Genomic DNA, 111,191 nt, shown 5'->3' on the forward strand with positions numbered 1-111,191 from the left:
CCGCAGGGCGCGTGAAGGACTGCGGGGAGACGGTGGAGTTCAGCTGGCCCGGGGTGTACTTCGAGGGCCGCTTCCGCGGGACCGGGGTCGGGGTGGTGCTCGACTGCGCGGCCGCCGACTACGACGTCCAGGTCGACGGGGCCACCGTCGCCACCCTGGTCACACCCGGCGACACCACGTACTGGATCAACGGTCTGAGGGACGGCGAGCACACGGTCCGGGTCGTCAAGCGGAACGACACCCCGGGGGAGACCAGCGCGTTCGGAGGCTTCGTCGCCGCACCCGGGGGTGCCGTTCTGGGCAGGCCGGCGCCCCGCGACCGGCAGATCGAGTTCATCGGGGACTCCATCACGGTGGGCTACGGCAATGTGCCGCACACCGGTGCCTGCGGTCCCGAACAGGTGAAGCGGAACACCAACAGCGACGTGAGCCACGGTGCCCTCACCGCGCGGCGGCTGGACGCCGACGACCAGCTCAACGGCTTCTCCGGCTTCGGCATGGCGCGCAACGTCGCGGGCATCTGCCCCGGCCTCACGTACCGGACGTACTACGACCGCGCGCTGCTGGACGTGGACGGCGACGTCTGGCAGAACCCGGGGACGTGGCGGCCTCACATCGTGGTGGTCAACCTCGGCTCCAACGACTTCTCCGACCTCACCCCCGGTGAATCGTGGACGCCGGACGCTCTCGCGCTCGCCTACCGCGCCGCCTACGACGAGTTCCTCCGGGAACTGCGGACGCGCTACGGCCCCGGCACCAGCCTCGTGGCCGTCGGCTTCGACAGGAACGCCGAGCACGTGCGGCAGGTGGTCGACGCGCGCAACGCCACGGGCGACAGCGGGGTCCACTACTGGTCCCTCGATCTGTCGGGCCTGGATCTCCTCGGCTGCGACGGCCACACCTCGGCCCGCGACGACCGCCTGATCGCCGACCGCCTGGTCCCGTTCCTCCGGAGCCTGCCGACCGGGTGGTAGGAGGCGTGGGCCGGAAGCCCGTGTCGATCGTGGTGGCGGCAGGAAGTGTGGGGACTCGCCGCAGTTCGGACCGGTGCTGGAAAGGGTCCGCGTGCCCCGCATCGGGCCGGGCCGGCCACGCGCCCGCCCTGATCGGGGTGCGGCCGGACAAGGCGTATGCCTTCCCCGGACATCGCGCCTGCCTGCGCCGCCGGGGGATCCGCTGCACCATCCCGGACAGGGCCGATCAGGCCCGCAACCGCCGGGAGCCGCCCCGCCCGTGCACGCGCGGCCTCGCCGTACGGCTTGCGCGGGGGCCCGACTCCTTCGGGTCGCGATGACCCTCCGGCGGGGCGTCGTACGACGTTATGACCAGGCCTGACGGGCAGACGTGTAGTGATTGGCCGACAACGTCCGGTTACGGGCCACAGTGATGGATCGTCACGGTCCGGATGTGTATGAATGCGGAGCGTGACCATTTGGTCTTCATCGCTCTGCGGGTCCCGACGAAAGGGCACAGCCATGCCTTCGGCCATGCGTAAGACGACGACAACTCCACGGGCACGACGACTGGCCGCCGCGATCGCCGCGGTGGGCAGCTGCCTGGCGCTCGCCGCCCCGGCGGGAACCGCCGACGCGGCACCCGCCGACCCGGTACCGACCGTCTTCTTCGGCGACTCCTACACCGCCAACTACGGCATCGCCCCCCTGAACAACCAGGACAGCCCGAGGGCCTGGTGTTTCCAGGCCACGGAGAACTATCCCGCTGTTGCCACCCGGAGCCTGGCGGACAAGGGCATCACGCTCAAGGTCCAGTCGGACGTCTCCTGCGGAGGCGCGCTCGTCGAGCACTTCTGGCGTGAGCAGCCGATGCTCGGCGGCGGGACCGCTCCGGCACAGCGGGACGCGCTCAAGGACGACACGAGGCTGGTCGTGGGCGGCATCGGCGGCAACACGTTCGGCTTCGCCAGCATCCTCAAGCAGTGCTCCGCCAAGCTCCGGGGCGATGAGGGGCTGGCCCTGCCCGGACAGCCGGTGGACCCGGACAGTGCGGCCGACGAGTGCGCGGACTTCTTCACGTCGGGCGACGGAAAGGCATGGCTGGACTACAAGGCCGAGCAGGTCGAATCCGAGCTGGTGGACATGCTCGACGCCATGGGCGCCATCTCCCCGTACGCCGATCGGGTCCTGGTCGGCTATCCCCGACTCGTGCCCCAGGACGCGACCAAGTGCGCGACTGCGGCCCCCGGCCAGACGGAACTGCCCTTCGCCGACATCCCGCAGGACGCGCTGCCCGTCCTGGACCAGGCCCAGAAGCGACTCGACGACGTCATGAAGAAGGCCGCCGACGACTCCGGCGCCGACTACGTGGACCTCTACGCCCACACCGGCAGCAACACCGCGTGCGACGGCGCCGACCGGGGCATCGGCGGCCTGCTGGAGAACTCCAAGGTCGAATTCGGCACGCCGCTCCCCTGGTACGCCCACCCCAACGAGAAGGGCCGTGACATCCAGGCCGAGCGCGTGACCGCCAAGATCGAGGAAGTCCTCAACCGCTGACCAGGCCACGCATCCCCGCCCCCGGAACGACCCGCGTCTCGACGCGGGTCACCCGCTCCTGAACGAGGCCCCAGGTCCGCCCGCGACCCGGGGCCTCACCTCCCAGCGGACCGGACGAACTCGGGCTGCACCGCGCCGAGGCGTCCACCAATCCGGAGAATCTGCCGTCGCAGCGGGTGCTGCGCCGCAACGGGTTCAGCCCGTACGGCCTCGCGCACTCCTCGATCTTTCTCGACGGGAGCTGGCGGGACGGGCTGCTGTGGGAGCGGATCCTCGGCGACTGATCAGGCGGCTCTGTGCGGCTCCGCCTCGCGGCAGTCGCGGCAGGGGCCCGGTTCCGGGGCGCGGAAGACGCGGTCGCAGCGGTCGCAGTCCTGGAGGGGGATGGCGCCGGGGGCCGGTGCCGGTGCGGCGGGGAGCGGGGGTGGGAGCAGGGCGGTCAGTCGGTTGCGTACGAAGCCGGCCGGGTGCCTGACGACCGGCGGGAGGTCGCTGGTCAGGGCGTGCTGGACGGTGGCGGGGTGCACGTCGCGGTCGAGCCAGGTGGCGACTGCGGGGGCCAGTGCGTCGATGTCCTGTGCCGACAAGGTGAGTTGGGGCGCGTGGCGGCGCAGGCCCGTGAGGAGGGTGGTCGCTGCCGTGGGGTGGGATTCGACGGCCGGGGCGGGCGGCGGTGCCGCCGGTGCGGGCTGCTGCTCAGGGGTGGCGTCGGGGTGGTTGTACGACGTCGTACGGGTGACCACGCGGCCGTCCGCCAGGCGCACGCGGCTGCGGTGCAGGTACCCGGCGGCCTCCAACTCGCGCAGTGCGGCGGCGATTCGGGCCTCGCTCTCCGGGAAGCGGGCCGCGAGGAACTTGATCCCCACCCTGGCCCCCGTGGGCAGCGACTGGATGTGGGCGGCGAGCCCGATCGCGGTCAGCGAGAGCTCCGCGTGCTGGGCGAGGTGGTTGCCGATGACCGTGAAACCGGAGATGTGGCGCACGTTGACGTGGTGAACACCGGCGGTGGAGGGGCCGGACGGGGCGCGCGAGGGCGCGATAACCTGCGGGGTAGCCATCAGGAAGCGTTCTCTTCCGTGTTGGTCAGGCCCCTGGTGGAGATGCCCGTCTCGCCGGGGGCCGTCACGTTGTGTGGTGTTGTCGCGGCGAGCATATGCCAGCCAACCCGTCCCGAATCCAGCCCAGTTGCCCGAGTTCACTCGCGCGAGTGATGCAGGTCAAGACGGGGTGGGGTGGGTATTGGTCTGGTTCTTTCCCAGGTTCTTTAAAAGCCTTATTACGTCGCGAAGGACCGCGACCCGGTGGCCCGGGACGCGGTCGGAGGCGTCACGGTAGTCACGGTACGAGGTCGAGTTCCGCCCACACCGTCTTGCGCGGCACCGGCCCCTCCTCGACGCCCCAGCGGTCCGCCAGCGCCTCCACGATGAGCAGGCCGCGCCCGCTCTCCGCGCACGGGCCGGGGGTGTCGGGCACGGGCAGGCGGTCACTCCGGGTGTCCGTCAGCTCGATCCGCAGCCGCGCCGTGTCACTCACGGTGAGGCTCAGGCGGAAGTCCCGGCCCTGCACGCGCCCGTGCATGGCCGCGTTCGCGGCCAGCTCGGCGACGATGTGCGCGGCCGCCTCGGTGGGGAGCCCCCAGTGGCCCAAGTGCGCCGTCGTGAGCAGCCGGGCGAGCCGTGCGCCCCGGCGCGTGGGGGAGAGCAGTACGGCGAACTGCCGGGCGGGAGCGGAACGTTCGGTTCGGGTGATTTCTCGGTTCACGTCACTCAGAGTGGCCGTGGGCGCCTACCGTGAACAGTGACTCGGTGCTTACGTACGGTCATTGTCCCCAGCTTGTCCAGTGCTGTCCCCGCTGTACGGGGTGACGCCCGGGGGACGTACACGGTTGAGGAAGAACGGCACGCGCGCGGAAGCGGGGCACGGATGAGTGTGGACGAGATCGGTACGCAGTGGCAGCCCGACGCCGGGGCGGACGAACCGGGCTGGGACGTCGACCCGGACGACGAGTCGGGCGTCGCGGTGGTCGCCGCCGTGGGGCGCCAGATCCGGGCGTGGCGGGAGGCGGCGGGGCTCACGGCGGCGGAGTTCGGGACGCGGTTGGGGTACGGGGAGAACCTGATCTACAAGGTGGAGGGCGGTCGGCGGATCCCTCGGCCGGAGCTGCTGGACATGGCGGATCGGGTGTGCGGGGCGGGCGGCAAGATCGCCGCGATGAAGCAGGATCTGGCGGCGGTTAGGTACCCAAAGAAGGTGCGGGACCTGGCGAAGCTGGAGGCGAGGGCCGTTGAGATGTCGTTGTACAGCAACCACAACATCCACGGCTTGCTGCAGACGCCCGAGTACGCGCGAGCCCTGTTCGAGATGAGGCGCCCCGCTTACTCGCAGGACGAAGTGGAGCGGGTGCTTGCCGCGCGCATCGCAAGGCAGGCGATCTTCGAGAGATCACCGGCGCCTGCGCTCAGCTTCGTCCAGGAAGAGGTGACCCTGCGGCGTCCCATCGGGGGCACAATGGTCTTGCGTGGCCAGCTCGAACGGCTTTTGGAGCTCAGTGAGTTGCGAAGCGTCGAGATCCAGGTGATGCCGACCCATCGTGAGGACCACGCGAGCATGGAGGGCGGCGTTGAGGTGCTGAAGTTCGAAGACGGTACGGCGGTTGGGCGGGCAGACGGCGCCTTCGCAGGTCGACCGGTGTCTGACCAGAAGCAGATCAGGATCCTTGATCTCCGCTGTGGCATGATCCGGGCCCAGGCGCTGCCGCCGCGGGAGTCGCGGGCCTTCATCGAAAGAGTGTTGGGAGAGACATGATTCGCGAGACCTCTGCCCGGGGTGCTGCCGGGCTGGAGTGGTTCAAGAGCAGCTACAGCAGCAGCAGCGAAGGGGACTCGTGCGTCGAGGTCGCGGCGGCACCGGGCGCGGTGCACGTCCGTGACTCCAAGGACCTGTCCGTGCCAGAGCTCGCCTTCGGCGAGTCCGCGTGGGCGGGCTTCGTTTCGTACGCAGCCGACTGCTGACCCTTCACGCGCTGGGAGGCGCACATGATCCGCGAGACCGAGTGGTTCAAGAGCAGCTACAGCGACAACGGCAACAGCAATGAGTGCGTCGAGGTCGCGGCGGCGCCCGGCGCCGTGCGCGTCCGTGACTCCAAGGACCTGTCCGTGCCGCCGCTCGCCTTCGGCGAGTCCGCGTGGGCGGGGTTCGTTTCGTACGCCGCCGGTCGGTGACCTGGCACTGACCGCCCCCCGCGGCTGCGGGGGGCGTCAGGCTCGTGGTGCGAGTGGCGGCAGCCGAAAATACCGGGAACAGGCGGCCGTCGGCTCCTACCCTGGTGCGGTGAGTGACTATGAGATGTCGGCCGAAGACGTGGTCGCGCTGGTTCAGCGGCTCGACGCCCACGGCGTGGATGCGTGCATTGGTGGCGGGTGGGGCGTGGACGCACTGCTCGGGGAGCAGACGCGCGACCACTCCGACCTCGACGTATGGGTGCCGGCCGCACACCTTGAGGCCCTGTTCCGCGCGTTCGCGGAGGCCGGTGTCGACCGGATCTTCCCGTGGCCGGACGACCGACCGTGGAACTTCGTCCTGCACGACGGTGTCCGGCGGCGCGTCGACCTGCACCTGTACGAGCCGCTTGCCGGAGGCAGGCTGCACTACGGGTCCGTGGTGACCGGTACGGTCTTCGCCGCTGACGCGCTTGCCGGGCGCGGATCGATCGCGGGCACCCCGGTTCGGTGCGAGTCGGCCGACTGGGCGGTGCGTTGCCACACGGGCTACGAGCCCCGTGACGTCGACCGCCACGATGTGCCCCTCCTGTGCCGGCGGTTCGGGATTCCGCTGCCCGAGGGCTTCGAACCGCTCGGCAAGCCTTGACCTGTCCCGGTCCGTGCCTCTGCCCCGCGTGAGCGGGCCGGCGGAGGGCTTCTGCAGCCCGGACCCCCAGGGGCCGCCCCGGAAACACGTCTCGGGACGTCTCCGGGACTCGCGGGACGGCGGGCACGGACCGGGTCGGGTCGGCCCCTACGGCCGGCCCGGGTCCGGCGCTCGACCGGCTCGCCTCGAAGGGGGAAACGCCCATGCGCAAGGGTCTGTTGACCGACCTCGTCACCGCAGGGCTCGTCCTGTCGGGCGGCCTCCCGGCCGTGCCGGCCGCGAACGCGGCGATCATCACGGACACGTGCGAGTAGACCGCCGCGGAGCCGTCCGGAACGTCCAGGCGTGCGTCGGCATCGAGCAGGACGGCATCGCGGGGCCGCACACCTGGTCCCAGCTGGATGCCGCGGCGAGCAACCCCATGGGCCGGCGCTGCTACTGATCAGGCGCGGGGCGCCTGCGCGCCGGGTTCCGGGGAGGGCGCCTCCATCGGAAAGTGGATCGGGCTGAGCAGGTACTGAGTGCGCCCGGGGCCCGGTTCGTTGGCGAGCTTCGGGGCGATGGCCGCGCGCAGGCCGCCGATCAGCTCCTCCAGTTCCGCCGGGCTGAGCCAGAGTGCGTGCTGGCGGTAGCCCACCCGGTCGGCCACGGGGTCGGCCCCGTCGCGGTCGAGGTAGGCGGTGAACTCGGCCAGCAGGGCGGTCATCGCGGTGGCGAAGGTGCGCCGGTAATCCTCCGGGGTCAGCGCGGAGACCGCCTCCGGGCCGATGGTGGCCCGGTCCTGGCGGAGCCGGTAGTGGCGTTCCACCGCGCCGCGCACCCGACGCTCCTCGGCCACCTCAAGGAGTCCGCCGGACGTCAGCAGGTCGATGTGCCGGTAGACCGTGGCTTTGGACGCCTCCGGAATACGGGCGCAGAGCTGAGAGGTGGTCAGGGTGCGCGCGCCGCCCATCGCGAGAACGATCCGCAGCCGGATGGGATGGGCGAGCAGGTCCAAGGAGTCCACGCTCTTACCTTCTCACGGCTGATACCTTTCTCAGCTATGAGAATGGTCAAGGCTGGGGTGCCGGAGGCGGCGCGTCGATTCGCCGCGCTGCTGCGGACGGAGCGGTTCGAGGAGTCGGTGGAACTGTTCGCGCCTCCGCTGCGGGCGGCCGTGTCCGGGGAGCAGCTGCGGCTCGCGTGGGCGGCCGAGGTCGCCGGGCGGGGCGGCCGCGCGGCCGTCGAGGAGCCGGTGGCCGAGGCCGGCTCGGTGCGCGTACGCATCCCCGTGGTCTGCGCCGAAGGCGGGTTCACCGTGGTCACGTCGGCCGGAGACGACGGTCTGCTGCAGGGACTCCGCTTCGACGCGCAGGGCGACGACGCGTGGGAGCCGCCGGGCTACGTGGACGTGGACCGGTTCACCGAGTGCGAGGTCGTGGTGGGCGCCGGGCCGCTCTCGGTTCCCGGGACGCTCACCCTGCCCGTGGGCGAGGGGCCGTGGCCCGCCGTGGTGCTGCTCAGTGGCGGCGGCGCGTTCGACCGGGACGAGAGCAGCGGTCCGAACAAGCCGCTGAAGGACCTCGCGTGGGGCCTCGCCTCCCGGCAGGTGGCGGTGCTGCGCTTCGACAAGGTGACCTTCGCCCACCCGGGCCGTCTGCGGCCGGACTTCACGATGGCCGACGAGTACGTGCCGCACGCGCTCGCCGCCCTCCGGCTGCTGCGGCAGCGGCCCGAGGTGGCCCCGGACCGGATCCACCTGCTGGGGCACAGCATGGGCGGCAAGGCGGCGCCCCGGATCGCTGCCGCCGACCCTTCCGTCGCGGGCCTGGTGCTCCTCGCCGCGGACACCCAGCCGATGCACGAGGCGGCGGTCCGGGTGGCGCGCCATCTGGCGGCGTCGGCGCCCGGTCCGGCCGCCGACGCGATGGTGTCGGCCCTGGTCCGGCAGGCCGCGGCGGTGGCGGACCAGGGGCTCACGCCGGACACGCCCCCGGAATCGCTGCCGCTGGGGTTCTCCGCCGCCTACTGGCTCGATCTGCGCGCCTACGACCCCGCGGCCACGGCCGCCCGGCTGGAGTGCCCGATGCTGATCCTCCAGGGAGGCCGGGACTACCAGGTGACCGTCGCCGACGACCTCGCGGGCTGGCGGCGCGCCCTCGCGGGCCGGCCGGAGGTGTCGATCCGCATCCATGAGCGCGTCGATCACCTCTTCTTCGCCGGGAGCGGCCCGTCCACCCCGGCCGATTACGCGCGGCCCGGCCATGTCGATCCCGCGGTGGTGGACGAGGTCGCGACCTGGCTGACGCGGTACGAGGCCCCGTAGCGCCTGCCTTCAGGTGTCGCGTGGGCTCGGACCGGGGCGCAGCGACGCCCCCGTGATCCCGCGCAAAACCTCCGCCCCGATCTCCGCCAGCCGGTGCGCCTCCGGGGGCGCCGCGCCCAGGCCGATCGCGTACCCCGTGCCGCCGGGCACCGTGACCGGGCGCGGCCAGACGCGGCAGTCCGGTGCGCCCGCCTCGGCCAGGGCGGCCGTCAGGGCCAGGAGGCGGCCGCGTAGGCGGCCCTCCTCCGTGGGGTGGGCGGAGGCCAGGGCCCAGGCCGTGTGCTCGGTCAGGGCGGGCGGGGCGCAGAGCATGCCCGGCTCCGCGTCCAGGATTTCCCAGGCCCGGAACAGCTCCGCCGTCAGCAAGTCCCGGCCCGACGCCGAGACTTGGCTCGTGCAGGAGCGGACCGGGGCCGTCGGGGTGTACACCGTGACCGGGTCGCCCGTCGTCGGGCCCTCGCCCACCGGGGTGCGCCAGTCCCACGCCGCCCAGGTCGCGAAGAAGTCCCGGAGGCCGCCGCCCTCGTGTGCCGTACGGGCCGCGAGGGCCGCCCAGGCGATGCCCGGGAGGCCGCCGCACGGGGCGGAGTCCAGTCCCCTCGCCGCCGCCCACTCCTTCACGTCCCGGGCCAGTGCGGTGAACGCCTCCTGGTGCGGGAACGCCTCCGCGTCGCTCACCGCGCTCAGCGCCACCGCCGCCGCCTCGCCCAACTCCGCGCGGCGGGCGACCGCCTCGGCCGGGGGGAGCGTTCCCGTCGCCACGGTGACCAGGTCCACGCGCAGGCCGTCCACGTACCACCGCAGGCCCGGGACCCGGGCGCCCGTGACCTCGCGGAGGGCGCGCGCCTCCGGGAAGGCGGCGGCGAGCCGGTCCCGTACGCCCGCGACGTCGGGGAGCGCCGCCACCAGGTCAAGGTCGGCGCCGGGGAGCGCGCAGCCCATGCGCCGGGAGCCCACGAGGTGGACGCGCGCCCCGGGGAGGGCGGCGGCGACGCGAAGGACTACGGACTCGGTCTCCGGTGAAGCCGCGCCGAGCGCCACCCGTACCCCGTAGTGATCCGACACATGCAGTCCACCCGGCCCGGGCTCTTCCCCGAGCAGGGTCGCCCCACACGCCCGCAGCCGATCCGTACGCAGCAGCACCCGGTCGAGACGCGACACCCGCCCCGAGAGGGACGAGATCGCGGCCAGCGGGTTGGCCGACGGGTCGAAGGTCGGGGTGTCGTCGGCGGGGCCGTGCACCTCCGTCCACGCGTCCGCCATCGCCAGGCGGGTCTGCGGGTGGTCGCCGCCGTCGTTGAAGTCGCCGACCAGGACGAGCTCGCCCTCCACGGCAGCCAACCCCGTTGCCAAGTCGGTCAGTTCGGCCTCCCGACGAGCCGCGCCCTCGGCGGAATGGTCGCTGCTGAGGTGCGTGACGGCCACCGTGACCGGTCCGTCCGCCGTCTCCACCACCGCCGCCGCCACCGCCTTGTGCGGGCCCAGTACGTGCACCGCCGCCTCGCTCACCGGCAGGCGGCTGAGCAGCAGCAGGCCGTTGTCCGGCACGTCGTGGCCCGCCGGCTCCGTGGCGAGCGTGTAGGCGGCGCGCACCCAGTCGCAGCCCAGCAGCAGCGTGAGCAGCGCGGGCTCCACCTCCTGGAGCGCGATCACGTCCGCGTCCGCCGCGCGCAGCGCCTCGGCCAGCAGGGGGCGGCGCCGCGCGGTGTCGATGCGGTCGCTGTCGTAGCGGTCCCAGAGGGTGTTCCAGGTGAGGACGGTCAGCGGGCCCGCCGGGCTCTTCGCGCCAGTCGGCGCCATTGACCAGGTGCCCGTCGCGGGGGAGTAGGCGTGCGGGGTCCGGGCCGTGAAGTACGGGGAAGGCAGGCGGCGCGCCTCCCGGATCCGGCCGGCTTCCGTCGCGTCGATGCGGTCCGTACCCGTGGCCCGGTCCCAGACCACCTCGCCGTCCGCCTCGAAGAAGAGGACCCGGTGCCAGGGGATGTCGCCGCCCGGCGTGAACCGGTCCAGCGGCACCCGCTTCGGCTCCCGGCCGCGCTGCGCCACGCCCAGCACGAAGCGCGCCGGGTCGAAGCGGGCGTCCCAGCGGACGCGGTGGTAGAGCTGCTCACTCGTACGCATCAGGCCCGGTCCTCCACGGTTCCGCTGGTGCCGATGTACCAGGTGCGGTGCGCCTGGCCGGGGTACGGGGGGACGAACCGGTGCAGCTGCGACGCCAGCACCTGCGGTGGTACGGGGTGCTCCCGGCGCCCGTTGCGCGCGGCCAGCTCCGCCTCGCCGATCCAGGCCACGGCGTGCGTGACCAGGGCGTCCCGGCGGCGGGCGACCGCGTGGACCAGGGAGCGCTGGTGCGGGTTGAGCGAGGTGGCGTCCCAGACCACCGTCGCGCCGGGGACGAGGGCCGCGTCCAGCCGGTCCAGGCCCTCGCGCAGCACGTCCCCGTTGGCGCTCTGGTCGGCGCGCGAGCCCCGGGCGAGGCGCAGATCGTCCAGCGAGAGGTACGTGGCGACGCCCGGCAGGCCCCGGCCGAAGGTGCTCTTGCCGCTGCCCGAGGGGCCGGCCAGCTGGACCAGGCGCGGGAAGTCCCCGGACCGCCACCGCCAGGTCGCGGCGACCGCCTCGTCGGCGGTGGCGAGGCGCCCGGCCGCGTACGCCTCGCGGGCCTGCGCCAGGCAGCGGTCGGCGGCCTCCGGCGCGAGGCCGGTGAACGCCTCGGCGAGACCGTCCGGCTCCCGCACCTCCTCCGCGTGCAGGGCCGACCACTCGACCTGCTCCCGCGCCTCGGCGGTGTCCGCCAGCACCCCGGACACCGCGTGCAGCACGGGCAGGTCGGCGGCGAGCGCCATCCGGGCCAGCCCGGCGCGCCGCTCCCCGTCGGGGTAGGGGCGGTGCAGCCCGGGGGCCAGCCCGACGAGGTCCGCGACGCGGCGGGCCTGCGGCATGCCGAGCGCGGGGGCCAGCAGCGGGGCGAGGGCGGTGCGGCGGGTGCCGTGCAGCAGGGCCGCGAGGACACCGGTGAGCCGGTCGTCGCCGGTGCGGCCGACGGCGTCCAGGGCGTCGGCGGCGGCGAGGGCGGCGGTGTGACCGAGCGTGTCCGGGGCGTCGGCTTCGGGCGCGGAAGCCCGACTCGGGCCGGACGCGGGCCCGGACGCCGGCTCGGCGGCAAGGCCGGCCGCTCGGCCGGCCGCGAGGCCGGAAGCCGCGCCGGAAGCCAGTCCGACCGCCCCGCCGGCCGCCGCGCCCACCGCGGCCGCCAGCGCCGCCGGGTCGACGGGTGCTCCGCTCCGTACCGCCCACAGCGCCGCCGCCGGCCCGAGCCCGTTCTCCACGACCTGCGCGTGCATCCAGTGCGTATCGGTCACCACGTGCCCCGGCCGCACCCACTTGCCGACGACGCGCCCGAACAGGGCCGCCGGGAAGGCGGCGGCCGGCCGCACGACGTACCCCTCCTGCCGCCCCGTGTCCGGCTTCAGCGCGCGCAGCGCCTTGGCGTCGAACACCCCGCGCCACAGCACCGGCGGCGCCGGGATGCCGAGGGAGCGCAGGAACTCCACGGTCCGGTCCCAGCCCAGGCAGCGGTCGCCGTCCCACACGGAGAACCCGTAGAAGTGGCTCTCCAGCGCGCCGTACGCCAGGGAGTGCCGGGCGAACATGTTCTCGCCGCAGATCCGCCACCCCTGCGGGATACGGGGACCGACGCGGGCCTGGAGGGCCTTCACCCAGGTCCGGGACGGATGGTGCGCCGAGTCCAGCGAACGGGCGTGCAGCCCGTCCGCGTACAACGTGGTGTTCTCCCCGTCCAGCTTCTCGGTGACGACGACCTCGGTCCCGGCCAGCGCGCCGAGGTCCGTCATCCGCACGTCGTCGGAGGTGGCCCCGGGTGACCAGGGGAGATGCGGGGTCCGTGGATAGTGCGTCCGCATGGTCTTCCGCCCCCGTACCGTCGTCGTGCCCGGCCGGAAACTCTAGGGGCGGGGGTACGCGCGTACGACCGAATAACGCGGACGGGGGCGGGGGCCGGGGTCGCCCCGATGCGTGCCCGCGTTTGACCGGACACTCGGGCGGGGTAAGATCCTCGGCCCGATTGGCCAGGCCCGCAGCCCGTATGGCACACTAGCCAGGTTGCTCGGTTGAGTGTCAATGCTGCGCGCCTCCCGCCGGGAGGACCGGAAGCGAGTCCCACAGTACTCGTCGGCCCCATGCGGGCCGGACGTACGGGAATCTTCCGGGAAGCGTAAGTGGGGCACCGGCCAGGCACCCGGTGGGGTTTCACCCCCGGCAGCGTGGTATTCGGCCCGCACCCCCTTGGTTGGGAAATCCTTCGTGATTTCTGCGTAGAGGGGATGCGACACGCCCGACCGCGTGGGTCGGAGGAGAAGGTACCGAACCCCGGGTTCCAGAGCGTTAAACGAGAGACAGGACTACTAGTAGCCATGGCGGGACAGAAGATCCGCATCCGGCTCAAGGCCTACGACCACGAGGTCATCGACTCCTCGGCGAAGAAGATCGTCGAGACGGTGACCCGCACTGGTGCGTCGGTCGCGGGCCCGGTGCCGCTGCCCACTGAGAAGAACGTGTACTGCGTCATCAAGTCGCCGCACAAGTACAAGGACTCTCGCGAGCACTTCGAGATGCGCACGCACAAGCGCCTCATCGACATCCTCGACCCCACGCCGAAGACGGTTGACTCGCTGATGCGTCTCGACCTGCCGGCCGGCGTCGACATCGAGATCAAGCTCTGAGGGGACGGGCCGAGATGAGCAAGAACATCAAGGGCGTCCTGGGCGAGAAGCTCGGCATGACCCAGGTCTGGGACGAGAACAACCGGGTCGTCCCGGTGACCGTCGTCAAGGCCGGTCCGTGCGTCGTGACGCAGGTCCGCACGAACGACAGCGACGGCTACGAGTCGGTGCAGATCGCCTTCGGCGAGATCGACCCGCGCAAGGTGAACAAGCCCCTCAAGGGTCACTTCGCCAAGGCCGACGTCACCCCGCGCCGCCACCTGGTGGAGATCCGTACGCCTGACGCCAGCGAGTACACGCTCGGCCAGGAGATCAACGCCGAGGTGTTCGAGTCCGGCGTCAAGGTCGACGTCACGGGCAAGAGCAAGGGCAAGGGCTTCGCCGGTGTCATGAAGCGTCACAACTTCCGGGGCCTCGGCGCCGGTCACGGCGTGCAGCGCAAGCACCGTTCCCCCGGTTCGATCGGTGGCTGCGCCACCCCTGGGCGTGTCTTCAAGGGCATGCGCATGGCCGGTCGCATGGGTAACGAGCGCGTCACCACCCAGAACCTGACCATCCACGCGGTTGACGCGGAGAAGGGTCTGCTCCTCATCAAGGGCGCGGTCCCCGGTCCGAACGGCGGCCTCGTCCTGGTCCGTACCGCGGCCAAGGGGGCTTGAGGTAATGAGCACCATTGACATCCTTTCGCCGGCAGGCGACAAGGCCGGTACCGTCGAGCTCCCCGCGGAGATCTTCGACGCGAAGACCAGCGTTCCGCTGATCCACCAGGTCGTTGTCGCGCAGCTGGCAGCTGCCCGTCAGGGCACGCACAAGACCAAGCGTCGCGGCGAGGTCCGCGGTGGTGGGCGCAAGCCTTACCGCCAGAAGGGCACCGGCCGCGCGCGCCAGGGTTCGACCCGCGCGCCGCAGTTCGTCGGCGGTGGCGTCGTCCACGGCCCGCAGCCGCGTGACTACTCGCAGCGCACCCCGAAGAAGATGAAGGCCGCCGCCCTCCGCGGTGCCCTCTCCGACCGGGCGCGTCACTCCCGTATCCACGTCGTCACCGGCGTGGTCGAGGGTGGGGTCTCCACGAAGGCCGCCAAGACGCTGTTCGGCAAGATCTCGGAGCGCAAGAACGTGCTCCTGGTCGTCGACCGCAACGACGAGGCCGCGTGGCTCTCCGCACGCAACCTGCCCCAGGTGCACATCCTGGAGCCGGGCCAGCTGAACACGTACGACGTGATCGTCTCTGACGACGTGGTCTTCACCCAGGCCGCCTTCGAGTCCTTCGTGTCTGGCCCCCAGACCGCTGAGACCGAAGGGAGCGACGCCTGATGAGCGAGGCGACCGTTACCAGCAAGACCTACGACGACCCGCGCGACGTTCTCGTCAAGCCGGTTGTCTCGGAGAAGAGCTACGCGCTGCTCGACGAGAACAAGTACACGTTCATCGTCGCGCCGGGCTCCAACAAGACCCAGATCAAGCAGGCCGTCGAAGCGGTCTTCTCGGTCAAGGTCACCGGGGTCAACACGATCAACCGCCAGGGCAAGCGCAAGCGCACCCGCACCGGTTTCGGCAAGCGCGCCGACACCAAGCGCGCCATCGTGACCCTCGCTGAGGGCGACCGTATCGACATCTTCGGCGGCCCGACCTCCTAGTGAGGCCGAGTCGTCCGGAATCGGACGAGGACTGAGAAATGGGTATCCGCAAGTACAAGCCGACGACCCCGGGCCGTCGTGGCTCCAGCGTCGCCGACTTTGTCGAGATCACGCGGTCCACGCCGGAGAAGTCGCTGGTCCGCCCCCTGCACAACAAGGGCGGCCGTAACAACACCGGTCGTGTGACCGTTCGCCACCAGGGTGGTGGCCACAAGCGCGCCTACCGCGTGATCGACTTCCGTCGTCACGACAAGGACGGCGTGCCGGCCAAGGTCGCGCACATCGAGTACGACCCCAACCGCACCGCGCGCATCGCGCTCCTGCACTACGCGGACGGCGAGAAGCGCTACATCATCGCGCCGCGTGGTCTGGTGCAGGGCGACCGTGTCGAGAACGGCCCGGCCGCCGACATCAAGCCCGGCAACAACCTGGCGCTGCGCAACATCCCGGTCGGTACGACCATCCACGCCATCGAGCTGCGGCCCGGCGGCGGCGCGAAGTTCGCCCGCTCCGCGGGTGCCTCCGTGCAGCTGCTGGCGAAGGAGGGCACCATGGCCCACCTTCGTATGCCGTCGGGTGAGATCCGCCTGGTCGACGCCCGCTGCCGCGCCACCATCGGCGAGGTCGGCAACGCCGAGCAGTCGAACATCAACTGGGGCAAGGCCGGCCGCATGCGGTGGAAGGGCGTCCGCCCGACCGTCCGTGGTGTCGTGATGAACCCGGTCGACCACCCGCACGGTGGTGGTGAGGGTAAGACCTCCGGTGGCCGTCACCCGGTTTCGCCGTGGGGTAAGAAGGAAGGTCGTACTCGTTCGCCCAAGAAGGCGTCGAACAAGTACATCGTCCGCCGCCGCAAGACGAACAAGAAGCGCTAGGAGCGGGTTTAGATGCCGCGCAGTCTCAAGAAGGGGCCCTTCGTCGACGGCCACCTCGCCAAGAAGGTGGACGTACAGAACGAGGCCGGCACCAAGAACGTCATCAAGACCTGGTCCCGTCGCTCGATGATCGTCCCGGCCATGCTGGGTCACACCATCGCGGTGCACAACGGCAAGATCCACGTCCCGGTGTTCGTCACCGAGTCGATGGTCGGCCACAAGCTCGGCGAGTTCTCGCCGACTCGCACCTTCCGCGGCCACGTCAAGGACGACCGGAAGTCGAAGCGCCGCTAACGCGGGGTGACTGACTATGACTTACACCGAAGGGACAACCATGGAAGCCAGGGCCCAGGCGCGGTACATCCGCGTCACGCCCATGAAGGCCCGCCGCGTGGTGGACCTCATCCGTGGCATGGATGCCACGGAGGCTCAGGCGGTCCTGCGTTTCGCCCCGCAGGCCGCGAGCGTGCCGGTCGGCAAGGTGCTGGACAGCGCCATTGCCAACGCCGCACACAACTACGACCACACCGACGCCTCTTCGCTGGTCATCAGCGAGGCGTATGTGGATGAGGGCCCGACCCTGAAGCGGTTCCGTCCGCGTGCCCAGGGCCGTGCCTACCGGATCCGTAAGCGGACCAGCCACATCACCGTGGTCGTCAGCAGCAAGGAAGGAACCCGGTAATGGGCCAGAAGGTAAACCCGCACGGGTTCCGGCTCGGCATCACCACGGACTTCAAGTCCCGCTGGTACGCCGACAAGCTGTACAAGGACTACGTCAAGGAAGACGTCGCCATTCGTCGCATGATGACGAAGGGCATGGAGCGCGCCGGTATCTCGAAGGTTGAGATCGAGCGCACCCGCGACCGCGTCCGCGTCGACATCCACACCGCTCGCCCGGGCATCGTCATCGGCCGCCGCGGCGCCGAGGCCGACCGCATTCGCGGCGAGCTGGAGAAGCTGACCGGCAAGCAGGTCCAGCTGAACATCCTCGAGGTCAAGAACCCCGAGGTGGACGCTCAGCTGGTGGCCCAGGCCGTCGCCGAGCAGCTCTCCTCCCGCGTCTCCTTCCGTCGTGCCATGCGCAAGAGCATGCAGAGCACGATGAAGGCCGGCGCCAAGGGCATCAAGGTCCAGTGCGGTGGCCGCCTCGGCGGCGCCGAGATGTCCCGCTCGGAGTTCTACCGCGAGGGCCGCGTGCCCCTGCACACGCTCCGCGCGAACGTCGACTACGGCTTCTTCGAGGCCAAGACGACCTTCGGCCGCATCGGCGTGAAGGTCTGGATCTACAAGGGCGACGTCAAGAACATCGCCGAGGTCCGCGCCGAGAACGCTGCTGCCCGTGCGGGCAACCGCCCGGCCCGTGGCGGCGCTGACCGCCCGGCCGGCCGCGGTGGCCGCGGTGGCGAGCGTGGCGGCCGCGGCCGCAAGCCGCAGCAGTCGGCTCCGGCCGCCGAGGCCCCCAAGGCCGAGGCGACCGCCGCTGCTCCGGCTGCTGAGAGCACCGGAACGGAGGCCTGACCGAAATGCTGATCCCCCGTAGGGTCAAGCACCGCAAGCAGCACCACCCGAAGCGCAGCGGCATGTCCAAGGGTGGCACGCAGGTTGCGTTCGGCGAGTACGGCATCCAGGCGCTGACCCCGGCGTACGTGACGAACCGTCAGATCGAGTCCGCTCGTATCGCCATGACGCGTCACATCAAGCGTGGCGGCAAGGTCTGGATCAACATCTACCCGGACCGTCCCCTGACGAAGAAGCCGGCCGAGACCCGCATGGGTTCCGGTAAGGGTTCGCCCGAGTGGTGGATCGCCAACGTCAAGCCCGGACGCGTCATGTTCGAGCTGTCGTACCCCAACGAGAAGATCGCCCGTGAGGCGCTTACTCGCGCGGCCCACAAGCTGCCGATGAAGTGCCGGATCGTCAAGCGCGAGGCAGGTGAAGCGTGATGTCGGCCGGTACCAAGGCGTCCGAGCTGCGCGAGCTGGGCAACGAGGAGCTCCTCAACAAGCTCCGCGAGGCCAAGGAAGAGCTGTTCAACCTCCGCTTCCAGGCGGCGACCGGGCAGCTCGAGAACCACGGTCGGCTCAAGTCCGTCCGTAAGGACATCGCCCGGATCTACACCCTGATGCGCGAGCGCGAGCTGGGCATCGAAACGGTGGAGAGCGTCTGATGAGCGAGAACACTGTGACTGAGACCAAGACCGAGCGCGGCTTCCGCAAGACCCGCGAGGGCCTCGTCGTCAGCGACAAGATGGACAAGACCGTCGTCGTCGCCGTCGAGGACCGCGTGAAGCACGCGCTGTACGGCAAGGTCATCCGCCGTACGAACAAGCTCAAGGCCCACGACGAGCAGAACTCCGCCGGTGTCGGCGACCGCGTCCTCCTGATGGAGACCCGGCCGCTGTCCGCCACCAAGCGGTGGCGCATCGTCGAGATCCTCGAGAAGGCCAAGTAATTCCTGAGGGGGCTTCCCCTCAGGTCAGTTCCGCCAGGCTCGGCAGGGGCACCCGTTAGCGGGGCCCCTGCCGGGAACCGGCAGACGATCAGGAGATAGACGTGATCCAGCAGGAGTCGCGACTGCGTGTCGCCGACAACACGGGTGCGAAGGAAATTCTCACCATCCGTGTTCTCGGTGGCTCGGGTCGCCGCTACGCGGGCATCGGTGACGTCATCGTCGCCACCGTCAAGGACGCGATCCCCGGTGGCAACGTGAAGAAGGGTGACGTCGTCAAGGCGGTCATCGTTCGCACCGTCAAGGAGCGTCGTCGCCAGGATGGCTCGTACATCCGCTTCGACGAGAACGCCGCCGTCATTCTGAAGAACGACGGCGACCCCCGCGGCACCCGTATCTTCGGCCCGGTGGGCCGTGAGCTGCGCGAGAAGAAGTTCATGAAGATCATCTCGCTCGCGCCGGAGGTGCTGTAAGCATGAAGATCAAGAAGGGCGACCTGGTACAGGTCATCACCGGTAAGGACAAGGGCAAGCAGGGCAAGGTCATCGTGGCCTACCCCGCTCAGGACCGCGTCCTCGTCGAGGGTGTCAACCGGGTCAAGAAGCACACCAAGGCCGGCCAGACCGCTCGCGGTTCGCAGACCGGTGGCATTGTGACGACCGAGGCCCCGATCCACGTCAGCAACGTGCAGCTGGTTGTTGAGAAGGACGGCAACAAGGTCGTTACTCGCGTCGGCTACCGCTTTGACGACGAGGGCAACAAGATCCGTGTTGCCAAGCGCACCGGTGAGGACATCTGATGACTACCACCACCGCGCCGCGTCTCAAGACGCGCTACCGCGAGGAAATCGCCGGCAAGCTGCGTGAGGAGTTCTCCTACGAGAACGTCATGCAGATCCCCGGTCTGGTCAAGATCGTGGTCAACATGGGTGTGGGCGACGCCGCCCGCGACTCCAAGCTGATCGACGGTGCCGTCAAGGACCTCACCACGATCACCGGTCAGAAGCCGGCCGTCACCAAGGCCCGCAAGTCGATCGCGCAGTTCAAGCTGCGCGAGGGGCAGCCGATCGGCTGCCACGTCACCCTCCGCGGTGACCGCATGTGGGAGTTCCTGGACCGTACGCTGTCGCTCGCGCTGCCGCGTATCCGTGACTTCCGTGGCCTGTCGCCCAAGCAGTTCGACGGCCGTGGCAACTACACCTTCGGTCTCACGGAGCAGGTCATGTTCCACGAGATCGACCAGGACAAGATCGACCGGGTCCGGGGCATGGACATCACCGTGGTCACCACGGCGACCAATGACGACGAGGGTCGTGCCCTCCTTCGTCACCTCGGCTTCCCGTTCAAGGAGAACTGACCGTGGCGAAGAAGGCTCTGATCGCTAAGGCCGCCCGTAAGCCGAAGTTCGGCGTCCGGGGTTACACCCGGTGCCAGCGCTGCGGCCGGCCCCACTCCGTCTACCGCAAGTTCGGCCTGTGCCGCGTGTGCCTTCGTGAGATGGCTCACCGTGGCGAGCTGCCGGGCGTGACCAAGAGCTCCTGGTAATTCTCCTTCGCCCTTTGGGCGTTGGGAATCACCGGAGACTCTCGGTAAGCATCTGGTCGGCAGGAGTCCGGCCCCGCATGCCGTAGGCTTGCAGGGTTGGGCGCCTGCCGCCCATGACCGACTTACTACGCCGTAGGTCCCCGCACCGCACCCGTCCCGCCTCTGAGCGGGGAGAGGGATGGCGCATACAGGAAACCCCGGCGAGAGAGGCCGAAGGCCAACTCATGACCATGACTGATCCCATCGCAGACATGCTCACGCGTCTGCGCAACGCGAACTCGGCGTATCACGACGACGTGACGATGCCGCACAGCAAGATCAAGTCGCACATCGCGGAGATCCTCCAGCAGGAGGGCTTCATCACCGGCTGGAAGGTCGAGGACGCCGAGGTCGGCAAGAACCTCGTCCTCGAGCTGAAGTTCGGCCCGAACCGCGAGCGCTCGATCGCCGGCATCAAGCGAATCTCGAAGCCGGGTCTGCGTGTCTACGCAAAGTCCACCAACCTGCCGAAGGTCCTCGGCGGCCTGGGCGTGGCGATCATCTCCACGTCCCACGGTCTCCTGACCGGCCAGCAGGCTCAGAAGAAGGGCGTAGGTGGGGAAGTCCTCGCCTACGTCTGGTAGTCGGGAACGGAGGAATAGCTCATGTCGCGAATCGGCAAGCTCCCCATCCAGGTTCCCGCCGGTGTGGACGTCACCATCGATGGCCGCACGGTCAACGTGAAGGGCCCGAAGGGCACCCTCACGCACACCGTCGCGTCGCCGATCGAGGTCACCAAGGGTGAGGACGGCGTCCTGAACGTCGTCCGCCCGAACGACGAGCGTCAGAACAAGGCCCTGCACGGCCTGTCCCGCACGCTGGTGGCGAACATGATCACCGGTGTGACCCAGGGGTACATCAAGGCGCTCGAGATCAGCGGTGTCGGTTACCGCGTCCAGGCGAAGGGCTCCAACCTGGAGTTCGCCCTGGGCTACAGCCACCCGATCCTGATCGAGGCCCCGGAGGGCATCACCTTCAAGGTGGAGACCCCCACGAAGTTCACCGTCGAGGGCATCGACAAGCAGAAGGTCGGCGAGACCGCGGCCAAGATCCGCAAGCTGCGGAAGCCTGACCCGTACAAGGCCAAGGGCGTCAAGTACGCCGGCGAGGTCATCCGCCGCAAGGTCGGAAAGGCTGGTAAGTAGCCATGGCATACGGCGTGAAGATCGCCAAGGGCGACGCGTACAAGCGCGCGGCTCGCAAGCGGCGCCACATCCGCGTCCGCAAGCACATCTCCGGTTCGCCGGAGCGTCCGCGCCTGGTCGTGACCCGCTCCAACCGCCACATGGTCGCCCAGATCATCGACGACATCGCGGGCCACACGCTCGCGTCGGCGTCGACCCTGGACGTCTCCATCCGTGGTGGCGAGGGCGACAAGAGCAGCCAGGCCAAGCAGGTCGGCGCCCTGGTCGCCGAGCGTGCCAAGGCCGCAGGCGTCGAGGCCGTCGTGTTTGACCGCGGTGGTAACCAGTACGCCGGGCGGATTGCCGCTCTGGCTGACGCCGCCCGTGAAGCCGGGCTGAAGTTCTAGCCCCGGTTCCTACGCACAGCGGACGTAACAGAGAGAGGTAAATCCAATGGCTGGACCCCAGCGCCGCGGAAGCGGTGCCGGTGGCGGCGAGCGGCGGGACCGGAAGGGCCGTGACGGCGGCGCTGCCGCCGCCGAGAAGACCGCGTACGTCGAGCGCGTCGTCGCGATCAACCGAGTCGCCAAGGTTGTGAAGGGTGGTCGTCGCTTCAGCTTCACCGCGCTGGTCGTGGTGGGCGATGGTGACGGCACCGTCGGTGTCGGTTACGGCAAGGCCAAGGAAGTTCCCGCGGCCATCGCCAAGGGCGTGGAAGAGGCCAAGAAGAACTTCTTCAAGGTCCCGCGTATCCAGGGCACCATCCCTCACCCGATCCAGGGTGAGAAGGCTGCGGGCGTCGTCCTGCTCAAGCCGGCTTCCCCCGGTACCGGTGTGATCGCCGGTGGCCCGGTGCGCGCCGTTCTCGAGTGCGCCGGCGTCCACGACATCCTGTCGAAGTCGCTCGGGTCCTCGAACCCGATCAACATCGTGCACGCGACCGTGGCGGCCCTCCAGGGCCTGCAGCGTCCCGAGGAGATCGCGGCCCGCCGCGGTCTGCCCCTCGAGGACGTCGCCCCTGCGGCCCTGCTTCGTGCGCGTGCGGGAGCGGGTGCGTAATGGCTCGCCTCAAGATCACGCAGACGAAGTCGTACATCGGCAGCAAGCAGAACCACCGCGACACCCTGCGTTCGCTCGGGCTCAAGCGCCTGAACGACTCGGTTGTCAAGGAGGACCGCCCCGAGTTCCGCGGCATGGTGCACACCGTCCGCCACCTCGTGACGGTTGAGGAGGTCGACTGACATGGCGGAGAACAAGCCGCTGAAGGCCCATGACCTCCGGCCTGCCCCGGGCGCCAAGACCGCCAAGACCCGTGTGGGTCGTGGTGAGGCGTCCAAGGGTAAGACCGCTGGTCGTGGTACCAAGGGCACCAAGGCCCGCTACCAGGTTCCGCAGCGCTTCGAGGGTGGGCAGATGCCCCTCCACATGCGTCTGCCGAAGCTCAAGGGCTTCAAGAACCCGTTCCGCACGGAGTACCAGGTCGTGAACCTGGACAAGCTCGCGACGCTCTACCCCGAGGGTGGAGAGGTCACGGTGGCCGACCTGGTCGCCAAGGGTGCCGTGCGCAACAACCACCTCGTCAAGGTCCTCGGACAGGGCGAGATCTCCGTGGCGCTGCAGGTTTCGGTTGACGCCGTCTCCGGTTCCGCCAAGGAGAAGATCACCGCCGCCGGCGGTACCGTCACCGAACTGGTCTGAGACAACTCGGACACTTAGGTGACCTGAACATCCGACCGGGGATGCCCTCTCAAATGGGGCATCCCCGGTTGGTCGTTCCTAGGGGGGCATGTACGCCGGTAAGGTGGCGTCCGTTGCTGTGGTATCCCCTGGGCGCACGCGTCCGGGGCTCCTTGGCTTTTACGTATCCGTCGATCCTCAAGACCGTCACCTCTACGCTCTGCGCGGGGGTCGCAGGAGGCACCGTGCTCACCGGCTTCGCCCGGGCGTTCAAGACGCCCGACCTGCGCAAGAAGCTGCTCTTCACTCTCGGCATCATCGTGCTCTACCGGCTCGGGGCCCACATCCCGGTACCGGGCGTGAGCTACGAGAACGTCCAGACCTGTGTTGATCAGGCCAGCAAGGGCAACAACAGCCTCTTCGGCCTGGTGAACATGTTCAGCGGTGGTGCGCTGCTGCAGATCACGATCTTCGCGCTCGGCATCATGCCGTACATCACGGCCAGCATCATTCTCCAGCTGCTGACCGTGGTCATCCCCCGACTCGAGGCGCTCAAGAAGGAGGGGTCGTCCGGCCAGGCGAAGATCACGCAGTACACGCGTTATCTGACGGTCGCGCTCGCCATCCTCCAGGGCACCGGCCTGGTGGCCACCGCCCGCAGCGGCGCCCTGTTCAGCGGCTGCCCGGTCGCCGACCAGATCGTCCCGAACGACTCGCTGTTCACGACCATCACGATGGTCATCACGATGACCGCCGGCACCGCCGCCGTCATGTGGCTCGGTGAGCTCATCACCGACCGCGGCATCGGCAACGGCATGTCGATCCTGATGTTCATCTCGATCGCCGCCACCTTCCCGTCCGCCATGTGGGCCATCAAGACCAGCGGCAAGCTCGCGGACGGCTGGATCGAGTTCTTCACCGTGATCCTGGTCGGCTTCGTGATGGTGGCGCTCGTCGTCTTCGTCGAGCAGGCCCAGCGCCGTATCCCAGTGCAGTACGCGAAGCGCATGATCGGACGCCGCTCGTACGGTGGCACCTCCACCTACATCCCGCTGAAGGTGAACCAGGCGGGTGTGATCCCCGTCATCTTCGCTTCTTCGCTGCTCTACATCCCGGCCCTGATCGTCCAGTTCTCCAACTCCAAGGCCGGCTGGGCCGTCTGGATCCAGGACAACCTGACCAAGGGCACGCACCCGTACTACATGACCGCCTACTTCCTGTTGATCGTCTTCTTCGCCTTCTTCTATGTGGCGATCTCGTTCAACCCCGAGGAAGTCGCCGACAACATGAAGAAGTATGGTGGCTTCATCCCGGGTATCCGGGCTGGTCGACCTACTGCCGAGTACCTGAGCTACGTGCTCAACAGGATCACTTGGCCGGGCTCGCTGTACTTGGGTCTGATCGCTCTTGTGCCGACGATGGCGTTGGCAGGCTTCGGTGGCGCCAATGCCAACTTCCCCTTCGGTGGGACGAGCATCCTCATCATCGTGGGTGTGGGTCTGGAGACCGTGAAGCAGATCGAGAGCCAGCTCCAGCAGCGCAATTACGAAGGGTTCCTCCGCTGATGCGAATCGTCCTCGTCGGCCCGCCGGGTGCCGGCAAGGGAACGCAGGCCGCGTACCTTGCCAAGAACCTGTCGATTCCGCACATCTCCACGGGCGACCTCTTCCGCGCCAACATCAGCCAGGGCACCGACCTTGGCAAGCAGGCCCGCGCCTACATGGACGCCGGGCAGCTGGTGCCGGACGAGGTGACGAACGGGATGGCCAAGGACCGCATGTCCCAGCCGGACGCGGCCGACGGCTTCCTGCTCGACGGCTTCCCGCGCAACGTGGGCCAGGCCGAAGCCCTGGACGTGATGCTCAAGGACGAGGGCGTGAAGCTGGACGCCGTGCTCGACCTGGAGGTCCCCGAGGACGAGGTCGTGAAGCGGATCGCGGGCCGCCGCATCTGCCGCAACGACAGCGCGCACGTCTTCCACGTCACGTACAACCCGCCGAAGACCGAGGGCGTCTGCGACGCCTGCGGCGGCGAGCTGTACCAGCGCGAGGACGACACCGAGGAGACGGTGCGTACCCGGCTGGAGGTCTACCACACGCAGACCGAGCCGATCATCGACTTCTACCGGGCACAGGACCTGGTGGTCACCATCTCCGCGCTCGGCAAGGTCACCGAGGTGACCGACCGGGCCATGGAGGCGCTGAAGAAGTCCTCGGAGGACTGAGCGCCCACCCCGTAGTACGAGCAGTACGAGCCGGCCGCGGCGTCTTCGGACGCCGCGGCCGACTGCTTGCCGCCGCGTATCGTGGAAGCCCCGCCCCCGGGGCCCCGCCCCCGTCACCGTCCCACCGGAAAGGCGCCGCAGCATGGTGCAGATCAAGACCCCCGAGCAGATCGCGAAGATGCGCGAGGCGGGGCTGGTGGTCGCTGCCATCCACGCGGCCACCCGTGAGGCGGCGGTGCCCGGCGCCACCACCCGCGACCTGGACCAGGTCGCCCGCAAGGTGATCGCCGACCACGGCGCGAAGTCGAACTTCCTCGGGTACGGCGGGTTCCCCGCGACCATCTGCACCTCGGTCAACGAGGTCGTCGTCCACGGCATCCCGGACGACAAGACGGTCCTCAAGGACGGCGACATCATCTCCATCGACGCCGGGGCGATCGTGGACGGCTGGCACGGCGACGCCGCGTACACCGCCTTCGTGGGTACGGGTCACGCTCCGGAGCTGATCGAGCTCTCCCGGGTGACCGAGGAGTCGATGTGGGCCGGCATCGCCGCGATGAAGGCCAACAACCGCCTGGTCGACATCTCGAAGGCGATCGAGTCCTACATCCGCCGCCAGCCCCGCCCCGCCACCGGCAAGTACGGGATCATCGAGGACTACGGCGGGCACGGCATCGGCACCGAGATGCACATGGACCCGCACCTGCTGAACTACGTCTCCCGCAAGCGCGGCAAGGGCATCAAGCTGGTCCCGGGCCTCTGCCTGGCCATCGAGCCCATGGTCTCGCTGGGCACCCCGCACACGGAGGTGCTGGAGGACGAGTGGACCGTCATCACCACGGACGGCACGTGGTCCTCGCACTGGGAGCACTCCATCGCCCTCACGGAGCAGGGCCCGCTGGTCCTCACCGCCCCGGACTGCGGTCGCGAGAAGCTGGCGCAGTACGGCGTGGAGGCCGCTCCGGACCCGCTGGGCTGAGCCTGCTCCACCGGACGGGTCCGGTGCGGCGGTCCGAAGCTTGTGAGGCGCCTTGGCGCCGAGCCCGCGAGGCCTGCGTATGGGAGGGGTCGGCGTGGAGGCCGCTCCGGATCCCCTGGGCTGATCGGGGTCCGCGGGAAGGTCTAAGGATCTCCCCGGATGGGCAAACTTGACGGATTCGCCTTTGGGAGTCCGCTGACGTAGACTGACTCGTCGGCTCTCGTGCATCCGTGTGTCCACATACGGGGAACGAAAGTCGATCAAGGTAGCCGATTCGAAGGGCGAAGCGTGGCCAAGAAGCAAGGTGCCATCGAGATTGAGGGCACCGTGATCGAGTCCCTCCCGAACGCCATGTTCAGGGTGGAGCTCCAGAACGGTCACAAGGTCCTCGCGCACATCAGCGGCAAGATGCGTATGCACTACATCCGCATCCTCCCGGATGACCGGGTCGTCGTGGAGCTTTCTCCGTACGACCTGACGCGTGGCCGGATCGTCTACCGCTACAAGTAGATCTTGCCGCCGTCCGCATCCGTGCGGGCGTGGGCACTGACCCGGAGAACCTGACATCCCATGAAGGTCAAGCCGAGCGTCAAGAAGATCTGCGACAAGTGCAAGGTGATCCGCCGTCACGGCCGGGTCATGGTCATCTGCGACAACCTGCGCCACAAGCAGCGCCAGGGCTGACGCACGACCCCCTGCATCTCGCAGTTCGCGCGACGCACGTAACACGTACATACGCAGAGCCCGTCCAAGCCACGGCTGACGACACCTCCGGCGGGGGCCGGGGACCCGGACGTACCACCTCTCCCAGCGAGGGGTCGGCGGTCGGGAGTGGTTCTGCGGAAGACCCCCGACTTAACAACTGGAGCCATTGAATGGCACGCGTTTCAGGTGTTGACATCCCGCGCGAAAAGCGCGTGGAGGTTGCCCTCACCTACGTCTTCGGTATCGGGCGCACCCGGTCCAAGGAGATCCTCGCCGCCTCCGGCGTGAACCCGAACACCCGCGTTCGCGACCTGGCCGAAGAGGACCTGGTCAAGATCCGCGAGTACGTGGACGCCAACCTCCGCACCGAGGGTGACCTCCGCCGCGAGATCCAGGCCGACATCCGCCGCAAGGTCGAGATCGGCTGCTACCAGGGTCTCCGTCACCGCCGCGGTCTGCCGGTCCACGGCCAGCGCACCAGCACCAACGCCCGTACCCGCAAGGGTCCGCGTCGCGCGATCGCCGGCAAGAAGAAGCCCGGCAAGAAGTAGTCCTCAGCGGACGCACTGCGGGCGACCGGCTTCCCGGCCTCCGCAGCAACCAGCGGTCTTCGCTGTAGGACCGATCACCTCCCCTCTCCATCTGGAGTCAAGACATGCCCCCCAAGGGTCGTCAGGGCGCAGCCAAGAAGGTGCGTCGCAAGGAAAAGAAGAACGTCGCTCACGGCCACGCGCACATCAAGAGCACGTTCAACAACACGATCGTCTCGATCACGGACCCCTCGGGCAACGTGATCTCCTGGGCCTCCGCCGGCCACGTCGGCTTCAAGGGCTCGCGCAAGTCCACCCCCTTCGCCGCGCAGATGGCCGCCGAGTCGGCCGCCCGCCGCGCGCAGGAGCACGGCATGCGCAAGGTCGACGTCTTCGTGAAGGGTCCGGGCTCCGGCCGCGAGACCGCGATCCGCTCCCTCCAGGCCACGGGCCTCGAGGTCGGTTCGATCCAGGACGTCACCCCGACGCCGCACAACGGCTGCCGTCCGCCGAAGCGTCGCCGCGTCTGAGTCGTCACGGCCGGTGACGGCCGTGCGCCAGTAGCGCCGGGTCCGGGCGGTACACCTCTTCGGAGGCGTGCCGCCCGTACCCTTGTTACATCTGTCGGGCATCAAATAGTGGGTGCCCACGACTGAAGGACTCACATCATGCTGATCGCTCAGCGTCCGTCGCTGACCGAAGAGGTCGTCGACGAGTTCCGTTCGCGGTTCGTCATCGAGCCGCTGGAGCCCGGCTTCGGCTACACGCTCGGCAACTCCCTGCGCCGCACGCTCCTCTCGTCGATCCCGGGTGCCGCTGTCACCAGCATCCGCATCGACGGTGTCCTGCACGAGTTCACCACCGTGCCGGGCGTCAAGGAGGACGTGACCGACCTCATCCTCAACATCAAGCAGCTGGTCGTCTCCTCGGAGCACGACGAGCCCGTCGTGATGTACCTGCGCAAGCAGGGCCCCGGCCTGGTCACCGCCGCGGACATCGCCCCGCCGGCCGGTGTCGAGGTGCACAACCCGGACCTGGTCCTCGCCACGCTGAACGGCAAGGGCAAGCTGGAGATGGAGCTGACCGTCGAGCGCGGTCGCGGCTACGTCTCCGCCGTCCAGAACAAGCAGGTGGGCCAGGAGATCGGCCGTATCCCGGTCGACTCCATCTACTCGCCGGTGCTCAAGGTCACGTACAAGGTCGAGGCGACCCGTGTCGAGCAGCGCACCGACTTCGACAAGCTGATCGTCGACGTCGAGACCAAGCAGGCCATGCGTCCGCGTGACGCGATGGCTTCGGCCGGTAAGACCCTGGTCGAGCTGTTCGGTCTGGCGCGCGAGCTCAACATCGACGCCGAGGGCATCGACATGGGCCCGTCGCCGACGGACGCCGCGCTCGCGGCGGACCTGGCGCTGCCGATCGAGGAGCTGGAGCTCACGGTCCGCTCGTACAACTGCCTCAAGCGCGAGGGCATCCACTCCGTGGGTGAGCTCGTGGCCCGCTCCGAGGCGGACCTGCTCGACATCCGCAACTTCGGTGCGAAGTCGATCGACGAGGTCAAGGCGAAGCTGGCCGGTATGGGCCTGGCGCTGAAGGACTCGCCTCCCGGCTTCGACCCGACCGCCGCCGCCGACGCCTTTGGCGCCGACGACGACGCGGACGCCGGTTTCGTGGAGACCGAGCAGTACTAGGACGCCTCCCGGCCGGGGTGCGCCTGCTTGCAGGGGTGCCCCGGTCCGGGCGAGGGCTTTCGTCCTCAATCGCCGGACGGGCTTGATTTCGGGCTGAGGCTCGATGTCCAGTGCGGACGCCGACTCGCGAGGGTCGGCACGGCGACAGCACACATACTTCCGCGCGGCGGCCGCCGCGCGGGAACTGACACCGGTACCTGATACGGCCGGTGCAGCACACAAGGAGAAAACCCATGCCGAAGCCCGCCAAGGGTGCCCGTCTGGGCGGCAGCGCCGCGCACGAGAAGCTTCTTCTCAACAACCTCGCGAAGTCGCTGTTCGAGCACGGCCGCATCACCACGACCGAGGCCAAGGCGCGCCGCCTGCGTCCGGTCGCGGAGCGTTTCATCACCAAGGCGAAGAAGGGCGACATCCACAACCGTCGCCTGGTGCTGCAGTCGATCACGGACAAGGGCGTCGTCCACACGCTCTTCACCGAGATCGCCCCGCGGTACGAGAACCGCCCCGGTGGTTACACCCGCATCACCAAGATCGGCAACCGTCGTGGCGACAACGCCCCGATGGCCGTCATCGAGCTGGTCGAGGCGCTGACCGTGGCGCAGCAGGCCACCGGTGAGGCCGAGGCCGCCACCAAGCGTGCGGTCAAGGAAGACGCGGCCAAGAAGGACGAGACCCCGGTCGAGTCCGTCGAGGACGCGCAGGACGCCTGAGCGTTCCGGAACCACTGAACGGGTCCGCATCACCCTCCGGGGCGGTGCGGGCCCGTTCGGCTGTGCGGGATCTTGAGAGGATGCGCTGGTGAGTGACGAGGTGGAGCCCGGCTTCGTACGGGTGCGGCTGGACCTGGCCTACGACGGCAAGGACTTCTCGGGCTGGGCGAAGCAGACCGCGCGGCGGACGGTCCAGGGCGAGATCGAGGATGCGCTGCGGACCGTGACCCGCTCCGCACGCACGTACGACCTGACGGTGGCCGGCCGCACCGACGCCGGGGTGCACGCCCGGGGTCAGGTCGCCCATGCCGACCTGCCGGACGAGGTGTGGGCCGAGCACGAGGAGAAGCTGCTGAGGCGGCTCGCCGGGCGGATGGCCCCCGATGTGCGGGTCTGGCGGATCGCGGAGGCGCCGCCGGGGTTCAACGCCCGGTTCTCGGCCCTGTGGCGCCGGTACGCGTACCGCGTCGCCGACCGCCCCGGCGGCGTCGACCCCCTGGTCCGGGGCCATGTGCTCTGGCACGACCGGCCGCTGGACGTGGCCGCGATGAACGCCGCCGCGGCGCGGATGACCGGGGAGCACGACTTCGCGGCGTACTGCAAGAAGCGCGAGGGCGCGACGACCATCCGGACCCTCCAGAAGCTGCACTGGGTGCGGGACCCGGAGACCGGGATCATCACCGGGACCGTGCAGGCGGACGCGTTCTGCCACAACATGGTGCGGGCCCTCGTCGGGGCGATGCTCTTCGTGGGCGACGGACGGCGCCCCGACCCGTGGCCGGCCGAGGTGCTGGCGGCCGGGGTGCGCGACCCGGGGGTGCACGTGGTGCGCCCGCACGGGCTGACCCTGGAGGAGGTCGCCTACCCGGCCGACGACTTGCTGGCGGCGCGTGCGGTGGAGGCCCGCAATGTGCGGACCCTGCCGGGGGCTTCCTGCTGCTAGGGCCTGCCCCCCTACGTCGTGGTGAGGTTCGCGGCGGCCGATGCCTGGACCTCGCCGCGGTGGCGGATCCGGCGGAACGTGTAGTCCGTCAGGTCGTCCCCGGCCGCGTACACGTCCTTGTCGGCCTCGGTGGCGTTGTGGCCGTCCGTGAAGCCGCCGACCGTGAAGTACGCGTACCGGCCGTACGAGTTCGCGGTGCGGCGGCAGATCACGCCGTCGCGGCAGAAGACCGGGACGCCCGACCCGCTCAGCGAGGCCAGCCCGCCGCTCGCCAGCCGCGCGGTCCGCTTCGCCTGGGCCTCCGTGCCGAAGACCGCGATGCCCACGGTGACCGCCACGCCGTTCCGGCTGTACGTGGCCCGGATGACCTGGTCGCAGCCGTTGCCGGTGAGGATCGCGCCCAGCGCGCCCTGGGTGGCCGTCGCGCACCGCGCGGTGCGGTGGGTCGCGCCCCTGGCGTACGTACGGCCTCCGGCGGTCAGCTCGTCGCCGGGGAAGAAGGCGTCGACGGTGACCGGGAGCCGGTCCTTGTTCACGTCGGCTATGTAGTCCCGGGGGTCCGGCGGGGGCGGGGGCGCCACCGACGAGAAGGACGGATCGGGGGCGGGCAGCTCGGTGGGCAGGTCGTCCGCCGTGGGCAGCTCGCTCGCGTGCTTCCCGGCGCCGCGGCCGGAGCCGTCGCCGTTCGCGGAGACCACCGCCGTCGCCACGGCCGCGGCGACGGCCGCCGTGGCGAGGACGCCGCCGCCGATCAGCAGCCACTTCTTGCGCCTGGCGCGAGCCGCGGAGGCATCGGCCAGCGCCTCCCAGTCGGGAGTGCCGCCGTTCCCGGGCCCCTCGGATGGCCCCCCGTCCCCAAAGCTCATGCCGCGCATCCTAGACGGCCCGTAATCCGGTTGGGCCGAACCGCCGGAGCCCGTGACAATGCTCTGCATGGGACATCTCGAAGCGGGCCACCTTGAGTACTACCTTCCGGACGGGCGGGTGCTGCTCGGCGATGCCTCGTTCCGGGTGGCCGACGGCGCCGTCGTCGCCCTCGTCGGGGCGAACGGGGCCGGCAAGACCACCTTGCTGCGGCTGCTCGCCGGGGAGCTCCAGCCGCACGGCGGCTCGGTGTCGGTGAGCGGCGGGCTCGGCGTGATGCGCCAGTTCGTCGGCTCGGTGCGCGACGAGCGCACGGTCCGCGACCTGCTGGTCTCCGTCGCGCAGCCCCGTATCCGGGAGGCCGCGCTCGCCGTGGACCGGGCCGAGGAGCGGATCCTCACCGTGGACGACGAGGCCGCGCAGATGGCGTACGCGCAGGCGCTGAGCGACTGGGCGGAGGCGCGCGGGTACGAGGCCGAGACGGTCTGGGACATGTGCACGATGGCCGCGCTCGGCGTCCCGTACGAGAAGGCGCAGTGGCGCGAGGTGCGCACCCTGTCCGGCGGTGAGCAGAAGCGGCTGGTCCTGGAGGCCCTGCTGCGGGGCCCCGACGAGGTGCTGCTCCTGGACGAGCCGGACAACTATCTGGACGTCCCCGGCAAGCGGTGGCTGGAGGAGCGGCTGAGGGAGACCCGTAAGACGGTGCTCTTCGTCTCCCACGACCGGGAGCTGCTGTCCCGCGCCGCGCAGAAGATCGTCAGCGTGGAGCCGGGCCCGGCCGGCAGCGACGTCTGGGTGCACGGCGGCGGCTTCGACACGTACCACCAGGCCCGCAAGGAGCGGTTCGCCCGCTTCGAGGAGCTGCTGCGGCGCTGGGAGGAGGAGCACAAGCGGCTGAAGGCGCTCGTGCACCGGCTGCGCCAGCAGGCGGCGATCAGCCCCGACATGGCGAGCCGCTACCACGCGATGCAGACCCGGTTCCGGAAGTTCGAGGAGGCGGGCCCGCCGCCGGAGCCGCCGCGCGAGCAGGACATCCGGATGCGGCTGCGCGGCGGCCGGACCGGGGTGCGCGCGGTGACCTGCGAGGGCCTGGAGCTGACCGGCCTGATGAAACCGTTCGACCTGGAGGTCTTCTACGGGGAACGGGTCGCGGTCCTCGGCTCCAACGGGTCCGGCAAGTCCCACTTCCTGCGGCTGCTGGCGGGCGAGCCCGTCGCGCACACGGGGGAGTGGAGGCTCGGTGCGCGGGTGGTCCCCGGCCACTTCGCACAGACCCACGCCCACCCGGAGCTGCTGGGCCGCACGCTGGTCGACATCCTGTGGACCGAGCACGCGAAGGACCGGGGCGGGGCGATGTCCGTGCTGCGCCGCTACGAGCTGGAGCGGCAGGGGGACCAGGCGTTCGAGAAGCTGTCCGGCGGGCAGCAGGCCCGGTTCCAGATCCTGCTCCTGGAGCTGTCCGGCACGACCGCGCTGCTGCTGGACGAGCCGACGGACAACCTGGACCTGGAGTCGGCGGAGGCGTTGCAGGACGGCCTGGAGGCGTACGACGGCACGGTGCTCGCGGTGACGCACGACCGGTGGTTCGCGAAGAGCTTCGACCGCTACCTGGTCTTCGGCTCGGACGGGGTCGTCCGCGAGACGTCCGAGCCGGTGTGGGACGAGCGGCGGGTCGAGCGGGTGCGGTGAGGGGCGCGTTTTGACCCGTCCGGGGCCGGACGGGTAGTGTCGACCTTTGTTATGCGTATGGGCTGCGTCCTCGTGACGCGGGGAGCCCCTGCGCAGGTTCTCTGGAGCAGTTACCAGTGGCTCGCATACGGGCGTCGTCCCGGCATTGTGTGCCCCAGCTGCATGATCGCTTCAGAGGTGTCGTGTGTCTGGACCCCATCCACTGAAGAAGCGAAGGCTACGAAGTGCGTACGTACAGCCCCAAGCCCGGCGATGTGACCCGTCAGTGGCACATCATTGACGCGCAGGACGTCGTCCTGGGCCGTCTCGCCACCACGGCTGCGAACCTCCTGCGAGGCAAGCACAAGGCGATTTACGCCCCCCACATGGACATGGGCGACTTCGTCATCATCATCAACGCCGACAAGGTTCACCTGTCCGGCAACAAGAGGACCCAGAAGATGGCGTACCGCCACTCCGGGTTCCCGGGTGGTCTGCGCTCCGTGCGCTACGACGACCTCCTCGCGAACAACCCCGAGAAGGCCGTCGAGAAGGCCATCAAGGGCATGATCCCCAAGAACTCCCTGGGCCGCCAGATGATCTCGAAGCTGAAGGTCTACGCGGGTGACCAGCACCCGCACGCTGCGCAGCAGCCGGTTCCGTACGAGATCACCCAGGTCGCGCAGTAAGTCCGGCCTCCCCCCAAAGACATAAAGAAAGATCTGAGGAGAATCGTGGCCGAGACCACTGTTGACACCGTCGAGGGCACCGAGGGCGAGGAGACCTTCGCCGAGGTGACCACCTTCGAGTCCGAGGTCCCCGTCGAGGGTGAGTACACCTCCGAGTCGCTCGCCGGCCGCTTCGGCGACCCGCAGCCCGCCGCCGGCCTGGGCCGTCGCAAGAACGCGATCGCCCGCGTCCGGATCGTTCCGGGCACCGGCAAGTGGAAGATCAACGGTCGCACCCTCGAGAGCTACTTCCCGAACAAGGTGCACCAGCAGGAAGTCAACGAGCCCTTCAAGGTGCTCGAGCTCGACGGCCGTTACGACGTCATCGCCCGCATCGCGGGTGGCGGCGTCTCGGGTCAGGCCGGCGCCCTGCGCCTCGGCGTGGCCCGCGCGCTGAACGAGGCGGACGTGGACAACAACCGCGCGACCCTGAAGAAGGCCGGCTTCCTCTCCCGCGACGACCGTGCGGTCGAGCGCAAGAAGGCCGGTCTCAAGAAGGCCCGCAAGGCCCCGCAGTACAGCAAGCGCTAAACCGCCTGCTCATCCGCGTTACACGTTCGCCCCGGCGGCACCTCTCGTGCTGCCGGGGCGTTCGTTTATCGACATCCTCGGGCATATAACGACATAAGGCGTTCATAGGCTTGTTGGTTGCGTGATCTGACTTTTGCGTTTCGGAGCACTTTCGGAGGACACCAGTGGGACGACTCTTCGGCACGGACGGCGTGCGCGGTGTCGCCAATGCGGACCTGACGGCCGAGCTCGCGCTCGGCCTCTCGGTGGCCGCGGCGCACGTACTGGCCGAGGCGGGCACCTTCGCGGGCCATCGGCCGACGGCCGTGGTGGGCCGCGACCCACGCGCCTCCGGTGAGTTCCTTGAGGCCGCCGTCGTGGCCGGCCTGGCGAGTGCGGGCGTCGACGTCCTGCGCGTCGGCGTGCTGCCGACCCCCGCCGTCGCCTACCTCACCGGCGCCCTGGGCGCCGACATCGGCGTCATGCTCTCCGCCAGCCACAACGCCATGCCGGACAACGGTGTCAAGTTCTTCGCCCGGGGCGGCCACAAGCTGGCCGACGAGCTGGAGGACCGTATCGAGACGGTCTACGAGCAGCACCGCACCGGTGAGCCGTGGAACCGCCCCACCGGCGCCGGCGTCGGCCGCGTCACGGACTACGTGGAGGGCTTCGACCGGTACGTCGCCCACCTCATCGGCGTCCTGCCGAACCGGCTCGACGGCCTGAAGGTCGTCCTGGACGAGGCGCACGGCGCCGCCGCCCACGTCTCGCCCGAGGCGTTCGCCCGCGCCGGGGCCGAGGTCGTCACGATCGGCGCCGAGCCCGACGGGCTGAACATCAACGACGGCTGCGGCTCCACGCACCTGGCGCTGCTGCGCGCCGCCGTCGTGGAGCACGGCGCGGACCTGGGCATCGCGCACGACGGCGACGCCGACCGCTGCCTGGCCGTGGACGCGGCGGGCGAGGAGGTCGACGGCGACCAGATCCTCGCCGTGCTGGCCCTCGCCATGCGCGAGGCCGGCCGGCTGCGCCGGGACACCGTGGTCGGCACCGTGATGTCGAACCTCGGCTTCAAGCTGGCCATGGAGCGCGAGGGCATCCAGCTCGTCCAGACCGCCGTCGGCGACCGCTACGTCCTGGAGTCCATGAAGGCCGAGGGCTACGCGCTGGGCGGCGAGCAGTCCGGCCACGTCATCGTCCTGGACCACGCCACGACCGGCGACGGCACCCTGACCGGCCTGATGCTCGCGGCCCGGGTCGCCGCGACGGGCCGCTCGCTCGCCGAGCTGGCCGGGGTCATGGAGCGCCTGCCGCAGGTCCTCGTCAACGTCCCGGACGTCGACAAGTCCCGCGTGCACACCTCGCAGGAGGTGGCCGCCGCCGTCGCGGAGGCCGAACGCGAGCTGGGCGCCACCGGCCGCGTGCTGCTGCGCCCCTCGGGCACGGAGCCGCTGGTACGGGTCATGGTCGAGGCGGCGGACATCGAGCAGGCCCGCACGGTGGCGGGGCAGCTGGCGGACGTCGTGAAGTCGGCGCTGGGCTGACCCGGACGCGACATCGGTGAGGGCCCGGCTCCCGAGCCGGGCCCTCACCGCGTTCCGCGGCCCGCCCGGTTACCGGACCGGGTCTCTCTCGCGTCCTGCGGCAGTGGGGCTCGGGCGGTCCAGCCCCAGTTCGTCGAGGATGCGGCTCAGGTCCTCCGGCGCGGCCGCGAGGCGGACCGGTGCGCCCGCGTCGTCGATCTCGGCGATGTGCCAGCTCCGCTGGACGCCGTCGCCGTCGCCGCCCCGGACGCGTCGCACGCGCGTGACGGTGAGGCGTTCCACCGGGATCCGCCGGGCCGCGAACCTGCCCGGACCTGGGTGGGGCGTCACCGCCGGGGGGCCGTCGCCCAGGACGATGTGGGTGCCGAAGCAGTGCGGGTTGTAGTCGGTGTGTTCGAGGAAGCGGGCGGGGAGGAAGAGCTCCGCGGAGGAGCCGGCTCCGGTCGCCGGGGCGTCGCCGGGCGTACGGATGCGGGTCGCGTGCCAGGCCCATACGAGCATCCCGAGGGTGGCCGCCGTGCCGGTGGCCACCCAGGCCAGGGAGCCGGGCGAGCCGAACGGGTCCGCGGAGTGCCGGTAGCAGAACGGCAGCAGCCACACGGCCGTGCCCGCCAGCGCGCCCGCGAACGGCAGGGCCGAGGGAAGCACCTCGTCGTCCGGCAGCCGGCGCCCACGCCGGCGCAGCACCAGAAGGGCACCCGGGTAGCCCGCGGCGAGCGCGGCCAGCGCCGCCATGACGGCCAGCTCACCGGCGCCCGCGACACTGTCGTGCCAGACGTGGTGTGCGCCGGCGACCTCCCTCACCTGCCGGTGCCAGACGGTCAGGTCGACGCGGTCGCCGGGCCGGAACGCGCCGGCGGCCTCGCGGTCGACCCGGAGCCGGGCCAGCGGCCGGCCGTCGGCGAAGTAGAGCCGGCTGCCGCTGTTCCCCTTGCCGGCCGCCGTCCGCGCGATCACCGCGTGCAGGGTGCTCAGGCACTCCCCGCGCTCCGCGGCCGGTGTCGCGGCGGTGCAGGGCACGGCAGCCTTCCAGGCCCGCTCCTCCGACGCGGCGCCCGGCACGGACCAGGCGGCCAGGCCCGCGCCCGCGAGCAGCAGGACGCACAGGATCCACGACACGGCCGGGGAGCGCCCGGCCGAACCGGACGCGATGACGGGGACGTGCGCCGGTCCGGGATCTCCGTGGCGACGGTGCAGCGCACGGAGCGCGTCCAGCCGCGCGTCGAAGTCCGCGTGGTCGCCGGACATCCCGCTCAGCGCCAGGGGCAGCCGTCGGGTGCGTCCGTCGCACAGCAGCACGCTGACGCGGTGGATCTGCTGATTCCGGCCGTACTGGACGTACACGCGCAGCTCGGCGATGCCGGACCACGGCATGGTCCGGCGGCGCAGCAGTGTGCGGGTACGCAGGGCGCTCGCGTCCGCGCTCACCCGGGCGGTGGCCGCGTACAGGGTGCAGAGGCCCACGAGCGCGACCAGCAGTCCCGCGATGCCCAGGAGTCCGCGTCCGTACACGGCGCTCACCGCGGTCAGCGCCGCCCCGGCCGCTCCGAGCGCCACACACCACCACAGGACACGTGCTCCAGTGGCACGGAAGGTCACTTCTCCGGCGTCGGCCATGAGTGGAGCATGTCACCTGCGCGGGTGTGCGAGCCCGTGTAGGAGACAACAGTTTTCGCGATGTTCGTCTCGGCAACGGGCGCCCGTCGCCGGCCGCCGTTCTACGCGTCCGTGGCCGACGACGGGCGCGTGCGGGCCCGCTGGTGGCGGCGGGTCGTCCGCCACAGGGCCTTCTGCACCAGCAGCGTCAGCGTGCCCGCGAGCACGATCCCGCCGAGGTTCGCCAGCAGCTGCTGGACGGACCCGGTCATCTGGCCGTAGTCCCGGTAGCTGAAGGCCACCGCCGCGTTGGCCGCCGCCGGCACGGTCGTCACCGAGATCGCGACCCCGATGAGCGCGCCGGACTTCGCCGAGGTCAGCGAGAGCGTGCCCGCGATGCCGGCGAGGAACGCCACGACGAACGACATCCAGTCCGGCTGCCAGACGAACGCCGTGTTGGGCCGCTTCCCCTCGACCATCGCCCGGTCGAACAGCCCGAAGGCGTCCATCAGCCAGGCGAAGCCGACCGTCAGCAGCATCGCCGCGGCGAACCCGCCGATCAGCGCGGTCAGCGAGCGCCCCACCAGGCGCGGGGCGCGCTGCACCAGCGCGGTCGAGATCCCGGCCAGCGGCCCGAACTCGGGGCCCACCGCCATCGCGCCCACGATCAGGATCGCGTTGTCGAGCATCACTCCGCAGGCGGCGAGCATCGTCGCGACCGCGAGGAACGCGACATAGGTGGCGCTGAACGTCGAGTCGTCGTGCGTGGCCTCGACCAGCTCTTCCCAGAGGACCGCGTCCGACCCCTCGCCCGGCGCCTCCTCCTCCGCCCGGTCGGCGCGCGCGGAGAGTGTCAGGTCCAGGTTCTCGACGGTGATCGCGCCGAACTCGTCGAGCCCGAGCCGTCGCAGCTCGGCGATCAGCTCGTCACCCGCCTCGCGCGCCACATCGCACAGCACCATGTCGCCCACCGGGTCGCGCGAGGCCCCCGGCAGCACCGCGAGGTGCGCGGTGCCGACGGTCCGCCCCAGCAGGTCCGTCACCTCGTCCGTGCGGTCGGCGGGGACGAGCAGGCGAAGATGCAGCACCGAGGAGAACCCTTTCCGGAGTCAGAGCTTGCGCAGGGACAGCCGCTGGACCTTGTGGTCGGGCCCCTTGCGCAGCACCAGCGTGGCACGTCCACGGGTCGGGGCGACGTTCTCCACGAGATTCGGCCGGTTGATGGTGCGCCACATGGTGGCCGCGTACTCCATCGCCTCGGCCTCCGAGACCTGCGTGTACTTGCGGAAGTACGAGGAGGGGTCCTGGAACGCCGTCTCGCGCAGCTTCCGGAAGCGGCTGAGGTACCAGGTCTCGATGTCCTCCGGCTTGGCGTCCACGTACACGCTGAAGTCGAAGTAGTCGGCGAGCCCCACCCTGGTGCGGCCGTCCTTGCCGGGCAGGGCGGGCTGGAGGACGTTCAGCCCCTCGACGATCAGGATGTCCGGGCGCCGGACGGTGAGGCGTTCACCGGGCACGATGTCGTAGATCAGGTGGGAGTAGACGGGGGCGGTCACCTCGTCCTTGCCCGCCTTGATGTCGGCGACGAAACGGGTGAGGGCGCGCCGGTCGTACGACTCCGGGAACCCCTTGCGCGACATCAGGCCCCGCGCGTGGAGTTCCTTCATCGGCAGCAGGAACCCGTCGGTGGTGACCAGCTCCACCCGGGGGTGCTCCGGCCAGCGGGCCAGCAGCGCCCGGAGGATGCGCGCGGTGGTGGACTTGCCCACGGCGACGCTGCCCGCGACGCCTATGACGAACGGCGTCCCGCGCTGCGCGCCCTGCCCGTTGCCCGCGTCCCCGAGGAAGGTGTTGAGCGCGCCGCGCAGCCCGGACGTGGCCTGCACGTACAGGTTCAGCAACCGGGAGAGCGGCAGGTAGACGTCCCGCACCTCGTCGAGATCGATGACGTCGCCGAGCCCGCGCAGCCGCTCCACCTCCTCGGCGGTCAGCGGCAGCGGAGTCTTGTCGCGCAGCGCGCTCCACTCCGCCCGGGAGAGGTCGACGTACGGCGTCGCCGCGTGCTCGGCGCGTCTGGGGCTCCGTGCGGGTGAAGTGATCACGTCTTCATTGTTGCGGCAGTTCCACGGGAGCGGGGGGTGGGCTCGGTCACGTGGGGGAGCGGGTGCACCGGTGCGGGCCCGGTCCCGGGGCGCTGGTAGCCTGCCCGCCCGCCGTTCCCCTACGCAGCAACGAGGTGCGCATGAAAGCAGGCAGAACCGGGGCCGTGGCCGCGCTCGCGGGGGCTCTGGCCCTCTCGGCGCTCACGGCTCCGACGGCGCGGGCCGCCGACACCGGGATCACGGTGTCGCGGGTCGTCGTCAACGGGGGGAAGCCCATCGTGGTGGGCACCACGGAGGTGAAGGAGCCGCCGGTGACGTTCCGGGTCACTCTTCCCCCGGGCTACACCACGGCCGATCCCTTCGCGTACGACGCGGAACCGTTTCTCTACCACGGGACCACACCGGCCAAGGGCATCGACAACGGCGGGCTGCAGATGGGGATCTACACCTGTGACGAGAAGAGCGACCGGATCGCGGACTGCGAGGGGTCGCTCTACGTGGACCCGTACTACCGGCTGAACTCCAACAACGACGCGACGACCTGGAAGATCGGCTTCGTGGGCCGGCTCTTCGAGGGGGACTCCCACCTCGTCGCCGAGGAGTACGGCACCGTCTCCGGTGGTGTCCGGATCCGGCGCTACGCCAAAGCCACCGTCAACGCCGCGCCCGAGCCGGTGGCGAAGGGCAAGCCGGTCACCGTGACCGGCACCCTCAAGCGGGCGGACTGGGTGAAGCACGCGTACACCGGGGTGGCGGACGCGTCCGTCCAGTTGCAGTTCCGGCCCAAGGGCACGGCGTCGTACACCACCGTGAAGACGGTGCGGTCCAGCTCGACGGGTGCGCTGAGGGCGACGGTCACCGCGACCCTCGACGGGGACTGGCGGTGGAGCTTCGAGGGCTGGTCCACCACGGGCGGCGCGGTGTCGTCCGGTGATTACGTCGATGTGAGCGGGGCCGGCGGGAACGTCAGGGAGATGCACGCACGGCCCTGGTGACCTGGGGTGATGCGGGCCGGGTGCTCTTCGGGGGCCCGGCCCGCGCTTCTCGTCGGTGCCGGGTTCGGCAATCCGGAAGATGTAAAGCGGGCGGTTCGACAGCAGTCTCTTCGCACACGTATGTGTTTCCTCGAAGGGACCTCGTATGGATCACTCAGGAATGCCAGGGATGCCCGGGATGGTGTCCACCGTGTCGACGGTGGACACCCTGGGCGCCGTCCTGTTCATCGGCTGGGCCGTCGCGATGTGGACGGCCGTCGCCGTGCTCGCGGTCGGCAACAGGCGGCCGGTGCGGCCGTGGCTGTACAAGGTCGCCGTGGCGCTCATCGGCATCGGTGTCATCGGCCAGGTCGGCCATTTCCAGGAGCACGTCGCGCAGGCCGGGTACTGGATCGCGCACCCCTACGATCCGGCGTGGATGACCCCGTGGGGCAACAGCTTCTCCCGCGGGTTCGGGCAGATCGACCCGGGGAAGCCGTCGCTCGGGATGGAGATCCTGCACCTGATCGGGAACTTCATCTTCCTCGCCGGCCTGGTCGGCATCGTGCAGATCACGCACCGGGTCACCGGACAGCTGAAGTCCCGCAAGTGGGCCCGGATGGGCGTCTGGATGCAGGGCATCCACGGCCTGGAGCACATCGTGCTGACCGCCTCCGTGGCGCTGGGCGCGAGCCGGGCCATCGGCCTGTCGACCTGGTTCGGCGCCATCGAGCCCGGCCCGGCGCTGGCGACGTACCGGATCTGGTGGCACTTCGTGGCCAACGCGGTGGGCACGGCCATCCTCGGGTTCGCCGTCTACCACCTCTGGAAGGAGAAGCGGGCGGTCAAGGACAGCTTCGTTCCGGCGGAGCACGCCGAGGCCGGGCCCGCCCCGGCCGGTGACGACCCGGCGCGCCCCCTCGAACCGGCGGGGCGCCCCTGACCGTGGCGCCGCGCACTCCTCCCCGTACGGAACAGAGCCGGCCGGGCACCCCGAGAGGTGTCCGGCCGGTCGTCCGTGCGGGGGCGGGTCAGTCCGTGCCGGACTCCATCGCCGCGCGGTCCAGCATCTCGTCCTGGTCCGAGACCTCGCCGCGCGAGGCGATGGCCTCGGCGCCGCCCTCGGGGAGCCGGCCGATCAGGCCGGTGGCGGCGGCCTGGGCCGCGCCGATGGCCGGGTTCGCGGTGCCGATCATGCCGAGGCCCGCGTACTGCTCCAGCTTGGCGCGGGAGTCCGCGATGTCCAGGTTCCGCATGGTGAGCTGGCCGATGCGGTCGACCGGGCCGAACGCGGAGTCCTCGGTGCGCTCCATGGAGAGCTTGTCCGGGTGGTAGCTGAACGCCGGGCCCGTGGTATCGAGGATCGAGTAGTCCTCGCCGCGCCGCAGCCGCAGGGTGACCTCGCCGGTGACGGCCGTACCGACCCAGCGCTGGATCGACTCGCGGACCATCAGCGCCTGCGGGTCCAGCCAGCGGCCCTCGTACATCAGACGGCCGAGGCGGCGGCCCTCGTTGTGGTACTGGGCGAGGGTGTCCTCGTTGTGGATGGCGTTGACCAGGCGCTCGTACGCGGCGTGCAGCAGGGCCATGCCGGGGGCCTCGTAGATGCCCCGGCTCTTGGCCTCGATGATCCGGTTCTCGATCTGGTCGGACATGCCCATGCCGTGGCGGCCGCCGATGGCGTTCGCCTTCAGGACCAGACCGACGGCGGTGTCGAACTTCTCGCCGTTGATCGTGACCGGCCGGCCCTGGTCGAAGCCGATCGTGACGTCCTCGGTCTCGATCTCGACCGACGGGTCCCAGAACCGCACGCCCATGATCGGCTCGACGGTCTCCACACCGGTGTTCAGGTGCTCCAGCGTCTTCGCCTCGTGGGTGGCGCCCCAGATGTTGGCGTCGGTGGAGTACGCCTTCTCGGTGCTGTCCCGGTAGGGCAGGCCGTGGGCGACCAGCCACTCCGACATCTCCTTGCGGCCGCCGAGCTCCGTCACGAACTCGGCGTCCAGCCAGGGCTTGTAGATGCGCAGGTGCGGGTTGGCCAGCAGGCCGTAGCGGTAGAACCGCTCGATGTCGTTGCCCTTGAACGTGGAGCCGTCGCCCCAGATCTGGACGTCGTCCTCCAGCATCGCCCGGACCAGGAGCGTGCCGGTGACCGCGCGGCCCAGCGGCGTCGTGTTGAAGTACGCCCGGCCGCCCGAGCGGATGTGGAACGCCCCGCACGTCAGCGCGGCCAGGCCCTCCTCGACGAGAGCGGCGCGGCAGTCGACCAGGCGGGCGAGTTCGGCGCCGTACGTCTTGGCGCGGCCCGGGACCGAGGCGATGTCGGGCTCGTCGTACTGGCCGATGTCGGCGGTGTAGGTGCACGGGACGGCACCCTTGTCGCGCATCCACGCGACCGCGACCGAGGTGTCGAGGCCGCCCGAGAAGGCGATGCCGACGCGTTCGCCGGTGGGCAGGGAGGTGAGGACCTTGGACATAGGAAGATTATGCATCATCTCGCATGATCATGCAACGTGGTCCCGCTGCCCGGTCCTACCCGGCCCCGCTGCCCGGTCCTACCGGGCCCCGCTGCCCGGTCCTACCGGGCCCCGCCTCCCGGTCCTACCGGGCCCCGCCGCCCCGTCCTACCCGGTCCCGCCGCCCGGCCCTACCTGGGAGCCGGTCCCCTCACTTCCGCCAGAACAGGTGGTGCGTCATCCCGCTCGGGCTCGGCACGACGTCCAGGTGGAACCGGTCGCGCAGCTCGTCCGGCGAGTCCCACAGCCGCAGCCCGGACCCCAGCTTCTGCGGCGCCACCGCGATGTGCAGGGTGTCGATCAGGTCGGCGTCCAGGAACTCCCGGACGGTCGTCACCCCGCCGCCGAGGCGCACGTCCTTGCCCTGGGCGGCCTCCCGCGCCCGCGCCAGGACCTCGGCGGGCTCGCCGGCGACGAAGTGGAACGTGGTGTCGGAGAGCGTGAACGAGGGGCGCTCGTGGTGGGTGAGGACGAACACCGGGGTGTGGAACGGCGGCTCGTCGCCCCACCAGCCCTGCCACTCGTGGTCCTCCCAGGGCCCGCGCTGCGGACCGAACTTGTTGCGGCCCATGATCTCGGCGCCGATGTTGTGCGAGAAGTCCCGGGTCAGGTAGTCGTCCAGGCCCCGGCTGCCGCCCGGGTCGGTCCGGTTCGGCCAGCTCGCCGTGGCCCCGGCCCAGGAGAACAACTGCCCCGGGTCGACGTGGCCGAAGGGCCGCTCCAGGGTCTGGTTCTCCCCGCAGGCGACGCCGTCGGCGGAAACGGTGAAGTTCTGGACCTTCAGCAGTTGAGTCATGGGTGCTCTTCTCCCGGTGCTGGGTGACTACGCAAGGGGTGACTCCTCGGGCGGCCCGGACTCATCGCCGTGCACCGTCCCGCTTCCTCATCCCACCGTAAGCACCGCGTTCCCCCGCACCCGGCGCGCCCGGATGTCCGCGACGGCGTCCCCGGTGTGCGACCAGTCGCGCACCGAGCCGATCTCCGGGTGCAGCCGCCCGCCCGCCACCAGCCGTACCAGGGTGGTGAGTTCGGACGCGTACGTGGTGTCGGCGCGGGTGTAGTCGAAGTGGGCGATACGGGCCTGGGCGGGGCCGCCGAAGAAGTCGAAGAAGTCCAGCGTGACGGGGGTGCGGCTCGCCTGGCCGAACCAGACCAGCAGGCCGCCCGGGGCCAGCCGGGCGAGCGCGGCCGGCAGCGAGTCGCCGCCCACCGACTCCAGGACCACGTCGTACGGACCCTCCGCGTCCTTCGGCGACGTCACCACCGCCTCGGCCCCCAGGTCCAGCAGCCGCGCCCCGCGCTCCCGGGTCGCGCTGACCGCCGTCACCGCCGCGCCCGAGGAGGCCGCCAGCTCCGTGACGTAGTGGCCGACGCCCCCGCTCGCCCCGGTGAGCAGGACCCGCCGCCCCGCGACCGGGCCCGCCGCCCGCAGCAGGCGCAGCGCGGTGATCCCGGCCAGCGGGAGGGCCGCCGCCGTCACCGCGTCCACGCTGTCGGGGAGCGGGGCGAGGCTGTGCACCGGGACGGCGACGCGCTCGGCCCAGCCGTACGCGGGCGGGTGGGCGACGACGCGGGCACCGGCGGCCGGGCCGGTGCCGTCGGCCGCCGCCGCTACGACGGTGCCGGCCACGTCCTTGCCGGGCCGCCAGCCGGGCCACCGGCGGTCCAGCTGCCCGTCGAGCTGGAAGGTCTCGCCCCGGTTGACCGAGTACGCCTCGACCGCGACCAGGGCCTCGTCGGCGGCGGGGACGGGCTCGGGGGCCTCGCCGATACGGACGGTGCCGCCTGCTTCGGCGGCGGGGAGTTGCGCGCGCATCCCGGGCTCCTCAGGCGAAGACGACGTTGTGGGCGTGGAGGGTGTCGAAGTGTTCCCGCACGGCGGCGATCCGGCCGTCCCGCACGGTGAACACGGCCAGGCAGTGCTGGTCGTAGCGGGCGCCCTTCCGGGTCAGCCCGCGCGTCCGCCACTCCGCGAGCACCCGCTCGCCCTCCGCGAGGACGCCCAGGAACTCGATCTCCATCGTCTCCGGCACCAGCCGGGCGGTCATCGTGGCGACGAACTCGCCGAAGATCTCGTCCGGCCCGGTCCAGGTGCCCGAGACCGGAAGGTCACCGGCGAGCGTCCAGGTGGCATCGGTGTCGAAGAACGCCCTCAGCCGGTTCATGTCGCCCTCGGCCAGGGCCTTCATGTAGTCGAGGACGATGTCCTTGGGGGTGCTGGTCATGATCGTGTGTCCTTTCCTCTGCGGTTGCCCGAACGCTACGAGGACCGGGGCCGCGGAGGGAAAGACCTGTTCCCGATCGCTCCAGAACCGCCCGGCATCACCGCAGGTCATATGCTGTTCCGCATGTCCGATCTACGGCGCCTGCGCTACTTCCTGGCCGTGGCCATGGAACGCAACTTCACCCGTGCCGCCGAGCGCCTGCACATCGCGCAGCCCGCGCTCAGCCGCCAGATACGGGAGCTGGAAAGGGAGTTGGGCGTCCGACTCCTGGACCGCACCACGCACTCCGTCGAACCCACGGAGGCCGGGCGGCTGTTGATGGAGCGCGGCGCGGCCCTCTGCGAGGAGGCGGACCGCCTCTGGCGCGACGTGCGCGGCTTCGCCGGGGGCGAGACCGGAACCCTGGTGCTCGGTTACAGCATGAGCACGAGTTACGAGACGGCCCCCGCGATCCTCGCCGCCCTGGCGGACCGGCTGCCCGGCATCACCGCCGACACCCGGCTGCTGTCCACCGCCGAGATCCTGTCCGGTGTCGCGGACGGGACCCTCGACGCGGGCCTGGTCCGCTGCCCGCCGCCGACGCCGGAGCTGGTGCGGACGCTCGTACGGCTGGAACCGCAGGGCGTCCTGATGTCCGCCGCCCACCGCCTCGCGGCGCGCCCCGCCGTGGACCCGGCCGAGCTCTCCGCCGAAACGCTCCTCATCCACCCGCGCGAGGCCAACCCGGGCCACTACGACGCGATCACCGGCATCCTGGACCGCGACGGCGCCGCGCCCCGACTCCTCCTGCGCGCCCTGTCGTTCGACGCCGGGCACACCCCGGTCGCCCGCGGCGAAGCGGTCTCGGTCGTCGGTGGCTCCGCTGCGCCGAGCCTCCCCGCCGGACTCGTCTGGCGTCCCCTGACCGGGGGAGCGGCCATCGAACTCCACCTCCTCACCCGGGGCCGGGGCGGCCGCCCGGTCACCGCCCAACTGCTGCGCGTGGCGGGGGAAGTGGCGCGGGATGGTGGGTGGCTGCGGTCGCCGGGAGCGGTGGGGTGACCGGGGACCGGTCGGGTCACCACGGGATGACGGCGAGGGCTTCCACTTCCATGAGCAGGTCCGGCCGGAAGAGGGCGGCCACCTGTACCGCCGTGCTGGCCGGGGGGCGTGCCACGTCGACATGGGCGTCCCGCGCGACGCGGATGGCCGGCAGGAACGCCACGTCGGTGACGTAGAAGGTGAGCTTCGCGACGTCGGCGAAGGTCGCCCCGCCCGCCTCCAGGCAGCGCTTCAGATTCTCGAAGACCTGACGCGCCTGGGCGGCGGGATCGCCCTCCCCGACCAGATTCCCCTTCTCGTCCAGCGCGATCTGCCCCGAGACCGCGACGAGCCTGCCCTCGCCCACGACGACATGGCTGTACCCCTGGGCCGGGGCGACGCCGTCCGGCGCGACGTGGGTCAGCATGGTCTCGACGGAATCCTCTGCTTCGTCCTGCACGGTGCTCCCTCTCATCCGGCCGTACCAGCGGGCCAACGATAGGTGGTGCGGCCGGTGTTGGCGGGGGCCGGCCGGTCGCGGCCGACCCGTTACCCCCGGAACTGCCGGTACGTCAGCTGCTTCACCCGGCGCAGCAGCGGCATCGACTCCACGTGCTCGACGCCGTCCAGGCCGCCCAGGCGTTCGCTGAGGTAGCGGTAGAAGTGGGCCGAGTCGCGGGTGATCACGACCGCGACCAGGTTGGACGGGCCCGTGGTGGCCGCCGCGTACGCCACCTCCCGGTCGGCGGCCAGCGCCGTGCCCACCGCGTGCAGGGCGCGGGGCGCGGCGGTGACGTAGAGCATGCTCGCGTTGCGGTGTCCGATGTGGCCGGAGTCGAACTCCACGTCGACGTACAGCGCGCCCGAGGCCACCAGCCGGGCCAGCCGGCGCCGGACCGCCGATTCGGAGAGGCCGGTCGCCCGCTGGAGTTCCGGGTACGTGGCCCGGCCGTCCCGTTCCAGCGCGGCGACCAGGGGCTCGTCGTCGGCGGTGATGACGGCGGGGCCGGGTGGGGCGGGTGCGGGCGCCGGGGTGAGGGCGGCGGCCTCCTCCGGGGTCAGCGCCCCGCTCTTGTGCAGCCAGCCGGCGGGGCCCCCGTAGAACCGGTGCAGCAGCTGGTGCGCGCGGATGTCCACGATGTGCGGGGTGCGCGGCAGCTTGCCGATGAGCAGGTCGTCCGCGTCGTTCCGGCTGCGCACGTTGACCGTGCACGTCACCTCCGTACCGCCCGACGTCAGCCCGATCCACGACGTGTCGGGCCGCTTGGCGAGCGCCTCCGCGATCGGCATCGCGCCCTCCGGCGCGCACCGCACCCGCAGCAGCCAGTGCTCGAACGACTCCTCGGCGGCCGCGCACCGCACGCCCACCACCCGCAGCCCGCCCTCCGCCCGCAGCTTCCGGAAGCGGCGCGCGACCGTCTGGTCGGAGACGCCGAGGACGGCCGCGATCCGGCTGAAGGACGCGCGGGCGTCCAGCTCCAGCGCGTGCAGGATGCGCAGGTCCAGGGCATCGCCCCGGGTGGGTGATTCCACTCCCGAAGCCCCCTTCCATGTCGGATTCCGGCGCCGCGGTGTCACTGGCTGGGGATTCCGGCCGCCCTCACCCGATCGTACGGGGGTGGCCGCCGGTCACACGGAACCCGCTCGGGAGAAGGACAAGGACATGCGTAAGTGGGGGCCGCTCACCGCGGTCTGTCTGGGGACGTTCATGCTGCTGCTGGACGTCACGATCGTCATCGTGGCACTGCCCGACATGGCGAAGGCGCTCGGCGCCTCGCTCTCCGATCTGCAATGGGTCATCGACGGCTACGCCCTCGCGCTGGCCGCCCTGCTCCTCGGCATCGGCGCGGCGGCCGACCGGCTCGGCCGGCGCCGGGTGCACGTCGCCGGCGTCGTGCTGTTCGCGGCCGCCTCGCTGGCCTGCGGGCTCGCCTCGTCGCCGGGCCTGCTGGTGGCGGCGCGCGGGGTCCAGGGCGTGGGCGCCGCCGCGATGTTCGCGACGACGCTGCCGCTGCTGGCCTCGGTGTACCGGGGCAAGGAGCGGTCCGTCGCGCTCGGGCTGTGGGGCGCGGTGAGCGGGGGTGCCGCCGCGATCGGGCCCGTGGTCGGCGGGCTGCTCGCCGAGGGGCCCGGCTGGCGGTGGATCTTCTTCGTCAACCTCCCCGTGAGCGTGGCCGCGATCTGGCTGACGCTGCGGACCGTGCCCGAGTCGCACGGGGTGCGGGACCGGCGCACCGACTGGGCGGGGACCGCCGCCTTCGCGGTGTTCGCCGGGGCGGCCACGTACGCCGTCGTCCGGGCGGGCAGCGTCGGCTGGGCGTCCGGGCAGACGCTCGCCACGTTCGGGATCGCCGCGCTCGCCCTGGTCTGCTTCGTCCTCGTGGAGCTGCGCGTCGCGCACCCGCTGCTCGACCTGTCGCTGTTCCGCACCTCCGCGTTCACCGGGGTGATGGCCGGGGCGCTCGCCTTCAACATGGCGGCCTTCGGCGTGCTGCCGTACACCTCGATCTGGTTGCAGACGGTCCTCGGACTCAGCCCGGTCCAGGGCGGCCTGGCGGTCCTGCCGCTGGCCGCGACCTCGTTCGTGGTCGCCGCGGCCGGCGGCCGGCTGCTGCACGGGGCGCAGCCGCGGTTCACCATCGGCGTCGGGCTCGCGCTCATCGGCGCCGGCACCCTCGCCCAGGCGGTCCTGGGCGCGGGCTCCTCCTGGCCCGCCCTGATCCCGGGCCTGGCGCTCGCGGGCATCGGTACGGGTCTGGTCTCGCCGGCCATCGCGGGCGCGGCGCTCGCGGCGGTCCCGCCGGAGCGGGCCGGCATGGCGGGCGGCGCGGTCAACACCTTCCGCCAGCTCGGGTACGCCTTCGGGGTCGCCGTGCTCGGGACGGTGCTGACCTCCCGGATGGCGGAGAGCCTGGGTGACGGGGAGTCCCACGCCCTGGCGGGCGGCGGCGCGGCGGGGCTGCGGGCCGCCGGGGTGCCGGAGCACGCGCTGCGGGCGGCGTTCGCCTCGGGGCTGAACACGGCCGCGGTGGTGGCCGGTGCGGTGGGGATCGTCGCGGGGGCGGCGGTGCTGCTGCTGGTCAGGGGGGAGCGGCGCGCGACCGCGGCCGAGGTGCGGGAACCCGTGCCGGTACGCGCCGGATAGCGCTCCGGTCGGCTTGAAATAGGGGTTACTTCTGCGACTATGCGAAGAACAGGGGCTGGTGACCAGGAAGGGACCACTATGTGCGGAATCGTGGGTTACGTCGGCGGGCAGTCGGCACAGGACGTCGTCGTCGCGGGCCTCAAGCGGCTCGAGTACCGGGGCTACGACTCCGCCGGCATCGCCGTCCTCGCCGACGGCGGGCTCGCCGCCGCCAAGAAGGCCGGGAAGCTGGTCAACCTGGAGAAGTCGCTGAGCGAGCACCCGCTCCCGGCCGGCAGCGCCGGGATCGGGCACACCCGCTGGGCCACCCACGGCGGCCCCACCGACACCAACGCCCACCCGCACCTGGACAACGCCGGCCGCGTCGCGGTCGTCCACAACGGGATCATCGAGAACTTCGCCGCCCTGCGCGCCGAGCTCGGCGAGCGCGGCCACGACCTGCTCTCCGAGACCGACACCGAGACCGTCGCCCACCTCCTCGCCGAGGCGTACAGCCAGAGCGGGGAGCCGGCGGAGGCCATGCGCCAGGTGTGCCGCCGCCTCGACGGGGCGTTCACCCTGGTCGCGGTCTTCGCGGACGCGCCCGGCGTGGTGGTCGGCGCCCGGCGCAACTCCCCGCTCGTCGTGGGGCTCGGGGACGACGAGTCCTTCCTCGCCTCCGACGTCGCCGCGTTCATCGAGCACACCCGGTCCGCGATCGAACTCGGCCAGGACCAGGTCGTGGAGCTGCGCCGGGACGGCGTCCTCGTCACCGGCTTCGACGGCCGGCCCGCCGAGGTGCGCGAGTACCACGTGGACTGGGACGCCTCGGCCGCCGAGAAGGGCGGGTACGCCTCCTTCATGCTCAAGGAGATCGCCGAGCAGCCGAAGGCGGTCACCGACACCCTCCTCGGCCGCATCGACCCCGAGGGCACCCTCCACCTGGACGAGGTGCGCATCACGCGAGGCGAGCTGCGCGAGGTCGACAAGGTGGTGATCATCGCCTGCGGCACCGCGTACCACGCCGGGATGATCGCCAAGTACGCCATCGAGCACTGGACCCGCATCCCCTGCGAGACCGAGCTGGCCAGCGAGTTCCGCTACCGCGACCCGATCCTGGACCCGCACACCCTGGTCGTCGCCATCTCGCAGTCCGGCGAGACCATGGACACCCTGATGGCGCTGCGGCACGCCCGCGAGCAGGGCGCGAAGGTGCTCGCCATCTGCAACACCAACGGCTCCACCATCCCCCGCGAGTCCGACGCCGTGCTCTACACCCACGCCGGGCCCGAGGTCGCCGTCGCCTCCACGAAGGCGTTCCTCACCCAGCTCGTCGCCTGCTACCTCGTCGCCCTCTACCTCGGCCAGGTGCGCGGCACCAAGTGGGGCGACGAGATCCGCACCGTCATCCGGCAGCTCTCCGAGATCAGCGGCTCGGTCGAACGGGTCCTGGAGACCATGGAGCCGGTCCGGGAGCTGGCCCGTTCCCTGGCCTCCCAGGACACCGTGCTCTTCCTCGGCCGGCACGTCGGCTACCCGGTCGCCCTGGAAGGCGCGCTGAAGCTCAAGGAACTCGCGTACATGCACGCCGAGGGATTCGCCGCCGGCGAGCTGAAGCACGGGCCGATCGCGCTCATCGAGGACGGGGTGCCCGTCGTCGTCGTGGTCCCTTCCCCGGCCGGGCGGTCCGTGCTGCACGGCAAGATCGTGTCGAACATCCAGGAGATCCGGGCCCGCGGCGCCCGCACCGTCGTCATCGCCGAGGAGGGCGACGACGAGGTCGTCCCGTACGCCGACCACCTCATCCGCATCCCCGCAACGCCTACGCTGCTTCAGCCGCTGGTCGCCGCCGTGCCCTTGCAGGTCTTCGCCTGCGAACTCGCGACGGCCCGCGGCAACGAGGTGGACCAGCCGCGCAACCTGGCGAAGTCCGTCACCGTGGAGTGAGCCGAGACGAACAGTGAGGGTGGGTACGTGATCATCGGGGTCGGGATCGACGTGGCGGAGATCGAGCGGTTCGACGCGGCGCTGGAGCGTACGCCGCAACTCGCGGCGCGGCTGTTCGTGGAGGCGGAGCTGCTGCTGCCGAGCGGCGAGCGGCGCGGCATCGCTTCGCTGGCCGCCCGGTTCGCCGCGAAGGAGGCCTTGGCCAAGGCGCTCGGCGCGCCCGGGGGGCTGCTGTGGACGGACGCCGAGGTGTACGTGGAGGAGAGCGGGCAGCCACGGCTGCGGGTGCGCGGCACGGTGGCGGCTCGCGCCGCGGAGTTGGGGGTGCGGCAGTGGCATGTCTCGCTCAGCCACGACGCGGGGGTGGCGTCCGCGGTGGTGATCGCGGAGGGGTGAGCGGGCGAGGCCCCGGTGGCCTCGGGTGCTCCGATGTGCCGGTTGCGTCCTCGATCGCCGGACGGGCTTGGTTTTGGCCGGCCGCCGTTGTGGCTGTTTGCCGGGCGGGCTCGAATGGGCGGGCCGTCGCTTGGAGGGGGAAGGCTGCGGGGGGCGTTCGATCTGCGTACGTTGAAGGCATGCGTACCGCCTACAGCGTCGAAACCGTACGGGCCGCCGAACAGGCCCTCATGGCACGGCTCCCCGAAGGTGCGCTGATGCAGCGTGCCGCCGCCGGGCTCGCCGCCGCCTGCGCCGGTCTGCTGCGCCGGGCCGGCCGGGTCTACGGCTCCCGCGTCGTCCTCCTCGTCGGCACCGGCGCCAACGGCGGCGACGCCCTGTACGCCGGGGCCCGGCTCGCCCGGCGCGGCGCGGGCGTGGTCGCCGTGCGGGTCACCCCGGGCCGGGCCCACGAGGGCGGCAGCGCGGCCCTGCTCGCGGCCGGCGGACGCGTCGTGGACGGCGCGGAGAGCACCGCCCACGCGGACTGGGCCGGGCGCATCGACCTCGTCGTGGACGCGATCACCGGCATCGGCGGACGCGGCGGACTGCGCCCCGAGGCCGCCGGGCTGGTCCGGAAGTACACCGCGCACGGCGCGCCCGTCGTCGCCGTCGACCTGCCCAGCGGGGTCGAGGCGGACACCGGTGAGGTGACCGGCGACGCGGTGCGCGCGGACGCCACCGTCACCTTCGGCGCGTACAAGCCGGCGCTGCTCGTGGACCCGGCAGCCGAACGGGCCGGGGCGCTGCGCCTCGTGGACATCGGCCTCGGGCCCGAACTCCCCGGGGTGCCCGACCTGGAAGCCCTCCAGTACGCGGACGTGGCCGCGCTGCTGCCCGTGCCGGCCGCCGAGAGCGACAAGTACCGGCGCGGGGTCGTCGGCATCGCCGCCGGTTCGACGCGCTACCCGGGCGCCGCCGTGCTCGCCGTCTCCGGGGCGCTGCGCGCCGGGGCGGGGGCCGTGCGCTACGCGGGCCCCGGCGGCGAGGCGGTCATCGCCCGGCATCCGGAGGCCCTGGTCCACGCGGGCCGCCCCTCGGAGGCCGGGCGAGTGCAGGCGTGGGTCGTCGGCCCCGGGCTCGGCGACGGCACCGAGGCCGTGGCGGCCGTCTCCGACGTGCTGGCCACCGACGTGCCGGTCCTGGTCGACGCGGACGGACTGCGGCTCCTCGACCCGGACGTGGTGCGGGGCCGTACCGCGCCCACCGTCCTCACCCCGCACGCCGGGGAGGCCGCCGCGCTGCTCGGCGTGGCGCGCGAGGAGGTCGAGGCGGGGCGGCTCGCCGCCGTACGGGAGCTGGCCGGGCGGTTCGGCGCCACGGTGCTGCTCAAGGGCTCGACCACCCTCGTCGCCACCGACACCCCGCACACCCCGGTCCGGGTCAACCCGACCGGCACCCCGTGGCTGGCCACCGCCGGCAGCGGCGACGTGCTCTCCGGCCTCACCGGGTCCCTGCTCGCCGCCGGGCTCGCCCCGCTCGACGCCGCGTCCGCCGGGGCCTATCTGCACGGGCTCGCCGCCCGCCGCGCGGCCGACGGCTCCCCGCTCGCCGCGATGGACGTCGCCGACGCCATCCCCGGGGCGTGGCGGGACGTCCGGGCCTGAGCGAAGCTGAGGAGAACGACCGCCGAGGAGAGGTGACCGGCCGTGAGCAGCAGCGGTGACGTGCGCGTACGCCGGGTGTACGACGGGGTCGAGGAGGGCGACGGCACCCGCGTCCTGGTGGACCGGCTGTGGCCGCGCGGGGTGTCCAAGGAGAAGGCCGCGATCGACCGCTGGCTCAAGGACCTCACCCCGTCGGACGAGCTGCGCTCCTGGTACCACGAGGACCGCTCCGCCACCCGCTACGACACCTTCGTGGAGCGCTACCGCGCGGAACTCTCCGGTCCGGCGGAGGCGGCGGCCGTGGACGAACTCGCCGGGCTGGTCCGGGAAGGCGGCCCGGTGACGCTCGTGACCGCCGTCAAGGACGTCGAGCACAGCCACGTACCGGTCCTCGCCGACCACCTGGAACACCAGCTGCGCCACCGCTGACGCGCCCCGCCGGACCGGCCCGCATGGGCGGCAATGAGAAACTGGGCGCGATATGAACGAGACAGCGTCCTTGCGAGCCCGTGCCGAGATCGACCTCGCCGCACTCCGCGCCAACGTGCGCGCCCTGCGCGCCCGGGCGGCCGGGGCGCACCTCATGGCCGTGGTCAAGGCCGACGCCTACGGGCACGGCGCGGTCCCCTGCGCGCGCGCCGCGCGGGAGGCGGGCGCCGCCTGGCTGGGCACCGCGACCCCGCAGGAGGCCCTGGCCCTGCGCGCCGCCGGGCTAGACGGCCGGATGCTGTGCTGGCTCTGGACGCCGGGCGGGCCCTGGCGCGAGGCGATCGAGGCCGGCATCGACGTGTCGGTCAGCGGGATGTGGGCGCTGCGCGAGGCCACCGAGGCCGCCGCGGCGGCCGGGCGGACCGCCCGGATCCACCTCAAGGCCGACACCGGACTCGGCCGGGCCGGCTGCCAGCCCGCCGACTGGCCCGAGCTGGTCGCCGCCGCCCGCACCGCCGAGCGCGCGGGCACCGCGCGGGTCACCGGCCTCTGGTCGCACTTCGCCTGCGCCGACGAGCCGGGCCACCCCTCGATCACCGCCCAGCTGGACACCTTCCGCGACATGGTGGCGTACGCCGAGAAGGCCGGCGTCGAGCCCGAGGTGCGGCACATCGCCAACTCCCCGGCGACCCTGACCGTCCCCGAGTCCCACTTCGACCTGGTCCGGACCGGGATCGCCATGTACGGCATCTCGCCCAGCCCCGAGCTGGGGACCTCCGCCGACTTCGGGCTGCGCCCCGTGATGACGCTCGCCGCGTCCGTCGCCCTGGTCAAGCAGGTCCCGGCCGGCCACGGCATCAGCTACGGCCACCACTACACGACGCCCCGCGAGACCACGCTCGCCCTGGTGCCCCTCGGTTACGCCGACGGCATCCCGCGCCACGCGTCCGGCCGGGGCCCGGTCCTGGTCGGCGGGGTGCGGCGGACCGTCGCGGGCCGGATCGCCATGGACCAGTTCGTCGTGGACCTGGACGGCGACGAGGTGGCGGCGGGCAGCGAGGCGGTGCTCTTCGGCCCCGGCGACCGGGGCGAGCCGAGCGCCGAGGACTGGGCGGAGGCGGCCGGCACCATCGCGTACGAGATCGTCACCCGGATCGGCGCCCGGGTGGAGCGCGTGCACCTGGGCGCCGGGACGGACTGACACGACCCACGAGGAGCGGGGCACGGGTGAGCGACATCAGTACGGGTGACGTGGTGGCGACGGCGGCCGCCTCGGGGACCGGCTGGCGCCGGGCGGGCATCGCCGGCGCCGCCATAGGCGTGCTCGCCGCCGGGGCCGCGGCCGGGGTCGCGGTGGAGCGGCTGACCGTCGGCCGGGGCATGCGCAAGCGCGCCCGCCTCGCCCTGGACGCGACCGGACCGTACGGCGCGCTGCGCGGGACGCCCGGCCGGGCCACCGCCGACGACGGCACCGAGCTGTACTACGAGGTGGACGAGGTCGATCCCCCGGAGGACCCCGCCCCCTCGGGCCCCCGCCGGCGCCGCCTCTTCGGGCGCAAGGAGCCCGCCCCCGTCACCGTCGTCTTCAGCCACGGCTACTGCCTCGGCCAGGACTCCTGGCACTTCCAGCGCGCCGCCCTGCGCGGCATCGTGCGCACCGTCCACTGGGACCAGCGCAGCCACGGCCGCTCCGAGCGCGGCCGCGCCCAGGCCCGCGAGGGGGGCGGGGTGCCCGTCGGCATCGACCAGCTCGGCCGCGACCTCAAGGCCGTCATCGACACCGCGGCGCCCGAGGGCCCGCTCGTCCTCGTCGGCCACTCCATGGGCGGCATGACGATCATGGCGCTCGCCGAGCAGTACCCGGAGCTGATCCGCGACCGGGTCGCCGCCGTCGCCTTCGTCGGTACGTCGAGCGGCAGGCTGAACGAGGTCAGCTTCGGGCTGCCCGTGATGGGCGTCAACGCCGTGCGGCGGGTGCTCCCCGGGGTGCTGCGGGCGCTCGGCTCGCAGGCGGAACTGGTGGAGCGGGGGCGCCGGGCGACCGCCGACCTGTTCGCCGGGCTGGTCAAGCGGTACTCATTCGGCTCCCGGGACGTGGACCCGGCCGTCGCGCGGTTCGCGGAACGGCTCATCGAGTCCACTCCGATCGACGTGGTCGCCGAGTTCTACCCCGCCTTCGCGGAGCACGACAAGAGCGCGACCCTGCCCCTCTTCCGCGACCTCCCGGTCCTCATCCTGGCCGGTGACAAGGACCTGGTGACGCCCAGCTCGCACAGCGAGGCCATCGCGGACCTGCTGCCCGACGCGGAACTGGTCATCGTCCCGGACGCCGGGCACCTGGTCATGCTGGAGCACCCCGAGACGGTGACCGACCGGCTCGCGGACCTGCTGGTGCGGGCCGGAGCCGTACCGGAGTCCTCTAACGTTGGCGGGCATGGAACCGCAGAACAGCCCGGCGGCCACTGAGGCCGCCGCGTACGGACACGTCCCCGGCGCCGTCAGTGTGCGCCTCGCCCTCGACTCCCCCGAACAGATGCAGGCCCTGGGCCGCCGGCTCGCCGCCGCGCTGCGCCCCGGCGACCTCGTGATGCTCACCGGCGAGCTGGGCGCCGGCAAGACGACCCTGACCCGGGGGCTCGGCGAGGGCCTGGGCGTACGGGGCGCGGTGACGTCCCCCACCTTCGTGATCGCCCGCGTCCACCCTTCGCTCACCGGCGGGCCCGCGCTGGTCCACGTCGACGCGTACCGGCTGGGCGGCGGTCTCGACGAGATGGAGGACTTGGACCTCGACGTGTCGCTGCCGGAGTCCGTGGTGGTCGTGGAGTGGGGCGACGGCAAGGTCGAGGAGCTGTCGGACGACCGGCTCCAGGTGTTCATCGACCGGGCGGTGGGGGACACCGACGACGAGCGCCGCACGGTGACCCTGGTGGGCGTGGGGACGCGCTGGGCGGGGCTGCGGAACGAGTCCTGGGCGCCCTGGGGCTGAGCGGGCGGCTGTTTCCGACGCGGTGTCGGCAAAATGTTGCGCGGGACGGGGCGGGCATGGTGACATGGAGGACGAGAGCGGGTTAGGTCTACCTAACCACGCCTTCCACCGGAGCCGGAGCCCCAGGAGGCGCCATGCCGACATCCGACCGCGAAACCGGGCCGCCGCGAGCGGCGGTACCGATGAGCACCCTGCTGGCCGCGAACGCGGCGGCAACCGCGGTATCGACACCCCCGTCCCCACGCAACAAGCCCCGCCCGACGAACCCCGACCGCCCGGCCACGACCACTCGCGCGGCAAAATCCGGACGGGCCGCACATTCAAGCCCGTCCGGCGATTGAGGACATCTTCGGCACGTCCGAGGACGGGCCGCACATTCAAGCCCGTCCGGCGATTGAGGACATCGGTAACGGGGGAGCGCACGGCCCGCACCGGCGAATCAAGCCCGTCCGGCGATTGAGGACAAAGGGGCGGCCCGCGCTACGGGACCACCACCACCGTCGCCCCCACCGTGGCGAACCGCCACACCGCATCCCCGTCGGCCCGGGACATCCGCACGCCCCCCGCCTTCACCGTGGGGTCCGGCTCCTCCATCGACCCGTCCTGCGCGGCGCTGAAGCCGATCGTCACGTCGTTCACCGTGGCGAACCGCACCACGTGCTCGATCGGCACGCCGTCGGACCCCTTCACGCTGCCCGAGCGCGACGTCACGTGATACGTGCCCGGCACCGCGTGCACCGGGCTCGGCATCACCTTGAACGTCCGCGACGCCTTCCCCTTCGCGTCCACCAGCCACACCCGGCGGTCGTGCAGCGCGTAGACGACCCGGGCCCCGGTGCCGGAGCCGGCGGGGACGGTGAGCGGGTCCTTCTTCGGCTTGGCCTTGCCGTGCTCGCCGGCCGGGGCGGACGGCGAGGCGCTGGCGGACGCCTTCGGCTTCGCGGCCAGGTCGTCCGGCACATTCGCGGAAGCCTGGTACGCCAGGAAGCCGACCGCCGCGACGGCCGCCGCGGTGAGCGCGGCCACGATTCCCGAGCTGCCCCTTGCCACCGTGCGTGCCTCTTTCGCTGTCGTGTGCCGTAAGGCGCGAACCGTACGTCGTACGCGAACCGTAAGTCGTACAAGCGTTTACACGTACTCCGCGTATACCCGGTGACGGTAGCAGCCGGGACAGCCCGGGCCGGGATGCCGTACGGGGCGCGGGGCGGGCCGCGCCGGAGCCGTAGGCTGTTTGCGTGCTCTTGCTCGCAATGGATACCGCCACCCCCGCCGTCACCGTCGCCCTGCACGACGGGACCCGTGTCGTCGCCGAGTCCGCGCAGGTCGACGCCCGCAGGCACGGGGAGCTGCTGCTGCCCGCCGTCGACCGGGTCCTCGCGGACGCCGGAATGACACTCGACGCCGTGACGGACGTCGTCGTGGGCGTCGGCCCCGGCCCGTACACCGGACTGCGCGTCGGCCTGGTGACGGCCGCCACCTTCGGCTCGGCGCTCTCCGTGCCCGTGCACGGCCTGTGCACCCTGGACGGCCTCGCGTACGCCGCCGGGCTCGACGGCCCCTTCGCCGTCGCCACGGACGCCCGCCGCAAGGAGGTCTACTGGGCGCGTTACGAGGACGCCCGCACCCGGACCGAAGGCCCCTCCGTCGACCGGCCCGCCGACATCGCGGACCGGCTCGCGGGCCTGCCGGTCGTCGGCGCGGGCGCGGTGCTGTACCCCGCGGCGTTCCCGGACGCGCGCGGCCCCGAACACCTCGCGGCTGGCGCCCTCGCGGGCCTCGCCGCCGAACGCCTCGCGGCGGGCGAGGAGCTGCTGCCGCCGCAGCCGCTCTACCTGCGCAGGCCCGACGCGCAGGTCCCGAAGAACTACAAGGTGGTCACCCCGAAGTGACCGTCACGACCGCGGTGCTGCGCGAGATGCGCTGGTGGGACATCGAACCCGTGCTCGCCCTCGAGCACGAGCTGTTCCCGGAGGACGCCTGGTCGGCGGGCATGTTCTGGTCCGAGCTGGCGTACGCGCGCGGCCCGGCGGCCACCCGCCGCTACGTCGTCGCCGAGGAGCCCGGCACCGGCCGGATCGTCGGGTACGCGGGCCTCGCCGCCGCCGGTGACCTCGCCGACGTACAGACGATCGCCGTCGCCCGTGACCACTGGGGCGGCGGCCTCGGTTCCGAGCTGCTGACCGACCTGCTCAGGCACGCCACGGCCTTCGAGTGCGCCGAAGTGCTCCTGGAGGTCCGCGTCGACAACACGCGCGCCCAGAAGCTGTACGAGCGCTTCGGCTTCGAACCGATCGGCTTCCGCCGCGGCTACTACCAGCCGGGCAACATCGACGCGCTCGTCATGCGCCTCCACGTACACGAAGAAGCAGAAGAAAACGGGATCCACTGATGGCTGACGAACCGCTCGTACTCGGCATCGAGACCTCCTGCGACGAAACCGGGGTCGGCATCGTCCGGGGAACCACGCTCCTCGCGGACGCCGTCGCGTCCAGCGTCGACACGCACGCCCGCTTCGGCGGCGTCGTCCCGGAGATCGCCTCCCGCGCCCACCTGGAGGCGATGGTCCCCACCATCGAGCGCGCCCTGAAGGAGGCCGGCGTCAGCGGCCGCGACCTCGACGGCATCGCGGTCACCGCCGGACCCGGCCTCGCGGGCGCCCTGCTCGTCGGCGTCTCCGCCGCCAAGGCGTACGCGTACGCGCTGAACAAGCCGCTCTACGGGGTCAACCACCTGGCGTCCCACATCTGCGTCGACCAGCTGGAGCACGGCCCGCTGCCCGAGCCGACCATGGCGCTCCTGGTCAGCGGCGGGCACTCCTCGCTGCTGCTCGCGCCGGACATCACCAACGACGTGCGGCCCCTCGGCGCGACCATCGACGACGCGGCCGGCGAGGCGTTCGACAAGATCGCCCGGGTCCTGGACCTCGGCTTCCCCGGCGGCCCGGTCATCGACCGGCTCGCCCGCGAGGGGGACCCGGCCGCGATCGCCTTCCCGCGCGGTCTCACCGGCTCGCGCGACCCCGCGTACGACTTCTCCTTCTCCGGCCTGAAGACCTCCGTCGCCCGCTGGATCGAGGCCAAGCGGGCGGCCGGCGAGGAGGTGCCCGTCCGGGACGTGGCCGCGTCCTTCCAGGAGGCCGTGGTGGACGTGCTCACCCGCAAGGCCGTCCGCGCCTGCAAGGACGAGGGCGTCGACCACCTGATGATCGGCGGCGGCGTCGCGGCCAATTCCCGGCTGCGCGCGCTCGCCGAGGAGCGGTGCGAGCGGGCCGGCATCCGGCTGCGCGTGCCCCGGCCGAAGCTGTGCACCGACAACGGGGCGATGGTCGCCGCGCTCGGCGCCGAGATGGTCGCCCGCAACCGGCCCGCCTCCGACCTGGAGCTGTCCGCCGACTCCTCGCTGCCCGTCACCGAGACCCACGTACCGGGCGCCCACACGCACGACCACGACCACGTGCACGAGATCAGCAAGGACAACCTCTACTCATGAGCGCCCCGGTCACCGCCCTGATGTGGGAGGCCCGCGCCGCCGAGGGCCGGGGCGGCGAGCTGGCGGAGTGGGCCCGCGCCCGCGCCGCCGCGCTGCCCCGCCCCCCGCTCCGCAGCGAGCTGCTGCGCGCCCCGCAGGACCGGGTCCTCGTCATCACCTGGTGGCAGGGCGCGTACGCCGACGAGCTGCCGGAGCTGCCCGAGCCCGACCCGGACCTCGTCACCCGGCCGGTCCACCGCTGGCGCTTCGCATCGCTCGGAGCGGTTTAGCTCCGGCACGTCGATGAGTTCCCGGCGCCCGCGCGGTCTACCCTTCACGGCACTTTGCCCCTGTACGTGAGGAGAGCACCATGCAGAAGGTCACCACGTTCCTGTGGTACCCGAAGGGCCTGATCGAGGAAGCGGCCGACTACTACGTCTCCGTCGTCGGCGGTGACTCGCGCGTCCTGGAGACCACCCGCTGGACCGCCGCGGGCCCCGGCGAGGAGGGCACGGCGATGACCGTACGGTTCCAGCTGGACGGCGCGGAGTACGTCGCGTTCGACGGCGGGCCCGAGTTCACCTTCACCGAGGCCGTCTCGCTCTCCGTGGAGTGCGACTCGCAGGAGGAGGCGGACCGGCTGTGGAACGAACTCACCTCCGGCGGCGGCCAGGAGAGCCAGTGCGGCTGGCTCAAGGACAAGTACGGCCTCTCCTGGCAGATCGTCCCGCCGGGCCTCGGTGAGGCCCTGACCGACCCGGACCCGGAGAAGGCCGCCCGCGCGATGAAGGCGATGCTCGGCATGAGGCGCCTGGACATCGAGGCCATCCGCAACGCCTGAGCCCCGCCCGCCACTTGGGGCCAGGGGCGCTCGATAGGGTCTGCCCATGTCCCCTCGCTTCGTCCTGCCGCCGCCCCCGCCGCCCGTGGAGATACGCGCCTGGCCCGACCGGGACGCGCTGCTCGCCGACCGGTCCTTCCTGCTCGGCACGCTGGTGAAGGCGCACATCGGACCCGGCCGGCTCGGGCTGCTGTGGCTGTGGGGGGCGGTCGGCGCGATCGGCTGGTCGTTCATCGGGACGGCGGTCATCACCTTCGAGGAGTCGTACGACGCCATCAGCGCGATCGTCGGCGTGGTGATGCTCGCTCTGGGCGCCGGCGCCCTGATCCCGGCGGTGATCCTGCTCGTCGTCGGGCTGCGCCGGGACGTGGCGGTGCGCCGGCTGCTCACGCAGTGGGGCGAGCTGGACCGCGACCCCGCCCGCGATGCCGGACTCCGGCTGCCCGGCACGACGCTGGGGTGGCTGCTGCCCTCCTTCGCGCTCGGTGCGCTGGGGCTCTACCTCTGCGTCGTCGTGCCCGCCGGAGCGGTCCGGGGTGAGGACACGTACGGGCTGATGGTCCTGATCATGGGGCTCGGGCTGCTGGCCTGGCTCGTCGGGCTCGTCGGCGTCTTCAAGGCGTTCTGGCACCGGCGCTGGATCGTGCGGACGCTGGCCGGGGCGGCCGCGCGGCCCGCGCCGGTCGCGCAGGGCGGCGGCGTCCACCGCTGAAGCCTTCCCGGCCGCCTCCGTGTGAGCCACCCGGGGGACCGCGCGTGCCCGGCGGCGGTGTCGGAGCCGATGCCCCGTCACGTACTGGCAGGATCCGGCGCCATGCAGCCAGTACGACAAAAGGACAAATTGGCCATGAATGGGCGTGAACCGGGTGCGGTGACGGGTGGGCGGCAGCGGGTACGGGGTCGCTTGCGGCGCGGGCCGGGTTACGCGGTCGCCGCCGCGCTCCTGGTCGCCGCCGCCGCGTCCGGCTGTGCGGCCGGGGACGAGGACGCGGGCGCCGCCCGGAGCGCGAAGCTCCAGGCAGGCCAGGCGGGGCCGCAGGCCGAACCGGCCGCCGGGGCGCTCGGCACCCGCGCGGCGCGGGCGGAGCGGGCCAGACTCGCCCAGGCCGCCCGTGCGGTCGCCGCCAAGAGGTGGGGCCTGGCGGGCACGCCGCTCGCGGCGCCCGTACCGCCCGCGAAGAAGCCGCACCTCACCACCCGCAAGGGCTTCGAGGTCGAGGGCCAGGACGACTCGCTGCCGCCGGTCTTCACCCGGGTCCCCACCACGGACAAGGTCGTCTTCCTGACGATGGACGACGGGGACGACAAGGACCCCGAGCTGCTGAAGATGATGTCGGAGCTGAACATCCCGTACAGCGCCTTCCTCAGCGACTACCTGGTGCGCGACGACTACACGTACTTCAAGGACGCCCAGTCCCGCGGGACCGTGCTCGGCAACCACACGCTCAACCACCGCTACCTGCCGGGCCTCTCCCGCGACGAGCAGAAGCGCGAGATCTGCGGCGAGCAGGACATCATCGAGAAGCAGTTCGGCAAGCGGCCCCGGCTGTTCCGGCCGCCGTACGGCAACTACAACGCCGACACGCTGAAGGTCGCCAAGTCCTGCGGCATCACCGCCGTGCCGCTGTGGGAGGCGGAGGCGTTCCCCGACCACATGGAGTGGCGCGAGGAGGACCGGACCCTGCACCCCGGCGACATCATCCTCACCCACTTCCGCGGCAAGGAGGACTGGAAGGGCAGCATGCCCGACCTGGTCCGCTCCGTCATGAAGGTCGTCACGGACCAGGGGTACGCCGTGGCCCGCCTGGAGGACTACGTATAGGAGGCGGCGTACGCGCGGGCGTCCCCGGGCTCCGGGTGCGCGTCCTCGTACGCGCTGTGCCAGGCCGTCAGCGTGAGGACCAGCAGCAGGCAGACGCCGATCAGCTGGACGGCGCCCGCGATCAGCAGCCCGTGGCGCAGCAGCACCACGGCGATCACACAGGCCGTCACCGTGACGGTGGCGAGGACGAGAGTGCCGGACCAGTCCGTCCCGGGCGGTCCGGCCTCCGTCATGTCCGGGTTCGGCGGCCGGGGGTCGGAGCCCGTGTACGCGTAGAAGAAGACCGCAGCGAGCACCCCCTCCAGCGCGATGAGGAGCAGGCCGAGCACCACGTCCAGGCAGCCGGTCGCCACCGGTCCCGGGCGGGTCGCGGCCGGGCGGTCCCGGCCGGCGGGTCGTATGCGCATGCCACCACCGTCCACCGGAACGGTCCGGGCGGCCCCCGCGTTGTCCCTACGGTGGCCGGAACGTTGCGGGGCCGCAGCCGCAGCCGCAGCCGCAGCCGCAGCCGCAGCCGCGGGGGCGGGCGGCTCCCGCGTACGCCACGAGGGGCGGGAATTGGCACTCCGCTTGACCGAGTGCTAACCGCGGTCATAGTCTCAGTGCTGGCACTCCCTACTGGAGAGTGCCAGCAGTACTGTGCGACCGGCAGGTCCGGCACCCGCGACGACGGGCCCACCTGGTCGCCACCCAAAGACTGTTAAACCCCGTGAGATCTCCGAAGGGGGAGACCGGATCGTGTCGACCGCCAGCTCCAAGGTTGCGATCAAGCCGCTCGAGGACCGCATCGTGGTCCAGCCGCTCGACGCCGAGCAGACCACGGCCTCCGGCCTGGTTATCCCGGACACCGCCAAGGAGAAGCCCCAGGAGGGCGTCGTCCTGGCCGTGGGCCCGGGCCGCTTCGAGAACGGCGAGCGCCTGCCGCTCGACGTCAAGACCGGCGATGTCGTGCTGTACAGCAAGTACGGCGGCACCGAGGTGAAGTACAACGGCGAGGAGTACCTCGTCCTCTCGGCGCGCGACGTCCTCGCGATCATCGAGAAGTAATTCACCCACGTTTGCTTCTGTTCTGCGCCCCTGGCCCCCTGCGACATAACTAGCCGGGCGGCAGGGGCGCAGTTCTTGTTTTTGAGAGGAACAGTTCAGCTCCATGGCGAAGATCCTGAAGTTCGACGAGGACGCCCGTCGCGCCCTTGAGCGCGGCGTCAACAAGCTTGCCGACACGGTGAAGGTGACGATCGGCCCCAAGGGCCGCAACGTCGTCATCGACAAGAAGTTCGGTGCCCCCACCATCACCAACGACGGTGTCACCATCGCGCGCGAGGTCGAGCTGGACGACCCGTACGAGAACCTGGGTGCCCAGCTGGTGAAGGAGGTGGCGACCAAGACCAACGACGTCGCGGGTGACGGCACCACCACCGCCACCGTCCTCGCCCAGGCGCTCGTTCGCGAGGGTCTGCGCAACGTCGCCGCCGGCGCCTCCCCGGCCGCCCTGAAGAAGGGCATCGACGCCGCCGTCAAGGCCGTGTCCGAGGAACTCCTCGCGACCGCCCGCCCGATCGACGACAAGTCCGACATCGCCGCCGTCGCCGCGCTCTCCGCGCAGGACCCGCAGGTCGGCGAGCTCATCGCGGACGCGATGGACAAGGTCGGCAAGGACGGCGTCATCACCGTCGAGGAGTCCAACACCTTCGGCCTGGACCTCGACTTCACCGAGGGCATGGCCTTCGACAAGGGCTACCTGTCCCCGTACATGGTGACCGACCAGGAGCGTATGGAGGCCGTCCTCGACGACCCGTACATCCTGATCCACCAGGGCAAGATCGGCTCGATCCAGGAGCTGCTGCCGCTCCTGGAGAAGGTCATCCAGGCCGGTGGCTCCAAGCCGCTCCTGATCATCGCCGAGGACGTCGAGGGCGAGGCCCTGTCGACCCTGGTCGTCAACAAGATCCGCGGCACGTTCAACGCCGTCGCCGTCAAGGCGCCGGGCTTCGGCGACCGCCGCAAGGCCATGCTCGGCGACATCGCCACCCTCACCGGTGCGACCGTCATCGCCGAGGAGGTCGGCCTCAAGCTCGACCAGGCCGGTCTGGACGTGCTGGGCACCGCCCGCCGCGTGACCGTCACCAAGGACGACACCACCATCGTCGACGGCGGCGGCAAGGCCGACGAGGTCGCCGGCCGCGTCAACCAGATCAAGGCCGAGATCGAGGCCACGGACTCCGACTGGGACCGCGAGAAGCTCCAGGAGCGCCTGGCGAAGCTGGCCGGCGGGGTCTGCGTGATCCGCGTCGGTGCCGCCACCGAGGTCGAGCTCAAGGAGAAGAAGCACCGTCTGGAGGACGCCATCTCCGCGACCCGCGCCGCGGTCGAGGAGGGCATCGTCTCCGGCGGTGGCTCCTCCCTCGTCCACGCCGTCAAGGTCCTGGAGGGCAACCTCGGCAAGACCGGCGACGAGGCCACCGGTGTCGCGGTCGTCCGCCGCGCCGCCGTCGAGCCGCTGCGCTGGATCGCCGAGAACGCCGGCCTCGAGGGCTACGTCATCACCTCGAAGGTCGCCGAGCTCGACAAGGGCCAGGGCTTCAACGCCGCGACCGGCGAGTACGGCGACCTGGTGAAGGCCGGCGTCATCGACCCGGTCAAGGTCACCCGCTCCGCCCTGGAGAACGCCGCGTCCATCGCGTCGCTGCTGCTCACGACCGAGACCCTGGTCGTCGAGAAGCCGGCCGAGGACGAGCCGGAGGCCGCGGGCCACGGCCACGGTCACTCGCACTAGCGTTTGCCCCGAAGAGGCCCGGCACCCCGCGAGGGGACCGGGCCTCTTTGCTGTGTGGTGACCGGTCAGGCGCAACCCCCGGGTTGCGTCCGGGTTCGCAAAGTGCAACCCTGGAGTTGCATCCGACGGTGACGATGAGGGAGCCCTCATGAGCGAGGACCGGATCGAACGCGAGACCTTGATCGCGGCGCCCCTTGAGCGGGTCTGGTCGCTGGTGGCCCAACCCGGTTTCTGGGTGGCCGACAAGGCGAGTCTGCCGGGCACCGTGGCCAAGGAAGGCGAGTCGATGACGGCGAGGAACACCGAGCACGGCGACTTCCCGGTGCGGGTGGAGAAGGTCGAGCCGCCCACGTACCTCGCGTACCGCTGGACCAGCGCGTTCCCCGGGGAGGAGCTGCGCGAGGACAACAGCACCCTGGTGGAGTTCACGTTGACCCAGGAAGGCGAGGGGACGCGGCTGCGCGTGGTCGAGAGCGGGTTCGCGGCGCTGGCCGCGTCCGAGGAGCTGCGCAGCCGGAATCTGAAGGACCACGCCGGAGGCTGGCCCCTGGAGCTCGACGCCCTCAGGGCCCGCGCCGAACAGCACGCCCCGTGACGGAGGAACGTCCCGGCGCCGCCGAGGCCGTCGACAGTGTCCTCGCCGCGCTGGCGGACCCGACGCGGCGCCGGCTGCTCGACCTGCTCGCCGCACAGGGCGAGGCCACGGCCACGACGCTCGCCGGACGGCTTCCCGTCTCGCGGCAGGCGGTGGTCAAGCACCTCGCCGTCCTGGAGGCCGCCGGGCTGGTTTCCGGCGGCCGGGTCGGACGTGAGGTGCGGTACGCGGTACGGCCCGCGGCGCTCGACGCGACGGCGCGGTGGATGGCCTCGCTCGCGGCCTCCTGGGACCGGCGGCTGGCCCGCATCAAACGCGTCGCCGAGGCGCCGGAACAGGAGTGAAGGAAGCACGCCATGGACACCACAGCACTGCGCACCGCCTACGACAGGCTGCTCGAAGCGGCGGCCCTGCCCGGCCTCGGCGACGCGGACGACGGGGGATGGAACGCCGACGAGATACTGGCCCATCTCCTCAGCGTCGACGCCTCGATCGCGGCGGTCGCCCTGGCGGTCGTCGCCGGTTCACGGCCCGCCTTCGACAACCGGGTCTCCCTCGACCCCTGGAACCTCGGCCGGATCATCACGGAGCACGCGGGCCGGACGGACCTGATCGACCATGTCCGGAGTCAGGCCACCGTCCTGTGCGACATCGCCGACCGGCTCGACGAGGAAGCCGCCTCGGTCCTGGTGCCGACCCTCCTTCTCTCCCATGACGCCGTCGTGCTGGACCGGCCGATGCCCCTGGCGAGCCTCGTGGACGGCCTCGCCGAGGACCACGTGCCCGTGCATACGCGTCAGCTCCTCGATCTCCGCGCCGCCGCCCCCGGGCACGCGTGAAGGCGGGGCCTCCGCGCGTGCCCGGACGTCACGCCGACCGGTCCAGCGCCGCCGGGTGCACCGGCTCCGCGAACGGGCGGCCCTGGGCGTACCGTTCCAGCTCGTCCAGCGCGTGGTCGGTCATCCGGTGCAGCTCGTTGCCGAGGGAGCCCGCCACGTGCGGGGTCAGGAGGACGTTCGGCAGGTCGTACAACGGGGAGTCGGCGGGCGGCACTTCGGGGTCCGTCACATCGAGTACGGCGTGCAGCCGGCCCGGGACCAGTTCGCGCAGCAGGGCGGCCTCGTCGATCAGGGAGCCCCGGGCCGTGTTGATCAGCGTCGACCCGGTCCGCATCAGCGCCAGCTGGCGGGCGCCGATCATGTGGTGGGTCCCGGGGAGCTGGGGGGCGTGCACGGAGACGACGTCGGCGCGGGCGCACAGCTCGTCCAGGGCGACCTGCTCGACGCCCAGCAGGGCTGCCTCGGCCGCGGTGACGAAGGGGTCGTACAGCAGGACCGCCAGGTCGAAGGGGCGGAGCAGCTCGATGACCCGGCGGCCGATGCGGGAGGCGCCCACGATGCCCACCGTGCGGCGGTAGTTGCCGGCCCCGTCCAGCTCGGCGCGCCAGTCGTGGCCGGCGCGGACCGCGCGGTAGACGTGGGCGGAGTGCGGGACGCGCTTGTTGGCCAGCAGGATCGTGGCCAGGGTGTACTCCGCCACCGGCAGGGCGTTGGCCCCGGCCGCCGAGGAGACGGCGAGGCCGCGCTCCCAGCAGGCGTCGGTGATGTGGTGCTTGACGGAGCCGGCCGCGTGGACGACCGCCTTCAGGCGGGGCGCGGCGGCGAGGACCTGCTCGGTGAGCGGGGTGGCGCCCCAGCAGGTGAGGAGGACCTCGGCCTCGGCGAGCGCGGCGGCGACGCGGGGGTCCGGGTCGGCCAGGTCGTGGGCGACGAGGGCCGGGTCCGTACGGGCGAGGGCGGCGAGCCGGTCGCGGTGGCGCGGTTCGAAGAGGCGCTGGTGGATGTCCGGGCCCATGGCGAGCAGGACCGACGGCCGGGGGTCAGGGGTGGACTGCATGGTGGGAACGACTCCCTTGAGGTGAGGGCTACTTGACGCTGCCGGCGGTGAGTCCGGCCTTCCAGTGCCGTTGCAGGGAGACGAAGGCGACGATCAGGGGGATGACGGCGAGGAGGGACCCGGTGACGACGAGCGGGTAGAAGGCCGGCTCGCTGTGGGTGTTGGTGTTCCAGGAGTACAGGCCGAGGCTCAGCGGGAAGAGATCGCGGTCGGAGAGCATCACCAGCGGGAGGAAGAAATTGTTCCAGATCGCGGTGAACTGGAAGAGGAAGACGGTCACGAACCCCGGCATCATCATCGGCAGCCCGATGGAGAAGAAGGTGCGCAGCTCGCCCGCGCCGTCGATGCGCGCGGCCTCCAGCGCCTCGCCCGGGATGTAGCCGGCGGAGAACACCCGGGCGAGGTAGACGCCGAAGGGGTTCACCAGGACGGGGATCAGCACCGACCAGTACGTGTTGACGATGCCGAGCTTGCTGGCCAGCAGGTACATGGGCAGGGCCAGCGCCGTCGTGGGCACGAGCACACCGAGCAGGACGAGCCCGAACAGCTTCTCCTTGCCCCGGAACTCGTACTTGTCGAAGGCGTACCCGGCGGCCACGCAGATCAGCGAGCAGACCGCGGCGCCCACCCCCGCGTACAGCAGGCTGTTCCCGTACCAGCGGAAGTAGACGCCGTCCCCGTACGAGGCGATGTCGGAGAGGTTCTTCGAGAGGTCGAAGCCCTCGAAGGAGAAGGTGTCCCCGGCGAGCAGCGAGCCGGTGTCCTTGGTGGCGGCGGTGACCAGCCAGACGAGCGGGAAGAGCATGTAGAGGACGGCCAGGAGCAGCGCTCCGTTGACGGCGGCCTTCGACAGCCAGGGATTCTTGCGGGTCGTGGTGCTCATGCGTGCGCGCCCTTCCGGCCGGTGAGGCGGGTGACGACGAAGGACAGCAGGGCGGCGGTGAGCGCCAGGAGTACGGAGGCGGCGGCCGCGAGTCCGAAGTCGTTACGGGCGAAGGCCGCGGTGTAGGCGTACATGTTCGGTGTCCAGGAGGAGGAGACGGCGGACCCGGAGCCGGTGTTGAGGATCAGTGGCTCGGTGAAGAGCTGGAGCGAGCCGATGATCGTGAAGAGCACGACCATGACGACCGAGGACCGGATCAGCGGGAGCTTGATGCTGAACGCGATGCGCCCGCCGCTCGCCCCGTCCACCGTGGCCGCTTCGAGGACGGAGCGGTCGATGGCCTGGAGGGCGGCGTAGAAGATCACCATGTTGTAGCCGAGCCATTCCCACAGCGCGATGTTCACGACGGAGGGCAGCGCGCCGCCCGGTGAGAAGAAGTCGAAGCCGATGCCGCCGGAGTGCATCGCGGAGACGACGGGGCTGAGACCGGGCGTGTAGAGGTACAGCCAGATCATCGCGGCGATGATGCCGGGCACGGCGTGCGGCAGGAACAGCGCGAGCTGGAAGAAGCGCCGGGCGCGGGCGAGCGCCGAGTCGAGCAGCAGGGCGAGCCCGAGGGCGCCGCCGACCATCAGCGGGATGTAGACGGCGCAGTAGCCGAGGAGGACGAGGAAGCCGTCGCGGAAGACCCGGTCACCCAGCGCCGCCGTGTAGTTGCCGAGTCCGGTGAAGACCGTCTCGGATCCGCCGAAGCCGAGCCCCGATTGCTGTTCGGTGAAGAGGCTGAGCCAGACCGCGTATCCGATCGGGATCAGCATCACCGCGGTGAACAGGACGAAGAACGGGGTCAGCAGGGCCGCGGCGGCGCGGGTGCGGGCTTTCATCCGGTCAGCCCTCGACCTTCAGGCCGCGCTTGGACAGCTCCGCGACGGTCGCGTCATGGGCGGCCTTCACGGCGTCGGGGATGGTGGTGCCGCCCCCGGCGAGCTTGCCGAAGCGGTCCTTGAGCGTGGTGTTGGTGGTGCCCATCGCGGGGCCCCAGGTCCAGCCCGGCTTGATCGCGGCGCCGCCGTCCTCGAAGACCTGGTAGATGTCCTGGCCACCGTAGAACTTCGTGTCGAACGCCTTCTTGGCGGCCGGGCGCAGGGCGAGGGCGGCCGGGAAGGCGCTGGAGGTGCCGGAGGAGATACGGGCCTTGATGCCGTCCTCCGTGGTGGTCATCCAGGTGGCGAACTCGACGGCGGCCGCGGCCTTCCCGCTGTTCTTCGGCACGGCGAAGGTGGTCCCGCCGAGCATGCCGCCGGCGGGCTTCCCGTCCCACGTCGGGATCGGGGCGACGGCCCACTTGCCGCTCTGCTCGGGCAGGGTGCCGCCGAGGACGCCGCCGCCCCAGGAGGCGCCGAGGTAGCCGATGGTGCCGCCGGTCTTGAGGGAGTTGGTCCAGGCGGGGGAGAAGGAGGCGTCGGTGCGGACCAGGCCGTCCTTCACCAGGCCCTGCCAGTAATCGGCGACCTTCGTGGTGGCGGCGTCGGTCGTGTCGACCTTCCAGGTGTCGCCCTCGGCCTTGAACCACTGGGCGCCGGCCTGCCAGACCATCGCCTCGAAGGTGGTCGGGTCGTCCGGGAAGAAGGTGCCGATGCAGGCCTTGGCGTCGGCCTTCTTCACCTTCTCGGCGGCGGACTTGAACTCGGCCCAGGTCTTGGGGACGTCGATGCCGTACTTGGCGAACAGGTCCTTGCGGTAGAAGAACGCCTGCGGCGCGGCATCGAAGGGAACGGCCCAGCTCTTGCCGCCGAGCGTCGTCTGCTCGATCGCCTGCGGGAGGAACTTCTTCTTCACGTCGTCGGTGAGGTACGCGCCGATGTCCTGGAACCCGCCCTGGCTGACGTACTCGGGGAGCTGCGGGTACTCGACGGAGACCAGGTCCGGGGCGTTGCCCGCCTTGATCGCGTTGGAGATCTTGGCGTAGCCGCCGGCGTTCCCGGACGGGGTCTCCTCGAACTTCACGCGGATGTTCTTGTGCGAGGCGTTGAACGCGTCCACGACCTCCTTGGTGCCCTTGGCCCAGCCCCAGAAGGTGATGGTCACGGGCTTGGCGGCGGTGCCGGTCCCGCCGCCCCCGGCGTCGTCCCCGCTCCCGCCGCAGGCCGTGACGACGGCGAGGGCGGTGACGGCTCCGGCTATGGAAAGAGTCGTTCTGCTCCAACTGCGGTTCACGACGGGCTCCTGAGTCGACGGTGACAGGGACGTTGGGCGTGATCCTTGGTCCACCGATGACCGAAGTCAAGAGCGAAAGATTGATTGATCGAGAAAAGATCAGAACGTTATCGAGCGGTCGACGCCCGTACCCGCAGCCGTGGCAGCAGTGCCAGATGCCTGCCCGGCTCGTCCTCGTCCCGCCCGGAACCGTCCCGCCCCGCGCCGTCCCGCCCGGCGCCGAGCCGCCCGATCAGCAGCTCCGTCGCGTACCGCCCGACGTGGCGCTTGGGCGGGCTGACGGCCGTGAGCGGGATGTCGCCGAGCGCGGCGACCTCGTCGTCGTACGCGATCACCGCCAGGTCCTCCGGCACCCGCACGCCCAGCTCGGACAGGCGCTGCACCAGGTGGATCGCGTCCACGTCGTTGTGCACCACCACCGCCGTGGCCCGGCCGGAGACCACCGCGTCGCGCACCTCGCGCACCGCCTCCTCGAAGCGCTCCGGCTCCACCTCGGGCCCGGAGGTCCCGATCATCGCCGGGGCGCCGTCGGCCAGCCCCAGCACCGCGAGCGCGTCCTCGTACCCCGAGCGCACCGCGAGCGCGGTCGGGCTGTCGGCGCGGGCCACCAGGAGCGGGGTGCCGTGGCCGAGGCCGATCAGATGGCGCACCGCGAGCAGCACCCCGTGCCGGTGGTCGGAGCAGACCCGGTCCAGGCCGTCCAGCGGCGATCCGGGTGCCGGGGTGCGCTCCAGGAGCACGGCGGGCACCGGCAGCCCGGCCATCCAGTCCCCGTACGCCGCCTGGTCCTCGGCGCCCCGCCAGGCCGGGGCGATGAGCAGCCCGTCGGCCCCGGAGGCGAGCAGCCCCTCGGCGCGCGCCCGGTCCCCCTCGGGCCGGTAGTCGGAGATCCGCAGCACGAGCCGGCCCCCGGCGCGCGCGGCCGCCTCGTGCGCGCCCCGGATGACCTCGGCGAAGTAGTACGTCGCCGAGGGGGCGATCAGCCCGAGCACCGGGCCGCCGCCGCCCGGCCCGGGGGCGGCGGCGGACGCGTCCCGGGGCCAGGAGACCGAGCCGTGGACCCGGTCCAGCAGTCCGCGCTCGGCCAGCGCCTCGGCGTCGCGGCGCGCCGTGACGGGGGAGACCCCCAGCAGGCCGGCCAGATCGGAGACACGGGCCGAGCCGCGCTCCCGTACCAGGGCCAGAAGTCGGTCGTGACGTTCAGCTGCACTCTCGCGCACGGCGGCAGTCCCCTTGTAAATCGCGATGTGGTGGCTCGGCTCGCCAGACCCTATCCACTGTGATCGATTGACGGAAGTTTCGATCATTCGCTACTTCGCCATTGACGTTCGATCAATCCGCGGTTCAGGATTCCCGGCGACGCCGAAGTCCGCCTCCCCTGGGAGCATCATGCCCACGACGAGTCCGTACACGGGGTACACCCGTGCCGATTGGGAGCGGGCGGCCGACCGGCTGCTGCTCGCGGTACGCCCCTACGCCTCGCCCCGCCACGGCCGCATCGACCTCCCCGGCCCCCGGCCGAGCTGGTCCGGCCCCCTCTCCGACGGCCTCGAAGGGTACGCCCGCACCTGGCTGCTCGCCGCGCTGCGGACCGCCGGGGCGCGCGGTGAGGACCCGCACGGCTTCCTCGGCCGGTACGCCGAAGGGCTCGCCGCCGGCACGTCGGACCCGGCGGGCGGCCCCGACGCCTGGCCCCGCATCGCGGACGTACCCCAGGCCATCGTGGAATCCGCCTCCATCGCCCTGGGCCTGCGCCTCACCCGCCCCTGGCTCTGGGACACCCTGCACGAGCGCACCCGTCAGCGCGCAGTCGACTGGCTCCTGCCCGCCCTCGACGCGCCCCCGGTGAACAACAACTGGTGGCTCTTCGGGCTCACCGTCGCCGGCTTCCTCCAGGACGCGGGCATCGAGACCGACCGGGCCCGGAAGACCATCGACCGCGCGCTGGAGCACGTGGAGGGCTGGTACCTGGGCGACGGCTGGTACAGCGACGGCCCCAACCGCTCCTTCGACCACTACAACGCCTGGGCCATGCACTTCTACCCGGTCCTGCACGCCCACCTCGCCGGCGACCGGGACCTCCTGGACCGCTACGGCCCCCGCCTGCACCGCCACCTGGACGACTACAGCCGCATGTTCGGCGCGGACGGCGCCCCCATGCCGTTCGGCCGCTCCCTCATCTACCGCTTCGCCGCCGCGGCCGCCCCCTGGCTCGGCGCCCTGACCGGCCACACCCCGCTCACCCCGGGCGCGACCCGCCGCCTCGCCTCCGGCACCCTCCGCCACTTCCAGGACCGGGGCGCCACCGACCGGGACGGCCTCCTCACCCTGGGCTGGCACCGCCCCTACCAGCCGATGCTCCAGACGTACTCCGGGCCCGCCTCCCCGTACTGGGCCTCCAAGGGCTTCCTCGGACTCCTGATGCCCCCGGACCACCCCGTCTGGACGGCCGACGAGGAGCCGCTGCCCGCCGAGACCGCGGACGCCGTGACCGTCCTCGGCCCGACCGGGATGCTCCTCCAGTCCACCGCCGCGGACGGCCTCGTCCGGCTCCACAACCACGGCTCGAACCACGTGGGCGACGAGGAGGACCCCGGCTACGCCCGCTTCGCGTACTCCACCCGGACCGGCCCCACGCACGGTCCCGCCGAGCGCGACAACCACTTCGCGCTGCTCCCCGACGGCGAGCCGACCGCCCGCCTCACCGCCGACCCCCTCGGCCCGGCCGTCTCCGCGCACACCCCGCACCCGGGCGGCCCCGGCGTCCGCGTCGTCTCCGCCACCCTCGCCCGCGGCCGCGCCGAGGTCCGGGCGCATCTGGTCACGGGCGCGCCCGACGGCACGCCCGTCCGCCAGACGGGGTGGGCGGCCGGGGGCGACCCGGCGCTCACCGCCCAGCTCCACCCGGTCCACGGCTACGGGACCGGGGTCCGAGAACTGCCCGGCGGGGACACCATGTTCGGCGAGACCTCCGGACTCCTGGCCGTCGAGGGCGCCACCGCCGGGCCCCGGTCCCTGTTCGTCGCGCTCGCCTCACTCACCGGCGAGCCGGACCCGGCGCCCGTCGGCACCCTCGCGGACATCCGCGTACAGAGCCCCCACGAGATCCATGTGACCTGGCACGACGGCGCCGCCGCCGTACTCCATCTCCCGGAGGAATCAGAGGAATCATGAGCCGCCGACGCACCCTTCTCGCGACCGCAGCCCTCACCGCCCTCGCGGCCACCGCACTGGCCACCCCCGCCCAGGCCGCCGGCCACCGGCCGGGCACCTTCTACGTCGACTGCGCGGCCACCGCCCCCGGCGACGGCTCCCGCCACCACCCCTGGACCACCCTCGCCGAGGCCAACGCCCACACCTTCGGGCCGGGCGACCGCCTCGTCTTCCACCGCGGCTCCACCTGCACGGGCACGCTCACGCCCCGGGGCGCGGGCTCGGCGTCGGCACCCGTCACCGTCTCCGACTACGGCAGCCGCCACGCCTCCCGCGCGGTGCTCGACGGGGCCGGAGCGCACGACGTGATCCTCCTCGCCGACACCCAGCACTACCGCGTCTCGAACCTGGAGATCACCAACGCCGCCGCCCCCGGCACCGAGCGCAACGGCATCCGGCTGCGCCTCACCGACTACGGCACCGCCCGGGGCTTCGAGCTCGACCACCTCTACATCCACGACGTACGCGGCGGCGACCACAAGACCCTCACCGGATCCAGCGCGATCCACATCGCCGTCGAGGGCACGACCAGGGCGAGCAGCTACGACGGCCTGGACATCCACCACAACCTCATCGAGGACGTCGACCGCGAGGGCGTCTACTTCAAGTCGACGTACTCCAAGCGCGACCTGGTCGGCAACCAGCAGGACCCCACCGCCTACCCGGGCGACTGGACACCCTCCACGCACGTCCGGATCTCGTACAACACCCTGCGGTCCATCGGTGGCGACGGCATGAAGCTCGACACCACCGCCGGGGCGCGCGTCGACCACAACCGGGTCGACGGCTTCCAGCTGCGCTCGCCCTCCGCCAACGCGGGCATCTGGACCTTCAACACCGACGACACCACCGTCGAGTACAACGAGGTCTCCGGCGGCGGGAACACCCACGACGGCATGTCCTTCGACGCCGACGGGGCCTCCCGGCACACGGTCTTCCAGTACAACTACAGCCACGACAACAAGGGCGGCTTCCTGCTGGTCTGCCCGTACAGCGGCGCCAGGACCGTCGACACGGTCGCCCGGTACAACGTGAGCCGCGACGACGGCGAGCGGCTGCTCCAGAACTGCTGGGGCCCCATCCTCAACACGCAGGTCTACAACAACACCTTCGTCAACTCGAAGGACACCGTGCCGAAGTACCTGGTGCAGGACGACAACAGCAGCCCGGCCACCACCGTGCACGAGCAGCGCGTCACCAACAACCTCTTCGTGAGCGAGGGCACCGGCGGCTACGGCTTCACCAGTCCGACGCCCGGCCTGGCCTTCGACCACAACGCCTTCCACGGCGCCCCGATGACCCGTCCGAACCCGGGCGGCATCACCACCGACCCGCTGCTGCGCGACGACTTCCGGCTCGGCGCGGGCTCCCCGGCCCTCGCCGCCGGCGCGGTGGTCGAGGACAACGGCGGCCGGGACTACTTCGGCAACCGCCTGAGGCCCGGCGCCCCCAACATCGGCGCCTACGCGGGGCGCGGCGTGAAGTAGCCCCGGGCCCCGCCACCGCGGCCCCTCCTACTGCGGTCCGTACGCGCGGCCTGTTCGTGAGGTCAGTCCTCCGAGCAGGCCGCGCGGGACCAGCTTCACCGCGCCCATCAGCACCTTGTAGCGCGGGTCCGGGATCGACACCGACTTCCCGCGCGCCAGGTCCGTGAGCGCCGCGCTCACCAGCTTGTCCGCGTCGAGCCACATCCAGCCCGGGATGTTGCCCGTGCCCATCCCGGCCCGCTGGTGGAACTCCGTACGCACGAAGCCCGGGCACAGCGCCATCAGCCGCACCCCGGACCCGGCCAGGTCCTTCGCCGCGCCCTGGCTGAACTGCACGACCCACGCCTTCGACGCCCCGTACGTGCCGCGCGGCACGAACGCCGCGACCGAGGCCACGTTGACGATGCCGCCCCGGCCTCGCTCCCGCATCGGGGCCGCCGCGGCCGAGGTCAGCCGCAGCACCGCCTCGCAGTGCACCTTGAGCATCGTCAGCTCGTCGGCCATCGGGACCTCCAGATAGCGCCCCTTGTTGCCGAAGCCCGCGTTGTTCACCAGCAGGTCGACCGGGTGCCGGGCGTTCCCGAGGCGTTCCTCGACCGCGCGGATGCCCTTGTCGTCGGACAGGTCGGCCCGCAGCACCTCGGCCTCGATGCCGTGCCGGTCGTGCAGCTCGGTCGCCTGCTCGCGCAGCCGCTCCGCGTCCCGGGCCACCAGGACCAGGTCGTACCCGTCGGCGGCGAGCCGCCGGGCGAAGGCGGCACCGATACCCGCCGTCGCGCCCGTGATCAGTGCAGTCGTCATACGCGGCACGTTAGAGCATCCGGAAACGGCGCCCCCGGGCGCTCCCGGGCGCTCAGGAGGTGGTCAGCTCCGCCGCGTACGCGCGCGCCGTGCGCAGCGTCGACGGGCACAGCGCCTCGCCGGCCGGAAGCAGCAGCGGCAGCAGGTCGCGCCGGGTCGTCACGGCCCGGAACTGCAGCTCCACCGTCACCTCGTGGTCCGGCCGGTGCACGATCTCGACCGGGTCGCCCGCCCGGACGGACCCCGGCGTGATCACGCGCAGGTACGCCCCCGGGGCCGCCGCCCGCGTGAACCGCTTCACCCAGCGGGCCTCGCCGAGGTGGCCCTGGAACGTGCGGCACGGGATGCGGCCCGAGGCGACCTCCAGGACCAGCTCCCCGCCGATCCGCCAGCGCTCACCGATCAGGGCCTCGCCGACCCGCAGCCCCGCCGTGGTCAGGTTCTCCCCGAACGAGCCGTTGGCCAGCGAGCGGCCCAGCTCCCGTTCCCAGGCGTCCAGGTCCTCGCGCGCGAAGGCGTACACCGCCTGGTCCGAGCCGCCGTGGTGGCGCAGGTCGCACACCGCGTCCCCGGCGAGCCCGCTGCCGCCCTCACCCCTGGGGCCGGGGTCCGAGACCCGGACCGGCCCGTCCACGGGCCGCTTGTCGATCCCGGTCCTGCCACCGGGGGCATCGGTGTAGGACGCCGCCGTGGGACGCCCCGCGTTCACGGTGAGCACAGTCATCGCGGTCATACCGGAACGGTATCCAAGGGCCGCCCAAAGTCGCACATGAATATTTCGCGGTCGCCCCAAGTGTTGCTTATGATGGAGAGGTGATCGAAGCCCGCCACCTCCGCGTCCTGCGCGCCGTCGCCGCCACCGGCTCGTTCTCCGCCGCCGCCCGCGAGCTGGGCTGCACCCAGCCCGCCGTCAGCCAGCAGATGAAGGCCCTGGAGTCCTCCGCGGGGACCACGCTGCTCATCCGGACCGGGCGCGAGATGCGGCTGACGGAGGCGGGCCAGGCGCTGGTGCGGCACGCCTCCGGCATCCTCGCCGGGCTCACCGCCGCCGAGGAGGAGGTCGCCGCGATCGCCGGACTGCGGGCCGGCCGGGTGCGGCTCGTCTCGTTCCCGAGCGGCAGCTCGTCGCTGGTCCCGGGCGCCCTCGCCGCCCTGCGCGCCGCCCACCCCGGCACACGGGTCTCCCTCGTGGAGGCCGAGCCGCCCCGGTCGGTGGAGATGCTGCGCGACGGCGACTGCGACATCGCGCTCGCCTTCCGGTACGGCGAACCGGGCGCCGAATGGGACGACCTGGTGGTCCGCCCGCTGCTCACCGACCGGCTCACGGGCCTGGTCCCGGAGGGGCACGCGCTGGCGGACCGGGACGAGGTGGGCATCGCAGAACTGGCCGGAGAATCCTGGATCGCCGGGTGCCCCCGGTGCCGCAGGCAGCTGGTTGAGGTGTGCGAGGGGTCCGGGTTCACCCCGCGCATCGACTTCGCCACCGACGACTACCCGGCGGTGATCGGCCTGGTCGGCGCGGGCCTGGGGGTCGCCGTGCTGCCGGCGCTGGCCATCGAGTCGGTACGCCCCCGGGGGGCCAGGACCGTCACGGTGGTGCCGGCCATCGAACGCGAGATCGTCGCCCTGACCCTGCCCGACCTGGCGCGGGTCCCGGCCGTGGCGGCCACCCTGGACCACCTGGCACTGGCCGCGAGCAAATCAAGCCCCACCGGCGCGAAATCCAGCCTCGCCGCACCATCCGGCCCCGCCGGCGTCTGAGGCGCGGGGCCCGGGGCGGAGCCGCGAAAACCAGCCCCTCCGGCGCTTGAGGAGCGGGGGCCCGGGGGCGTAGCCCCAGGTTTCGGGAAGGGGCGGGTGAGGTGAAGAAACGTTTCTCCTCCGATACGCGCAGCGAAGGTCACCCATGCCCCGGCGGAGACGCCGGTGCCGCCGTGATCAGCCGGTTGCGCGCACGCCCCATCAGCTCCTCGCGCTCGTCCTCGGTGAGCCCGCCCCACACCCCGTAGGGCTCGCGTACGGCCAGTGCGTGCGCCGCGCACTCCGCGCGTACGGGGCACCGCATGCAGACCTCCTTCGCGGAGGTCTCGCGCGCGCTCCGGGCGGCTCCGCGTTCCCCCTCGGGGTGGAAGAAGAGCGAGCTGTCGACCCCGCGGCAGGCCGCCAGCAGCTGCCAGTCCCACAGATCGGCGTTGGGTCCGGGAAGTCGGGAGAAATCGGCCATTGCTTGTCCCCTCGAAACCGTGCTGAGTCGGAAGCGTCGTGTGCGTCGTGGGTGGGTGCTCGTCGATGACCGCGTACAAGACCGTACATCTACGGTGTTAGTAGATGTAAATATGACTGATTGCGAATCTAGCCACAGACACCACCAAAAGGGAAGAAATCCCGCTAAATGGGGCACGGGTCCACCAAAAGTTTCGGTTGACGACTGGACGACCCGTGGCGCTCTCCTCCGTGAGCGCGTACTCACGTAGAGTGCCGAACTCGGTCTTCCGACCCGTAACTCTTTCGAGTGACCATCGTTGAGAGTGCGGAGGCGGTTGGCAGAAAGAGCGATCGGGCAGATGTCCGAGAGCGTCAACCGCACAGGTGACGACTTGTAACAGCCTGGAGGCTCAAGGTGACGCGCATCAGCTGCGGAGGGCGGTCATGACTTCCGTCCTCGTCTGCGACGACTCCCCGCTTGCCCGAGAAGCGCTCCGTCGCGCGGTCGCGACCGTGCCCGGCGTCGAGCGTGTGACGACGGCCGCCAACGGCGAGGAAGTCCTCCGCCGCTGGGGTGCCGACCGTTCGGATCTGATTCTCATGGACGTACGCATGCCCGGGCTCGGGGGGGTGGAGACGGTCCGGCGGCTGCTCTCCGCGGACCCCGGCGCCCGGATCATCATGCTGACCGTCGCCGAGGACCTGGACGGCGTCGCGCTCGCGGTCGCCGCCGGTGCCCGCGGCTATCTGCACAAGGACGCCTCCCGGGCCGAGCTCCGGGCGACCGTCACGCAGGCGCTGGCCGACCCGACGTGGCGGCTCGCCCCGCGCAGGCTGCGGTCGGCCGAGATGGGGGCGGCGCCCACGCTCACGGCGCGCGAGATCCAGGTGCTGGAGGGGATGAGCCACGGCCGCTCCAACGCGGAGATCGGGCGCGAGCTGTTCCTCTCCGAGGACACGGTGAAGACGCACGCCCGGCGGCTCTTCAAGAAACTCGGCGCATCGGACCGCGCCCACGCGGTGGCCCTGGGTTTCCGGTGGGGCCTGGTGCGCTGACAGTCGGCCCGGGCCCGCGGGCCCGGGCGCAGGGGGTGCGGCGCAAGCCGTACCCCGCCGATCCGGCGGTATGTGACGCTTCCCGGCCGATGCCGCATCCTTGAGACGTGGAGTTCCTCGGGAACGATTCGGTCGAGCGGAAGGGGAGGGCGCAGGACATGACTTCCGGCGCACCCGCTCATAACGCTTCGGTGCACAACTACGGACGCGGTGCCGCGGATGAAGCGGGACCGGGGCACCATGGTTCGATGCGCGACGACGGGACGACGGTGATCGGTGCCCTGGTGCACCGCGCCGTCGAGGGCGACGCGCAGGCCACCCATGACCTGCTCGCCCACGTCCACCCGCTCGCCCTGCGCTACTGCCGGTCCCGGCTGAACCGGCTGCCCGGTGACGCCCGTCACTTCACGGAGGACCTGGCGCAGGAGGTGTGCGTCGCCGTCCTCATGGCGCTGCCGCGCTACAAGGACACGGGCAGACCCTTCGAGGCCTTCGTCTTCGCCATCGCCGGTCACAAGGTGGCCGACCTCCAGCGCGCCGCGATGCGGCACCCCGGCTCGACCGCGGTGCCCTCCGACGAGATGCCGGAGCGCCCCGACGACTCGCTCGGGCCCGAGGAGCGCGCGCTGCTCAGCAGCGACGCCGCCTGGGCCAAGAAGCTCCTGGCCAACCTCCCGGAGAACCAGCGCGAACTGCTCGTGCTGCGCGTCGCCGTCGGGCTGACCGCCGAGGAGACCGGGCAGATGCTCGGCATGTCCCCGGGCGCGGTCCGGGTCGCCCAGCACCGGGCGCTGAGCCGGCTGCGGGCCCTCGCGGAGCAGTGAGCCGAGCGGTGGGCCCGGTGCCTCGGAGACGTACGCCACTGCCGTAGAAAGCTACAGAAACTGCGGGTGATCTTGCTCGTGGAATGAGACGCCTCCCGAGCCCGTTAGCATGGACATCCGCACCGATCAAGGCCATTTGGGGAAGGTGTCATGACTGCAAACGTCGACGGAGTGCCCGAGAAATTCGCGACGCTCGGGCTGACATACGACGACGTGCTGCTGCTGCCGGGCGCATCCGAAGTGCTGCCGAACGCGGTCGACACCTCGACGCTCATCTCGCGCAACGTCCGCGTCAACATCCCGCTGCTGTCCGCCGCCATGGACAAGGTCACCGAGGCCCGCATGGCCATCGCGATGGCCCGGCAGGGCGGCGTCGGCGTGCTGCACCGCAACCTCTCGGTCGAGGACCAGGTCAACCAGGTCGACCTGGTCAAGCGGTCCGAGTCCGGCATGGTCACCGACCCGATCACGGTCGGCCCGGACGCCACGCTCGCCGAGGCGGACGCGCTCTGCGCCAAGTTCCGCATCAGCGGTGTCCCGGTCACCGACCAGGCGGGCAAGCTGCTCGGCATCGTCACCAACCGCGACATGGCATTCGAGTCGGACCGCTCCCGCCAGGTGCGCGAGGTCATGACGCCGATGCCGCTGGTCACCGGCAAGGTCGGCATCTCGGGCGTGGACGCCATGGAGCTGCTGCGCCGCCACAAGATCGAGAAGCTGCCGCTGGTGGACGAGGCGGGCCTCCTCAAGGGCCTCATCACCGTCAAGGACTTCAAGAAGGCCGAGCAGTACCCGAACGCGGCCAAGGACGCCGAGGGCCGGCTGCTCGTCGGTGCCGCCGTGGGCGCCAGCCCCGAGGCACTGGACCGCGCCCAGGCGCTGGCCGAGGCGGGCGTCGACTTCCTGATCGTGGACACCTCGCACGGCCACAACAGCAACGCGCTCAACTGGATGGCCAAGATCAAGTCCGCCGTGAGCGTCGACGTGATCGGCGGCAACGTGGCGACCCGCGACGGTGCCCAGGCCCTGATCGACGCCGGCGTGGACGGCGTCAAGGTCGGCGTCGGCCCCGGCTCCATCTGTACGACCCGCGTCGTCGCCGGCATCGGCGTCCCGCAGGTCACCGCGATCTACGAGGCCGCGCTGGCCGCCCGTGCGGCGGGCGTCCCGGTCATCGGCGACGGCGGCCTCCAGTATTCCGGCGACATCGGCAAGGCGCTCGCCGCCGGCGCCGACAGCGTGATGCTGGGTTCGCTCCTCGCGGGCTGCGAGGAGTCCCCGGGCGAGCTGATGTTCATCAACGGCAAGCAGTTCAAGTCGTACCGGGGCATGGGCTCGCTGGGCGCGATGCAGTCCCGCGGCCAGGGCCGCTCCTACTCCAAGGACCGGTACTTCCAGGCCGAGGTGGCCTCGGACGACAAGCTCGTCCCCGAGGGCATCGAGGGCCAGGTGCCCTACCGCGGCCCCCTCGCCAACGTGCTGCACCAGCTCGTCGGCGGCCTCCGCCAGACCATGGGGTACGTGGGCGCCGCGACCGTGGACGAGATGGAGAGCAAGGGCCGCTTCGTGCGGATCACCTCGGCGGGCCTCAAGGAGAGCCACCCGCACGACATCCAGATGACGGTCGAAGCACCGAACTACAGCAAGAAGTAGCGCGACGGCGCAGGTGAGGGGCGGACCGGGGTTCCCGGGGCCGCCCCTGGACCGGCGGCCGCATGGGGGCGGCGTCGCGGGGCTGGGCACGCGCTCCCCCAAGCTCTCGGCTTCGCTCGAGCAGGGAGGGGCCCCTCCGGCGTTGTCGTCAATCACCAACGCTCCGCGTTGGCTCAATCCTCCGCCTTGCGGCTGCACGCACCCAGCCCCGCTCCTTCTTCCGACCCCCATGCGGCCGCCGGTCCGGTGTGTGTCGGGGATACTGGACAGCGCAGACGCAGAGGGAAAGGCCACACATCGTGACTGAGATCGAGATCGGGCGCGGCAAGCGCGGCCGCCGGGCATACGCATTCGACGACATCGCCGTCGTCCCGAGCCGCCGGACCCGCGACCCGAAGGAGGTCTCGATCGCCTGGCAGATCGACGCCTACCGCTTCGAGCTGCCGTTCCTGGCCGCCCCCATGGACTCCGTGGTGTCCCCGCAGCACGCCATCCGCATCGGCGAGCTCGGCGGCCTCGGCGTCCTCAACCTGGAAGGGCTGTGGACCCGGCACGAGGACCCGCAGCCGCTGCTGGACGAGATCGCGCAGATGCCCGTCGAGTCGGCGACCCGCCGGCTCCAGGAGATCTACTCCGCGCCGATCCAGGAGGAGCTGATCGGGCAGCGCATCAAGGAGGTGCGCGACTCCGGCGTCGTCACCGCCGCCGCGCTCTCCCCGCAGCGCACCGCCCAGTTCTCCAAGGCCGTGGTCGACGCGGGCGTGGACATCTTCGTCATCCGCGGCACCACGGTCTCCGCCGAGCACGTCTCGGGCGCGGCCGAGCCGCTGAACCTGAAGCAGTTCATCTACGAGCTGGACGTCCCGGTGATCGTCGGCGGCTGCGCCACGTACACCGCCGCCCTGCACCTGATGCGTACCGGCGCGGCCGGTGTCCTCGTCGGCTTCGGCGGCGGCGCCGCGCACACCACGCGCAACGTGTTCGGCATCCAGGTCCCGATGGCGACCGCCGTCGCCGACGTGGCCGGTGCCCGCCGCGACTACATGGACGAGTCCGGCGGCCGGTACGTGCACGTCATCGCGGACGGCGGCGTCGGCTGGTCCGGCGACCTGCCGAAGGCCATCGCCTGCGGCGCGGACGCCGTAATGATGGGCTCCCCGCTGGCCCGCGCGACGGACGCGCCGGGCCGGGGCCGGCACTGGGGCATGGAGGCCGTCCACGAGGACGTGCCGCGCGGCAAGCTGGTGGACCTGGGCTCGGTCGGGACGACCGAGGAGGTCCTGACCGGCCCCTCGCACACGCCGGACGGCTCGATGAACATCTTCGGCGCGCTGCGCCGGGCGATGGCCACCACGGGCTACAGCGACCTCAAGGAGTTCCAGCGCGTCGAGGTGACGGTCGCGGACTCCCAGCACCGCCGCTGAGTTCGTTCGTACGTACGCCGGAGGGCCCGGACCGCAGCCGCGGTCCGGGCCCTCCGGGTTTCGCTACGCGCCCTTGCGCGCACCGGCGACGGCGCCGACGGCGCCGAGGGCCAGGAAGAGGTAGTCCTTGAAGTCGGCCGCCTCGCTGTACGCGTCCGTGAGGACGCCGAAGTGGTCGAAGAAGATGCTGGTCGCCGACTCGTGGGCAAAATCCGAGAGAGCGATCGAGATGCCCACGAGCTGGCCGAGGTACACGGCGCCGATGGAAAGCAGGGCGCTCACGACGGTCACGGCGGGGTTCGCGCCGCCGAGCTTGCTCGCCGCGAAGCCGACGAGGAATCCGACGCCGACCGCGATGTAGCCGATCTGGTGATCGGACTTGCCCAGGATGAAGCCGTAGATGAGCGCGCCGACGACGGCCGCGACCACGCCCGCGCCGAGACCGAGCGCGATGTTGTTGCGGGCCGGCGGGGCCGGGGTGAACGGCGCGGGGCCGCCGCCGAACGGGGCGCCGGGCTGCTGGCCGGCGAACGGGTTGCCGCCCTGGGGCTGGCCGTAGGGCTGGTTCGGCGGTGGTACGGGCTGGCTCATGCTGGGTTCTCCCCCTGGGGACGTCTACGCACTGCTGTGCGAGGAGTGACGCCGCAGGCTAGCAGTCGGTTCCGACATCGGCCCACCGAAATCCTTGGGGGGACTGGGCTGAGGGCCCGTCATCAGAGCCGGTGGGCGGCTCCGGCGGGGGTCGCGCCCCGGGTGTCCAGGAGCAACTGCGCCTTCACGGCGAGGCCCTGGAGGTCGTACGTACGGTGGTGCTGGAGCAGCACCGTGAGGTCCGCGCCGGCGGCCGCCTCGTAGAGCGAATCGGCGCGGGGGACGGGGAGTTGGCGGACGCGCCAGTCCAGGACGTGCGGGTCGTGGAAGCCGATCTGGGCGCCCATGTCCATCAGCCGGGTGGCGATCTCGCGGGCGGGCGACGCCTCCTGGTCGGCGAGGTCCGGCTTGTAGGTGACGCCGAGCAGGAGGATTCTCGCGCCGCGCACCGCTTTCCCGTGTTCGTTGAGGAGGGTGGCGCAGCGCTGGATCACGTACTGCGGCATCCGCTCGTTGATCTCCTGCGCCAGCGAGACCATTCGCAGCGGCGGGCCGGGGGTGCGGTGGTGGTACGGGAGATGGCCCGGGTCGACCGGGGCGCCGTGGCCACCGACGCCGGGGCCCGGGCGGAAGGGCTGGAAGCCGAAGGGCTTGGTCTCGGCGCACCGGATGACGTCCCAGAGGTCGACGCCCAGATCGTGGCAGAGCATCGCCATCTCGTTGACCAGGGCGATGTTGACGTACCGGAAGTTGGTCTCCAGGACCTTCGTCATCTCGGCCTCGCGGGTGCCCCGGGCCCGGACCACCTTGTCGGTGAGCCGGCCGTAGAAGGCGGCGGCCGATTCGGTGCAGGCGGGGGTGAGGCCGCCGATGACCTTGGGGGTGTTGGCGTAGACATGGGTGCGGTTGCCGGGGTCGAGCCGGCTGGGGGAGTGCGCGAGGTGGAAGTCGCGCCCGCCGCGCAGCCCCGAGCCCTCCTCCAGGATCGGGAGCAGGAAGCCCTCCGTGGTGCCGGGGGGCACGGCCGATTCGAGGAGCACGGTGGTGTGCGGGCGCAGCCGGGCGGCCAGGGCGCGGGCCGCGTCGGCGACGGCGCTCAGGTCGAGGGTGCGGTCGGGACCGAGCGGGGTGGGCGCGCAGATCACGGCGGTGCGGACCCGGCCCAGCTCGGCCTGGTCGGTGGTGGGCCGGAAGCCCAGCGAGAGCATGCGGCGGATGTCGGACGCCGGCAGCGATCCCTCGACCGGGGCACGGCCCGCCGCGACCTCCGCGAAGGCCCGGGGGTCGGTGTCGTAGCCGATGGTCTGGATACCGGCGTGGACGGCGGCCTGGGCGAGAGGCAGGCCGAGGTGACCGAGTCCGATGACGGCGAGGTCTGCAGGCACTGGGTGGGCCGTCCTTCCCTTAAGACCAGGAGACAGAAAGCGCAACCGCTGTGGACAGCGCTATGTCAGGTTAGGCGTAAATATGACCTATATGTCGCATTGTGAGGCCCTTGTCGTCGGGGTGTTGTCCACAGGCGGTGGCTGAAGTCGCGCAGCGCGGACAGAATCGATCTGTGGGCACGGGCGCCGAACGCATGGTCGGGGCCGCGATCCGTGCCGGACCACCCCGAGCAACCGGGAGGCAGCGGTGAGGACAGCGACACTGGGACCCGCGGAGCGCGCCGAGGCGCTGGCCGCCATGGCCGAACGCGAACTGGACGTGCTGGTCGTCGGAGCGGGCGTGGTCGGCGCCGGGACGGCGCTGGACGCGGTCACCAGAGGGCTCTCGACCGGTCTGGTCGAGGCGCGTGACTGGGCATCCGGCACGTCGAGCAGGTCGAGCAAGCTGATCCACGGCGGCCTGCGCTATCTGGAGATGCTCGACTTCGCCCTGGTCAGGGAGGCGCTGAAGGAGCGCGGGCTGCTGCTCGAACGGCTCGCCCCGCACCTGGTGAAGCCGGTGCCCTTCCTCTACCCCTTGCAGCACAAGGGCTGGGAGCGGCTGTACGCCGGTTCCGGCGTCGCGCTGTACGACGCGATGTCGGTCTCCTCGGGGCATGGCCGGGGCCTCCCCGTGCACCGCCACCTCTCCCGCCGCCGGGCCCTGCGCGTCGCGCCGGCCCTGAAGCGGGAGGCCCTGGTGGGGGCCCTGCAGTACTACGACGCCCAGATGGACGACGCCCGCTATGTCGCCACCCTGGTGCGCACCGCGTCCGCCTACGGCGCGCAGGTGGCGAACCGGGCCCGGGTGACCGGCTTCCTCCGGGAGGGCGAGCGCGTCGTCGGCGCCCGTGTGGAGGACGTCGAGGCGGGCGGTGAGTACGAGGTCAGGGCCAAACAGGTGGTCAACGCCACCGGCGTCTGGACCGACGACACCCAGTCGCTGATCGGCGAGCGCGGCCAGTTCCACGTACGGGCGTCCAAGGGCATCCACCTGGTCGTCCCCAAGGACCGCATCCACTCCTCGACCGGCCTGATCCTGCGCACCGAGAAGTCCGTGCTCTTCGTCATCCCCTGGGGCCGGCACTGGATCGTCGGCACCACGGACACCGACTGGGACCTGGACAAGGCCCACCCGGCCGCCTCCAGCGCCGACATCGACTACCTGCTGGAACATGTGAACGCGGTCCTGTCGACGCCCCTGACCAGGGACGACGTCGAGGGCGTGTACGCGGGCCTGCGGCCCCTGCTGGCCGGTGAGTCGGACGCCACCAGCAAGCTGTCTCGCGAGCACACCGTCGCGCATCCGGTGCCGGGCCTCGTCGTCGTCGCGGGCGGCAAGTACACGACGTACCGGGTGATGGCCAAGGACGCCGTGGACGAGGCGGTGCACGCCCTCGACCAGCGGGTCGCCGACTGCGTCACCGAGGACATCCCGCTGATGGGCGCCGAGGGCTACCGCGCCCTGTGGAACGCGCGCGCCAGGATCGCCGCCCGCACCGGCCTCCATGTCGCCCGGGTGGAGCACCTGCTCAACCGGTACGGCTCGATGACCGAGGAGGTCCTGGAGCTGATCGTCGCCGACCCCGCGCTGGGCGATCCGCTGCCCGCCGCCGACGACTATCTGAAGGCCGAGATCGTGTACGCCGCCTCGCACGAGGGGGCGCGTCACCTGGACGACGTACTGACCCGGCGCACCCGGATCTCCATCGAGACCTTCGACCGGGGCACCCGCTCCGCCCGGCTCTGCGCCGAGCTGATGGCGCCGGTCCTCGGCTGGGACGCCGGCCGGATCGACCGCGAGGTCGAGCACTACGAGAAGCGGGTCGAGGCGGAACGCGAGTCGCAGCGCCAGCCGGACGACCTGACGGCGGACGCGGCCAGGCTGGGGGCACCGGACATCGTGCCGCTGCTGTGACCCCGGATCAGGCCGGGGCCGGGCGGAACTCCGCTTCCGGGAGCCCCGGTTCCGGCGTGTCGGAAGGGCCACCAGGACCCGGCACCGGGGCCGGTCCCGGGGTAGGGGACAATGAACGCTCTGCCAGGGCGGGTTGATCGCAGAGGGGACGCATGTCGGAGGCGGAGCAGGCACGGGAGCCCCAAGGGGACACGGACGGACGTCTCCTGGCGGGGCGGTACCGGCTGGGGGAGGTGCTCGGCCGGGGCGGTATGGGCACGGTCTGGCGTGCCATTGACGAGACCCTGGGCCGCACGGTGGCGGTCAAGGAACTGCGGTTCCCCTCGGCCATCGACGAGGAGGAGAAGCGCCGCCTCATCACGCGTACGCTGCGCGAGGCCAAGGCGATCGCGCGCATCCGGAACAACGGCGCGGTCACGGTCTACGACGTCGTGGACGAGGACGACCGGCCGTGGATCGTCATGGAGCTCATCGAGGGCAAGTCGCTGGCCGAGGCGGTCCGCGAGGACGGTGTCCTGACGCCGAAACGGGCGGCCGAGATCGGCCTCGCCCTCCTCGACGTGCTGCGCTCCGCGCACCGCGAGGGCATCCTGCACCGCGACGTGAAGCCGTCCAACGTGCTGATCGCCGAGGACGGCCGGGTCGTGCTGACCGACTTCGGGATCGCCCAGGTCGAGGGCGACCCGTCGGTCACCTCCACCGGCATGCTCGTCGGCGCCCCCTCCTACATCTCGCCGGAGCGGGCGCGCGGCCACAAGCCGGGACCGCCCGCCGACCTGTGGTCGCTCGGCGGCCTGCTGTACGCGAGCGTCGAGGGCTCCCCGCCGTACGACAAGGGCTCCGCCATCGCGACCCTGACCGCCGTCATGACCGAGCCGCTGGACCCGCCGAAGAACGCGGGCCCGCTGGAGGAGGTCATCTACGGGCTGCTCACCCGGGACCCCGAACAGCGGCTGGACGACGCCGGGGCGCGTGCCCTGCTCAACGACGTCATCAGCTCCTTCGAGCAGCCGGAGCGCCCCGCCCCGGCACCCGCCGACGCCACGCAGGTGATGGCGCTGCCCAAGGGCGTCGCCGACGCCGAGCCCGGCTCCGGTGACGCGGGCGAGGGCACCCGCGACCGGCTGCGCGGCGCGCTGCGTTCCGTGCGCAACGCCCGGACCACGCCCGCCGCCCCCGTCACCGCACCGCCCGTCCCGGCCCGGCCGACCCCCGCCCCCGGCGCCGCGTCCCCCTCCGGGGCCGTACCGCCGCAGCGCCCGGCCTCCTCGCCGGTCACCGCGCCCCGGGCGTCCCTCACGGACGTGGTCCCGCGCCGCACCCTCGCGATCATCGCGGCCGTCATCGTGCTCGCGGTCCTCGGTACGGTGCTGGCGCTCACGCTCGGCGGCGACGACAAGCCCGACGACTCCGGCGCGAAGGGCACCGGCGCCTCCGCCCCCGCCGGGTCGCCGAGCGCCTCGGACGGCTCCTCCGACGCCGCACAGGGCGACAGCGGCAAGGAGCAGGGCGCCGGCCAGGGCGAGGACAAGGGCAAGGGCCAGGGCCAGGACGACGACGCGGACAAGCAGGGCGAGGACGGGAAGAAGGGCGGCAAGGCCGAGGACGCCGTGCCCGCCGGCTACCGCACGGTGACCAACAAGCGGTTCCACTTCTCCATCGCGATGCCCAAGGGCTTCCGCTTCGACACCACCTCCGGCCAGGGCGCCGGCGCGATCTACAACGCGGACGGCGGCTTTCCCCGCCTCCAGGTCGACTACACCTCGTCGCCCGGCAACGACGCCGCCGCCTCGTGGAACTCCGCCCGGGGCGGGGTCGCCGCCTCCAGCACGGACTACCACCACCTGGGCATCCAGAAGGTGCAGTACAACGGCTATCCGACCGTCGCCGACTGGCAGTTCGAGCGCAAGCAGCACGGGCAGCGGGTCCGGGTGCTCAACCGGGGCTTCAAGGTCGACGGCGACCACGGTTACGCGATCATGATCAGCTGCAAGACAGACGAGTGGGAGGGCAAGGAGTGCCGGACGCTGCGGAAGGCGGCGTTCGACTCGTTCAAGCCGGTCGACTAGCCGGCCGGCGGCGGGATTCGGCGCGGGCGCGGCGCAGGTTGCGCCGACCCGGCCGCGCGGTCGCCGCTTGCCACGTATGGTGAGAGCCCGGAGACCGTACGCAGCCGAAACACGCAGTCAATTGCACCGCAAGCGACTGCGATCGACCCATTCGGTGCGGTCTTTGTGACCGGGGGACAGCGCGCTCTGGGGAGGCGTCGTGGACGACTACGCGGGTCGGGTGCTCGCCGACCGCTACCGCCTTCCGCTGCCTCCGTCCGACGCGTACGAACTCGCGGAGACGCGGGCCTTCGACACCTACAGCGGGCAGGAGGTCCTGGTCCGTCAGGTGCCGCTGCCCGAAGTCGTGGACGCGGAGTTCCTGGAGGGCGACGGCCGGACGTCCGCCGCGCCGCGCACCACCCGGCGGCCCGCCGACCCGGCCGTGCGGCGCGCCATCGAGGCCGCCCAGGCGGCGGCCCAGGTGCCCGACCATCCGCGCCTGGACCAGGTCTTCGACGTGTTCGCGGAGGCCGGCTCGCTGTGGATAGTGAGCGAACTCGTCGCCGCCCGCCCGCTCGCCGCGCTGCTCGCGGAGCGCCCGCTGAATCCGTACCGGGCCGCCGAGATCGGCTCCGACGTGCTCACCGCGCTGCGCGTGCTGCACGCGCACGGCTGGACCCACCGCAACATCACCGTACGCACGGTGCTCGTCTGCGACGACGGGCGCGTCGTCCTGACCGGACTCGCCGCCGGGGCGGCCGAGGAGGCGCTGTGCGGCTACAGCCCGGTGCCGCGCCCCGACGACGAGGAGCCGGCCGAGGACGGCTTCGGCGGCCCCGCCGTCGAGACCGGCCCCACCGGCCCGTACGTGCCGCCCGCCGGCCTGCTGCCCGCCTCCCGGGGCCCGGCGGCGATCGAGCCGGGCCCGTACGGCTCCGAGGAGGGCCCCGAGCCCCGGCCGGTGCCGCCCGCCGGGGTGCCGGTGCCCGCCCCCGGGGCGGACAGCGCCGCGCGCGCCCGGGCCGGAGCGATCGCCGCGTACCGCGCGGGCACCCGAGCCGCCGTCCGCCGGGGCGAGGAGGAGCGCCGGGGGGCGGCGCTGCCGCCGGGCCGGGACGAGTGGGCACGGGACACCGCGCCGTCGGGCCCCGCCGCACCGGGACGCCCCCGCGACGACGCGTACGACGACGACGCGTATGACGACGCGGACGCGGCGCCCTGGAGCGCCCTGCCGCCGGCGCGGGACGACGCGTACGACGACGGCCCGGACGAGCCGCGCCCCGGCACCCCGCCGCGCCCCCGCCCCGAACTGCCGCAGCTGCCCGGCGGCTGGGTGCGCGACCCGGACGCGCCGGGGCCGTACGACGCCCGCCTCTACGACGACGAGGACGACGACGAGGACGACGGCCCGCCGCCCCGCCGCCTCCACCTCACCGGCACCTGGGACGACGGACCCGCCGCCGGGCGCCCCGTTCCCGCGGGCGGCTCCGGCGGGGACGCGCTCCGCGCCGACGCCGCGCGCCGCGGCACGCCCCCGGGCCGGGAGGCGTACGGCCCCGAGGCGCCCGGCCGGGACGCCCACGAGCCGTACGGGCCCGACGCCCCGGCTCCCGGGGCCGCCTCCGGCCGCTGGGACGACGAGGACGACGAGGACCCCGGCGCGTCCGGGTATCGCGGACCCGCCACCGCGCTCGCCGCCGAGCGGGCGCGGCAGGCACGGATCGCCGTGGTCGGCGCGGTCACCGAGCGGTGGGCGCCCGAGCAGGCCGGCCCCGTGCACGGTAACTGGCAGCTGGCGCCGCCCATCGGGCCCGCCACCGACCTGTGGGCCCTCGGCGCGCTGCTCTTCCGCGCCGTCCAGGGGCACGCGCCCTACCCCGAGGACAACGCGGCCGAGCTGGTCCAGATGGTGTGCGGCGAACCGCCCGCGTTCGCCGAGGAGTGCGGGCCGCTCCGGCCGGTCGTGGAGTCGCTGCTGCGCCAGGACCCCACCGAGCGGCCGGACGTCGAGGAGCTGAGCGGCTGGCTGCGCTCCCTCGTACGGTCGGCGCCGGAACCGGAGGCCGGGTTCGACGTCGTTCCGCTGCCCGCGGAGGACGCCACCCGGCTCCCCGTCGTCCGCAGGCGTGGCGAGCTCGTCCGCAAGCGGCGCTTCCGGCGCGGCGGAGGGACGCACGCCCGGCACCGGCAGACCCGGGACGCCGTGGACCGCACCGCCGTCACGCACCACGAGCCCCGGCTCAAGGAGCCCCGCCGGCCCCGCGAGCCCCGCGAGCCACGGGAACCCCGCGCGCTGCGGCAGGGCGGCCAGCCGCGCCGGCTCGGCCGGACCCTGCTCGTCCTCATCATGCTGGTACTCGTCGCGGCGATCGCGTACGCGGTGCTGTTCATGCCCAAGTCCGGCGAGGACGAGGGCACCGGCGCCGCCCCCTCCCGTGCCGCCTCCGCACCACCCGCGTCCACGACGCCCGAGCCCACGGCGAGCGCGTCGAAGAAGCCGTCCGCGCCCGCTTCGTCCGGGGCGCAGAAGCCGCAGACCAGCCGGTCCGCCGCCGCGCTCGCCCCCGGGTACACGCTGCGCAAGGACGCCGAGGGCTTCGAGGTCGGGCTGCCCAAGGGATGGCAGCGCAGCCCCGCCAACGCGGAGCGTCAGATCCGCTACGGCAGCGACGGGTTCAGCGTCCTCATCGTCCCCGGCCGCGACACCGCGAAGGCCAACGGCAGCGACCCGCTCGACTACCAGCGGGACAAGGAGCCGGAGCTGAAGCCGTTCCGCGACTCCAGCTGGTCGTCGGCGAGCGGCCTGCGGCGTACGGACGTCGGCCGACAGGCCATGGCCGAGGGCCAGTTCACCTGGCAGGACACCAACGGCCGGGAGGTGTACGTCCGGAACCTCGTCATGCTCGTCGGCGGGCGGTACCACATCCTCCAGGTCATCGGCCCCGAGGACGAACGCGACCGGATCACCGAGATCTACCAACAGGCCAGCGTGTCCTACCGCGTGACGGGCTGACATACGGGATCTGCATCACAGTGCGGTCTCGTGGGCGATGCGAGGTTCCATGGCCGCGCGTCCGCTCCGTAACCTGTCTTCCGAAGCAACGGGGGACACAGGTGGACCGATCACAGAGCACGGAAGCGGGGCTGTTGCTGGCCGGGAGGTACCGGCTGGGCGACGTCCTCGGACGCGGCGGCATGGGGAAGGTGTGGCGCGCCCACGACGAGGTGCTGCACCGCACGGTGGCCGTCAAGGAGCTGACCGCCGGGCTGTACGTGGCCGAGTCGGACCGGATCGTGCTGCACCAGCGGACCCAGAAGGAGGCCCGCGCCGCCGCCCGGATCACCCACCCCGGCGTCGTCACCGTCCATGACGTGGTCGAGTACGACAACCGGCCGTGGATCGTCATGCAGTACGTGGACGGACCGTCGCTCGCCGACCGGGCGAAGGAGTCCGGCGGCGAGATCGAGGCCCGCGAGGCCGCCCGCATAGGGCTGCACGTGCTGGGCGCGCTGCGCGCCGCGCACGGGGCCGGGGTGCTGCACCGGGACGTGAAGCCGGGCAACGTGCTGCTCGCCCGGGACGGCCGGGTCCTGCTCACCGACTTCGGGATCGCCGCGATCGAGGGCGACTCCACCATCACCAGGACCGGTGAACTCGTCGGCTCCATCGACTATCTGGCACCCGAGCGGGTACGCGGCGGCGACCCGGGCCCCGCCTCCGACCTCTGGTCCCTGGGCGCCACGCTGTACACGGCCGTCGAGGGGCGCTCGCCGTTCCGCCGGACGTCCCCCATATCGACCATGCAGGCCGTCGTCACCGAGGAGCCGCCGCCGCCCGCCCGGGCCGGGGCGCTCGCCCCCGTCATCATCGCGCTGCTGCGCAAGGAGCCGGACGAGCGCCCGACGGCGGAGGAGACCGAGCGGATGCTCCTGGAAGCCATGGAGGGCCGCGCGCCCCGGGCGGCCCAGGCGTTCGTCCCGACGCAGCACGTCTCCGAGGAGATGCTGCGCGGGGGCACCGCCCGGCTGCCCCACCCCGGGCCCGCCGTGCCGCCCGCGCCAGGACCGGCCCCCGCCCCGGCCGCCCGCCGCAGCCGGTGGCGCACGGCGGTCCTGGTCGTCGTCCTGGCCGCGGTGCTCGGGGGCGGCGCGGGGATCGCCGCGATGCTGTACGCGCACCGCACGGAGGCGGCCGGCACCGAGGACGGCTCCACGGCCTCGCACGGCAACCGCACCCCGGGACCGGTCACGCCGACACCGGCCCCGACGCCCACGCCGAGTCCCTCGGGCTCGCCGTCGGTGGACACCGCGACGCAGCAGGTGCCGGACGGCTGGCAGCGCGTCGTGGACCCCTCCGGCTTCAGCGTCCTGCTGCCGGAGGGCTGGAAGCGCGTGGTGAACGAGACCAACATCGACTACACCCCCGACGGTGGCGTGACCTACCTCCGGGTCAGCACCGACCCGGCGCCCGATTTCGACCACCCCTACGACCACATGGTCGAACTGGAGAAGCAGCTGAGCACCCGGCTGCCGGACTACCAGCGGCTGGAACTGAACAGCAACGTCTACCGCGACCACGTCGGCTCCATCTGGGAGTTCACCTGGACGGAGAAGAACGGCGAGGCGCGGCACGCCATCGACCAGATGTACTTCGCGCAGGACGGCGGCCCGGAGTACGCGCTCTACATGACGGGCCCCGCCGACGACTGGGACAACACCCGCGACCGGTTCAACGCGATCCTGCGCAGCTGGCGTCCCCCGACGGATAGCCCCTGATCAGGGCTTATGCCGCCAGTGATCACTGGCTGGGTCGACGGGGGTGTGGCGGGACTCCGGGAGAGCCGGTGAAAAGGTGTTACCCACGGGTACCCAAAGCCTTCCCGCCGACGTACTCTCGCCCTCATGACGGACTCGCAGGCCCCCACGTCCCCCGCCGCCGGCACGGTCGGCACCAACCCCGTGGCCGCCGCCCCCGCGGGCGTGCGCACGGCCGCCGATGTCGTGACGCCCGAGGTGGTCGCCCGCCTGACGCGCGGCGTCACCGGCTCCGGCCGCACCGCCAACCACACGCCGTTCACCGGCGAGAAGCTGGCCGACCTGCCGGAGTCCACCCCCGAGGACGTGGCCGCCGCGTTCGCCCGCGCCCGCGCCGCCCAGCCCGCCTGGGCCGCCCTGCCGGTCCGGGCCAGGGCCGCCGTGCTCCTGCGCTTTCACGACCTGGTCATCAGCCGCCAGTCCGAGGTGCTCGACCTCATCCAGCTGGAGACCGGCAAGGCCCGGCTGCACGCCCACGAGGAGGTCCAGGCGGTCGCCGTCGCCGCCCGGCACTACGGCCGCAAAGCGTCCGCGTATCTGAAGCCGAAGCGGCACACGGGGGTCGTGCCGACGCTCACCAAGGTCACCGAGCTCCGTCAGCCGCGCGGTGTCGTCGGCCAGATCGCCCCCTGGAACTACCCGCTGGAGCTGTCCGTCGGCGACGCGCTGCCCGCCTTCGTGTCCGGCAACGCGGTGGTGATGAAGCCCGACACCGAGACCGCGCTCACCGCCCTGTGGGCGCGCGACCTGCTGATCGAGGCGGGGCTCCCGGCCGAGGTCTTCCAGGTCGTCCTCGGTGACGGGCCGGTCGTCGGCCCCGAGGTCGTCAAGCACGCCGACTACGTCTCGTTCACCGGCTCCACCCGGACCGGCCGCGAGGTCGCCCAGGGCGCGGCGGCCCGGCTCGTCGGCGTGTCCCTGGAACTCGGCGGCAAGAACGCCATGCTGGTCCTGGCGGACGCCGACGTGGAAAAGGCCGCCGCCGGCGCCGTCCGCGCCTGCTTCTCCTCGGCCGGCCAGCTCTGCATCTCCATCGAGCGGCTGTACGTCCACGAGTCGGTCGCCGACGACTTCGTGGAGCGGTTCGCCGCCCGGACCAGGGCGATGCGGCTCGGCAGCGCCCTCGCGTACGGCGCCGACATGGGCTCGCTGGTCGGCGAACGGCAGCTGGAGACCGTCAGCCGGCATGTCGCCGAGGCCGTCGAGAAGGGCGCCACGCTGGTCGCCGGCGGGGTCGCCCGCCCGGACATCGGCCCGCTCTTCTACGAGCCGACGATCCTGGACGGCGTCGAGGCGCCCATGGCCGTCTGCACCGAGGAGACCTTCGGCCCGGTCGTCTCCGTCTACCGCTTCCGCGACGAGGACGAGGTCGTGGAGCTGGCCAACGCCACCCCGTACGGCCTCAATTCGAGCGTCTGGACCAAGGACGGCCGGCGCGGCCACCGGATCGCCGCCCGGCTGCGCACCGGCACCGTCAACATCAACGAGGGGTACGCCCCCGCGTACGGCAGCGTGCAGTCCCCGATGGGCGGCATGAAGGACTCCGGTCTCGGCCGGCGCCACGGCTCCGAGGGCATCCTCAAGTACACCGAGGCCCAGACCGTCGCCCAGCAGCGGCTGATCCCGCTCGCCCCGTCGTTCGGGATGGACGACGAGAAGTACGCGGCGTTCATGACCCGCAGCCTGAAGGCGATGAAGGCGTTCCGCCTGCGCTGAGACCCCATCGAGAGCCGCCCCCCCGCACCACTTCTGTCCTTTTCGTACCGAGGAGTGCCATGTCCCAGGACAGCCCTGCCCAGAATCAGGACCGGCCGGCCGGTGCGGCCGACGACGACGCCGCGTACGACTACGACGTGATCGTCGTCGGGTCCGGCTTCGGGGGCGCGGTCTCGGCGTTGCGGCTGACCGAGAAGGGGTACCGGGTCGGCGTCCTGGAGGCCGGGCGCCGCTTCACCCCGGGCACCCTGCCGAAGAACTCCTGGGACCTGAAGAACTACCTCTGGGCGCCCGCCCTCGGGCTCTTCGGCATCCAGCGCGTGCACCTGCTCGGCAAGGTGATGGTCCTGGCCGGTGCGGGGGTGGGCGGGGGCTCGCTGAACTACGCCAACACGCTGTACGTGCCGCCCGCGCCGTTCTTCGAGGACCGGCAGTGGGCGCACATCACGGACTGGCAGGACGAGCTGAAGCCGTACTACGACCAGGCCAAGCGGATGCTCGGGGTCCGGCTCAACCCGACGGTCACCCCGTCCGACGTCCACCTCAAGGCGGCCGCCGAGGCCATGGGCGTCGGCGACACCTTCCACCTCGCCCCGGTCGGCGTCTTCTTCGGTGACGGCGAGGACGCGGACGGCACCGCGCGCGCGAAGCCCGGCGGGACGGTCCCGGACCCGTACTTCGGCGGGGCGGGCCCGGCGCGCAAGGCGTGCACCGAGTGCGGCGAGTGCATGACGGGCTGCCGGCACGGCGCGAAGAACACCCTCAACGAGAACTACCTGCACCTCGCCGAGAAGGCCGGCGCGGTCATCCACCCCATGACCTCCGTCATCGCCCTCACCGACCACCCCGAGGGCGGCTACCGCGTCGCCACCGTGCCCACCGACCGCCGGAAGAAGGCGAAGCCCACGACCCTGCGCGCCCGCAAGGTGGTCGTCGCGGCGGGCACGTACGGCACCCAGACCCTGCTGCACACGATGAAGGACAAGGGTCTGCTGCCCCGGCTCTCCGCGAGGCTCGGCGAGCTGACCCGTACCAACTCCGAGGGGCTGGTCGGCGCCCAGACCTCCGACCGGCGCTACCGCAAGAGGCACGGCACGAAGCCCGACTTCACCAAGGGTGTCGCCATCACCTCGTCCATCCACCCCGACGCCAACACCCACATCGAGCCCGTCCGCTACGGCAAGGGCTCCAACGCCATGGGCGGCCTGACCATCGTCCAGGTCCCCTACAGCGCCCACCGGGTCCGCGCCTGGCTCGGCAACCTGGTCAAGCACCCCACGATCGCCGCCCGCTCGCTCTCCAACCGGCGCTGGTCGGAGCGGGTCATCATCGGGCTCGTCATGCAGTCGCTCGACAACTCCCTGACCGCCTACCGCAAACCGCGCGGCATCGGCAAGGGCCTGCTCACCGCCCGCCAGGGCCACGGCGCGCCCAACCCCACGCAGATAGCAGAGGCGACGCAGAGCGCGACCCTGCTCGCCGAGGAGATCAACGGCTTCCCGGGGTCCAACATCGGCGAGCTGATGGGCACCCCGCTCACCGCCCACTTCCTCGGCGGCTGCCCGATCGGCGCCGACGCGGACGAGGGCGTCATCGACCCGTACCACCGGCTCTTCGGGCACCCGGGCATCTCGGTGGTCGACGGCGCGGCGGTCTCCGCGAACCTCGGCGTCAACCCGTCGCTGACGATCACCGCCCAGGCGGAGCGCGCCATGTCGTTCTGGCCGAACAAGGGCGAGCCGGACCCGCGCCCGGCGCAGGGCGAGGCATACGAGCGGCTGGCGGCGGTGGAGCCGCAGGCTCCGGCGGTCCCGAAGGAGGCGTTCGGCGCGCTCAGGCTGCCGTTCCTGGGGATGCCCGCAATGCCGTCGAAGAAGACCGAAAGGGCCTGAGGACAGCAGAAGGGGCTGCACCCCCCTCCCAGTGCAGCCCCTCACGCTGTAACCGGTCCGTCGTTCAGCAAACGACAACCGGTGTTCCGCATGCATGACCTGCCGGGCCCCCGGATGGTTGTCCTCGTACTGATGAAATTCTTATGTGAGGTGGATCACTCCGCTTGTCGTGCCCGATCCGTGATCTGTTTTCGGGCAACTTTTCCCGCTCGCCCCCGGTCGTACCCGCTGTCGCCGCCCCAGCGGTCACACAGCTTCCGACGACCCCGAAGGCCCGAGATGAGAAGCACGACCCCGTTCCGCCGTGCGATGGGCATCGTCGCCTCGGCCGGTCTGCTGGCGGGCGGTCTGCTCACGCTGAGCAGCCCCGCGCAGGCGGCCGACCCCGAGTTCACGATCGGCGGCCCGGCCGAGACCGCCCTGCACCCGTATCCGGCCACGGGCTCCCCGCAGAAGGCGAGCCTCGACATCACGGTGACCAACCCGTCCGAGGACGAGGAGAACGGAGACTTCGCGGAGGAGTACACCGTCCGCTTCGACTTCGGGAAGCTGGCGGGCGTCGCGGACGTCTCCTTCGGCGAGGACGGCAGCCTGGACTGCGAGCGGACCGGGACCACCGCCGTCTGCCACGACTACGGGATCCGGCCCGGCCTGAGTACCCTCGCCGAACTCCAGCTCAGCGCCGCCCAGGGGAGCGAGGACGGCGACTCGGGCACCATCGAGGTCACCGCAGAGGCGGAGGGCGCCACCTTCCGGCCGTTCACCGCGCACGTGTCGATCGGCGGGCCCGACCTGTCGATGAAGGCGCTGCCGCTGAAGACGGAGCTCAAGCCCGGCGACAGCCAGCCGGTGCCCATCACCTTCACGAACAACGGCACCCGCGCCGCCCAGGGCGTCCTGCTCACCCTGCGCAACACGCGCGGCCTGGAATTCACCGAGCGCTACCAGAACTGCGAGTACAGCGAGGAGGACCTGGGCATGGGCCCCGGCACCTGGTCCACCGCGCTCTGCTCCTTCCCGGGCAGCTTCGAGCCCGGCGCCACGTACACGCTGGAAGTGCCGCCCACCCTGCGGGCCACCGAGCGCGCCTTCTACGACACCTTCCTCTACCGGATCAACGAGGACGGCACCGACGCCCGCGCCGCGCTGCGCTCCGGCGCCCGCTTCAGCCCCGGCAAGGGCGCGAGGCTGGCCCTGCGCGAGGCCCCGGCCGTCCGCTCGGCCGACCTCGACCCGACGGACAACCAGCAGGAGGCCGACTTCCGGACGGCGAACACCGCCGACTTCGCGGCCTACGGCGACCAGGCCGCGGGCAAGGCGGGGGACACCGTCGACGTGACGCTGGGCTTCCGTAACAAGGGCCCCGCCTGGGTCGGGTACATCCGGTCCGGCGAGGACGTCGCCACCGTCGACTTCACCGTGCCCCACGGCAGCTACGTCGTCTCCAAGCCGGACACCTGCCGGGGCGTGACCGCGACCGGTGAGTACCGCGAGAACCAGGAGAAGGCCCCGCGCTACTTCTGCTCGACGCCCATGTCCGTCCTGGAGGACGCCGACTTCGCCCTGCCCTTCCGGCTGAAGCTCGTCTCGGCGGACCCCGGCAGCAACGGCGCGGTCGTCGTCCGCAACACCCACCTCCAGGCGCCCGCGCTGCCCTTCGACCCGAAGCCCGCCAACAACAAGGCGTGGGTGGAGCTCAACGGCGAGGACTCGCACGCCACGACGGGCGGCTCCGACGGCGGCTCGACGGCCACGGGCGGCTCCGGCGACACCGGCGCCACGACCGGCTCCGGCTCGTCCTCGTCCGGCACCAGCGGCACCAACGGCACCAGCGGCACGACCGGCTCCGGCACCACGGGCTCCGGCTCCGGTGACACGAACGGCTCGCTCGCCTCCACCGGGACCATCGCCGTCGCCGCGTCCGGCGCGGCCCTCGTCGCGCTGCTCGCGGGCGGCGTCCTGTTCACCGTGTCGAGGCGGCGCGCCACGCGCTGACCCCGCACACGGAGAAACGGCCGGCCCCGGGCGTCCCCGGAGCCGGCCGTTTCCCTGGAGCGACCTGGCGGTCCCTCCGAGTGACCGGACTGCTGTCCCCTGCCGACCGGTCACGACGCCGGTGCGCGGTCCCACGGCGTACACGCGGTACGCCACGCACCCCGGCGGAGCCACGTGTGGTTCTCCTGAAGCACCGCCCCTGGCTGACGCGGACACCGGGACCAACGAAGCCGCGCCGGGCCCGGTCACGCGCCGTACGGGTGAGACTCCGCCCGAACTGGGATACGGCGGGGAAACGCCGCTCAGACCCGGCCCCGGCACAGCTCCAGGAGCGTCATCGCCAGCGAGGTGCCCGGCTTGCCCAGCGCCTCGCGGTAGCGGACCAGGATCTCCGTCTCGCGGGAGAGGTTGACCCGGCGGCCGCCCGACGTCATCCGGGCCTCCTGGATCACCGCCGAGACCGCCATCCGCTCCTGGACGAGCCCGATGATCCGGTCGTCCAGGGAATCGATACGGGTACGGGCGTCGCCGATCAGGGAAGCGGCCTCGTCGGTGCGGGCGCCGGTCGCCTCGGCGGCGGTCTTCGCGGCGGGGGTGGTGGTGCTGCTCATGACGGTCTCCCGGTGAGATGCGGCACCCCCGGACCGGACGGGCCGGGAACGCAGAACGCCCCGGGCCTGTCGGCCCGGGGCGCCTGGAACGTTGCTTGTCAGTTGCTCAAGCAGCACGACCATGGCAGCCGGCGGGCCGGATGCCATAGGTAAAGACGAAGGTCGTGTGCTGACGCATGGGGCCAGTATGGACCCTCGCGCCCGCCGGGCCCACGCCCGGCCCGGATCGTGAGACGCCGCACACCTCGCACCGGCGGCCCGGACCGGGGCAGGTCACTTCCGGCCGCCGGTAGAATTGGAGGACCGACCCCTCTCCACCGCCGGAAGGCCGCCCGTGCCAGCAGCACCCCCCGCCGCCCCCGACACCACCACCGACGTGGTCCTGGTAGTCGACTTCGGCGCGCAGTACGCCCAGCTCATCGCCCGCCGCGTCCGTGAGGCCCGGGTCTACAGCGAGATCGTGCCGTCCACGATGCCGGTGGCCGAGATGCTGGCCAAGAACCCCCGCGCGATCATCCTCTCCGGCGGACCCTCCTCCGTCTATGCCGAGGGCGCGCCCTCGCTCGACCGCGCGCTCTTCGAGGCCGGGGTCCCCGTCTTCGGTATGTGCTACGGCTTCCAGCTGATGGCGACCACGCTCGGCGGCACCGTGGACGACAACGGCGCCCGCGAGTACGGCCGCACCCCGCTGACCGTCTCCAAGGCCGGTTCCACGCTCTTCGAGGGCACCCCGGTCGAGCAGTCGGTGTGGATGTCGCACGGCGACGCCTGCTCCGCCGCCCCCGAGGGCTTCACCGTCACCGCGTCCACGGACGTCGTCCCGGTCGCCGCCTTCGAGAACGACGAGAAGAAGCTCTACGGCGTCCAGTACCACCCCGAGGTCATGCACTCCACGCACGGCCAGCAGGTCCTGGAGCACTTCCTGTACCGGGGCGCGGGCATCGAGCCCACCTGGACCACGGGCAACGTGATCGAGGAGCAGGTCGCCGCGATCCGCGCCCAGGTCGGTGACAAGCGCGCCATCTGCGGCCTGTCCGGCGGCGTGGACTCCGCCGTCGCCGCCGCCCTCGTCCAGAAGGCCATCGGCTCCCAGCTCACCTGCGTGTACGTCGACCACGGCCTGATGCGCAAGGGCGAGACCGAGCAGGTCGAGAAGGACTTCGTCGCCGCGACCGGCGCGAAGCTCAAGGTGGTCGACGCCGAGAAGCGCTTCCTCGACGCCCTGGCCGGCGTGTCCGACCCGGAGGAGAAGCGGAAGATCATCGGACGCGAGTTCATCCGCGTCTTCGAGCAGGCCCAGCTGGAGATCCTCCAGGAGGACGGCCCCGAGGTCGCCTTCCTCGTCCAGGGCACGCTCTACCCGGACGTCGTGGAGTCCGGCGGCGGCACCGGCACCGCCAACATCAAGTCCCACCACAACGTGGGCGGGCTCCCCGAGGACATCGAGTTCGAGCTCGTCGAGCCGCTGCGCCAGCTGTTCAAGGACGAGGTCCGGATGGTCGGCCAGGAGCTCGGCCTGCCGGACGAGATCGTCCAGCGCCAGCCCTTCCCCGGCCCCGGTCTCGGCATCCGCATCGTCGGCGAGGTCACCAAGGACCGGCTCGACCTGCTGCGCGAGGCCGACGCCATCGCCCGCGAGGTGCTGACCGCCGCCGGCCTGGACCGCGACATCTGGCAGTGCCCGGTGGTCCTGCTCGCGGACGTCCGCAGCGTCGGTGTCCAGGGCGACGGCCGCACCTACGGCCACCCGATCGTGCTGCGCCCGGTCTCCTCCGAGGACGCCATGACCGCCGACTGGTCCCGGCTGCCGTACGAGACCCTGGCGAAGATCTCCACCCGCATCACCAACGAGGTCGCCGACGTCAACCGCGTGGTACTCGACGTGACGAGCAAGCCGCCGGGGACCATCGAGTGGGAGTGACCCTCCCCGCAGCCCGCGGCGATGCCGCCGCCCGAGTACCGGGCGGCGGCATCGCCGTATCCGGGACGCGCCGCGGAAACCAAGCCCCGCCGCGGAAATCAAGCCCCGCCGGCGTTTGAGGCGCGGGGTCCGGGGCGGAGCCCCGGTTACGGGAAGGGGCGGGTAGGGGAACAGGCCCGCCGCAGGCGCACCCCCCGCAGGTCGCACCACCCCCGCAGGCGAACCCCAAGCAGCCGCGCCCCCTAAAACGCATGGCGGGCGCCAAGGCGCCCATGGCAGGCTCCGCCCCCATGCCATCCAATGAGATCCGCGCCCTGATGTCCGCCGCCCACAACGACCGCCTGACCTGGAACACCCCGCTCTCCGAAGCGCACGCCGCCCAGCTGATCGCCGTCTGCGCACCCCCGCCCGGCGCGCGGATCGCGGACCTCGGCAGCGGCTGGGGCGAACTGCTGATGCGCCTCGTGGAGTCCGCGCCCGGAAGCACCGGGGACGCCGTCGAGACCGACCCGGAGGCCGTCGCCCGCGGCCGGGCACTCGCGGAGGAGCGAGGGCTCGCGGAACGCGTACGGTTCCACGAGGTCCCCGCCGCCGAGTGGCCGGAGAAGGACTACGACCTGGCCGTGTCCATCGGCGCCTCGCACGCCTGGCCCGGTGGGACCGCCGAGGCCCTGGCCGCGCTGCGGGCTTCCGTACGGCCCGGCGGGCGGGTCCTGTTCGGTGAGGGCTTCTGGGAGCGGGAGCCGGACGAGGCGGCACTGGCCGGGCTCGGCGCCGAACCCGGCGACTTCGGCTCGCTGCTCGACCTGATCCGGCAGGCCGAGGCGGCGGGCCTCCGGGCGCTCCAGGTGACCGCCGCCGACCCGCGCGAATGGGACCTCTTCGAATCGCACGCCAACATCGGCCGGGGCGAGCGCTGGGCGCTGGCCCACCCGGACCACCCCCTGCGCGACGGGGTCGTCGCCGCTGTGGACGAGCGGCGCACCGGCTACTACGGCGGCTACCGGGGCACGTTCGGCCTGGCCTACCTCGTGCTCAGCGCCTGAGCAGGTATCGAACACGCTGACGAAGGTGCCCCTCCGGTGCGCCCCGATGCGGCAGCCCGCCACCCCGTACGGCACAATTCGCAGCGTTCACAGACGAGTTGGCCGCCCCGGGGTGGCGACAGGGGCGGGAAGGGGCGGCGTTCTCCGTGGCGTTGGACGAGGCACGACAGGGCGCGCACGGCGGGGGCTGCACCTGCGGGGACTGCCCGCACGGGGCGCGCCAGGGTCACCGGCGCGCGGTGGCCGCCTTCCTGGCCAAGCGCGACGAGTTCGCCGCCGGACAGGGGCTGCCCGCCGGGGTCGCCCAGTCGGCGTCCGCGACCCGGCAGTGGGTCTCCGACGAGCTGACCGAGTCCGCGCGCGAGGTGGCCGACCGGGGCCGCGAGGCCGGGGACGCCTGGCTGTACCGGGTGTGGCGGCGCACCCTGGTCGTGGTCTGGGGCGGCCTCGCCGTCCTCGCCCTCACCGAGGCCGCCACCGCGATCGGGGCGGGCTGGACCCATGCCCGTACCGCCGGACTCGTCGCCGGACTGGTCACCGCCGGGCTGCTGACCGCCGCCGCCCACGTCCACCGGGCCCGCGGCGGCCTCCTCGCCCCGCTGATCGGCGAGGACAACCGGCTCTCCACCTCCCGCGCGGTCGCCGCGTCCTGGGTGCTGCTCGCCGTGTTCTCCGTACTCGTCCTCGCCCTCGAACTGGCGGCCGCCTCCGGGCACGCCCGGCGCGACGAGCTGATCGAGGGGCTGGACCTGGCGCGCGGCGCCGGGATCGTGGCCGTGCTGGCGCTGGTGTGCGCCGTGGCGGTGGCCGTGCGCCGGGTGGTGAGCGTACGGGTGCTGTCCGGGCGGCTCCAGAAGCTGCGCGCCGACCGGCCGCGCGCGGCGGACCTGCTCACCGACGACTCGGGGCGCGGCGGCTTCACGGACGTGCAGTACGTGCTGGTGTCCACGGTCGCCGTGGTGTTCGCCGCGGTCCGCCTGGCACGCAGGCCCGAGCAGCTGCCCGACCTGCCGTGGGGCCTCGCCCTCCTGGTCGCGGTGTCGGCGGCCGTCTACTTCACCGGGAAGTACGGCGAGGGCGGCCGGCCCGTCGTGCTCTCGGTCGTCCGGTCCCGGGAGGCGGGCGACCTCGACGCGCCCATCCGGACCGGGGACGACATCGAGATCCGGGGCGCCGGGTTCGTGCCGCCGGGCGCGGGGGCGCCGGACCGGCTGGCCCGGGTCGTGGTGCGGATCGGGACCGTGCACGTCCATGTCCCGCTGGTGCCGGTCGTCGGCGGCTTCGCGAACCCCTCCGACACACTGCTGACCGTGCCGGTGCCGGTGGAGGTGGAGCCGGGCGTGGTCGAGGTGCAGGTCGTGACGGCCGCGGGCACGGAGACCGCCCCGGTCGCCATCGACGTCACCGACTGACCCGGCCCCTTTCCGCGAACCCGGACCGCGCTGAACGCTTTCGCCGCGTTCGTACGTAAGGTCGGGTGACGGGCCGTACGGCCCGGTGGCTGCGACCGGGCGGACGCAGCGACGGCACGGCCGCGGAAGGCGGGAGCAGCATGTACGGGTACGGCGGTAACGGGCGGGGCCTGGGGCGGGTCCAGGGCGAGGGCAGCAGCCTGCGGGAGCTGGCGCGGGAGCACGCCCTGCTGCCGCTGCGGCTCTTCCTCGGCGTCACCTTCGTGTACGCGGGGCTCGACAAGCTCACCGACAGCGCGTTCTTCCACGCCACCGGCCCCGGGTCGATCGGCGAGCAGATGCACGCCGTCCGCGACTCCGCCGCGATCCCCGGCCTGGTCGACCTGGCGCTGAACAGCCCCTCCGGCTTCGGTTACGCGATCGCGCTCGGCGAGCTGGCCGTGGGCATCGGCACCCTCCTCGGCCTGTGGACGAGGATCGCCGCGCTCGGCGGCGCCCTCATCTCGCTGAGCCTGTGGCTGACCGTCAGCTGGCAGGTCTCCCCGTACTACCTCGGCAACGACCTGATCTACCTCATGGCGTGGCTGCCGCTGCTGCTGGGCGGGGCCGCGTCGCTCTCGGTGGACGCGCTCTTCGCGGCGCGCCGGCGGCGGATGCGGTAGCCGATCCAGGTCGCCCACGCGGCCGTCCACAGACCGCCGCCGAACAGCGCGATGAAGAACTGCGGCGGGGCGTCCCAGGCGCCCGCCGCGTCCGCCGCGTATCCGGCGGCCAGGGCCAGCATCACCAGGCCCGTGACGGCCCGGCCCGGCCGGAACTCATGACGCGGCACGGTTGACCTCCACCTGTCCGTAGTCCACTTCCAGATCCAGGTCGACCGTGCCGCCCGGGGTGCTGCCCTCGGCCGGCGACAGCGTCTTGCGCTGGTCCTGCGTGGCGCGGATGTCCAGATCGCCCTTGTGCCGGCCGTCCACCACCACGAGCGCGCCGAACCGGGTCCGCGCGTGCACCCGGACGGTGACCTCCGGCGGGACGTGCACGAGCACCCGGCCCGCCCGGGCCTCCACCCGGGTCCGTACGGTGTCGCCCTTCGGCACCGTGATCCCGGTCAGGTCCAGTTCGGCCTGGCCCGAGCCGATCGCGTACAACGGCCGGACGGCGGCGACGGACGCCGGGCGCCACTCCTCGCGCACCCAGTCCGTGCCGATGTCCTTGGGCAGCGATGCGGCCCCCACCAGCAGCCCGGACGTGATCATCGCCAGCAGCAGCGTGCCGAAGCCGGTCCGCCCGACGAACGCGCTGACCAGCATCGCCAGGCCGAACACCCCGAGCGCGGCGGCCAGGCCGACCTCCAGGGTCGTGCCCAGCGGGTGGGAATCCCAGGTGAGCCCCGTACCGAGGCCGCCCGCGAGCAGCGCGCCGAGGAACGCCAGGCCGGCGATGGACCGCGGCCCCCGCACCTCGCGAGACCGGGGCGGCGGCGGGCGGAACGGCGCGTCGGGCGTCGCCCCGCGCGGCTCCCCGGCGACCTCCGTGTCCGGCGGCCCCCACAGGTAGCCCAGGGCCACCGGTCCCGTCGTGCCGTCCTTGACGATCGGGTCGCGCCACCAGGAAGGCCCGGACAGGGTCGGCGGCGCCTTCACCTCGGGCGGTGCCTCCGACGCCGCCTGCGCGGCCGCCTGGTGCAGCGGGTCCTCCGGATCGGCCTTCTTGCGCGCCTGCGTCCACATGGAGAAGCCGAGGACCGCGACCGACAGCATGGCGGAGAACGCCAGCGTGCCGCCGTTCCCCAGCATCGACAGGAAGAGACCGCAGCCGATCAGCGCGCACAGCACCGCGCTCAGCGACGCCAGCTCGACCCGCCCCGACAGCAGCCGCCGCGCCTCGTTCTCGTCCTCGCCCTCCGCCGGGATCAGCAGCCAGGCGAAGCCGTAGAAGATCAGCCCGAAGCCACCGGTCACCGACAGCACCCCGAGCACGATCCGGAAGATCACCGGATCCACGTCGCAGTACCGGCCCAGCCCGCCGCACACCCCCGCCACCACCTTGTGCCGCGGGCTGCGGTGCAGGCGCGGAGCGGGCTCGGGGGTCGGCGGTGCGGCGCCGGGCGGCGCGTCCTGGGGAACGGTCATGGCTCCATGGTGACGGCCCCCGGGCCCCACCGGCACCCGCCCCGACCCTGGCCGGTCCCTGATATTGGCCCGCCCGCCCCTCAGGGACGCCGGGCCCCGCCCCCGCGTCCCAGCCGTCTCAGGGTCGAACCGGGGGCGGACCCTGATGCCCCCACCCGCACGGGCATGTGACGATCGGACCATGCCAGCCGCCACCACCCGAGCCGCAAGCTCCCACGCCCCCGACCCGGAGGAGCCCCCGCTGCGCAAGCTGTACCGCAGCGCCGACGGCCGGCTCCTCGGCGGAGTGGCGCGCGGACTCGCCGGACACCTCGGACTCCCGGTCGCCTGGCTCCGGTTCGTCTTCCTCGGCCTGTTCTTCGCGGACGGCCTCGGTGCCCTGCTGTACGCGGTGTTCTGGATCGTGGTCCCGCTCGGCGTCGGCGGCGTGGAGGGACCCAAATCCGTCTTCGAGACCGCTCCCGACGGCACCCGCCGCCTCCGCAAACCCGACAAGGGCCAGGTCTTCGCCCTCATCGCGCTGCTCGTCGGCGCCGCCGTCTTCGTCGGCAACGTCGACATGGGCAGCAAGGCCGACCGCTACATCTGGCCCAGCCTCCTCATCGGCGCCGGCTCCGTCCTGGTATGGCGCCAGGCCGACAACGCCCGCCGCGCCCGCTGGATGGAGGTCGGCAGCCGCCGCCGCGTGCTGCAACTGGCCCGCGCCCTGGCCGGAGTCGCCCTCGTCGGCCTGGGGCTCGCCGTCTTCATGGTCGTACGCGGCTCCGCCGCCCAGCTCGGCAACGTCATCACCGCCGCCATCGCCGTGCTCACCGGCATCGCGCTCCTCGCCGGCCCCTACCTCGTCCGCATGACCCAGGACCTCTCCGAGGAACGCCTCATGCGCATCCGGGCCCAGGAACGCGCCGAGGTCGCCGCCCACGTCCACGACTCCGTGCTGCACACCCTCACCCTGATCCAGCGCAACGCCGACGACGCCGGCGAGGTCCGCCGGCTCGCCCGCGCCCAGGAACGCGAGCTGCGCAACTGGCTGTACAACCCCGAGGGCACCGGCAAGGACGAGGACGACGAGCCGGCGACGCTGGCCGAGGCCGTCAAGCGGGCCGCCGCCGAGGTCGAGGACAAGCACGGCGTCCCGCTGGAGGTCGTCGTCGTCGGCGACTGCCCGCTGGACGAGAAGCTGGCCGCACAGATGCAGGCCGCACGCGAGGCGATGGTCAACGCCGCCAAGTACGGTGGCGAGGGCGGCGCCGTCCAGGTCTACGCGGAGGTCGAGGGCCGCACGGTCTTCGTCTCCGTGCGCGACCGGGGCCCGGGATTCGACCTGGACTCCGTACCGGGGGACAGAATGGGCGTACGAGAATCGATCATCGGCCGGATGCAGCGCAACGGCGGCACGGCCCGGCTGCGTTCGGTGCCCGGCGGGGGCACCGAGGTCGAGCTTGAGATGGAGAGGACGAGCGATGAACGGGACCAGTGAGGCGGCCGGGGGCCAGGAGAACCCGGAGCGCCGGGTACGAGTCGTACTCGTCGACGACCACCGGATGTTCCGCACCGGCGTACAGGCCGAGATCGGCCGCACCGAGGAGACCGGCGTCGAGGTCGTCGGCGAGGCGGCCGACGTCGACCAGGCGGTCACCGTCATCACGGCGACCCGCCCCGAGGTCGTCCTCCTCGACGTCCACCTCCCCGGCGGCGGCGGCGTCGAGGTCCTGCGCCGCTGCGCACCCCTGATGGGCGCCGCCGAGAACCCGGTGCGCTTCCTCGCGCTCTCCGTGTCGGACGCCGCCGAGGACGTCATCGGCGTCATCCGGGGCGGCGCCCGGGGCTACGTCACCAAGACGATCACCGGCGCCGACCTGGTCGACTCGGTCTTCCGGGTCCAGGACGGCGACGCGGTCTTCTCGCCCCGCCTGGCCGGCTTCGTCCTCGACGCCTTCGCCTCCACGGACGCGCCCCCGGTGGACGAGGACCTGGACCGGCTGACCCAGCGCGAACGCGAGGTCCTGCGGCTGATCGCCCGGGGCTACGCGTACAAGGAGATCGCGAAGCAGCTGTTCATCTCGGTGAAGACGGTCGAGTCCCACGTCTCGGCGGTGCTGCGCAAGCTCCAGCTCTCCAACCGCCACGAACTGACCCGCTGGGCGACGGCGCGACGGCTGGTCTAGGGGCTTTCTCGGATCAGGCCGGGTCCAGCGAGATGTTCAGCTTCTCGCCGATCCTGCGGTAGCCGATGGAGACGTAGATCCGTTCCACGTCGGCGTCGCCCGGCTCCAGCCACACCACCCGGCAGCCCCGCTCGAACGCGGTGCGCGTCAGGTGTGCGGAGAGTGCGGCGCCGATGCCCCGGCGGCGGAACTCCGTGCCGACCGCCAGGCCCGCCAGCTCGCTGAGGCCGTCCACCGGGACCGAGCAGCCGCCCGCGCCCGCCGGTACGCCGCCGACCGTGGCGAGCGCGGCGACCCCGCCGCCCGCCGCCGCGTTGCGCAGCCACTCCGCCGTGCCGTCCTCCGGCTCGCCCTCCCCGCCGTAGCCCAGGTGCTGGACGAGCGCGGCGGCGGCGAACTCCGCGTCGGTGGCGGGCTCGGCCATGACCAGGTCCGCGACCGGCTTCGGCTCCACCAGGCCGCCGGGGGCGCAGGCGAGGATCGGGGCCCGGTTCTCGACGGTGAACCCGGCGGCGAGCAGGGCCGGTTCGACGGCGGGCGCCCAGCCGGGCAGGAACTCCAGGCGGGGCATCCGGTCCCGCTCGCGGAACGCCGCTATGAGCGCGTCGAGTTCGCCGGGCGTGGGCTCGGCGCCCTGGTCCGGGATCGCGTAGTTGGCGTACTTCAGCGACCAGTTCGGGTTGTAGCGGATCACGAAGGGCCCGACGCGGACATGGTCCGGGGAGCGCAGCGTGAGCGTACGGGCATGGGTCTGGACATCGGCGTCCATCGGCATGTTCGGGTGTCCTTCGGGCCGTTGAGATCAAGAGGCCGGAGCCTATGCCACCCGGGTCGCCCCCGCGAAGGGCATTTCGTCGATGGGCGCGATCCGGACCGGGGCCCCGGGGCGCGGGGCGTGGATCATCCGGCCGTTCCCGATGTACAGGCCGACATGGCTGACGCCCGAATAGAAGAACACCAGGTCCCCGGGGGCCAGCTGGGAGCGCGGGACCCGCTGCCCGGCGTTGATCTGGGTGTACGTGGTCCGGGGCAGCGAGACCCCGGCGGCGCGCCAGGCGGCCTGGGTGAGCCCGGAACAGTCGAAGGAGTCCGGCCCGGTCGCGCCCCACACGTACGGCTTGCCCAGGGCGCTGTAGGCGAAGGCGACCGCCTGGGCGGCGCGGGCGTTGGGCGCGGCGACGGCGGCGCGCGGTGCGCTCCGGTCCGCGTGGCCGGCCCCGCGCCCGTTCTCGGAGGCGTCGTAGGAGGCGCGCTCGGCCGGGGTGAGGCGGGCGAGCAGGCGGCGGGCCTCGGCCAGCTTGGCGCGGACGGTCGCCCGGTGCTCCTTCAGGGCGGCCTGCCGGGCGGCCAGCTCGGTGAGCTTCCCGGCCGCCTCGGCGCGTACCTGGGCGATCTCCGCGACCTGGCGGCGCACCGAGCGCACCTCGGCGGCCCGGCGTTCACCCGCCTGCTCCGCGTAGGTGGCGCGGCGCAGGTACTGGTCGGGGTCGGAGGAGAGCGCCAGCTGCAC

General features: G+C 71.9%; 118 protein-coding genes and 2 pseudogenes (2 of these 120 cut by a window edge). 88 read left to right on the top strand and 32 right to left on the bottom strand.

What is annotated here, in order from left to right:
- The 4 genes and pseudogenes from ABZ565_RS11145 to ABZ565_RS11160 form a co-directional block, all read left to right on the top strand.
- On the top strand, positions 1–974 hold the 3' portion of the coding sequence (locus ABZ565_RS11145; protein WP_361023554.1) for a GDSL-type esterase/lipase family protein. Its footprint begins 7 nt before the window's first position; 974 of the gene's 981 nt are visible here — the last part of the coding sequence; the start codon falls outside the window, past its left edge; the stop codon is at positions 972–974.
- 73 nt (positions 975–1,047) lie between these two features.
- Positions 1,048–1,204: pseudogene (locus ABZ565_RS11150) on the top strand (IS5/IS1182 family transposase); the annotation flags it as partial.
- Positions 1,205–1,487: 283 nt separating this feature from the next.
- A complete protein-coding gene (locus tag ABZ565_RS11155; RefSeq protein ID WP_361023558.1) occupies positions 1,488–2,513 on the top strand; it encodes an SGNH/GDSL hydrolase family protein in 1,026 nt (341 codons plus the stop codon).
- Between the two features lie 113 nt (positions 2,514–2,626).
- Positions 2,627–2,797 (top strand): annotated as a pseudogene (locus ABZ565_RS11160) (GNAT family protein); the annotation flags it as partial.
- Here the strand turns inward: ABZ565_RS11160 and ABZ565_RS11165 are convergent.
- Positions 2,798–3,571 (bottom strand): helix-turn-helix domain-containing protein, encoded by a 774-nt coding sequence (locus ABZ565_RS11165; protein WP_361023562.1) that lies wholly within the window; start codon positions 3,569–3,571, stop codon positions 2,798–2,800.
- Between the two features lie 277 nt (positions 3,572–3,848).
- On the bottom strand, positions 3,849–4,274 hold the full coding sequence (locus ABZ565_RS11170; protein WP_361023565.1) for an ATP-binding protein: 426 nt from the start codon (positions 4,272–4,274) through the stop codon (positions 3,849–3,851).
- Positions 4,275–4,436: 162 nt separating this feature from the next.
- Between ABZ565_RS11170 and ABZ565_RS11175 the strand changes: the two genes are divergently transcribed.
- From ABZ565_RS11175 to ABZ565_RS11195, 5 genes are all read left to right on the top strand, one after another.
- The gene (locus tag ABZ565_RS11175; protein WP_361023568.1) at positions 4,437–5,318 is read left to right on the top strand and encodes a helix-turn-helix transcriptional regulator; all 882 of its coding nucleotides are present in this window, start codon (positions 4,437–4,439) and stop codon (positions 5,316–5,318) included.
- Positions 5,315–5,524: a DUF397 domain-containing protein gene (locus ABZ565_RS11180; protein ID WP_361023571.1), complete on the top strand. Its 210-nt coding sequence runs from the start codon at positions 5,315–5,317 to the stop codon at positions 5,522–5,524. Before ABZ565_RS11175 ends, ABZ565_RS11180 begins: the two co-directional genes overlap by 4 nt.
- A 24-nt stretch (positions 5,525–5,548) precedes the next feature.
- On the top strand, positions 5,549–5,734 hold the full coding sequence (locus ABZ565_RS11185; RefSeq protein ID WP_361023574.1) for a DUF397 domain-containing protein: 186 nt from the start codon (positions 5,549–5,551) through the stop codon (positions 5,732–5,734).
- 109 nt (positions 5,735–5,843) lie between these two features.
- Complete coding sequence (locus tag ABZ565_RS11190) at positions 5,844–6,380, top strand: aminoglycoside nucleotidyltransferase (protein ID WP_361023577.1); 537 nt, start codon at positions 5,844–5,846, stop codon at positions 6,378–6,380.
- Positions 6,381–6,684: 304 nt separating this feature from the next.
- Positions 6,685–6,822 carry a hypothetical protein gene (locus ABZ565_RS11195; protein ID WP_361023580.1) on the top strand — a complete coding sequence of 46 codons (138 nt, stop codon included), beginning with the start codon at positions 6,685–6,687 and terminating at the stop codon, positions 6,820–6,822.
- Here the strand turns inward: ABZ565_RS11195 and ABZ565_RS11200 are convergent, their stop codons facing one another.
- Entirely contained in the window at positions 6,823–7,386 is a 564-nt protein-coding gene (locus tag ABZ565_RS11200) for a helix-turn-helix domain-containing protein (protein ID WP_361023583.1), read from the bottom strand.
- Between the two features lie 36 nt (positions 7,387–7,422).
- Here ABZ565_RS11200 and ABZ565_RS11205 point away from each other — a divergent pair, with 36 nt between their 5' ends.
- Positions 7,423–8,685, top strand: coding sequence for an alpha/beta hydrolase (locus ABZ565_RS11205; RefSeq protein WP_361023586.1), 1,263 nt, complete (start codon positions 7,423–7,425; stop codon positions 8,683–8,685).
- Between the two features lie 9 nt (positions 8,686–8,694).
- On the opposite strand, the gene ABZ565_RS11210 is transcribed toward ABZ565_RS11205, so the two are convergent.
- Together ABZ565_RS11210 and ABZ565_RS11215 are read right to left on the bottom strand one after the other, a co-directional pair.
- Positions 8,695–10,806, bottom strand: coding sequence for an RNA repair domain-containing protein (locus tag ABZ565_RS11210; protein ID WP_361023589.1), 2,112 nt, complete (start codon positions 10,804–10,806; stop codon positions 8,695–8,697).
- Positions 10,806–12,608, bottom strand: coding sequence for an RNA ligase family protein (locus ABZ565_RS11215; protein ID WP_361023592.1), 1,803 nt, complete (start codon positions 12,606–12,608; stop codon positions 10,806–10,808). The genes ABZ565_RS11210 and ABZ565_RS11215 overlap by 1 nt, the downstream gene beginning before the upstream one ends.
- Positions 12,609–13,118: 510 nt before the next feature.
- Here ABZ565_RS11215 and rpsJ point away from each other — a divergent pair.
- The 31 genes from rpsJ to truA all read left to right on the top strand — a co-directional run bounded on the left by rpsJ (position 13,119) and on the right by truA (position 30,553).
- The gene (rpsJ, locus tag ABZ565_RS11220) at positions 13,119–13,427 is read left to right on the top strand and encodes a 30S ribosomal protein S10 (RefSeq protein ID WP_003948644.1); all 309 of its coding nucleotides are present in this window, start codon (positions 13,119–13,121) and stop codon (positions 13,425–13,427) included.
- Positions 13,428–13,441: 14 nt separating this feature from the next.
- Positions 13,442–14,086, top strand: coding sequence for a 50S ribosomal protein L3 (rplC, locus tag ABZ565_RS11225; RefSeq protein ID WP_018101228.1), 645 nt, complete (start codon positions 13,442–13,444; stop codon positions 14,084–14,086).
- A 4-nt stretch (positions 14,087–14,090) separates the two neighbouring features.
- A complete protein-coding gene (gene rplD / locus ABZ565_RS11230; protein ID WP_018101227.1) occupies positions 14,091–14,741 on the top strand; it encodes a 50S ribosomal protein L4 in 651 nt (216 codons plus the stop codon).
- On the top strand, positions 14,741–15,064 hold the full coding sequence (rplW, locus tag ABZ565_RS11235) for a 50S ribosomal protein L23 (protein ID WP_111337412.1): 324 nt from the start codon (positions 14,741–14,743) through the stop codon (positions 15,062–15,064). The genes rplD and rplW overlap by 1 nt, the downstream gene beginning before the upstream one ends.
- A gap of 38 nt (positions 15,065–15,102) precedes the next feature.
- Complete coding sequence (gene rplB / locus ABZ565_RS11240) at positions 15,103–15,939, top strand: 50S ribosomal protein L2 (protein WP_361023596.1); 837 nt, start codon at positions 15,103–15,105, stop codon at positions 15,937–15,939.
- 12 nt (positions 15,940–15,951) lie between these two features.
- Positions 15,952–16,233, top strand: a complete 282-nt coding sequence (rpsS, locus tag ABZ565_RS11245; RefSeq protein WP_018101224.1) for a 30S ribosomal protein S19 — start codon at positions 15,952–15,954, stop codon at positions 16,231–16,233.
- A 40-nt stretch (positions 16,234–16,273) separates the two neighbouring features.
- Positions 16,274–16,621, top strand: a complete 348-nt coding sequence (gene rplV, locus ABZ565_RS11250) for a 50S ribosomal protein L22 (protein ID WP_004571827.1) — start codon at positions 16,274–16,276, stop codon at positions 16,619–16,621.
- Entirely contained in the window at positions 16,621–17,457 is an 837-nt protein-coding gene (gene rpsC / locus ABZ565_RS11255; RefSeq protein ID WP_018101223.1) for a 30S ribosomal protein S3, read from the top strand. The genes rplV and rpsC overlap by 1 nt, the downstream gene beginning before the upstream one ends.
- A 5-nt stretch (positions 17,458–17,462) precedes the next feature.
- A complete protein-coding gene (gene rplP / locus ABZ565_RS11260; protein ID WP_018101222.1) occupies positions 17,463–17,882 on the top strand; it encodes a 50S ribosomal protein L16 in 420 nt (139 codons plus the stop codon).
- Entirely contained in the window at positions 17,882–18,106 is a 225-nt protein-coding gene (gene rpmC / locus ABZ565_RS11265) for a 50S ribosomal protein L29 (RefSeq protein ID WP_014047786.1), read from the top strand. The genes rplP and rpmC overlap by 1 nt, the downstream gene beginning before the upstream one ends.
- Positions 18,106–18,390, top strand: coding sequence for a 30S ribosomal protein S17 (gene rpsQ, locus ABZ565_RS11270; protein WP_136317111.1), 285 nt, complete (start codon positions 18,106–18,108; stop codon positions 18,388–18,390). Before rpmC ends, rpsQ begins: the two co-directional genes overlap by 1 nt.
- 101 nt (positions 18,391–18,491) lie before the next feature.
- Entirely contained in the window at positions 18,492–18,860 is a 369-nt protein-coding gene (gene rplN / locus ABZ565_RS11275) for a 50S ribosomal protein L14 (protein WP_003966950.1), read from the top strand.
- 2 nt (positions 18,861–18,862) lie between these two features.
- A complete protein-coding gene (rplX, locus tag ABZ565_RS11280; protein WP_003966949.1) occupies positions 18,863–19,186 on the top strand; it encodes a 50S ribosomal protein L24 in 324 nt (107 codons plus the stop codon).
- Entirely contained in the window at positions 19,186–19,743 is a 558-nt protein-coding gene (gene rplE, locus ABZ565_RS11285; protein WP_018101220.1) for a 50S ribosomal protein L5, read from the top strand. Before rplX ends, rplE begins: the two co-directional genes overlap by 1 nt.
- A gap of 2 nt (positions 19,744–19,745) precedes the next feature.
- Positions 19,746–19,931, top strand: a complete 186-nt coding sequence (locus ABZ565_RS11290) for a type Z 30S ribosomal protein S14 (RefSeq protein WP_003948630.1) — start codon at positions 19,746–19,748, stop codon at positions 19,929–19,931.
- Positions 19,932–20,155: 224 nt separating this feature from the next.
- Positions 20,156–20,554 (top strand): 30S ribosomal protein S8, encoded by a 399-nt coding sequence (rpsH, locus tag ABZ565_RS11295; RefSeq protein WP_018550614.1) that lies wholly within the window; start codon positions 20,156–20,158, stop codon positions 20,552–20,554.
- Positions 20,555–20,575: 21 nt separating this feature from the next.
- The gene (rplF, locus tag ABZ565_RS11300; RefSeq protein WP_018101218.1) at positions 20,576–21,115 is read left to right on the top strand and encodes a 50S ribosomal protein L6; all 540 of its coding nucleotides are present in this window, start codon (positions 20,576–20,578) and stop codon (positions 21,113–21,115) included.
- 2 nt (positions 21,116–21,117) lie between these two features.
- Complete coding sequence (gene rplR / locus ABZ565_RS11305; protein WP_018101217.1) at positions 21,118–21,501, top strand: 50S ribosomal protein L18; 384 nt, start codon at positions 21,118–21,120, stop codon at positions 21,499–21,501.
- Between the two features lie 46 nt (positions 21,502–21,547).
- Positions 21,548–22,153 carry a 30S ribosomal protein S5 gene (gene rpsE, locus ABZ565_RS11310; RefSeq protein ID WP_018101216.1) on the top strand — a complete coding sequence of 202 codons (606 nt, stop codon included), beginning with the start codon at positions 21,548–21,550 and terminating at the stop codon, positions 22,151–22,153.
- Entirely contained in the window at positions 22,153–22,335 is a 183-nt protein-coding gene (gene rpmD, locus ABZ565_RS11315; RefSeq protein WP_003966943.1) for a 50S ribosomal protein L30, read from the top strand. Before rpsE ends, rpmD begins: the two co-directional genes overlap by 1 nt.
- Position 22,336: 1 nt before the next feature.
- Positions 22,337–22,792: a 50S ribosomal protein L15 gene (rplO, locus tag ABZ565_RS11320; RefSeq protein ID WP_018101215.1), complete on the top strand. Its 456-nt coding sequence runs from the start codon at positions 22,337–22,339 to the stop codon at positions 22,790–22,792.
- 224 nt (positions 22,793–23,016) lie between these two features.
- Positions 23,017–24,336 carry a preprotein translocase subunit SecY gene (secY, locus tag ABZ565_RS11325; protein ID WP_361023602.1) on the top strand — a complete coding sequence of 440 codons (1,320 nt, stop codon included), beginning with the start codon at positions 23,017–23,019 and terminating at the stop codon, positions 24,334–24,336.
- Positions 24,336–24,995, top strand: a complete 660-nt coding sequence (locus tag ABZ565_RS11330) for an adenylate kinase (RefSeq protein ID WP_361023606.1) — start codon at positions 24,336–24,338, stop codon at positions 24,993–24,995. The genes secY and ABZ565_RS11330 overlap by 1 nt, the downstream gene beginning before the upstream one ends.
- A gap of 142 nt (positions 24,996–25,137) precedes the next feature.
- Positions 25,138–25,974, top strand: coding sequence for a type I methionyl aminopeptidase (gene map / locus ABZ565_RS11335; protein ID WP_361023609.1), 837 nt, complete (start codon positions 25,138–25,140; stop codon positions 25,972–25,974).
- Between the two features lie 288 nt (positions 25,975–26,262).
- Entirely contained in the window at positions 26,263–26,484 is a 222-nt protein-coding gene (infA, locus tag ABZ565_RS11340; protein WP_014047798.1) for a translation initiation factor IF-1, read from the top strand.
- Positions 26,485–26,544: 60 nt separating this feature from the next.
- Positions 26,545–26,658 (top strand): 50S ribosomal protein L36, encoded by a 114-nt coding sequence (rpmJ, locus tag ABZ565_RS11345; RefSeq protein WP_003956441.1) that lies wholly within the window; start codon positions 26,545–26,547, stop codon positions 26,656–26,658.
- A gap of 191 nt (positions 26,659–26,849) precedes the next feature.
- On the top strand, positions 26,850–27,230 hold the full coding sequence (rpsM, locus tag ABZ565_RS11350; protein WP_018101211.1) for a 30S ribosomal protein S13: 381 nt from the start codon (positions 26,850–26,852) through the stop codon (positions 27,228–27,230).
- A gap of 104 nt (positions 27,231–27,334) precedes the next feature.
- Positions 27,335–27,739: a 30S ribosomal protein S11 gene (gene rpsK / locus ABZ565_RS11355; protein ID WP_003956432.1), complete on the top strand. Its 405-nt coding sequence runs from the start codon at positions 27,335–27,337 to the stop codon at positions 27,737–27,739.
- Positions 27,740–27,877: 138 nt separating this feature from the next.
- Entirely contained in the window at positions 27,878–28,900 is a 1,023-nt protein-coding gene (locus ABZ565_RS11360) for a DNA-directed RNA polymerase subunit alpha (RefSeq protein WP_003966937.1), read from the top strand.
- 233 nt (positions 28,901–29,133) lie between these two features.
- Positions 29,134–29,610 carry a 50S ribosomal protein L17 gene (gene rplQ, locus ABZ565_RS11365; RefSeq protein ID WP_018101210.1) on the top strand — a complete coding sequence of 159 codons (477 nt, stop codon included), beginning with the start codon at positions 29,134–29,136 and terminating at the stop codon, positions 29,608–29,610.
- Positions 29,611–29,698: 88 nt separating this feature from the next.
- Positions 29,699–30,553, top strand: coding sequence for a tRNA pseudouridine(38-40) synthase TruA (gene truA, locus ABZ565_RS11370; RefSeq protein WP_361023615.1), 855 nt, complete (start codon positions 29,699–29,701; stop codon positions 30,551–30,553).
- Between the two features lie 11 nt (positions 30,554–30,564).
- On the opposite strand, the gene ABZ565_RS11375 is transcribed toward truA, so the two are convergent.
- Positions 30,565–31,419 carry a hypothetical protein gene (locus tag ABZ565_RS11375; protein ID WP_361023618.1) on the bottom strand — a complete coding sequence of 285 codons (855 nt, stop codon included), beginning with the start codon at positions 31,417–31,419 and terminating at the stop codon, positions 30,565–30,567.
- 58 nt (positions 31,420–31,477) lie between these two features.
- Here ABZ565_RS11375 and ABZ565_RS11380 point away from each other — a divergent pair, with 58 nt between their 5' ends.
- From ABZ565_RS11380 to glmM, 4 genes are all read left to right on the top strand, one after another.
- Entirely contained in the window at positions 31,478–33,106 is a 1,629-nt protein-coding gene (locus ABZ565_RS11380; protein WP_361024077.1) for an ATP-binding cassette domain-containing protein, read from the top strand.
- A 224-nt stretch (positions 33,107–33,330) separates the two neighbouring features.
- The gene (gene rplM, locus ABZ565_RS11385) at positions 33,331–33,774 is read left to right on the top strand and encodes a 50S ribosomal protein L13 (protein ID WP_018101206.1); all 444 of its coding nucleotides are present in this window, start codon (positions 33,331–33,333) and stop codon (positions 33,772–33,774) included.
- 45 nt (positions 33,775–33,819) lie between these two features.
- Complete coding sequence (gene rpsI, locus ABZ565_RS11390; RefSeq protein WP_361023621.1) at positions 33,820–34,344, top strand: 30S ribosomal protein S9; 525 nt, start codon at positions 33,820–33,822, stop codon at positions 34,342–34,344.
- A gap of 164 nt (positions 34,345–34,508) precedes the next feature.
- A complete protein-coding gene (gene glmM / locus ABZ565_RS11395; protein WP_361023625.1) occupies positions 34,509–35,867 on the top strand; it encodes a phosphoglucosamine mutase in 1,359 nt (452 codons plus the stop codon).
- A 69-nt stretch (positions 35,868–35,936) separates the two neighbouring features.
- Here glmM and ABZ565_RS11400 read toward each other — a convergent pair whose 3' ends face one another.
- From ABZ565_RS11400 to coaA, 3 genes are all read right to left on the bottom strand, one after another.
- Positions 35,937–37,484 (bottom strand): PH domain-containing protein, encoded by a 1,548-nt coding sequence (locus ABZ565_RS11400; RefSeq protein ID WP_361023629.1) that lies wholly within the window; start codon positions 37,482–37,484, stop codon positions 35,937–35,939.
- A gap of 101 nt (positions 37,485–37,585) precedes the next feature.
- Complete coding sequence (locus ABZ565_RS11405; protein ID WP_361023632.1) at positions 37,586–38,551, bottom strand: DUF389 domain-containing protein; 966 nt, start codon at positions 38,549–38,551, stop codon at positions 37,586–37,588.
- A gap of 21 nt (positions 38,552–38,572) precedes the next feature.
- Positions 38,573–39,565, bottom strand: a complete 993-nt coding sequence (gene coaA, locus ABZ565_RS11410; RefSeq protein ID WP_361023635.1) for a type I pantothenate kinase — start codon at positions 39,563–39,565, stop codon at positions 38,573–38,575.
- Positions 39,566–39,705: 140 nt separating this feature from the next.
- Here coaA and ABZ565_RS11415 point away from each other — a divergent pair, with 140 nt between their 5' ends.
- Together ABZ565_RS11415 and ABZ565_RS11420 are read left to right on the top strand one after the other, a co-directional pair.
- Positions 39,706–40,560 carry a hypothetical protein gene (locus tag ABZ565_RS11415; RefSeq protein ID WP_361023638.1) on the top strand — a complete coding sequence of 285 codons (855 nt, stop codon included), beginning with the start codon at positions 39,706–39,708 and terminating at the stop codon, positions 40,558–40,560.
- Positions 40,561–40,705: 145 nt separating this feature from the next.
- Entirely contained in the window at positions 40,706–41,482 is a 777-nt protein-coding gene (locus ABZ565_RS11420; RefSeq protein WP_361023641.1) for a DUF6008 family protein, read from the top strand.
- 88 nt (positions 41,483–41,570) lie between these two features.
- Here ABZ565_RS11420 and argG read toward each other — a convergent pair whose 3' ends face one another.
- The 4 genes from argG to ABZ565_RS11440 form a co-directional block, all read right to left on the bottom strand.
- On the bottom strand, positions 41,571–43,016 hold the full coding sequence (argG, locus tag ABZ565_RS11425) for an argininosuccinate synthase (RefSeq protein WP_361023644.1): 1,446 nt from the start codon (positions 43,014–43,016) through the stop codon (positions 41,571–41,573).
- Between the two features lie 190 nt (positions 43,017–43,206).
- Entirely contained in the window at positions 43,207–43,851 is a 645-nt protein-coding gene (locus ABZ565_RS11430; RefSeq protein WP_361023647.1) for a dihydrofolate reductase family protein, read from the bottom strand.
- An 87-nt stretch (positions 43,852–43,938) separates the two neighbouring features.
- Positions 43,939–44,871: a zinc-binding dehydrogenase gene (locus ABZ565_RS11435; RefSeq protein ID WP_361023650.1), complete on the bottom strand. Its 933-nt coding sequence runs from the start codon at positions 44,869–44,871 to the stop codon at positions 43,939–43,941.
- A gap of 10 nt (positions 44,872–44,881) precedes the next feature.
- Positions 44,882–45,280, bottom strand: a complete 399-nt coding sequence (locus tag ABZ565_RS11440; RefSeq protein WP_361023653.1) for a nuclear transport factor 2 family protein — start codon at positions 45,278–45,280, stop codon at positions 44,882–44,884.
- A 123-nt stretch (positions 45,281–45,403) separates the two neighbouring features.
- Here ABZ565_RS11440 and ABZ565_RS11445 point away from each other — a divergent pair, with 123 nt between their 5' ends.
- Complete coding sequence (locus tag ABZ565_RS11445) at positions 45,404–46,321, top strand: LysR substrate-binding domain-containing protein (RefSeq protein ID WP_361023656.1); 918 nt, start codon at positions 45,404–45,406, stop codon at positions 46,319–46,321.
- 16 nt (positions 46,322–46,337) lie between these two features.
- On the opposite strand, the gene ABZ565_RS11450 is transcribed toward ABZ565_RS11445, so the two are convergent.
- On the bottom strand, positions 46,338–46,727 hold the full coding sequence (locus tag ABZ565_RS11450) for a RidA family protein (protein WP_361024080.1): 390 nt from the start codon (positions 46,725–46,727) through the stop codon (positions 46,338–46,340).
- Positions 46,728–46,849: 122 nt separating this feature from the next.
- Positions 46,850–47,833, bottom strand: coding sequence for an Lrp/AsnC family transcriptional regulator (locus ABZ565_RS11455; protein WP_361023660.1), 984 nt, complete (start codon positions 47,831–47,833; stop codon positions 46,850–46,852).
- 130 nt (positions 47,834–47,963) lie between these two features.
- Between ABZ565_RS11455 and ABZ565_RS11460 the strand changes: the two genes are divergently transcribed.
- The 8 genes from ABZ565_RS11460 (at position 47,964) to tsaE (ending at position 56,828) form a co-directional block, all read left to right on the top strand.
- Positions 47,964–49,445, top strand: a complete 1,482-nt coding sequence (locus ABZ565_RS11460; RefSeq protein WP_361023663.1) for an MFS transporter — start codon at positions 47,964–47,966, stop codon at positions 49,443–49,445.
- A gap of 78 nt (positions 49,446–49,523) precedes the next feature.
- Complete coding sequence (glmS, locus tag ABZ565_RS11465) at positions 49,524–51,371, top strand: glutamine--fructose-6-phosphate transaminase (isomerizing) (RefSeq protein WP_361023666.1); 1,848 nt, start codon at positions 49,524–49,526, stop codon at positions 51,369–51,371.
- 27 nt (positions 51,372–51,398) lie between these two features.
- Complete coding sequence (locus tag ABZ565_RS11470; protein ID WP_361023670.1) at positions 51,399–51,767, top strand: holo-ACP synthase; 369 nt, start codon at positions 51,399–51,401, stop codon at positions 51,765–51,767.
- Between the two features lie 179 nt (positions 51,768–51,946).
- Positions 51,947–53,413, top strand: coding sequence for an NAD(P)H-hydrate dehydratase (locus ABZ565_RS11475; RefSeq protein WP_361023673.1), 1,467 nt, complete (start codon positions 51,947–51,949; stop codon positions 53,411–53,413).
- 42 nt (positions 53,414–53,455) lie between these two features.
- Positions 53,456–53,842 carry a DUF488 family protein gene (locus tag ABZ565_RS11480; protein WP_361023676.1) on the top strand — a complete coding sequence of 129 codons (387 nt, stop codon included), beginning with the start codon at positions 53,456–53,458 and terminating at the stop codon, positions 53,840–53,842.
- Positions 53,843–53,894: 52 nt separating this feature from the next.
- Positions 53,895–55,043, top strand: a complete 1,149-nt coding sequence (gene alr / locus ABZ565_RS11485) for an alanine racemase (protein WP_361023679.1) — start codon at positions 53,895–53,897, stop codon at positions 55,041–55,043.
- 26 nt (positions 55,044–55,069) lie between these two features.
- Positions 55,070–56,308 (top strand): alpha/beta hydrolase, encoded by a 1,239-nt coding sequence (locus tag ABZ565_RS11490; RefSeq protein ID WP_361023682.1) that lies wholly within the window; start codon positions 55,070–55,072, stop codon positions 56,306–56,308.
- Positions 56,277–56,828, top strand: coding sequence for a tRNA (adenosine(37)-N6)-threonylcarbamoyltransferase complex ATPase subunit type 1 TsaE (gene tsaE / locus ABZ565_RS11495; RefSeq protein WP_361023686.1), 552 nt, complete (start codon positions 56,277–56,279; stop codon positions 56,826–56,828). The genes ABZ565_RS11490 and tsaE overlap by 32 nt, the downstream gene beginning before the upstream one ends.
- A gap of 480 nt (positions 56,829–57,308) precedes the next feature.
- Here tsaE and ABZ565_RS11500 read toward each other — a convergent pair whose 3' ends face one another.
- A complete protein-coding gene (locus ABZ565_RS11500) occupies positions 57,309–57,854 on the bottom strand; it encodes a hypothetical protein (protein ID WP_361024083.1) in 546 nt (181 codons plus the stop codon).
- Positions 57,855–58,078: 224 nt separating this feature from the next.
- Between ABZ565_RS11500 and tsaB the strand changes: the two genes are divergently transcribed.
- From tsaB to ABZ565_RS11535, 7 genes are all read left to right on the top strand, one after another.
- Positions 58,079–58,717, top strand: a complete 639-nt coding sequence (gene tsaB / locus ABZ565_RS11505) for a tRNA (adenosine(37)-N6)-threonylcarbamoyltransferase complex dimerization subunit type 1 TsaB (RefSeq protein WP_361024086.1) — start codon at positions 58,079–58,081, stop codon at positions 58,715–58,717.
- Positions 58,714–59,217, top strand: coding sequence for a ribosomal protein S18-alanine N-acetyltransferase (rimI, locus tag ABZ565_RS11510; protein WP_361023690.1), 504 nt, complete (start codon positions 58,714–58,716; stop codon positions 59,215–59,217). Before tsaB ends, rimI begins: the two co-directional genes overlap by 4 nt.
- A complete protein-coding gene (gene tsaD, locus ABZ565_RS11515; RefSeq protein WP_018101178.1) occupies positions 59,217–60,317 on the top strand; it encodes a tRNA (adenosine(37)-N6)-threonylcarbamoyltransferase complex transferase subunit TsaD in 1,101 nt (366 codons plus the stop codon). Before rimI ends, tsaD begins: the two co-directional genes overlap by 1 nt.
- Positions 60,314–60,586 (top strand): hypothetical protein, encoded by a 273-nt coding sequence (locus tag ABZ565_RS11520; RefSeq protein WP_361023694.1) that lies wholly within the window; start codon positions 60,314–60,316, stop codon positions 60,584–60,586. The genes tsaD and ABZ565_RS11520 overlap by 4 nt, the downstream gene beginning before the upstream one ends.
- 80 nt (positions 60,587–60,666) lie before the next feature.
- Positions 60,667–61,137 carry a VOC family protein gene (locus ABZ565_RS11525; RefSeq protein ID WP_361023697.1) on the top strand — a complete coding sequence of 157 codons (471 nt, stop codon included), beginning with the start codon at positions 60,667–60,669 and terminating at the stop codon, positions 61,135–61,137.
- A 46-nt stretch (positions 61,138–61,183) separates the two neighbouring features.
- The gene (locus tag ABZ565_RS11530) at positions 61,184–61,849 is read left to right on the top strand and encodes a hypothetical protein (protein WP_361023700.1); all 666 of its coding nucleotides are present in this window, start codon (positions 61,184–61,186) and stop codon (positions 61,847–61,849) included.
- A gap of 102 nt (positions 61,850–61,951) precedes the next feature.
- Positions 61,952–62,959: a polysaccharide deacetylase family protein gene (locus tag ABZ565_RS11535; protein ID WP_361023703.1), complete on the top strand. Its 1,008-nt coding sequence runs from the start codon at positions 61,952–61,954 to the stop codon at positions 62,957–62,959.
- Here the strand turns inward: ABZ565_RS11535 and ABZ565_RS11540 are convergent.
- Complete coding sequence (locus ABZ565_RS11540; RefSeq protein ID WP_361023706.1) at positions 62,950–63,366, bottom strand: DUF6234 family protein; 417 nt, start codon at positions 63,364–63,366, stop codon at positions 62,950–62,952. The genes ABZ565_RS11535 and ABZ565_RS11540 overlap by 10 nt on opposite strands.
- Positions 63,367–63,697: 331 nt before the next feature.
- Between ABZ565_RS11540 and groES the strand changes: the two genes are divergently transcribed.
- From groES to ABZ565_RS11565, 5 genes are all read left to right on the top strand, one after another.
- Positions 63,698–64,006 (top strand): co-chaperone GroES, encoded by a 309-nt coding sequence (gene groES / locus ABZ565_RS11545; protein ID WP_018101172.1) that lies wholly within the window; start codon positions 63,698–63,700, stop codon positions 64,004–64,006.
- Positions 64,007–64,109: 103 nt separating this feature from the next.
- On the top strand, positions 64,110–65,735 hold the full coding sequence (gene groL, locus ABZ565_RS11550) for a chaperonin GroEL (protein ID WP_361023710.1): 1,626 nt from the start codon (positions 64,110–64,112) through the stop codon (positions 65,733–65,735).
- Positions 65,736–65,883: 148 nt separating this feature from the next.
- Entirely contained in the window at positions 65,884–66,330 is a 447-nt protein-coding gene (locus tag ABZ565_RS11555; RefSeq protein WP_361023714.1) for an SRPBCC domain-containing protein, read from the top strand.
- Positions 66,327–66,674 (top strand): metalloregulator ArsR/SmtB family transcription factor, encoded by a 348-nt coding sequence (locus ABZ565_RS11560; RefSeq protein ID WP_361023718.1) that lies wholly within the window; start codon positions 66,327–66,329, stop codon positions 66,672–66,674. The genes ABZ565_RS11555 and ABZ565_RS11560 overlap by 4 nt, the downstream gene beginning before the upstream one ends.
- A 12-nt stretch (positions 66,675–66,686) precedes the next feature.
- The gene (locus ABZ565_RS11565) at positions 66,687–67,169 is read left to right on the top strand and encodes a hypothetical protein (protein WP_361023721.1); all 483 of its coding nucleotides are present in this window, start codon (positions 66,687–66,689) and stop codon (positions 67,167–67,169) included.
- Between the two features lie 28 nt (positions 67,170–67,197).
- Here the strand turns inward: ABZ565_RS11565 and ABZ565_RS11570 are convergent, their stop codons facing one another.
- From ABZ565_RS11570 to ABZ565_RS11590, 5 genes are all read right to left on the bottom strand, one after another.
- A complete protein-coding gene (locus ABZ565_RS11570; RefSeq protein ID WP_361023724.1) occupies positions 67,198–68,226 on the bottom strand; it encodes a hydroxyacid dehydrogenase in 1,029 nt (342 codons plus the stop codon).
- Between the two features lie 28 nt (positions 68,227–68,254).
- Positions 68,255–69,109, bottom strand: coding sequence for a carbohydrate ABC transporter permease (locus tag ABZ565_RS11575; protein WP_361023727.1), 855 nt, complete (start codon positions 69,107–69,109; stop codon positions 68,255–68,257).
- Positions 69,106–69,993: a sugar ABC transporter permease gene (locus ABZ565_RS11580; RefSeq protein WP_361023730.1), complete on the bottom strand. Its 888-nt coding sequence runs from the start codon at positions 69,991–69,993 to the stop codon at positions 69,106–69,108. Before ABZ565_RS11580 ends, ABZ565_RS11575 begins: the two co-directional genes overlap by 4 nt.
- 4 nt (positions 69,994–69,997) lie before the next feature.
- Positions 69,998–71,326 carry a sugar ABC transporter substrate-binding protein gene (locus ABZ565_RS11585; protein ID WP_361023733.1) on the bottom strand — a complete coding sequence of 443 codons (1,329 nt, stop codon included), beginning with the start codon at positions 71,324–71,326 and terminating at the stop codon, positions 69,998–70,000.
- Between the two features lie 107 nt (positions 71,327–71,433).
- A complete protein-coding gene (locus tag ABZ565_RS11590) occupies positions 71,434–72,546 on the bottom strand; it encodes a substrate-binding domain-containing protein (RefSeq protein WP_361023736.1) in 1,113 nt (370 codons plus the stop codon).
- A 169-nt stretch (positions 72,547–72,715) separates the two neighbouring features.
- Here ABZ565_RS11590 and ABZ565_RS11595 point away from each other — a divergent pair, with 169 nt between their 5' ends.
- Both ABZ565_RS11595 and ABZ565_RS11600 read left to right on the top strand, forming a co-directional pair.
- Entirely contained in the window at positions 72,716–74,500 is a 1,785-nt protein-coding gene (locus ABZ565_RS11595) for a DUF2264 domain-containing protein (RefSeq protein WP_361023739.1), read from the top strand.
- Positions 74,497–76,026: a right-handed parallel beta-helix repeat-containing protein gene (locus ABZ565_RS11600; protein ID WP_361023742.1), complete on the top strand. Its 1,530-nt coding sequence runs from the start codon at positions 74,497–74,499 to the stop codon at positions 76,024–76,026. Before ABZ565_RS11595 ends, ABZ565_RS11600 begins: the two co-directional genes overlap by 4 nt.
- 27 nt (positions 76,027–76,053) lie before the next feature.
- Here ABZ565_RS11600 and ABZ565_RS11605 read toward each other — a convergent pair whose 3' ends face one another.
- A complete protein-coding gene (locus ABZ565_RS11605) occupies positions 76,054–76,827 on the bottom strand; it encodes an SDR family oxidoreductase (RefSeq protein ID WP_361023745.1) in 774 nt (257 codons plus the stop codon).
- A gap of 52 nt (positions 76,828–76,879) precedes the next feature.
- Positions 76,880–77,551, bottom strand: a complete 672-nt coding sequence (locus ABZ565_RS11610) for an MOSC domain-containing protein (protein WP_361024089.1) — start codon at positions 77,549–77,551, stop codon at positions 76,880–76,882.
- 89 nt (positions 77,552–77,640) lie between these two features.
- Between ABZ565_RS11610 and ABZ565_RS11615 the strand changes: the two genes are divergently transcribed.
- Complete coding sequence (locus ABZ565_RS11615; protein ID WP_361023748.1) at positions 77,641–78,588, top strand: LysR family transcriptional regulator; 948 nt, start codon at positions 77,641–77,643, stop codon at positions 78,586–78,588.
- Between the two features lie 139 nt (positions 78,589–78,727).
- Here ABZ565_RS11615 and ABZ565_RS11620 read toward each other — a convergent pair whose 3' ends face one another.
- On the bottom strand, positions 78,728–79,051 hold the full coding sequence (locus ABZ565_RS11620; protein ID WP_361023751.1) for a WhiB family transcriptional regulator: 324 nt from the start codon (positions 79,049–79,051) through the stop codon (positions 78,728–78,730).
- A 425-nt stretch (positions 79,052–79,476) separates the two neighbouring features.
- Between ABZ565_RS11620 and ABZ565_RS11625 the strand changes: the two genes are divergently transcribed.
- From ABZ565_RS11625 to ABZ565_RS11640, 4 genes are all read left to right on the top strand, one after another.
- A complete protein-coding gene (locus tag ABZ565_RS11625) occupies positions 79,477–80,088 on the top strand; it encodes a response regulator transcription factor (RefSeq protein ID WP_003948568.1) in 612 nt (203 codons plus the stop codon).
- A gap of 248 nt (positions 80,089–80,336) precedes the next feature.
- Positions 80,337–80,912 carry a sigma-70 family RNA polymerase sigma factor gene (locus tag ABZ565_RS11630; protein ID WP_361023754.1) on the top strand — a complete coding sequence of 192 codons (576 nt, stop codon included), beginning with the start codon at positions 80,337–80,339 and terminating at the stop codon, positions 80,910–80,912.
- A 150-nt stretch (positions 80,913–81,062) separates the two neighbouring features.
- Positions 81,063–82,565 carry an IMP dehydrogenase gene (gene guaB / locus ABZ565_RS11635; RefSeq protein ID WP_361023757.1) on the top strand — a complete coding sequence of 501 codons (1,503 nt, stop codon included), beginning with the start codon at positions 81,063–81,065 and terminating at the stop codon, positions 82,563–82,565.
- A gap of 299 nt (positions 82,566–82,864) precedes the next feature.
- A complete protein-coding gene (locus ABZ565_RS11640) occupies positions 82,865–83,989 on the top strand; it encodes a GuaB3 family IMP dehydrogenase-related protein (protein WP_161207219.1) in 1,125 nt (374 codons plus the stop codon).
- A 63-nt stretch (positions 83,990–84,052) separates the two neighbouring features.
- Here ABZ565_RS11640 and ABZ565_RS11645 read toward each other — a convergent pair whose 3' ends face one another.
- Both ABZ565_RS11645 and ABZ565_RS11650 read right to left on the bottom strand, forming a co-directional pair.
- Entirely contained in the window at positions 84,053–84,580 is a 528-nt protein-coding gene (locus ABZ565_RS11645) for a hypothetical protein (protein ID WP_361023761.1), read from the bottom strand.
- Between the two features lie 122 nt (positions 84,581–84,702).
- The gene (locus tag ABZ565_RS11650; RefSeq protein ID WP_361023764.1) at positions 84,703–85,965 is read right to left on the bottom strand and encodes a nucleotide sugar dehydrogenase; all 1,263 of its coding nucleotides are present in this window, start codon (positions 85,963–85,965) and stop codon (positions 84,703–84,705) included.
- Positions 85,966–86,212: 247 nt separating this feature from the next.
- Here ABZ565_RS11650 and ABZ565_RS11655 point away from each other — a divergent pair, with 247 nt between their 5' ends.
- From ABZ565_RS11655 to ABZ565_RS11685, 7 genes are all read left to right on the top strand, one after another.
- Positions 86,213–87,922: a glycerol-3-phosphate dehydrogenase/oxidase gene (locus tag ABZ565_RS11655; RefSeq protein WP_361023767.1), complete on the top strand. Its 1,710-nt coding sequence runs from the start codon at positions 86,213–86,215 to the stop codon at positions 87,920–87,922.
- A gap of 152 nt (positions 87,923–88,074) precedes the next feature.
- Positions 88,075–89,991, top strand: a complete 1,917-nt coding sequence (locus ABZ565_RS11660) for a protein kinase (RefSeq protein WP_361023770.1) — start codon at positions 88,075–88,077, stop codon at positions 89,989–89,991.
- Positions 89,992–90,190: 199 nt separating this feature from the next.
- Positions 90,191–92,986, top strand: a complete 2,796-nt coding sequence (locus tag ABZ565_RS11665) for a protein kinase (RefSeq protein ID WP_361023773.1) — start codon at positions 90,191–90,193, stop codon at positions 92,984–92,986.
- A gap of 101 nt (positions 92,987–93,087) precedes the next feature.
- The gene (locus ABZ565_RS11670) at positions 93,088–94,749 is read left to right on the top strand and encodes a serine/threonine-protein kinase (protein WP_361023776.1); all 1,662 of its coding nucleotides are present in this window, start codon (positions 93,088–93,090) and stop codon (positions 94,747–94,749) included.
- A 126-nt stretch (positions 94,750–94,875) separates the two neighbouring features.
- Positions 94,876–96,504 carry a succinic semialdehyde dehydrogenase gene (locus ABZ565_RS11675; protein ID WP_361023779.1) on the top strand — a complete coding sequence of 543 codons (1,629 nt, stop codon included), beginning with the start codon at positions 94,876–94,878 and terminating at the stop codon, positions 96,502–96,504.
- A 59-nt stretch (positions 96,505–96,563) separates the two neighbouring features.
- On the top strand, positions 96,564–98,396 hold the full coding sequence (locus tag ABZ565_RS11680; RefSeq protein ID WP_361023782.1) for a GMC family oxidoreductase: 1,833 nt from the start codon (positions 96,564–96,566) through the stop codon (positions 98,394–98,396).
- Positions 98,397–98,705: 309 nt separating this feature from the next.
- Positions 98,706–100,391: a peptidase gene (locus tag ABZ565_RS11685; RefSeq protein ID WP_361024092.1), complete on the top strand. Its 1,686-nt coding sequence runs from the start codon at positions 98,706–98,708 to the stop codon at positions 100,389–100,391.
- Between the two features lie 302 nt (positions 100,392–100,693).
- Here ABZ565_RS11685 and ABZ565_RS11690 read toward each other — a convergent pair whose 3' ends face one another.
- Positions 100,694–101,002, bottom strand: coding sequence for a chorismate mutase (locus ABZ565_RS11690; protein WP_361023785.1), 309 nt, complete (start codon positions 101,000–101,002; stop codon positions 100,694–100,696).
- A 334-nt stretch (positions 101,003–101,336) separates the two neighbouring features.
- On the opposite strand from ABZ565_RS11690, the gene guaA reads away from it, so the two are divergent.
- From guaA to ABZ565_RS11710, 4 genes are all read left to right on the top strand, one after another.
- Positions 101,337–102,923: a glutamine-hydrolyzing GMP synthase gene (guaA, locus tag ABZ565_RS11695; protein ID WP_361023788.1), complete on the top strand. Its 1,587-nt coding sequence runs from the start codon at positions 101,337–101,339 to the stop codon at positions 102,921–102,923.
- Positions 102,924–103,213: 290 nt separating this feature from the next.
- A complete protein-coding gene (locus ABZ565_RS11700) occupies positions 103,214–103,969 on the top strand; it encodes a class I SAM-dependent methyltransferase (RefSeq protein WP_361023791.1) in 756 nt (251 codons plus the stop codon).
- A 146-nt stretch (positions 103,970–104,115) separates the two neighbouring features.
- Positions 104,116–105,381 carry a hypothetical protein gene (locus ABZ565_RS11705; protein ID WP_361023794.1) on the top strand — a complete coding sequence of 422 codons (1,266 nt, stop codon included), beginning with the start codon at positions 104,116–104,118 and terminating at the stop codon, positions 105,379–105,381.
- A gap of 140 nt (positions 105,382–105,521) precedes the next feature.
- Entirely contained in the window at positions 105,522–106,043 is a 522-nt protein-coding gene (locus ABZ565_RS11710; RefSeq protein ID WP_361024095.1) for a DoxX family protein, read from the top strand.
- Here the strand turns inward: ABZ565_RS11710 and ABZ565_RS11715 are convergent.
- Positions 105,950–106,213 (bottom strand): hypothetical protein, encoded by a 264-nt coding sequence (locus ABZ565_RS11715; protein ID WP_361023797.1) that lies wholly within the window; start codon positions 106,211–106,213, stop codon positions 105,950–105,952. The two genes, ABZ565_RS11710 and ABZ565_RS11715, sit on opposite strands and share 94 nt — an antisense overlap.
- Positions 106,200–107,513, bottom strand: coding sequence for a PspC domain-containing protein (locus tag ABZ565_RS11720; RefSeq protein ID WP_361023800.1), 1,314 nt, complete (start codon positions 107,511–107,513; stop codon positions 106,200–106,202). Before ABZ565_RS11720 ends, ABZ565_RS11715 begins: the two co-directional genes overlap by 14 nt.
- A gap of 181 nt (positions 107,514–107,694) precedes the next feature.
- Here ABZ565_RS11720 and ABZ565_RS11725 point away from each other — a divergent pair, with 181 nt between their 5' ends.
- Positions 107,695–108,993, top strand: coding sequence for a PspC domain-containing protein (locus tag ABZ565_RS11725; protein ID WP_361023803.1), 1,299 nt, complete (start codon positions 107,695–107,697; stop codon positions 108,991–108,993).
- Complete coding sequence (locus ABZ565_RS11730; protein WP_361023806.1) at positions 108,977–109,681, top strand: response regulator transcription factor; 705 nt, start codon at positions 108,977–108,979, stop codon at positions 109,679–109,681. The genes ABZ565_RS11725 and ABZ565_RS11730 overlap by 17 nt, the downstream gene beginning before the upstream one ends.
- Before the next feature lie 13 nt (positions 109,682–109,694).
- Here the strand turns inward: ABZ565_RS11730 and ABZ565_RS11735 are convergent, their stop codons facing one another.
- Together ABZ565_RS11735 and ABZ565_RS11740 are read right to left on the bottom strand one after the other, a co-directional pair.
- Positions 109,695–110,456: a GNAT family N-acetyltransferase gene (locus tag ABZ565_RS11735; RefSeq protein ID WP_361023809.1), complete on the bottom strand. Its 762-nt coding sequence runs from the start codon at positions 110,454–110,456 to the stop codon at positions 109,695–109,697.
- Positions 110,457–110,498: 42 nt separating this feature from the next.
- Positions 110,499–111,191, bottom strand: partial view of an NlpC/P60 family protein gene (locus ABZ565_RS11740; protein WP_361023812.1) — the 3' portion only. The gene runs 354 nt beyond the window's last position; only the last 693 of its 1,047 coding nucleotides appear in the window; its start codon lies off the right edge, out of view — the gene reads right to left on this strand; it ends in the stop codon at positions 110,499–110,501.

The organism is Streptomyces sp. NPDC016469 (assembly GCF_040632905.1).
Taxonomy (GTDB): domain Bacteria; phylum Actinomycetota; class Actinomycetes; order Streptomycetales; family Streptomycetaceae; genus Streptomyces.

Bases quoted from the DNA above. Each gene is read 5' to 3' on its own strand.
- ABZ565_RS11155 (WP_361023558.1), top strand. From the start codon at position 1,488: ATGCGTAAGACGACGACAACTCCACGGGCACGACGACTGGCCGCCGCG.
- ABZ565_RS11165 (WP_361023562.1), bottom strand. From the start codon at position 3,571: ATGGCTACCCCGCAGGTTATCGCGCCCTCGCGCGCCCCGTCCGGCCCC.
- ABZ565_RS11175 (WP_361023568.1), top strand. From the start codon at position 4,437: ATGAGTGTGGACGAGATCGGTACGCAGTGGCAGCCCGACGCCGGGGCG.
- ABZ565_RS11180 (WP_361023571.1), top strand. From the start codon at position 5,315: ATGATTCGCGAGACCTCTGCCCGGGGTGCTGCCGGGCTGGAGTGGTTC.
- ABZ565_RS11185 (WP_361023574.1), top strand. From the start codon at position 5,549: ATGATCCGCGAGACCGAGTGGTTCAAGAGCAGCTACAGCGACAACGGC.
- ABZ565_RS11205 (WP_361023586.1), top strand. From the start codon at position 7,423: ATGAGAATGGTCAAGGCTGGGGTGCCGGAGGCGGCGCGTCGATTCGCC.
- ABZ565_RS11210 (WP_361023589.1), bottom strand. From the start codon at position 10,806: ATGCGTACGAGTGAGCAGCTCTACCACCGCGTCCGCTGGGACGCCCGC.
- ABZ565_RS11215 (WP_361023592.1), bottom strand. From the start codon at position 12,608: ATGCGGACGCACTATCCACGGACCCCGCATCTCCCCTGGTCACCCGGG.
- rpsJ (WP_003948644.1), top strand. From the start codon at position 13,119: ATGGCGGGACAGAAGATCCGCATCCGGCTCAAGGCCTACGACCACGAG.
- rplC (WP_018101228.1), top strand. From the start codon at position 13,442: ATGAGCAAGAACATCAAGGGCGTCCTGGGCGAGAAGCTCGGCATGACC.
- rplD (WP_018101227.1), top strand. From the start codon at position 14,091: ATGAGCACCATTGACATCCTTTCGCCGGCAGGCGACAAGGCCGGTACC.
- rplW (WP_111337412.1), top strand. From the start codon at position 14,741: ATGAGCGAGGCGACCGTTACCAGCAAGACCTACGACGACCCGCGCGAC.
- rplB (WP_361023596.1), top strand. From the start codon at position 15,103: ATGGGTATCCGCAAGTACAAGCCGACGACCCCGGGCCGTCGTGGCTCC.
- rpsS (WP_018101224.1), top strand. From the start codon at position 15,952: ATGCCGCGCAGTCTCAAGAAGGGGCCCTTCGTCGACGGCCACCTCGCC.
- rplV (WP_004571827.1), top strand. From the start codon at position 16,274: ATGGAAGCCAGGGCCCAGGCGCGGTACATCCGCGTCACGCCCATGAAG.
- rpsC (WP_018101223.1), top strand. From the start codon at position 16,621: ATGGGCCAGAAGGTAAACCCGCACGGGTTCCGGCTCGGCATCACCACG.
- rplP (WP_018101222.1), top strand. From the start codon at position 17,463: ATGCTGATCCCCCGTAGGGTCAAGCACCGCAAGCAGCACCACCCGAAG.
- rpmC (WP_014047786.1), top strand. From the start codon at position 17,882: ATGTCGGCCGGTACCAAGGCGTCCGAGCTGCGCGAGCTGGGCAACGAG.
- rpsQ (WP_136317111.1), top strand. From the start codon at position 18,106: ATGAGCGAGAACACTGTGACTGAGACCAAGACCGAGCGCGGCTTCCGC.
- rplX (WP_003966949.1), top strand. From the start codon at position 18,863: ATGAAGATCAAGAAGGGCGACCTGGTACAGGTCATCACCGGTAAGGAC.
- rplE (WP_018101220.1), top strand. From the start codon at position 19,186: ATGACTACCACCACCGCGCCGCGTCTCAAGACGCGCTACCGCGAGGAA.
- rpsH (WP_018550614.1), top strand. From the start codon at position 20,156: ATGACCATGACTGATCCCATCGCAGACATGCTCACGCGTCTGCGCAAC.
- rplF (WP_018101218.1), top strand. From the start codon at position 20,576: ATGTCGCGAATCGGCAAGCTCCCCATCCAGGTTCCCGCCGGTGTGGAC.
- rplR (WP_018101217.1), top strand. From the start codon at position 21,118: ATGGCATACGGCGTGAAGATCGCCAAGGGCGACGCGTACAAGCGCGCG.
- rpsE (WP_018101216.1), top strand. From the start codon at position 21,548: ATGGCTGGACCCCAGCGCCGCGGAAGCGGTGCCGGTGGCGGCGAGCGG.
- rpmD (WP_003966943.1), top strand. From the start codon at position 22,153: ATGGCTCGCCTCAAGATCACGCAGACGAAGTCGTACATCGGCAGCAAG.
- rplO (WP_018101215.1), top strand. From the start codon at position 22,337: ATGGCGGAGAACAAGCCGCTGAAGGCCCATGACCTCCGGCCTGCCCCG.
- ABZ565_RS11330 (WP_361023606.1), top strand. From the start codon at position 24,336: ATGCGAATCGTCCTCGTCGGCCCGCCGGGTGCCGGCAAGGGAACGCAG.
- map (WP_361023609.1), top strand. From the start codon at position 25,138: ATGGTGCAGATCAAGACCCCCGAGCAGATCGCGAAGATGCGCGAGGCG.
- rpmJ (WP_003956441.1), top strand. From the start codon at position 26,545: ATGAAGGTCAAGCCGAGCGTCAAGAAGATCTGCGACAAGTGCAAGGTG.
- rpsM (WP_018101211.1), top strand. From the start codon at position 26,850: ATGGCACGCGTTTCAGGTGTTGACATCCCGCGCGAAAAGCGCGTGGAG.
- rpsK (WP_003956432.1), top strand. From the start codon at position 27,335: ATGCCCCCCAAGGGTCGTCAGGGCGCAGCCAAGAAGGTGCGTCGCAAG.
- ABZ565_RS11360 (WP_003966937.1), top strand. From the start codon at position 27,878: ATGCTGATCGCTCAGCGTCCGTCGCTGACCGAAGAGGTCGTCGACGAG.
- rplQ (WP_018101210.1), top strand. From the start codon at position 29,134: ATGCCGAAGCCCGCCAAGGGTGCCCGTCTGGGCGGCAGCGCCGCGCAC.
- ABZ565_RS11375 (WP_361023618.1), bottom strand. From the start codon at position 31,419: ATGAGCTTTGGGGACGGGGGGCCATCCGAGGGGCCCGGGAACGGCGGC.
- ABZ565_RS11380 (WP_361024077.1), top strand. From the start codon at position 31,478: ATGCTCTGCATGGGACATCTCGAAGCGGGCCACCTTGAGTACTACCTT.
- ABZ565_RS11400 (WP_361023629.1), bottom strand. From the start codon at position 37,484: ATGGCCGACGCCGGAGAAGTGACCTTCCGTGCCACTGGAGCACGTGTC.
- ABZ565_RS11415 (WP_361023638.1), top strand. From the start codon at position 39,706: ATGAAAGCAGGCAGAACCGGGGCCGTGGCCGCGCTCGCGGGGGCTCTG.
- ABZ565_RS11420 (WP_361023641.1), top strand. From the start codon at position 40,706: ATGGATCACTCAGGAATGCCAGGGATGCCCGGGATGGTGTCCACCGTG.
- argG (WP_361023644.1), bottom strand. From the start codon at position 43,016: ATGTCCAAGGTCCTCACCTCCCTGCCCACCGGCGAACGCGTCGGCATC.
- ABZ565_RS11430 (WP_361023647.1), bottom strand. From the start codon at position 43,851: ATGACTCAACTGCTGAAGGTCCAGAACTTCACCGTTTCCGCCGACGGC.
- ABZ565_RS11435 (WP_361023650.1), bottom strand. From the start codon at position 44,871: ATGCGCGCGCAACTCCCCGCCGCCGAAGCAGGCGGCACCGTCCGTATC.
- ABZ565_RS11440 (WP_361023653.1), bottom strand. From the start codon at position 45,280: ATGACCAGCACCCCCAAGGACATCGTCCTCGACTACATGAAGGCCCTG.
- ABZ565_RS11445 (WP_361023656.1), top strand. From the start codon at position 45,404: ATGTCCGATCTACGGCGCCTGCGCTACTTCCTGGCCGTGGCCATGGAA.
- ABZ565_RS11450 (WP_361024080.1), bottom strand. From the start codon at position 46,727: ATGCTGACCCACGTCGCGCCGGACGGCGTCGCCCCGGCCCAGGGGTAC.
- ABZ565_RS11460 (WP_361023663.1), top strand. From the start codon at position 47,964: ATGCGTAAGTGGGGGCCGCTCACCGCGGTCTGTCTGGGGACGTTCATG.
- glmS (WP_361023666.1), top strand. From the start codon at position 49,524: ATGTGCGGAATCGTGGGTTACGTCGGCGGGCAGTCGGCACAGGACGTC.
- ABZ565_RS11475 (WP_361023673.1), top strand. From the start codon at position 51,947: ATGCGTACCGCCTACAGCGTCGAAACCGTACGGGCCGCCGAACAGGCC.
- alr (WP_361023679.1), top strand. From the start codon at position 53,895: ATGAACGAGACAGCGTCCTTGCGAGCCCGTGCCGAGATCGACCTCGCC.
- tsaE (WP_361023686.1), top strand. From the start codon at position 56,277: ATGGAACCGCAGAACAGCCCGGCGGCCACTGAGGCCGCCGCGTACGGA.
- tsaB (WP_361024086.1), top strand. From the start codon at position 58,079: ATGGATACCGCCACCCCCGCCGTCACCGTCGCCCTGCACGACGGGACC.
- tsaD (WP_018101178.1), top strand. From the start codon at position 59,217: ATGGCTGACGAACCGCTCGTACTCGGCATCGAGACCTCCTGCGACGAA.
- ABZ565_RS11520 (WP_361023694.1), top strand. From the start codon at position 60,314: ATGAGCGCCCCGGTCACCGCCCTGATGTGGGAGGCCCGCGCCGCCGAG.
- ABZ565_RS11525 (WP_361023697.1), top strand. From the start codon at position 60,667: ATGCAGAAGGTCACCACGTTCCTGTGGTACCCGAAGGGCCTGATCGAG.
- ABZ565_RS11530 (WP_361023700.1), top strand. From the start codon at position 61,184: ATGTCCCCTCGCTTCGTCCTGCCGCCGCCCCCGCCGCCCGTGGAGATA.
- ABZ565_RS11535 (WP_361023703.1), top strand. From the start codon at position 61,952: ATGCAGCCAGTACGACAAAAGGACAAATTGGCCATGAATGGGCGTGAA.
- ABZ565_RS11540 (WP_361023706.1), bottom strand. From the start codon at position 63,366: ATGCGCATACGACCCGCCGGCCGGGACCGCCCGGCCGCGACCCGCCCG.
- groL (WP_361023710.1), top strand. From the start codon at position 64,110: ATGGCGAAGATCCTGAAGTTCGACGAGGACGCCCGTCGCGCCCTTGAG.
- ABZ565_RS11555 (WP_361023714.1), top strand. From the start codon at position 65,884: ATGAGCGAGGACCGGATCGAACGCGAGACCTTGATCGCGGCGCCCCTT.
- ABZ565_RS11565 (WP_361023721.1), top strand. From the start codon at position 66,687: ATGGACACCACAGCACTGCGCACCGCCTACGACAGGCTGCTCGAAGCG.
- ABZ565_RS11570 (WP_361023724.1), bottom strand. From the start codon at position 68,226: ATGCAGTCCACCCCTGACCCCCGGCCGTCGGTCCTGCTCGCCATGGGC.
- ABZ565_RS11575 (WP_361023727.1), bottom strand. From the start codon at position 69,109: ATGAGCACCACGACCCGCAAGAATCCCTGGCTGTCGAAGGCCGCCGTC.
- ABZ565_RS11580 (WP_361023730.1), bottom strand. From the start codon at position 69,993: ATGAAAGCCCGCACCCGCGCCGCCGCGGCCCTGCTGACCCCGTTCTTC.
- ABZ565_RS11595 (WP_361023739.1), top strand. From the start codon at position 72,716: ATGCCCACGACGAGTCCGTACACGGGGTACACCCGTGCCGATTGGGAG.
- ABZ565_RS11600 (WP_361023742.1), top strand. From the start codon at position 74,497: ATGAGCCGCCGACGCACCCTTCTCGCGACCGCAGCCCTCACCGCCCTC.
- ABZ565_RS11605 (WP_361023745.1), bottom strand. From the start codon at position 76,827: ATGACGACTGCACTGATCACGGGCGCGACGGCGGGTATCGGTGCCGCC.
- ABZ565_RS11610 (WP_361024089.1), bottom strand. From the start codon at position 77,551: ATGACTGTGCTCACCGTGAACGCGGGGCGTCCCACGGCGGCGTCCTAC.
- ABZ565_RS11620 (WP_361023751.1), bottom strand. From the start codon at position 79,051: ATGGCCGATTTCTCCCGACTTCCCGGACCCAACGCCGATCTGTGGGAC.
- ABZ565_RS11625 (WP_003948568.1), top strand. From the start codon at position 79,477: ATGACTTCCGTCCTCGTCTGCGACGACTCCCCGCTTGCCCGAGAAGCG.
- ABZ565_RS11630 (WP_361023754.1), top strand. From the start codon at position 80,337: ATGCGCGACGACGGGACGACGGTGATCGGTGCCCTGGTGCACCGCGCC.
- guaB (WP_361023757.1), top strand. From the start codon at position 81,063: ATGACTGCAAACGTCGACGGAGTGCCCGAGAAATTCGCGACGCTCGGG.
- ABZ565_RS11645 (WP_361023761.1), bottom strand. From the start codon at position 84,580: ATGAGCCAGCCCGTACCACCGCCGAACCAGCCCTACGGCCAGCCCCAG.
- ABZ565_RS11660 (WP_361023770.1), top strand. From the start codon at position 88,075: ATGTCGGAGGCGGAGCAGGCACGGGAGCCCCAAGGGGACACGGACGGA.
- ABZ565_RS11675 (WP_361023779.1), top strand. From the start codon at position 94,876: ATGACGGACTCGCAGGCCCCCACGTCCCCCGCCGCCGGCACGGTCGGC.
- ABZ565_RS11680 (WP_361023782.1), top strand. From the start codon at position 96,564: ATGTCCCAGGACAGCCCTGCCCAGAATCAGGACCGGCCGGCCGGTGCG.
- ABZ565_RS11685 (WP_361024092.1), top strand. From the start codon at position 98,706: ATGGGCATCGTCGCCTCGGCCGGTCTGCTGGCGGGCGGTCTGCTCACG.
- ABZ565_RS11690 (WP_361023785.1), bottom strand. From the start codon at position 101,002: ATGAGCAGCACCACCACCCCCGCCGCGAAGACCGCCGCCGAGGCGACC.
- ABZ565_RS11700 (WP_361023791.1), top strand. From the start codon at position 103,214: ATGCCATCCAATGAGATCCGCGCCCTGATGTCCGCCGCCCACAACGAC.
- ABZ565_RS11710 (WP_361024095.1), top strand. From the start codon at position 105,522: ATGTACGGGTACGGCGGTAACGGGCGGGGCCTGGGGCGGGTCCAGGGC.
- ABZ565_RS11720 (WP_361023800.1), bottom strand. From the start codon at position 107,513: ATGACCGTTCCCCAGGACGCGCCGCCCGGCGCCGCACCGCCGACCCCC.
- ABZ565_RS11725 (WP_361023803.1), top strand. From the start codon at position 107,695: ATGCCAGCCGCCACCACCCGAGCCGCAAGCTCCCACGCCCCCGACCCG.
- ABZ565_RS11730 (WP_361023806.1), top strand. From the start codon at position 108,977: ATGAACGGGACCAGTGAGGCGGCCGGGGGCCAGGAGAACCCGGAGCGC.
- ABZ565_RS11735 (WP_361023809.1), bottom strand. From the start codon at position 110,456: ATGCCGATGGACGCCGATGTCCAGACCCATGCCCGTACGCTCACGCTG.